This is a genomic window from Microbulbifer sp. ABM4_008 (assembly GCF_056311705.1).
In genome coordinates this window covers 4,136,246-4,251,588 of record NZ_CM149970.1, presented here as the reverse complement: position 1 = coordinate 4,251,588, position 115,343 = coordinate 4,136,246, and the positions used below count along the sequence as shown (strand labels likewise).

Below are 115,343 nucleotides of genomic sequence, written 5' to 3'. Positions count from 1 at the left end.
GGGCAAGGCTGTCGCGGCGCTGCAAGAAGCGGCGTGGATTGCGATTTCCCCGCTGCCGGTAAATCTCAGCTTTGACTGGTTGGGTATCTACCCGACTTGGCAAGGTGTTGGTATTCAGGGGGCAATACTGGTTGTCGCTCTGTGGTTGCTACTGAAAGGCGGCCGCTCAGATTCCAGTTCCGCTAAAGCGGCCTAAATGGCTTTTGGGTACCCGCAACTCTGTGGGTACCCTATTCTGCCTCTCTTTATTCGGCACCCTTCAGGTTATCGGATAGCAGTTCTGGAGAAATTTCTGCAAGCGGTATTGGGCTGCCAACCCGTACTATTGTCTTTAGGTTTCGTTTATAGCTAAACGAACCTTGGATCGATAGAGGGATAAATGGCAATGATGCGCCTTGAAAACTCTCCTTGAGCAGCGTGACAAGCTCCGTAATTTCTTTCCTGCTGTTTTCCTCAATCAGGATGCACAGAAGATCCCTGTTTGCCTCTGCCTCATGAATCGCATTGTGCTTTCTCTTGAGCTCTGAAGCTTCGATTTCATAGTAGTTTTTGGGGAAATAGTCACTTTTGCGTAAAAGTGCGTGAAGCCTAGGGCTGTTAGTAATGGCGTCGCTGGGGATAAAGCGAACCTTGCGTTGCGTTGCCCCGCTAACAATAAATGGGGTTAGCAGGTTAGAGTAGCGGGCAACTAAAAGTGCTGAACCTTCGCTAGGGATTTGCTCAGTCCCCTCGTATTTCGTGCGCCTGGGCAGGATATAGGTAAGCCAAGAAAGGGTGTCAAATAACATTTCCGGCATTCGAAAAAGCAGGAGTACTAAAAGAGCGAAATTTAGTACGGCCAGCAGGGTAAATACCTGGGGAATTGTCATTCCCACAGGCCCGAGTAGCCCAATAATAGAAAAAGATATAATGACTACAAATACGGCATTAAGGACATTATTTACAGAGATAACCTGCGCGCGAATTTGCTCTGCTGTCCTTTCCTGAATAATGGTGTATAGCGGTACGATAAAAATACCGCCGGCAACGCCAATGAAAGTCGTGATAAATAAAATGGTCAGTCCACCATCACTCTGTAGGAATTGGCTAAGGGATGCGTTGGAGAGCATCTGATAGTTTCCCGATAGGATGCCCAACCAAAGTCCCGCCACCGTCATTCCCAGCCCGCCGGCTGCCACCAAGCCCAGTTCAATACGACCGCGAGATAAGCTTTCACACATTAGTGAGCCTGTAGCAACGCCAACAGTTAGGCAGCAGAGTAGTATCGTGATTATTGGTTCACTGGCGCCAAGCACATTTCTGACAAAACTGGGAACCTGGGTTAGGTATGCGGTGCTAAATAACCAGAACCAGGAGTTTGCAATAATTGCGTAAAAAACAGTGGGTGTTTTGATTACTTCCCGCATAATTTTCAGCGTTTGGCTGATAGGGTTCCAATCTATTTTTAAATTGGGGGCGGAGGATGGAGCGGGGGGGATTGCCCTACTTGCGAGATAGCCTAGTACGGCGACAGTGACCATCACCAAGCTTAGATATAAAAGCCCTGGTTTTCCCTGGCCCACATCACCGGCTAGGAGGGTGCCGACAATTGTTCCAACCAGTAATCCGAAAAAGGATGCAACCTGGGCTAAACCATTTCCTCCAAGTAATTCTGATTGCTTTAGGTGCTGAGGCAAGATGGCATATCGGACAGGGCTAAAGAAAGCTGTGTGGGTGGCAAAAAGTATTAATACGATAAAACTTAAAACTCGGTCATCAGTGAGTAGTGCAATGGCCCCGAGGATACTGATTAGTATTTCGGCGGCTTTAATAATTCTTATGACTCGACCCTTTTCATACTTGTCAGCCAATTGTCCAGCGGCGAGTGAAAATAGAAAATACGGTATGACATAGAGGCTACTGGCAAGGTTAATCAGTGTATTGGCTTCTGCTTTGGCCAAATGAAATGCCAGTATGACTAGCAGGGAGTTTTTAAACAGGCTGTCATTAAAAACACTGCCTAACAGTGAGAGAAACAGTGGCGTAAAGCGGCGACTGGCGAGGAGCTTGAACTGGTTGCTTTGAGACATGGTTAAGCCTTCGTCCCTGTGCCGCCCTTAGCAGCTATGTATTTATATTCCCGCTATCAGAATAGGTGATCGGAATGATTTAAGGAGGGGGCTGGTGTCGTGGGGCAGGAGAAGAATTTATGTGCCTACCAGTGAAGTAGGCACATATCCTTGTTGGTTAAGAAAAAGGGGAGGCTAACGCTTCTCTCCGCGCAAGCCCAGCACCTGGCGGTATAGAGCCTCTGCCTTGGCACCGGCTGCTTCGACAGGCCTGCCGGCAACGACGCTCACCCGCGACCAAAAACGCTTAGGCAATGTAGTGAAGGCATGACCGTCTTTGTGGCTGAAAAAGCTACCCCAGAGACCTTGGAGGGCCATAGGAATTACAGGGACGGGGGTTCTCTCCAGAATTTTTTCTATGCCGGCTTTAAATGGCTGTAGTTCTCCGTCTTTAGTTAACTGACCTTCGGGGAATATGCAGAGAAGATCTCCATCTTTTAGCCCGTCCTCAATGGCTTGAAAAGCCTGTTCATACCCTTCAGGGTCTTTCTGCTTGGAGCAAATTGGAATTGCCCTGCCTGTTTTGAAGACGAAGTGCAAAATTGGAATTTCATAAATGGGTTTGTACATAATAAAGCGGATAGGGCGGCGAACAGCGCCGGCGAGTAATAGTGCGTCGACATAACTCACATGATTACAAGCGATTAGGGCTGGTCCCTCTGTGGGTATCTGTTCAAGCCCTTGGTGCTTTACCCGGTACATGGTGTGGGATAGGGCCCAGATCAAAAAGCGCATAGCAAATTCTGGCACCTTGGCGAACACAAAAATGGCGACCGCCGCATTCATAAGGGCAATTACAAGAAAGAACTGCGGTATGGTCGCGTCCAGCATATTGAGGAACAGAATTCCAAGTAGAGCCGAAACCACCATGAAAAGGGCGTTCAAAATATTGTTTACGGAGATGATTTGTGCACGAATTGCCGGGTCGGATCGGTCCTGGATCATGGTGTACAGAGGAACGATGTAAAGCCCCCCAAACATCCCCAGCAGTACCAGACAACTGAGAAGAGAGTATGCACCATCGGTACTTAGAAATGCAGTAAAGCTGGCTTCATGGAGTTCTGCAAAGTTTCCCCCGACAATACCCAGGGCGATACCACTTATGGTCAGTCCAGTCGCGCCAACAGGCACCAGGCCAAGTTCAATAAATCCACTGGAGAGGCGCTCGCAGATCAAGGACCCAATGGCAATACCAATGGTAAAACTGCACAGTAGCAATGTAACCACTGATTCACTGCCACCTAGGACATTCTTGGTAAAACTGGGAATTTGTGTCAGATAGGCCGCCCCCATTAACCAAAACCAAGATATTCCAATAATGGAGTAGAAAATTGAGGGAGTATTCGCGCTGGCGCGGAGTATTTTATGGGTTTGAGTAATGGGGTTAGGGTTTATTTTGAGATTGGGTGTGGGGGCTGGCGCCGCGGGAATTGAGCGGCTGGCCAGATATCCCAGGGTAGCTGCACCCATAATTACCAGGCCTAAGTAGAGGACCCCTTGTTGCCCATGGCCTGTGAGGCCTGCGAGTAGGCTACCGACAATTGTTCCCGTTAAAATGGCCACAAATGTCCCCATTTCCACTAGAGCATTGCCCCCTATCAGTTCGGAACGCTTCAAGTGTTGAGGGATAATCGCGTACTTCACCGGGCCAAAAAAGGCGGACTGTATGCCTAGGAGAAAGAGCACAGTTAAACAGAGTGCGTTGCTTCCGCTAAAAAGGGCGAAAACTCCCAGTGCACCGATAGCGATCTCTCCTAGCTTAATCCAGCGTATTAACCTCCCCTTGTCGTATTTGTCTGCGATCTGACCGGCGGAGGCAGAAAATAAGAAAAAGGGAAGAATAAACAAACCAGCAGCCAGGTTAATTAGTGCGTTCGCTTCACTTTCCACCAAGCGAAAGGCGATCATGACAATTAGGGCATTTTTATAAACATTGTCATTGAAGGCGCCCAGGAACTGGGTGCAGAAGAACGGCAAAAAGCGGCGGCTAGTGAGAAGATGAAACTGAGACTGGTTAGCCATTGGCAACTCTCTTCTTATTTAAGTGGGCTAATGGTAAGTCATACTGCCGACGGGAGGTATCCCCTGTGATAGTGGGTACATTGGTACGATAGATTAGGGGTTGTTGGGAGAGAGGTAGAATTGGTCGGGGGGAAACCTGGCCGCGTGGGCGGCCAGGTGAGGGTACCGGTTTACCAGACAGTTACCCGTTCCTCTTCAGGCAGGTACATACCGTCGCCTTCCTTAATATCGAATGCTTCGTAGAAGGCATCGATATTTGGCAGTACGCCTTTCACACGATACTCAGCGGGAGAGTGGCTATCTACCTTCAAACGTCCACTGAGGGCTTTATCGCGCATCTTGCTGCGCCACACCTGAGCCCAGCCCATAAAGACCCTCTGATCGCCAGTAAAGCCGTCAATAACAGGTGCCTCTTCTCCATCTAGAGACATTTTATAAGCTTTATAGGCAATTCCCAGGCCTGACAAATCGCCGATATTCTCGCCCAGGGTCAGCTCGCCGTTGATGTGCTCACCCTCAAGCGGCTCGTAGGTGTTGTACTGGGACACGAGCTTGCTGGTCAGCTGCTCAAAATTGTCACGATCGGAGTCGGTCCACCAGTTGTTGAGATAGCCGCGCCCATCAAATTTACTGCCTTTATCATCGAACCCGTGTCCAATCTCGTGGCCGATTACACCGCCGATACCGCCGTAGTTGACTGCATCATCCGCATTCATATTAAAGAATGGTGGTTGCAGAATCGCTGCAGGGAATACGATTTCATTCATGGCTGGGTTGTAGTAAGCATTCACCGTCTGTGGGCTCATGCCCCACTCATCACGATCAATTGGCTTACCCAGCTTATTGCGATCGTAAGAGGACTCAAACAAGTTGGCTGCCAGAACGTTGCCAATCAGGTCATCGGATTTAACCGTCAAGTTACTATAGTCACGCCACTTGTCTGGGTAGCCGATTTTTGTGGAAAAATTGCTTAGCTTAAACAGAGCCTGCTTTTTGGTGTCTTCGCCCATCCACTCGAGGGATTCAATGGATTCCCGGTAAGCGGCTTTCAGGTTGTCGACAAGTACAATCATTCGCTCTTTGGCTTCCGGTGGGAAGTGCTTTTCTACGTAACGCTTACCGACCAGCTCGCCAACAGAACCATTAACGAATTCCACTCCGCGCTTCCAACGGGGCTCCATCTGCTCGATACCGTGAACGGTGGTGCCATAGAAGTCAAAGCGCAATTGTGCGATTTCGTCATGCATGTAGGGCGCCGCTGCATTGAGTACTTTGACCTTCAGATAGCGCTTCCAGGTTGCCAGTTCAGTATTGGCAATAATCTCATTGGCCGCTTCCAGGTACTCAGGCTGGCCGACAATAAAATTATCCGCTTTTTTCAATTGGGCTTTGGCCAGGTAGCTGTCCCAATCTACAACGGGCATTAGCTCTTTAAGTTCAGCAACAGTTTTCTTGTTGTAATACTTTTCCGGGTCCCGGTTATCAACGCGGCTGCGATGGTGTTTTCCCAAACTTTTCTCGAGTTTGAAGATTTTGTTGGCAAATTCGTCAGCCTCTTTAAGTCCCGCGAGGTCTTGCAGGTCAGTGAGGTAGGTTATATAGGCTTCGCGGAGCTTTTTACTCTTCTCAGTGTCTTCGAAGTAGTAGTCGCGATCAGGGAGTCCTAGGCCTGCCTGCCACAGGAAGGTCATGTAGTTTTCTACTTGTTTCAGGTCCTGCCAGATGCTGCCACCAAATGGTACATCGTAGCCGACGGTATCCGCATAGGCGAAGAAATCGGTAAGATCCTTGCGGCTCTTAATTGCATCAACTTTGGCGAGTTCGCCGGAAATAGCGGAGAGCCCTTTTTTCTCGATCAGCTTTTTATCCATAAAGCTGTTGTAGAGATCTCCGATTTGCTTGGCATCGGCGCTCTTAGCTCCTTGGCTGGCTTCCATAATCAGAGCTTTGACTTGCTCGGTACTTTGATCTCTCAGAATAGAGAAACCACCCCAGCGGGACTTGTCCGCAGGGATTTCAGTATTCTTCAGCCAAGTGCCGTTTACATAAGCAAAGAAGTCGTCTTGAGGCCGTACACTGGTATCCATGGCATTTAGGTCAATACCTGAGGAGAGCTTTACCTGATCAATGGTAGCTTTACTGTTAGTGTGGTCATGAGCGACTGCGAAGAGGGGAGCCTGGACTCCGATCAGGGTACCAGCGATAGCGAGTGGTAATAGTAATTTTTTCATCTTTGCTCTTTTGGCTGAATGTCCGTAGAGCATACTAAAAGCAGGGGGGAGCCTGGGCAAGGGGGCTGCGCCTAGCGGGGGATAGGGGGTGTTGAAGTGAGTTGAACTCTCCAAGCCCTGTTGAGCAGAGCTTGGAGTTTAGGTGTCTTATTAGTCTGGTAAGCGGAATGTGATAGGAATTGAAAAACTGTAGCTATCAGCACCTAACTGCATAGGTACACCAGGGTAAGGCTCCGCTCGGCGAACGGCAGCTTGGGCTTCTCGGTTGAGACTGGAGAAACGGGACTCCTGGATCGGCTGGATGTCTATCAACTGTCCCTGGGAGCCGATCGTCACATTTAAGCGAACACTACCTTCTTGGCCCCGCTCTTGGGCCCGTTTGGGATAGCGAATGTAGCGGAAGGTGTGACGCAGCAAGCTGGAGTGGTAGATCTGGCGTGCCAGAATCATATCAGCCGTCAGGGGAGCCTCTTCCTCCTCTTCCATCATATCTTCGGCATCTGCAGCCAGGAGCGGGCCATCCTCGGGGGGGACTGTAATAAGCTCAATCTCATCCTCAGCTTGTACTGGAACGGCCCCTTCCGGTTGGGGTCCCTGTTCACTGTCCCCTTGAATGCTATCGGCCTCAGTTACAACCGCTGCTGCGGGAGCGGGAGCGGGAGCGGTTGCGGCTAGTGCTAGAGTTGGAGGCGGAAGATCAGCAATTTCAATAGCCGGTTTAGGTTTAGTGGCTTCAGTTGGCGCCTCTTCGGCGGCAGTGGCCTCTTCCTGGCTTATTTGCTTGAGTTGTAATTCGGCAACTCTCTCGCTTGTTGGGGCCAGGGACTCGAATGTAGTTACCAGGCTACCTGACACTTGGCCGGCAGAAAGCAACCCATCTTTAAAGTCAGTAGAGGGAGGGACAGAACCAATCCAGGCTCGTAGCAAGGTATTGAAGAAGTCGGGGTCAGCAATCTCTCCAAGTCGAATACTGTTGAGGGAGATTGTTGTCGAGCCGGTATCGGCAGCGAACTCGATACTCAATTGATCACCGTGAGCAAAGCGCCCCTTAAACAGGTTGGCAAAGGTCACCATGTTTTCTGCCTGGCTGCTGAGCGTATCTCCGCGGTTGTTAATCGCAATGGCTTCCATCCATTGATTGCGGAGTCGCCGTGCCGGCAGGCTTTTGGTGATAACACGAACCTCCAAGCGCCGAGGAATATTGTTATCGAGTAGTGTGCTGGAATCCCGGGTTAGATTTTCCGAGTATATTGCAGCGATATAAATGTCTTTATTAAATTGTTTTTCTAGTGCAAGACCGTTTAAAAGTGGTGCAGCTTTCGCAGTGAGAGCAAATGTAAACACCCAAAAAGAGAGGACAATTTTTATCGATTTCATTGTTCTACGGTGTCTCAGTAGCAGGAGCAAAATGTTCCGCTAAGTAAGAATTCAGGGGCCCCAACCCCAATGCACACAAGTCAGATTAAAAAGTGCGCGCCCAAAGCTTGTGAGAGTACAATGTACTACTCACTACACCTAACTCTACTGTAACTGGAACGGAGTTCAAGCCTGATAAGGTCAGACTGTCCTCATTCGCCCAAGATAAAGGGTTGGTAAGGAAACGATTGTCACACTTAGAAACAGGTGTGCTAGGTCGATATCGTTTAGAATGGCACTTTGCAGAGTGGCTTAGGCCACTCTTTTCAGGAAAATGGAATAGTTTTCACTAAATTTGAATTGTGCATGGAAATTAAACCTCTAAGCGAGTATCCACGGGATGCTGTGGATCGTCTTCTCAATGTCATCCATCTATTTCGGGATATTCGTGCCTCGAGTGAGTGGCAATACGATGTATTGCTAAAGCGCTCCCGGTTGGTCAGCCTTCAGTCGGGTGAACAGCTGCTTCGTGCAGGGGATGTGGATCAATGGGTCTACTTCTTGTTACGCGGTGAGTTACATGTGAAGGTGAATAGTCCCGCAGCTGAGGAGGCTCCGGGAAATGAACGTCCTTTGGCGGTAATACGTCCAGGTGAGTTATTTGGTGATTTGTCGATGCTATTGGCGGAGCCTCGCAGTGCCGATGTATTTGCCGCGAATAATAGCCAGGATACTCAGGTTCTAGGCGTTGATTGTACGCTGTTTGGTGACCTGGAAGACTTATCACTTTTACAGTTGCCAGCAAAACTGGTTTTCTACCGCAATATGGTGCATTCATTGCGTTGGAAACTGGAGGTCTATAGGTCCAAGTATCCAGGGCATCAGTTGGCGAATAGCCATAGAAAGCTGAAACTTTATACGGGACCAAAAAATAGCCGGGAAGAGTTAATTGCCTTAGCGGAACAGGCGAAAGCTTTGGCTCAAATTCTGCTCGACTGGAATGCGGAGTTTGGTTCTGGTGAGCTGGTTGATGATGAATCCGACATGCTTGGATTTCTGGAATCTATGCTGTCGTAGAGATCTCCCGTTCAAACCAAGGGCGAGAGAATTATTTCCTCGCTCCTGACTGCTCTCCCTCCTCTTTGTACTTATTTTTATTGGCACATGTGTACACCTTTCTTAAGGGGGGACTATCTGCTGATTCCAGTCTAAATTTGTAGATCACTCGTATATTTCATTTGCCCGACATTAACCACGTATTTATTGACAGAATTCGAGTAGGACACAGCGGGGCTTTTTATATGTCGCTGTGATTGTGTAAAAATCGCTTCGCTTCAGTTGTTATCGCAGATCCCTTCGATTGGATTTAAGACCCCTTTTGCGATGGCGCATCATTGCCCAACAGGTTTAGTAAGTTATGAATGTATTGGCATCAATCTGGTCAAGGCGCAATTACCGGATGGCAATTATTGTTTCGGTGATCGCTATTTTATGGCTGCTGAGTGGGCAGTTATTCTCCGATGCAGAGGATGAGCAGTCAGAATCTAAAGAGGTAACTGCCAAGAAGCCAGAGCCTGAATTGCGAATTCAAGCCCAAATCATTGAGTCCAGCCCATACGCCACTCAGATACTAGTGAATGGGCGCACTGAGGCTAACCGGCATGTACGTTTGCGCGCTGAACTGGATGGCATTATTGCTGCACTTCCAGTTGCGGAAGGGCAGACAGTTAGACAAGGGGATGTCATTTGCGAAATCGAGGCTGAAGATCGTATTGAGCAACTGGCATTAGCTGAAGCGGCAAAACGCAAAGCAGAAATAGACTTTGCCGGTGCCGAGAAACTTAAGAAAAAAGGACTGCAGTCGGATACCGCAATGGCGCAGCAGCAAGTTGAGCTTGCCCGAACCAAGGCGGAGTACACACGTGCCAAAGTGACGGTAGAAAAACTGCAAATTCGTGCACCATTTGCTGGAGTAGTGAATAGCCGAGCGGTGGAGCTGGGAGATTTTATTCGCCGGGGAGAGGAATGCGCGACTATTCTTGACTTGGATCCCATCTTAATTGTTGGCGAAGTTTCAGAGGATCAAGTGGGGAGCCTTGTTGAGGGCGGGCCGGCCAGCGCCCAATTACAAAGAGAGCTGTTAGTAGACGGATACCTCCGTTATATCAGTCAACAGGCGCAGGAAATTACTCGGGCTTACCGAGTGGAGGTAGCAGTAGATAATCCAGGTAATCAACTTCCCGGAGGCTTGAGTGGTCAGCTGGTCCTCCCGACCGGTGAAATTACGGCCCACCATATTAATGCATCTCTGCTCACGCTGGATGATAGCGGTGAATTGGGGGTGCGGACTCTCAATGATAAAAACCGAGTGCAATTTATCAATGTTTCACTGGTTGGGGATGGTGATGGCGGGGTCTGGGTTTCTGGACTGCCCGACACAGTCACTCTGATTACTGTGGGACAAGAATATGTTACTACGGGAGATTTGGTTCGTGCGGAAATACTGAAAACTGGGGAAGAGTTTTCCCGGGAGAACCAAGCGAAGGAAGCTTCCCCAGTAGATTCCGCTGAGGTGACTCCGGTATCCGAAACTTCAGTGATTCCCGAGGGGGATTCGCGATGAAGCTGTTGGAAAGCGCTATTCAAAGAAATCGCAGTACAATATGCCTGATGCTGCTGATTGTTTTAATTGGCATAGTTGCTCGCGCAGCGATGACAATTGAATCAAGCCCTGAGGTGAACCCTCCATTTGTAATTGTACAGGTCACTCACGAGGGAATTTCCCCAGAGGATGGTGTACGCCTGTTGGTCCGCCCTCTGGAGAAGGAAATTCGTGCGGTAGAAGGGGTTGTCGAGGTGATTGCTGTCGCCCGGGAATCCCTTGCATATATCGTGATTGAATTTGACTCTGCCATTGGTGTAGATGATGCCGTCGATGATATTCGCAATGCTGTAGAGCGGGCCAGGGCTGAGCTGCCCCGGGATGCCGACGAGCCCACCGTGGAGGAAGTATCCGCTCAACCTTTCCCTACCATCGTCGTTACCCTATCCGGCGAGCAAGTGAATGAACGGGTTTTACTGCGCTCGGCTGAATTGCTTAAGCGGAAGATAGAGAGTATCCCTGAGGTGCTCGGTGCAGATCTCCACGGTAATAGGGAGGAGGTTGTAGAGGCAGTGATTGATCCGGTGCGACTGGAGCACTATCAAATCACCAGTGCGGAGTTAATCAATGCGGTATTGGGGAACAATCTCCTAATTCCTGCAGGGGAGCTGGAAACCAATCGGGGCCGTTTTTCAGTGAAAGTCCCTGGGTTGATTGAGACCGCCCAGGATGTTTATGAAATTCCGCTCAAGAAGTCACGCGATGGAGTTGTGACCTTGGGTGCTGTTACAGATATTCGCAGAACCTTCAAAGATGCAGTGAGCTACACCAGTATCAATGGTCGTCCGGGGCTCGCTATTAATGTTGAAAAGCGCAACGATGCCAGCTCTGTCGATGTCGCGGATCGAGTCCGGGAAGTGGTTCAGGCTGAATTTGGTGTTTTACCGCAGGGAATTACGGTTGAGTTTGTTTTTGACCAATCTGATTTTGCACGGGATATGGTCAGTGAGATGCAGGGAAACATCCTGACCGCGATGCTATTGGTAATGATTATTGTCGTTGCCGCGCTCGGCTTTCGCTCGGGAATTCTGGTGGGACTGGGAGTGCCCTTCTCTTTGCTGTTTGGTTCCATCATCACCTGGTATCTGGGTTATTCGTTTAACTTTATGGTGATGTTCGGAATGTTGCTGGCCCTCGGTATGTTAATTGATGGCTCCATTGTGATTACCGAGTTTGCCGATCGGAAAATGGCTGAAGGCTTGTCAGCAAGGGAGTCCTATATTGCATCTGTCAGTCGGATGTTCTGGCCGGTAGTTGCCTCAACGGCAACTACCCTTGCAGCATTTTTGCCGATTATGCTGTGGCCTGGAGTGGTGGGAGACTTCATGCGTTACCTGCCCGTTACAGTATTTGCAGTATTGGCGGGGTCACTCTTGTACGCCCTGTTTTTTGCTCCTGTGCTGGGTTCACTGTTTGGCAAAAGCGCAATGGATGCCTCTACTCGTAACTACCTGAGCCAGTTAGAGGATGGCTTACCTCGAGCCCTGCCTGGAATTACCGGTTGGTATGCGCGTATTCTTGAGAAGGTTCTGCAGCGCCCACTGGGTGGGTTCTTAACCACTATTGCCATTCTGGTTGCCATCTTTATTGGCTTTGTCAATTTTGGTGCGGGTGTTGAATTTTTCACGGATACAGAAGAGCAATACGGCAATGTAGAAATCAGGGCCCAGGGCAATTTGTCCATGGAAGAGAAAAAAAACCTGGTGGTGCAAGTGGAAAGAGCCGTGCTTAGTGTGCCTGAGGTCCGAATAGCTCACACTACTATTGGTTCTGGAGGGATTTCTGGAAGTTCTGATCGTTCCCCAGATCAAATCGCCAATATGTTAGTGGAGCTTTATCCCGCAGAGGAACGCGAGCGGCGGAGCCGCGACATTTTTGCCGATATCCGTTCCCGCACCTCAGATTTTGCCGGAATTAAAGTAACCGCAAATGTAATGGAGGGAGGACCGCCGGTAGGCAAGGATATTGTTCTGGAGTTGCGCAGTCAGAACTATGAGCAGCTACTGCTGGAAACCTGGCGACTACACCGCGCAATGGAGGAAATTGGCGGGTTGCGAGATATTGTAAACACCGCGCCACTACCTGGCATCGAGTGGGAAGTGAAAGTCGATCGAGCCAAGGCTGCTCTATATGGTGCCGATCTCACTGAAGTTGGCAGGGCGGTGCAGTTGGTTACCAATGGCGTCCGGGTTGCAGAATATCGACCCGATGATACGGATGAAGAAGTAGATATACGTATCAGGTACCCCAGAAGTGCCAGAGGCATAGCTGCGCTCGATCAGCTAAAAGTTAATACCGTGCAGGGTACTGTTCCGATTAGCAGTTTCGTACACACGGAAGCCATGCCCAAGGTTGATAAGATTGAGCGAATCGACGGAATTACTCGCATGCAAATTAAGGCTGATGCGCAAGAAGGGATTCTGCCGGATGACAAAGTGAAGGAAATAAGGAAGTGGTTGCAGAGCAATCCGGTGGATAACCGGGTTGAGCTGCTATTCCGTGGGGCGGATGAGGAACAGAATGAGTCTTTTCAATTCCTAGGCATAGCCTTCCTCCTGGCTCTGTTTTTAATGTTTATCCTGTTAGTAACACAGTTCAACAGCTTCTATCAGTCTTTATTGGTACTTTCATCTGTGATTATGTCCACTTTGGGAGTGATGTTTGGTCTGCTAATAACACAAAGCACCTTCAGTGTGATTATGACTGGAGTGGGTATTGTGGCGCTGGCTGGAATCGTGGTGAACAATAATATTGTACTGATAGATACTTATAACTTCGTGCGTAAGAATGAGCCGAGCCTCACACCAACGGAAGCAGCAGTAAAGGCATCGACACAGAGGCTGAGACCGGTCTTTTTGACAACGGCAACAACTATCCTCGGGTTATTGCCCCTGGCGCTAGGCGTCAGTGTGGATATGGTCGGACGCAATATTGTTGTCGACGGAGTGATAGCCTCTTTTTGGGTGAAGCTAGCCAGTGCAATTGTTTACGGGCTTACCTTTTCCACTTTGCTGACGTTATTGGTCACACCCATTATGTTAGTACTACCGGGCCGCTCCAAGAAGAGGGGTAATCCAGAGGGGGTTATTGAGTCGGTAGCAAGTTAGTGACGGCTATATAAGTACTGTAATCATAATTAGTGATCACAAAATTCGGGGGCTTAGGCCCCCGTTTTTATAGCGGGGAATTTATGAATAAGGCTAAATGGCCGAATGAAGTTTTAGAGCGTAGTGGACAGCTTAAGGAGAGTTTATCGGGGCCTTTTAAGGAGCTGTTGCGTGAGCATCAATTACCATGCGATTTTCTCCTGGTACTCGAACAACTTTTTCTTCCCCTCGGAGTTTGGGTACTGACTCGCCATAAGCGCAGTAATCCATTAATAATTGGGGTTAGCGGGGGGCAGGGTACCGGCAAGTCGACCCTGGCAGATGTGTGGCAATGTATTTACCAGGCGATGGGCTATCGCTGCTGTGTTTTGTCTCTGGATGATATCTATTTAACGCTGGAACAGCGCCGCAAGCTGGCTACACAGGTACACCCTTTACTCGAAACTCGTGGTGTGCCGGGAACCCATGATATCGGCTTGGGAATTAGCACGCTCAAGGCCCTGTGTGCAGCCAATACTGATTCCGCTATCGCATTACCTAGGTTTGATAAAGGACGTGATGATCGGATCCCTGAGTGCTTGTGGCCCATATTCAAGGGGCAAGTTGATATTGTTATCTTCGAAGGATGGTGCCTAGGGGCCAAGCCTTCAGAAGGGCATGAAGGACCGCTCAATGAACTGGAGTGCAGGGAAGATAGTACTGGCGAATGGCGAAATTATGTTAATCAACAGTTGGAAGGTTCTTATCGAGATCTTTTTTCGCTTATCGATGTATGGGTGATGCTCAAAGCGCCGAGTATGGAATGTATCGTTGAGTGGCGTAAGTTACAGGAACATAAACTCAGGGTTCGCTCCAGAATGGGGATGACAGATCAACAAATTGTTCAGTTTGTACAACACTACGAAAGAGTGACGCGGAGCTTACTAGAGGATATGCCGGGCTGGGCAGATTGTGTTATTGAGTTGGGGGAGGATCATCAGGTGAAGGGCTTGCGGATGCAGTAAGGTCGGTTTAAACCCTGGCGAGGCCAGGGTTTAAACTAACTGAATAAATCAGTTTTGCTTAAGCGCTGGCTTACTTAGCCTTGGGCGGACGACCGCGACCGCGCTTTACAGGAGCAGCTTCAGTTGCTGCTGCGGCTGTGGCTTCTGCTTTTTTGGGGCGCCCTGGCTTTTTCTTAGCGGCTTCCGCTTTTGCTGGGCGACCGGGCTTCTTTTGTGCGGATTCTGCCTTAGGTGGGCGGCCACGACCGCGTTTTACAGGAGCAGCATCAGTTGCTGGGGCGGCTGCGGTCTCTGCTTTTTTGGGGCGGCCGGGCTTTTTCTTAGCGGCTTCAGTTTTTGCTGGGCGACCGGGCTTCTTTTTGGCTTCAGTAGCGTCTTTTTTGGGCCGGCCAGGCTTTTTCTTAGCTTCTTCGGTCTTAGCGGGACGACCAGGCTTCTTCTTGGCTTCTTCAGTTTTAGCTGGGCGGCCCGGCTTTTTCTTAGCTGCGGTGGCTTTCTTCTTGTCAGCAGCAGCGGCTTTTTTAGCGGCAGCAGCAGTTTTCTTCGCTTCGGCAGCGGCTTTTTTCTTTTCAGCAGCAGCCAGTTTCTTAGCTACAGCAGCTTCTTCTTTAGCGACGATCTTAGCTACCTGAGAAGCCAGCTTGTTGGCGGCTTTGATTTCAGCCAGTGCATCTTTGGCTTCAGTTGCGGCAGTTTTGGCTTCAGTTGCAGCAGTTTTAGCTGCAGCGGCGGCTTCACGTGCTTTTTTCAGCTGTTGCTGTTGAGCAGCAGTCTTTTTCTTAGCTCTAACAGTCGCTACTTTATCTTGAGTAGTTTTTGCTTTAGCGGCAGCCTTCTTGGCACTGTTTGCCAATTTCTCGGCTTTGACAGTCAGGTCTTTTTCCTGCTTAAGGCGGGCAGTTTCCAGTTTAGCGGTAAGGGAGCGTAGCTCCGCTTCCATTTTTGCGACGTCGCTGGTAGCGACTTGAGCAGCTTTTTTAGTAGCCATTTAAATATCCCTGCAAAATGAATTGTTTTAGTAAGTGGGGGCATTCCTATCAATTATTCTCAGCCATCTTTAACGGAATTAGGCACCGTCCAAGATGCATGTTTTCGGCAGAAAACAATTGATAGTGAGTCCCCCCAAGCTAGCGGCGCTAATTGCAGCTTATTTGTATACCTAATTGCAAGTCCTTTAGATGGTTTTTTTCTATTTAATGTAAAAAAAATGGCTTTTTTTTACATATTTTTCAATTGGGGGCCGTTTGAACTGTGTTTTTGATCTTTTTGGGAACTTGAAAGCACTCATTACTGGTGATTCTTTAACTTCAATATTCCTTGTATCAAGTCAGTATCAGTGGCGTTAAATAGTTGAGTAATTTTGTAAGCTTTATGAACTTGTTGGTTTAGTTGTTTTGGCTTTTATAGTTGGATTTTGATAGTGGCAGGTAGTTTCTGTTCATCAATTAACAGAGAGCCGGATTAACAAAACTTAACTGCGAGCTTTTGCCTGCGTCAATTAGCGGGCAACTTCCATAGCTGGTTGTGTAACCTTGCGTATTGAAGTGTGATATTCAAATTGCGGAAAGTTGGCAAGTGTCAAGATGTCAGAGACAGCTTGAGTCCTATTGCCGTACCCTGGTATTTAGTAAGGAATTAAAAACTGGGAGCGAACTTACACTCATGTACGGAATCTAGTGCCCTGTATATAAGTACCAACCGGTTGTGGTATTTGGGTTCTTGGCTGTCGGGGTTTGACATTACTGCTACGAGGTTTACTTTTACATGGTGGAAAGCAAACCAGTGACAAATCTAGTTATAACCATGTAAATAATGGGGCGGGGCTGTATCAGTTTGTGCTCTTCAATCGAGGTCTTTTAAATTAGCGAGAAAGCGAGCGCTTGGTCTCTAGCCATTTGTTTTGCTATCACGTGACATCCCTGCTCGTCATAAAAGGAGCAGAGGGCACTTGTTCAGAGGCAAGTAATACCAGAAGCAATTTGGATGCAGTCCTGATCATCTGTGCGTTAATCAACAATCTTAATGATATTTTTATGGGCAATGCTTCGGTTTCGGAGTGGCTGCTATTACCGAAGGCAACCTTATGAGTTTTGCAATGGTAGAGGTCTGACCCAGTAACAGAATATCTCTGTCACTGGGGTGATATGGAGTCAATCGCGAAGCTTTATAGTGGCCCGTAGGGCAAATAACGATTGTTGGAATTCTGGCGAATCCATAACAGTTGTTCTTTTGTTAATGGCGTCGAGCGTTGCTTGAGTACTTTGGCGAGGGGTATTACTGCAGACTCAGCGCCGGCGTCCCAGCCTGGCAGATTCATTTCTGCCAAGGTAAAGAAGCGAATCAGTTGCCATAGCTGGGCACTATTCCAATGTTCGCTCTCTTCGATCCAGTGTTGGAAGGGAAGGCGAATAAGTGTGGAGGGTACTTTTTCAAACGCTCCTACTGATTCTGTAAAAGGTTTATCTGACTCTGCAATTTCGATAAGTCTGAGCAACTGCTCCCGGTTGAATTCTTCACTGGTTTCATTTTGTGGGCCACTTACCTGTGGCTCCCAGGCTCCTACGCTCATACTTACTCCTTATAAAGGTCCGGTTTCTTGCTGTTGCATTATAGCGAGGGGGGCTGCGTTCAGGGGGATCTTACTCCAGATAACAATGAATAAAGAGGTCTTTGAATTAATCCACAATACTTCTTCGAATCTAATGAATCGTCTTGTAGTAATTTTGGAAGTCTTTATAAAGGAGTTGGGTTGCGATAACAGGGACTAAACCTACGGGAAAATCAAATCTGTAGGTACTTATTTGAGATACTATAGAAGAGACTCTTGATATTGAGGTTCAAATGGAATTTATTGCTAAAGCACTGCCGGCGACAAAGCGAGTGGCTCTGGTAGCCCATGACAACCGTAAAGATGCCATGATTCAGTGGTGTCTCAGACATCATAATCTGCTCAAACAACACCAGTTATTGGCTACGGGGACTACTGGTGGAAAAATTGAAGATGCGACGGGTTTAAGTGTCGAAAAGCTCTTAAGTGGCCCTCTGGGAGGTGATCAGCAGCTCGGAGCGAGGATTAGCGAGGGGCAGGTGGACTTACTGATATTCTTCTGGGACCCCTTTGAGCCCATGCCCCATGACCCGGACGTCAAGGCACTACTGCGTATCGCTGCAGCGTGGAATATCCCTGTGGCTTGCAACCAGAGCAGTGCAGATATGGTGGTACAGTCACCATTGATGGACCAATCCTTCGAGCATGAGGTGCCTGACTATCACAGCTATCTAGCAGGACGTTAGTCGGAATTTTTGCTTAAAATTTGATCTTTTCTGTCGGCTCGATTCTGTAACTTATTGATTTTTAAAGTTTATTTATCTCTGTTATCGCTCGCACTTGCAATGCTTGCGAAATCGCGGCAATCTTGCCCACCAGATTAGACCGGTCAATCCGGCACCCCTGATATTTGAAAATTGCACGGTGTTTTATGAGTAGACGACGCGGAAAGGCCGTAGAAGAAGAAAAGGCAGATATCGACCTGACGCCCATGTTGGACGTTGTGTTTATCATGTTGATCTTCTTTATCGTGACTGCTTCATTTGTTAAAGAGAAGGCGCTGGATGTGAATGTGCCTGATCCGAATGAGACCAGCAATGCTGAGCCAGATCCTACCAAGCAGAATATTCTGTTGATGGTTAGCGCAAATGATGAAATCACTATGGCGGATGGCAGCCGTATTGACAGCCGTGCTGTACGGGCCCGTATCGCCCAGATGTATGCGGAGAACCCGCAGGCAATGGTGATTGTGCGTGCACACAACAAGTCTAGTGCGGATACTTACGTACAGATTGCGGATGCCGCGAAGGAAGTGAGCCTGGGTATTCAGGTCTCCCTGGTACCTTACGAGGACTAAGTTCCCGGTGAGTTACCCGCGCTTAAAAAGCCAGCATATTGCTGGCTTTTTTCATTTGTGAATTATGGTTTTGAATTGGTCACAAATTGGGGGGTACTTAAGTACCCCTCAAATGAAATCCGATATCAGAATTCTGAACGAATTGCCCAGAGGTCGGGGAAAACCGGTCTAAATAGGGTTCCCTGTAAATAACCTACCCCGCTCGATCCACCAGTCCCCATTTTCCTGCCAATTGTTCGCTCGACCATTTTTACATGTCGGTAACGCCACTGTTGTAACGAAGTATCGATATCCACCAAAGCCTCACAGATTTCACTTACCAGTGGATCATTGCGATAGATATCGATCAGTATTTTCTGGACGGCTGAAGAAGGCTCTGCAACTTGGCTAAAATCCCTTTCAAGCTCATTAGCGGGTACCTTATGCCCCTCGTGAACCAAAAAGTTTAGGAAAGCATCCCAAAGGGTCGGCGCCTCAAGGCGCTTCATCAAGCGCTGGTAGTGCTCTGAGCCAGGGGGATAGTTTTCCAGTTTTTTAGGGTCCTTGGCTCCGTAAAGAAATTCCAACTCGCGAAACTGGTACGACTGAAAACCACTAGCCGTGGATAGTCGATCGCGGAAAGACATAAACTCCAGTGGGGTTAGGGTTTCCAGGATATCGACCTGTTGAATCAAAGTACGATAAATCGTGTCGACACGTTTAAGTGTATGCAATGCGCGATTGCGTTCACCTGCGTTGAATAGTCGCACCAGGAAATCCAGTTCATGCAACATTTGCTTGAACCAGAGCTCGTAGCTTTGATGAATAGTAATGAAAAGTAGTTCGTCGTGCTCGGGACCATCGGAAAGGGGTTTCTGGCACTGCAAAAGCTCGTCTACTTTTAGGTAAGAGCTATAAGTTATTGTCATAGTCAGCTGCTTCCTGAGTGTGTTTTGACCAGTTACAAAATAATGCTCTCTTTAGCCGGTGTGGATCAAAACAAAAATTACGGCAAAGTGATTTATATTGGACCCATTATAAAGCCCGGAGCTCTTTGAATGGAAAACCCAGCGCAAAACCTACGTGTCAATGGCTCTCGCCTTTGGGATAGCCTGATGGAAATTGCTGAGATAGGCGCGACCCCAGCGGGTGGATGTAATCGACAAGCCCTGACAGATGAAGACCGTGAAGGGCGCGACCTTTTCGTGCGCTGGTGCCGAGATATAGGCTGTGAGGTCAGAGTGGACCAGATGGGCAATATTTTTGCCCGCCGACCGGGAGCAGACAACAGCTTGCCTGCGGTAGTGACTGGTTCTCATTTGGATACCCAGCCCACGGGTGGCAAATTTGACGGTGTATATGGCGTACTTGCCGGCCTGGAAGTTCTGCGCACTCTAGAGGATCAAGGTATCAGGACCAAGGCCCCATTAGAGGTGGTTGTATGGACTAATGAAGAGGGTGCGCGCTTCTCTCCTGCAATGGTGGGCTCCGGGGTTTGGGCTGGCGAATTTAGCTTGGAGTATGGGCACAGCCGCGCGGATAAATCGGGCATCACCATCGGTGAAGAGTTGGAGCGGATCGGTTATCTCGGTACTGAGTCCGCTCAGCCGAGGGCTATTAAGGCTTCATTTGAAGCGCATATCGAGCAGGGTCCGATCCTCGAAAAACAGGATCAGGTAATTGGTGTTGTCACCGGTGTACAGGGTATTCGCTGGTATGACGTAACTTTTTACGGAACGCCTTGCCATGCGGGTCCAACTCCGATGGAGGACCGCCGTGATCCGGTCCAGGCAATGTCCATTCTGTGCGAGCGCATGTATCGCGAAGTCCGGGAGTATTCAGAAGATGCGCGTATGACCTGTGGGGATTTAAGGGCGGCGCCGGGCAGCCGAAATACAGTTCCTGAAGAGGTTGTACTGGCACTAGACCTCCGTCACCCGTTACCTGAAGGGTTAAACCATCTGCATAAAGCCTTGTATAAGGCGGCTGAAAAAGTACAGGAAGAGACAGGTACCAGAGTCGATATTAGGGAAGAGTGGTACTCACCTCCAGTCGCCTTTGATAAGCATTGCATTGATTCGGTTAGCAGTGCTGTGCAGACCTTGGGATATAGCAATCGCAAGATGGTTTCAGGTGCTGGGCACGATTCCGTATATGTTTCCCGAGTCGCCCCTGTCTCTATGATCTTTGTGCCCTGTGAAGGAGGGCTGTCGCACAATGAAGCGGAATCGGCGGAGCCGGATCATCTTGAGGCGGGTTGTAATGTGTTGCTTCACGCAATGCTAAACAGTGCGGAGCAGGCTTAAGTAGCAGTAAAACAAGTGCTTCTGTCAACTGTCGGCGTTGCACTGTCTTTGTTTTGGCATAGTTGATAACAAGTTGGAATTTAGGCGAATGAGTAATTTTACTTTGAAGCACCGTCAGGATAACGGCGGTACGGCACTCCTGAGTGAATGGGGAATGGATTCAGAATACGGTGTACTGAGGGATGTTCTAATTGGGCCTGTGGATAACTTCAGTTGGCGCACTGGTAATGCGAGTGCGCGACGTGCTGAGCGCCTCGGAATGAAGTTTGATCACAAGGTGGCGATGGCACAGCATGGAGAGATGCTCGATGCTTACCGCCACGCAGGAGTGAATACGCACCTAATCCCAGCGGACAGCACATTGCCCTACCAAATTTACGGTCGCGACTCCTCAGTAATGACTCCCTGGGGGCCTATCGTGACACAGATGTTCAGCCCTTGGCGCCGTGGTGAGTGGGCGCCCATAGTGAAGAAGTATGCAGAGCTGGATATCCCTATTTACGACATTATTACCGCAGGCTCTCTGGAGGGCGGTGATTTTATGGTGTTAGAGCCCGGCGTTATTCTGTGTGGCTACTCTGGCGAACGCACCAGCCCGCAGGGGTTTGAGCAGATGAAAAGTTGGGTGGAAAAAGAGGGCTGGGAAGTTAAAGGCTACCAGTTCGATCCGTTCTTCCTGCATATTGATGTGATGGTAGCCATGCTTGCGGAAAAGCTGGCAGCAATTTGTGTTGATGCTGTTGAGCCGGAGCTGGTGCAGTGGTTTAAAAGCCGAAATATAGAGATTATCGATATTCCCTTCCCGCAGGTATTGGAACTTGGAGTGAATGTCGTTGCCCTGGGGAACGATCGAGTGATGCTACCTAAGGCCAATACCGGACTGGCGGAGAAGTGTCGTGCACATGGCCTGGAAGTTATCGACCCGGATATTTCAATGATTACTCCGGGGGGCGGTGGCGTTCATTGCATGTGCCAACCTCTGCGCCGGGATTCAGCCAATAAAGTTTGATTACTGTTGCTGGTTATCTAGAGGGCCCGGTCACTGGTGACCGGGTTAATCCCGTCAACGAAAGTGGTTGATTAGGAACTCGAACCTCTGGGAGTAGCGGTTAATATGAATCTCCTAAATAGATGGCCTACAGCGGATTAAAAGTGGCTTCCGTTGGGGTTCCATAATTAGGCTACTGAGAGTAGCCCAATCTACTTCTTACCCCGGAGAACAATATGCAAAGCGAATGCGCTGAAATTCAGGCTCAGCTTAAGGACCGCATCCTCGAGATTACGATTAATCGACCCGGGCGCAAAAATGCCCTGACTATGGCCATGTATACCGCGATGGCAGGGTTATTGAATAGCGCAGCTACAAACCCGGATGTTCGCGTCGCGATTATTACCGGTGCTGAGGGCATATTTACCAGTGGTAACGACCTGACAGATTTCCTGGGCGGCTCTGCCGAAGGGGAGGAATCTCCGGTTTTCCAGTTTATGAGTGCTCTTTACCACTTTCCCAAGCCGGTAGTTGCAGCCGTTAATGGCCCTGCAGTAGGTATTGGTACAACCATGCTGTTGCATTGCGACCTGTCTTTTGCTGGAGACGACGCCATGTTCCAGATGCCATTTGTGGACCTGGGGCTGTGTCCAGAGTATGGCTCCAGCTACTTGTTGCCCAGGATCGCCGGCCATGCCAAAGCTTCTGAACTGTTATTGTTGAGCAAGCGTTTTAGTGCTCAGGAAGCCGTTGAGATTGGTATCTGTAATGCCGCAGTGGCGCCAGAACAGGCCATAGTTCGCGCACGTGAAGCCGCAGCTGAGTTAGCGAGGAAAGCTCCGGCTGCCCTCCGTTTAACTAAACAGCTTTTGCGCAGAGCAACTCTAGAGAAAGGGTTAGAGTTTATTCAAGACGAAGGCCGTTACTTTAAGGAGCGCCTCGCCTCTGATGAGTTTAAAGAGGCTGCTATGGCCTTTATGGAGAAGAGACCAGCGGACTTCTCCAAGTTTGATTAAGTAAAAAAAGGCCGCACTATGCGGCCTTTTTTCTGATTTCATTTTTTAACGATCCCTATGTCCCCGGGAAAGATAGTTAACGGCTCTGTCGGGGTGGTCGGTAAAGAGACCGTCAATGCGCAGCTGATATACAGCGAAATGCAGGAAGTCCTCGAAGCTTTCAAATTCTTCGGGAACCTTGCCTGTATCCGCGCGGAAGGTATAGGGGTGAACTTCTAGCTGTCTGCGGTGTGCCCGGCGGACAACACTGTTAGCTCTTGGTTGGCCATCCGTTACTTCCATTAACATAGGATACCAGGGGCCAATCCCATCTGCGTAGGTGGCGATTTTGCGCAAGCCCCCCTGTTGCAGCATCCAGTCATAATTGTACTTTTCAATTTCTCCATTCACTTCGACCAATTTTTCCCCCCAGTCGGTAGCGGCGATCAATTGAACTAATGATAGATCCATCCCCATGGAGGGCATCAGCTCAAATTTAACTCGCTGGAGCTCTTCTGCGTCAAAGCATTGGAAAAAAACTTTGTGATCGCGATCGGTGTAGCCGTATTTTTTGAGTGATTGCAAGGCTATAGAGGCAATATCTTTTCCTTCCCAGTGATGGAAGTAGGGTTTTTTAATCTCCGGGTAGATGCCAATATCGTAGCCCAGGGATCGGTTAAGCCCCTGGATCAATTCCAGTTCTTCCTCAAAGGTGGACAGCTTAAAGCTAGATTTCCATATTGGAAATCTCTCAGGGTATTTTGCTTGAAGTCCATCCTCACTATCTATGAAGGGCTCTGATACCTGAAGCTGCTTAAGTTCGCTCAGGGTAAAATCGATAGTGTAAAAGTGACCATCATCGCGAGCGCGCTGGGGAAAAACGTCGGCGACATTAGTTACACTATCTAGATAAATATCATGCATTACGATCAAGTGATCATCTTTGCTGAGTACCAAGTCTTGCTCAATATAGTCTGGACGCATAGCGTAAGCCAGCGCTTTGGATTCGAGGGTGTGTTCAGGTAGGTAGGCAGAGGCACCTCTATGAGCTACCACAATAGTTTGTTTATTTCTCTGATCAAAGTTGTCCGCGCAGGTTAGTGTTGCGGCTACAGAAAAGCCAATCAACACTACTGATAGAAGGTTTTTTAACATGTGATAAAGGCCCGTGATGAATTGTGGGGCACTTTCTAGCAGAGAAATATGACAGGGATATAACTGAATACGAGAGCCCCGTCGGGGCGAGGCTTTCGCAGAGCGAGCGTAGAGCTATTCAGCGCGGCTTCGTCTATCCGATAGGCATTATGAACCCTGGACACTCTAATTTCTTCTCTCTTAAAGCTTGGCTTTGAAGGCTGCTCGATTTTCTTCTTGAAGTTTTTTGAACCCTGCTAATTGTTGATCCGTCAGTACGGTGGACATTTCACTGAGCGTAGATTTTCTGATAGCAGCCATTTCTTTGCCTAACTGGCGCTTCTCACGAAAGCTCATCTTTTGGATAGCGCCAGAGGGACTTTCTATGTTAACGCCGTATTTTGCAAGCACTTGGCGGCGTTGTTCATTGGCTGATTCCAGGATTGGCTTTACTTTTTCTACCTGCTCATCAGAGAGGTTAAGCTTGGCTTTAGTTGCCTCTAAGCGCTCCACAAGTTGTGCGGCATGGTCATTATCTGCCCAAGCTAGGGTATTTGCAGAAATGGTAATTATTGCAGCGATTACCAAACTGAATAATTTCTTCATTGTGACTTCCTCGTTAATGAGTAAATGCCGTTGCTGTGAGGAGTATGATAATGGCTAGATTGTAAGCCAGTGCCATCCAACGCAAGGAAGTGTAAATTCCCTATTCCCTCTCACATGGACTGAGATATTCCAGGATATCCACAGTCAGATACTTCTACTCAAGATAATTCTGGTTGGCTAGTGCGCCTAGGTAAGTCAATAGAAGATAAACCGATATCCAGTCAGCCCGGAAACCATGAATCGATAAGGGTTAATAGTCAGCAAGCAAAGATTGTCGCCTACAGAGGAACCGCTGGTTTAGGTATTAACAGGAAGTTAAGCACTCTAAAACGGCGCTATTTCAGCGCCGTCAAAATTTAATCAAGACTTGAGGCAGGTAAAATTGCGTTATTACAGTGCAACGCTTTGCTATGCCGCGATGATGCCTGCCAAAAGCGTCTTAATCCCCTTCACACAGTGGCTTCGTGAGACCATAGATAGTCGGCATAGATTTCTCGAAGGTCTTTTTTGCTGACTTTGCCTGTAGCCGTATGGGGGATTTCCTTGGCAATGACACAGTCATCGGGAATCCACCAGTTGGCAAAATGCCCTTTAAAGGATGCCAGAATCTCCTCAGTTTTTAGTGTTTTGCCTTCAGCAGGAACAATGATCAGGAGAGGCCGCTCAGCCCACTTTTCATGGGCAACCCCAATAACAGCGGCTTCGGCTACTCCCGCCTGTGTCATGGCAAAATTCTCCAGCTCAATAGAGGAAATCCACTCGCCGCCGGACTTGATAACATCCTTAGTGCGATCAGTGATTGTCAGGTAGCCGTCAGCATCGATCGTGGCAACGTCACCAGTATCAAACCAGCCGTCTTCGGTAAGTGCTGACTCTTTGGATTGGTAGTAGCGCTCACAGACCCAGGGACCACGCACTTGAAGGGCTCCAAAAGCCAGCCCGTCTTGTGCCAAGGTATTTCCCTCGGGGTCTACAATACGCATCTCGACCCCAAAGCCCGCTCGGCCCTGCTTGAGCCTGAGGGCCTGTGCTTCGTCTTTAGAGAGGTTCTCAGGTATGCGGGCATTGTAGGTTCCCAGCGGGCTCATTTCAGTCATGCCCCAGGCGTGATGGGTATATACCTCATGCTTTTGCTCGAATTCCTCCATAATACTCCAGGGGCAAGCCGATCCACCCACGACTACTCGATTCAAGCAGGGTAGGGTCTCTTCACTTTCCCGCAGGTACTTGAGCAGGGCGAGCCAAACGGTTGGAACGCCGGCAGCGATAGTAACGGCTTCCTTTTGAATTAATTGACTGAGCGTTTCTCCACACCCCATTTTGGGGCCAGGTAACACGAGTTTTGCTCCAACAGCCGGTGCCGCATAGGGTATTGACCAGGCGTTGACGTGAAACATGGGAACAACAGGCAATATGGCTTCGTCCCTTCTAATCGCAAAGACATCTGGCATCAATACGCCGTAGGTATGCAGCATCAGAGAGCGATGGGAATAAAGCACCCCTTTGGGATTGCCTGTTGTGCCTGATGTATAACAGAGTGCTGCTGCACTCTCTTCCTCTAATTCAGGCCATTGAAACTCAGTGGGCTCTGCTGCAATCAATGTTTCATAGCAGTAAACATTGCTCAGGCTTGTGGCGGGCATATGTGCTTTATCAGTTAGCACAATGATGCCTTCAATCGAATCTAGATATTCTGCCAGAGATTCGATTAGGGGCATAAATAGTGGATCAATAAACAGCCATCGATCTGCGGCATGCTCAATAATGTAAGATATTTGCTCAGGGAAAAGCCGGGGGTTAATGGTATGGCAAACGAGCCCGCTGCAAGAAGTTGCGTAGTAGAGTTCAAAATGCCGGTGATCGTTCCAGGCAAGAGTACCAATTCGATCTCCATCATTGGCTCCAAGCTTTTGTAGTGCATTTGCCAATTGCGAGACTCGCTCAAAAGCTTGTTGATAGCTATAACGAAAATCGGGGTTATCCAAGGTAACTGAAACAATCTCACTATCCGGTGAGTTGCTTAGAGCATGCTTCATAATACCGGTGAGGATGAGCTGGGATTGCATCATCATGCCATTCATCACTTACTCCTTATTATTATCTTTTATTTTCAGATAGACACTAACCCTCCAAAATTTTGGGGGGTGATAGAAAAAGGATTAGGGGCTGATTCTTATAAAATTATTGAACGATCTTTATCCATTCTCCGGGCTTGGGTTCTCCTCGGGGATAATAACCATTTAAGAGGCGTAATTGCTCCTCTGCATATTCGCCGATTTCCATATGTTTTGCCAGGGAGGCAAAAGTAGTTTTTTCATTGGCCTGGACGTAGCGCAAGCGTTTGATGTCCTTCTCTTCTACAATGTCAGTTTGTCGTAGCGGCCTGAAGCTTCTAATGCTGGTCAGGAATAAATTGTCATATTTATCAATAGCTTCTGGATCTGAGTCTTCATCATTTGTGACTTTTCCCTGCAGTACAAATTGTCTGCTACCATAAAAAATTACCGCAATTCTGTCTGGATCTGCATCCTCTTTTTCAAGCGGTGGAATTTTTCCGGTATGGCCTTCAAGTCGATATTGATTGAGTTTCTCCCCTTTCTCCAGTTGTCGTAGATCGAACTCTGAGCGCAGAGCCATGTCAGCGGGCTGGTTGCCATCGCGTTGGGTAACTGTAATGGTAATTTGTGCACTTTTATCAGGTGCAGAGCCGACAATGGCTGAACGTTGATTTTCTACCAACCAGCCATCGGGAAATAGAAGGGAGAAACCCAGCCGCTTGTGATTGTAGCGATTTTTAGTGGACTGCTGTGTGTTCTGTCCGTACACAAGGCCATCTGTTTTTTCCCGATAGTATTCTACTTTGGTTTCTTTGTTATCTTCGGGAAGCTGGCCTGCAGCGTTTACAACTTCCTGTAGGCGAAGGTCATTTCTAGGGTGAGATGCAAAAACCCCGTGGTAAGTTTGCGGTTTCTTGCCCTCAATACGGGCACGGCGTCGGGCAAATGTCTCCTGATCCTTTAATAGCCCAATAACATTGATCATGGCCTGGGGGTCATAACCAGCGTTGAACATATATTGGGCTCCGAAGCGATCCGCTTCCAGTTCCATCTCGCGGCCGTAACCCTTCACTGCAGCGGTGCTATATAAATTTGCAACATCTCCGACTACACCACTACCGGTAACCAAAACTGACAATACTGATACAACGCTGGCTCCGGTCGCAGCTGTTTTTTGCCTTACCGCATGGCGGGCGGTGATATGGCCAATCTCATGAGCTAGTACAGCGGCCATTTCAGCTTCTGAGTGCAGGTAAGTTAGAAGGCCTCGGTTGATGTAGATATACCCACCAGGAAGGGCAAATGCGTTGATATCCTGGCTGTCGATGATCGTAAATTGGTACTTGATATCCGGTCTGTCGCTGGCGGCGGCCACTTTTTGGCCGACATGATTGACATAAGCGGTTAGGACTGGGTCTTTATAGATTGGAGTACTCTCTATCAGTTTTTCATGCATCTCTTTACCGATAGAGATTTCCTTGTCCTCTGACATTAGAACCAGGTCAGGCTTATTGGTGGCAGGGTTAAATGCACAGCCTGCACTGAGTATCAGGATAGCGCTGGCAAAAGCACGCTCGATAAATTTCATTACCCCTGGCCTCCCGTAGCGTCTTAATTTTTATGAACTGGGTGTTACTGCTGGCATCAAGAATTGTTGGAGCTGCAGCGCCATTCCTTTACAGGCATTATTCTGGACCCTGGCGATTAGTGGTATTGGAACCACGATCGCGGGCATATAGGAGGTTCCTTTGGCATCTGCACTAAGTTTCCCAGACAGTTCGCGGTCCCTGAAATCCCATACTGCCGCTTCGTAGTCAGATTCTTTATCCCAGGTCCCAAAGCCAAAGCACCCTGCACCGCCGGTACTGATGGTACAGCTGATAGAGCCGGCACTGGCTGTGGTCTCTGTCGAACCATCAATCCAGACGATGTACTTCACTCCATAGGTTTCCATTCGCTCACGCACACTTTCATTTTCCATCAGGCGATCTAGGGAGCGAACATGCATAGGTGCTGTCCTGGGTTCAAACCAGGGGTACATAAGATCGACAAAGTCTTGCTCTGGAATAATGTTTACACCTAACTCAGGGTTGTGTAGTTCTCTACCAACACAGGCAATTAAATCAGGCTCTGTTTCATATTCACTGGAGTGACGGCGGCCCAGGATGACGACGGAATCTCCTTCGGCAAGCTCACCATCGGAGCGCCGATACTCATCAATTACGACAGTGGTACAACCGCTAATAAAGATTATCGCTGCAACTAGAAGTGGCTTGAACACGATTTACTCCTCTTATTCAGCCTTTTTGGCTTTCACCTTGATTTCTCTCAGTGATAGCGATCGGCGTTTCCCTGAGAGAAAGGCCTGTAGTTCAGGAACTTTCCCAAACCCGGTATAGAGATTTGCTCCGGCATCGCGCAGGGCGATATTTATCGCCTGAGTTAATGCCTGTTCCTGGGACTGTAAAAATGCGGTAGGGGTTTTTCCGTAAGCGGTTATTACCCAGTTAGCAACCTGTCCACCACTGGGGTCAAATGCGGTCATGTTGTATTTAATCCATACCTCAAAAATATTGACCCTTGTCTCTCTGGGCATTGTGAACTGCAGCTCTCGCACTTCTGGAACTATCACCAGTTCGACATTGGCGGGGACTTCTTGTGGATAACTGGATAGAGATACGGTATCGGTAAACATGGAACCCAATACTGTTTCAAACAGATTTTTTTGTGCTCTGCCTGTGCTTATATTCCATTCTTCACGATCTTCACTGTCTTCTTTATAAGTGAAACTTTTAAAGTCCTCACTGAGGTAGAAGCCTACTGTTATTGGCAATTGATCGCCTATTGGGGCAGGGTAATTGCCATCCACCTGTACTGTATGACTGCAAGCACCCAGGAAGAAACTTACAAGAATAAGTACCTTTAGGTGTCCAAAGGAAGTCGACCTATACCTCATATGTTCCTCCTTGAATCATTTAACTAGCGAAAGTCATTCAACCCCACGAAAGTGCCGCCGTTTCGATAGGTGAGTTCGCGCATAAGGGCCGCAAAGCGCAGTCCTGTGGTTTGTAGGTGTGGAGGGCGAGAGAACTGTACAGGGAATCCTACTGCATGGATTCTGATATTTCGTTTTCCCTCACCGTGCTTAGCATTTACCCGTTCGACAGCTAACATAACCCTGCGGATTGATTTTCCGGTGAATTCATCGCCAAGCACATAAATACTGATTTTCTTACTGGGATCATAAAAGCTGCGGACGGCTTTCTGGATACCTTCAACAGGGCTGGAGTTACTAAAAGGATTCCAGGACTTCAACCGCTTTAGTATCGCTTGGCGGCGCCCTGGGGTATCAGGTATCCACTTGTTTCGATAATTGAAGAACATATAGTCCCCCATATCATTCATGACCTGGATACCTTTAACATTGGGATAAAGGTCTAGAGTATTGACCATCTCCGCCATCATTCGGTCCCAGCCGTAATTAAACATACTGCCGGAGGTGTCGATAATGAAGAGAATGTATTCGCTGTCGACAGGGATTCCGCCAATAACATTGTTTTTACGCTGGTAGTTCTCGCCCAGTAGGCGACGCATTTCATCAGTGATGGATTGTAGTGCAATGGTCAGCTCACCTTTGAGTTTGCCATCCTCACTTTGCCCTTCGGTTTTACTGGCAAATTCTGCTTGAAGTGCTTCCAACTCACCGCGCAGGTTGGCAATTCTCTTGCGCTCGATATCGATTTGTTCTCGCTTGGAATTTAGGTCCCGGTTGATAACTGTGGTCTCACCACGGATTTCTGCCAGCTGTTGCTGTAGTTCCAATACCTGCCCTTCGAGGTCAACTTCAGCTTCCTCTAATACAATCGGTTCTGCAGTCTTGGCGATCATCAGCAGCAAAACAATTGCGCCAAATCCACAGCAGATAACATCCAGGAAGGAAATGCTGAACTCCTCCTGGCGACGCTTTTTTTGTGCTCCTATCATGGCCAGTCCCTCGAAGGTGCAAGGAAAGAGCCTTTGCTTTGCATCGCCAGCTTCCAAAATTCACTAGCCGCAAATGGGTCCCCCTCCATAGGGGCAAGAATGACATTGATGGGAATATTCTTGGGGAGCACTTTGACCGCGCGCTTGAATAGACTGCGCCTGTCTCTACCCGAAATAGTGGGTTTTCTGGGCGCACTCATCCCTTGGGTCGGTAACCCATCGGTAATGAGAATAATGTTGTCGGGCAGTGGCGTCATAGCGTTAATAGCGTTAAATACTCTCTCTAGACTGGTACCATTTTCCGGCACTACTTCATCTAGCCCCTTGATAGCCTGGTCCAACTGGTCGCGGTCATCCACATTGAGCCAGCGATCTTCTGTACCGGCGATTGCGGCACGAAAAGAGGTATTAAAAGTATAGATCTGGTATTGGCTATCTCTGGGAAACTGAGCAGTAAGCCAGGAGACTGTGCTGACGGCCCTGCGCCATTTTTCAGTTTTGCGTTTTACCGGTGAAGACATGTTACGGGCGCGTATTATTTTAATAAGCTCGTCGCCGAGCATAGACGCCGATGAATCCAATAGTATCAGGATGCGATTACCGCCTAGGCGCAGGCCGGTGAGGTATTGACGATCTCCATCACCGACAAATTTGCGAACGTTATTTCCCAGCTTTTTATTTTCTTCCTCAAGGTTCTTTTTCGCCTGCTCCAGTTTTTTGAGTTTATCTTGTAGCCTCTTGATATCCTCTTCTTCATCGATACTGTCGATTTCAGCGATATTGCCTTTGGTTTCCTCTATTTGCTCCAAAATGCGTCTGGCAAGCCCTTGAGCCTCAACCAGTTCATCACTAACGACATCCAGAGTATTTCTGGCTTGAACTAAGTGTTCCTGTCCAAATTCCACCTCCTCTTCCAGAAGGTTCACCTCGGCAGTGAGATCTTCAGTCTCTACTTCAACCTGGTGATCGGAGCCGTGTTTGATAATAAGAAAAATTAACGCTACTGCCCCAAAACCACAGGACATGATATCGAGGAAGGACAGGCTAAATGTGGAAAAACGACGCTTTTTACGCCCCATATCGCTCCACGCTAATCGCAGTTATCACATCTTGATAATCTGCAACTCCAATTGTATCGCCGGCATTGAGATTAACGGGTGACTCAATCTCTTTTCCATTGAGTGTGAGCTGAATTCCAGCATCCACCCGCAAAGCAAGTCTGCCGGCATGATTTGTGACTGTTGCGGCTGGGTGCTCCGGTGGTGTTGGGGTGACTTGAAATTTCTCGTCATGCCAGAAAACGAATAGAGGTTCCTGGGCGGCCAGTGCCTTGTGGCCAAAAAGTAAATGTGTCGCTACGGTTTCTGAGGATTTCTCTACATGCACCTTGACCTCGTTGGGGGGGAGGGCAGTGACAGAGTTGATCAGTTTCAATGTACTGCTATCACTGCGTAATTCTTTCCAGCGGTGATTTATTGCATGTGCAATGGAGTCTCTTGAGAGAAGATGTACACGTTGGGCCAATTGAATTCCCCCTGGGATATCAGCCCAGCGATGGGAGATAAAACTCACACTTTGACTTTCCTCCAGGTTTTCAATCATTGCTCGTATACGAGAAAGGAGAGGGGTTGTTGCATCTTGAAGCTGCCGCAGGCTGATCTTTGCTGTTCGATCATCAAGTTCAGCTAGAACTTCTCCGTGACGCATCGCTCGATCAGTCCACTGGGGCATCAAATCATAGAGTTGCTGTTCTGATTCAGCTGAATGGAGAGGGTCAAATCGGCACTGCATAATAAATGCATCGGTAAATACGCGAGCCCAGGATTCCTGGAAGTTGTGTAGTCCTGCGTCGGCAACAGTTTCTACCGTTTTCACCGTGGCTTGCTTATCCACAGCAATCTTTGTTACCAGTGTCTGGTGGAGTTGTAGGTCGATATGCAGTTGGATTCCTGCAGGAGCCAAATTACCCAGGCACGCGGTTGCTGCATCAACAATGCCTACGATATTGATATCGCTGACTTTAATAACTCCCAGAAGTAAGGCCAGTTGTTCGTGGGTAAAATTGCCGGGAACAGCGAGAACAATTTCATCGGGAAGGTCACAGTGCTCCGCTATTTCCTGAAGGTGGCAGTAGACCAAGTCGGCATGGTGGCGGCAGCGTTGATTTTCTGACTTTAGCGACTCGAGGCTCAGTCTTCTCCAAAACTGGTTGTTAACCTGAGTCGGATGGCTCCTGGCACGCATTTGAGCTGAGGTACCAATATGAATTTTATTGTGTTCAATAACTGCAATTCCAGGACTTTCCAGTACTTCGTTAGTATTTGAAAATACACGTAATCCGCAGTCATTTATTTCCAGGACGCCTTGTCCCATGGGTTTATTCCTCGCTACGACTTATTCAGGTAAAACCGCTAGCTGATTTTCAGAAAACGCAGTAAGCGGTTGTCACAGTAACTTTGTGTATCCAACACCAGGCGCTCCTGCATGAGTTGTAGCTGGTGAGTGAAAAACATAATGACGATACTAATTACCAGGGCGATAAAGGTAGAGTTAAACGCGACCCCCAGACTTACCGTCACGCCAGCTATATCCCCCTCTACGGCTCTATGCGCCTGTGATAATGCTTCGCCGATACCTCGTACCGTGCCAATAAAGCCGATAGATGGAATAGCCCAGGTAATATAGCGAACCATTGCCAGCTCAGAATCGAGTCTGTCTCCCTCAGTTTCGCAAACCTCTTTTACAGAGTTGGAAACGGCGGCGACATTCTTGGTAGAACCGAATCGCTGCAGGGCGGTGAGTAGTGCCCTGGGAACTAAATATCGTCGTTCCTCTTCAGGAAGGGCTTGTATCGGGCGGGATAAATCACGGGTATCCTCGGGAAGAATAGGAGTTCCCTCGCTGATATTAAGTAGAGCTTTGTCCAGTAATTTTCGCTCGCGAATGCTTCTCTGTGCCTTTAGTCCCATAATGGCCATTGCCCACAACATCAGAACAAAGCAGGCCTCTTGCTCATAGTCGCGCATCACAATGTAGATAGAGCGTTGTTGAACGTAGGTTTCCCCAGCGGCCTCCCTCGCCAGTTGCTCCTCAATTAGCGCATCTGCATTAGGGCGAATAATGGCGACATAAATCGCATGGACCAAAATAATAGACCCCAGAAGAGCAAAGACCTGGAAGACAAAATCTGATGATTTAAATTTCATGGCGATACTCGCTAGAAGCTATTTCTATATATCTACGGGAAAGGAAACCGATAAGTCTTCGGAGATTTCTTCCGAGGCTTTATAGTCATCTGAATTACTTTTATTCCTAGTTATTGGTGCTTCTTTCTTGGGGATTACTGCCGCTGTTTGTTGGTTCTCTTCCGGCTTGTTTTCATCTTCTGCGTACGCGAAGTTGATAAATAGAAGCAGTAAAGTAAGTAATAAAAATTTCACACTAGTCTCCTAATTCACCCAGCGGGCAAGGCGGAAGCCAATATCATTACGAGCGGACTCTCCGTAATCACGGTAGGAGAGGCGTAACTCAGTCAACCCCGAATGACGCCAACTGGAACCACGTATTACATGGAAGTCCCCATCCTCTGGACCGACAGGGTTTTCTTCGATACGTCGGGATAACCCGGTCCCTATCGTGTATAGATCGTGAATCCATTCAGAGACATTTCCACCCAAGTCATAAATACCAAAAGCATTAGGACTGTAGCTACCTACCGGTGAGGTAGCTGCGTAACGATCACTGTAGGTGCGAAGGACTGCAGGAACTAGTTTTGTGGCAGTAGTATCTGCGTAGTTTCCGGAATTGCTCTTTATTGGTAGCTCATTTCCCCAAGGGAATTTTTTCATGGTGCCTTGATCGTATCGTGCAACCCAGGCCCATTCGGCTTCAGTCGGTAAGCGATAACCGTTGGCTGCGCCATCAAAGCCGACAACACGCCCGGCTTCCGTCAAATAGACCGGTGTGAGACCGTCTCTTTCACTGAGCCAATTGCAAAATAGCACTGCCTCTACCCAACTGACATTTACAACTGGCAGATTGTCATTGTCGAGACTGACACCATTTATATGGCTTGAGGTATGCAGGCGCTTGAAACGCCGATATTCCCGGTTAGTAACTTCAGTGGTCCCAATATAGAAAGGCCGATTTAGAGATACCTGACGCATAACCTCGTTTGCCCGCCGCCCCTGTTCTCGCCGGGATGATCCCATGGTAAATACGGCGTTGGGGCGCATGAGTTTCATGGTGCCGCCAGCTGCGTGACGCAAAGTTGATGGGGTTTCTCTCCAGCGCGCTTGTTCGGATGTAAGCAGTACCGCTCTGACAGTTTGCTCCAGTTTGGTGCTGGGAATGACACGAGTGTCAAATTCCTGATAGCCCTGTTTACGTACGACAATGTTATGGCTGCGGGCTGGCAGGTTGAAAGTTTGTCCACTGTTCCCGGCGTATTGACCATCAATGTAAACTTCCGCATCTGGAGGGACGCTACTGACGTGAACCCTGCCGTACACAGCATTTAGGTTTATATTCAGGTCCCGCTGTGTTCCAGCACCGAGGTCAACTGTGTGCTCAATAGAGGCGTAGCCATCCTTGAAGAAGCGAAGTCTATGCCTGTGGCCGGAGGCCAATTCCAGTTCCAGCGGGGTATGACCGCGAAACTCTCCGTTGACCGTCACTCCCGCTCCCTCTGGGGTGGTAACAACACGTAAAAGTCCATCAGCGGGTCCCAGGCTGACGGTTGCTAGCGTTTGATCGACACCGGCTGTAACAGCGACAGGAATATCGACAGTTTTATGTTCCGGCAGTGAAATGGATACGGTTCTGTCGCCCTGAACTAATTCAGTGGTCAGTGGTGTTCTGCCGAGAACTTTTCCTTCAACCGTGACCGTGGCCCCGGGAGGGTTGCTGCTGACGGTGATATTGGCCCAGGCCGGTCGAAGTGCGGCCTCCAGTGTGTGGGTATTGTCTAGCCCCTCAACATTGATTTCACGGGTGAACGGCAAGTATCGGTCTGATAGGACAGTCACACGCATAGGACCTGCGTTGATTGCTTCCACAAGACCATTTTTATTGGGTACTTCCCGTCCATTAATAAGGATTTTTACTGGTACAGGGGGCGTTGTTTTAACCTGTAGGTGGCCTGGAAGTTTTTCCAGGGAAACGGAGTGGCGACTGTGCCCGTCACGTTTTACTTCGACTTCGCCGCTCTGGGGCAAATAGCCGTCAGCACTGATCGTGAATTGATAATTACCAGGTAAAACCAAATGTCCATCGCCCAGAGGGATGGCGAACCCACTGACTTTGATGCGGGCATCAACCGGGTTGGTATCAAAGATTAATGACCGCGCCATAATCAGATAGCTGAGTGCAAAAATAGCGAGTAAAAGGCAACCTGCGACAATCAATGCTCGCTTAGAAAGAAAGAGTCGCGCGCGGGTAGATTTTATTTGTACCGGGGTGAATCCAACTGGCTCAATCAGGCTTTGTTCCTGAACTGGCGGCTTTTCATCCTGGACAGGTACTGCTTCCTTCACTGTCATTTATGTTTCCCTATTGCTGGTACTTATAGATTTTTCGCAATGGCATTGGTTTGGCACGCATCGCTTTATGCTCAGTCAGCCTGACCAAAGGTGGGTACACAATTTTCTATCTGCAGAAAGCTTAGCTTGCTGGCGTAATCTGCATGGGGATTTATAGGGTGTTTGTCACAGAACACCTCGTTTCGCTCAGCTCAACGAGGTGTCTGTTATCATCGCAGCTCATTACGGAAAATCTTATTTTTAGAGTTTATGCTGCTGTCTGGGTTCTCTCATTTAACTATTATTGGCACCGTTTATCCTTTCGGCACACTGGATAACAACTTCCGTTGTGGGCTTACCTGGTCTTACAACAAACTCTTGGCGAACGTCTCGGTAACCTTCTCTGGTACCAATGGCGATATAGCGCCCAGGTTTCAGCGCGATTTCCCGTTGGTCAAAATTACCTAATTTCCCTACATGGTAAATGGTGACACTGGTGGTTCGATCCGACTTGAATTTAACCGGTAAGGGGATCAGGGCTTGTGTCAGCGCATTTTCAAGGTCTTCAATTTGTCTTTGCAGCCTTGGGGTTTTAGTATTGAGTTTGCGAGCGTCTGTTAGTACTTGTCGGGCAAAATAGTTCCTTTTACCTTCGCCAAGGGTTAGTGGATCTTGAATTAAATCTTTTAACTGGTCATCCAGCTTTGCTCTGGCAGCAGCTCTAGCCTTGCCTGTTATTGCGTCCACCAGGCTAGAGTCCTTCTTGACCAGGTCTGTATAACTTTTTAGGGCTCTGTGCCATTCTTCCTTGGTTTCTTCCATGCGAGCTTGTTGGAGGAGTTTTTCTATCTGCACTCTGTCAGCTTCATTTCGTGCTTGTGCTAAGCCGATATCGGGGGCTTTTGCTGTTGGCTTTAAGTTCTTTGCTCGATGAAAATAGGATTTTGCCGATTCAAATTTTTCTTCGGCAATTGCACCGTAGCCAGATGACATCGCGCTTTGATAATCCCTTTCTGTAATTGCACCCTCAACCTTTGCTAATAGATCCTGAGCATCGGCTGTTTCTGAGTCGATCGCGAGAGATTTCTTGAGCTGTTCCTGAGCCAAATCCAATTTGGCCTGTTTAAATGCCTTTGTTCCTTGAGTTAAGTGCCACCAAGCGAGGGGGAGTTTGTCGGCCCGCTCAATACCCTTAAGGCCTCTGGGATGGTTATTGGATATGGTTAATACCATCTTGAAAGCATCGCTGGCGGAATCCTTATCCCCCTGACTCAGAGCTCGATTACCTTCATTAATATGCGTCTCAATGCGCTCGGGAATACTATCTTTTAGGTACTCTAATGCCTGGAGTGATTCCCGGTATTTTTCTAGCGCTGCCATAAAATTGCGTTTGCGATAAATTTCATCGGCTTGTAGAGCCAAGTCTTCAGCAGAGTAGAATTCTTCAAAAGCCCATACTTCTACCTTTCGATCTTTGAGCTCCTCTTTGATTTCAAGAATTTCCTGGAGAACCTTTTGAACCTCCCTGCGCTGCTGCATTATTTCTGCATCGCTATAAGGAGATTTTTGGTTGCTCTCCACAGCTGCGCTGTTTCCAGGCTGTACGGAGACAATTGTATCGGCTGAACGCTTTGGTGGTTTTACAACCTGAGGAAGCCCCCAAAATACACCGACCAGTGCGCTTACCATTATCACCCCAAGAGCGGCGGGCCAGTAGGACCTTTGCTCCCGTTGATGAATAGCGTTGGCAGTCGTTGACTTAGGGGATTTAGAGCTTTCCTCTCCGCCGAATGTGAATTCTGCGGGCTCTATATGAACTGTATCTTCCTTGGAGTTATCGCGGTGCTGCATAGTGATTCCGCCGTGTTATTCAATGACCCAGTGAAGATGTTGGGTATTCAGTAATAACTAATCACATTGATTAGCGTGCTTTTTGGGTACCTCTAACGTAATTTAAATGCTGTTACTGACTGCGCCAGTTTCGGCTTCATAGATTTCCTTGAGAATTTCCCGCCATTGCCGATACTGATTTTCAACAGTACCTGTGAGGGTAATAGTGCGATCTTCCAGCTCAACAATTTGCGGTTCTACCTCTGCCTCGATGGAGTCTCCTAATTCTTGCAGAGCTTCCAAATGCATCTTGGCATCGGATTTTCGGTCAAATGCACTTTTAACAAGATAGCCCCCGGCACCGATTCCAACCTGCCCAGCTGCCTGGGCGCTTCCAGTGCCAGCGCCAGCAGCAGCGATACCTCCAATAATGGCTGCTGCCCCCATAATTGTGTGATTGCGGGCTTTGCGCTTTAACTCTCGCATCTCCCTTACTTCTTCATAGCTGCGGGCTCGCCATTCCTGATAGGGAACTTCCATACTTTTGGCGAAGGTGCCGTAGTACTCCTGCAGAGTGTCGACAAACAGATAATCTCTTTCCCGTATTTTTCTTACCCTTTGTAACATGGGGTCATTCTCTGCGGGTAAAGCACTTAAAAAATAGACACCCTCAGCACTTTGAGTTAAATAGCGATTGAATGCCTGGGGAGAAAAATCCCGTGCAAATCGCATCTCAGAAATTGTGCGCAGCTCTACGATTTGCTGATTTGAAAGCTTTTGTCGGTAATTCAGCATATCGTTAGCAATACGGTTATAGATTCCCTGAAAAGCATCTCCTTCAGTAGGGTGCTTTCGGTCGTAGGCATAGTGGGATGCGTTCTCTGAATACTGCTTGGTAAACCACAACTGCCCCCGGGAATCGGATACGGTGATTTCCACCGTCAGCTTTTCTCCATCAGATTGCAAAATACGCCCGGATACAGTCACATCAATATTGGTGCGGCTCGATGGAATAACCCTTACAGCTCCCCACCCCAGGCTGGACTGCAATGAATCGGCAAGGGTGACAGCCATATAGCGGGATTCAGCTTGACGAAGCTCGGGAAAAACAAGCTCATCTTCATCTGCTTGTGCTGTATCGAGACCTGGATTGAATTGAATAACGCCGACATCCAGCAGTCTCTCTTCGGGAACATTGTTATCTTCGATTGTTAGCGGAGTAAATGCGGTAGTTCTGACTTCGGTAGTGGTACAACCATTGATAACAACAAGAGTTAGAAAAAATGCTGCGACTCTTGTTATGAACTGATACTTAACCGGTCGGGTTTTTTGGTTGGTCGACATATCGGCGTTCTCCAAGACTACTGCGTTGCACTTTTATACTTGCGATACTCTTCCCAAAGCTTTTCGCGCAATTCGGGGTCAGTCTCGCGTGTGGCAGCTTCACGAATCTGTCGAGCTACGACGTCATCATCTGTACCACTGGGTATATCGGCGGGCACAACTGCCTGTGAACCACCGTGATTAAAATCACCTTTACGTCCAGAAGCGGGCAGTCCGGGACCGGTTATTTGTCCACTGGAGTTATTATTTTTGGGGCCGTTACCTGATGTTGGGCCTGCATTGGGGGGAGGTGGAATTTCGGCTTCTGCAGATTGAATTAAGTCTTCTAGGGATTCCCCTGCTGGTGGTGCCTCATCCATCGCCTCTTCTTTATTTTCTTCGGAGGCTGACCCCGGTCTGTTTCTTACAAAGTCACGCTCCCGCAAAATCATGCCGTCATAGCTGACCATAGTGGATTCAAACTGGCCCTCAAGTTCTGCAACGCGATCTGCCGATGAAGTGGGAGCTTCATTGGGGGCACTGCCGGAACGTGGCGAACCACCGCCGGGTTGCCCAGAAGCTGAACTGCTGGCAGGCGCGCCGCTGGCCGCTGAGTTACTACTGGATGAGCTGCTGCTAGAAGCTGAGCTACTAGATGATGCGCTGGAAGACGAAGATGATTGCTCCTCCTCAGAAAAATCAATTTCTTCAGGAGGCGTTCCATCTTCACCAGACGAAGGATCAGTGGGTTTCTCTCCATTTTGGCTGGTTTGTTCGGGATCCGTATAAATTGGTGACGATGGATCATTTGAACCGTTTGGGTCCGGCATTTGATCCCCAGGTGAACTTTGATCCCTCGACTCTGATCCGCTACTTCCACTACTGGAGGACTGGCTCTGTTCTGATCTCGCTGTAGGCATATTCGCACTGGGCTGGCTGGAAGAGCTGCTACTAGGCTGCCCACTGCTCGAAGCCGTTGATTGGCCAGATCTTTGCGAACTACTGCTGCTACTAGATTGCGATTGCGATGCAGAACTGGAAGATGAACTGGAGGATGGTAGAGATGGCATTGCTGGTGGCTGTGACTGAGTTTGTTGGCTCTTGCACCCACCGGTTAAGATCGCCGCCAAAGCAATTGGTACCAGTACATTTGACAAACAGCTGTGGCGGTGAATTTTTTCTACCGCTGCTCGAGGTGTCATCTCTTTCTCTCCTAGACTGTTTGCCGGTGTGACCGCGTGAGACACATGAAGTGTTTTTCCGGTACTAGCAAATGCTCAATGTGGAACTTTAAAAATAGTTGTTATTTGATTATTTGCGTAGATTCCACATCGAGCCGATGTCAGTGGTGATAGGTTTCTCAGTCGAATATAAAGCGTTGCACAATTCCGCGGGTTTCCACCGCCTCTCCATCTTCAAACCTTGGTCTGAATTTGGCGCGTTTTAGAATGTTTCTAACTTTTGAGCGGATCTTCACTTTATCTGAAGGGTAAGCCCTGAGTATTTTTATATTCCTCGCCTTGCCAAAAGCCGTGACATCATAGGAGACCGTAATCCGGGAATTGGCTAGGACTTTGCTGTCCGACTCCAAAACGGGGAGCGCGGGTAAAGCCACAGGCCGTCCAAATATGTCCTCAATTTCATCGTTAGAGGCACCGTTATCCCAAAGTGCCTTGTAGGCCTCGCCGTAGGTTTGGCGCGCGGAGTGCCACTTGTTAAACATCATGTACCAGTCGCCGAGTTCAACTTTGGCTTTGGCTGAGGCTGCCGGGGGGGACTTGGGGTTTCTTTGGTAGACATCAACGATACGGGTAATGGCTTTTTTCCCGGTGTTAAAACTCTTCATCCGGTAGTGATCTAACTTGGTTCGCTGATGTGAGTCGGGGCCACTACCACCAAAGCTGGCGTTAACAAAAACTGGAGAGTTGGGTTCACCCTTATAGGTGGCCAGATAATAGTTAGTTGCTTTTAATCCGCGCAGGGCATCAACAAGGCGAAGGTCGGTGGAGCCAAAGTTTTTTGTAATAATATCTACCGCCAAACTGTAAAGATTGGTTGCACTAATTAGATGCTCAAATAGCGTGTCCCCTTTTTCCTCCACATAAGCCTGTAAATGCCAACGACTCAAGTTGTTGATTACTGGCAGCATACGGGGGTCTTTTTCGCCGTAATTTTTCTGGTAGAGCCAGTAGAGGTACTGCTGGTTGTCGTTAGCTTCTTCCCACTGATTGAGCGCTATTTGACTCTCGATCAAGCGCTTGATCATAGGGATTTGGCTTAGGGAATAGAGCCCCTCATTGACTCTGCTAATCAGCATTGCACGACGAAATTCAGTGACAGCCTGCTCATGATCGCCAGCTTTCTGTAATGCGGTGGCCAGCCCCAAAAGCTGTTCATCAATACCGGCGCCATAAGCACCATATTGGGCTTCGAGCTCCTCTATACGTTCACGGTAATTTTCTACAGCCTCGGAGGGCCTTAGCTGTCGAGGTGTTTTCTTGAGTGGTTTCGAGGCGGCTTCAATAAAGGCTTTTGGAGGTGCATTAGTTTGGACTGCCACAGGTGCGCCATCGTCGGCCAGGGCGCCATTACACAGCAGTGCTGTGGCTGTAAACATCAAGCCGATAGCAAAGGAATTGCTGGTATCTATCTGTGTCACGATTGAACCACTTCCGTTTCATATTTGGCTTCACCGAATACCAAACAGCTGAGGTTGGAACCTACACCTGTCAGTTTTCGGGTCTTATTTCCGCTCGCCCACTGCAACAGCGAATACGGCGGAAGTTCTCTCCTGAATGTGGTTCTCTCGACCCTGAGCGCATTGAGGGGGTATCCTCAAGCTCACAGTGACGGCGCGACTGGATGCTTATAAATGCCTGCCTGGCCGCGTATTAGTCAGTATAGCTAGCACTATGTGCCAAGAAGGAAGCTGCGGCGGGTACTTCAGCCACTTAATGCCCATTGCGCCAGCATGCCTGTGACCACCCTTTTGGTTTAGCAGTTGGGAGTGCAAATTAGGGGTGAGGGACTGTAAGTAGATGCCAAAAATTTGTTGATTACGTCCGATATCGCGACTTGGCAGCGAAGTGTAGCGAGTGGCTTGGTTGGCGCTGGTGCCACATCAGGATGGCGGAAGCTAAATAGGTGGATCATCGTCCTAACAAGTATGCTGAATTTGGGGTTAGATTACTGCTGTTGCTGTATCAGAGGTTGATCTATTTGGATTGCAGCGTAACAAGCGCCATAATCAGCTGATTCGAATTCAGAGGAGAGCTCAGTGAGTATCTATATCGATCCAGAGATCGCGGTAAGCCTTCGGGGCTATGAAGCACCCGAGAAGCTGGGCTTTGGAACCGCCATGGCCCCAGTAATGTTTCGCGCCATTTGGCAGGATGGTTGCTGGAGTAGTGGAGAGTTGATCCCCTATGCGCCTCTGACCGTCGACCCTGCTGCTAAGGTACTTCACTACGCGCAGTCATGCTTTGAAGGAATGAAGGCCTATCGAACTTCCGAGGGGGGAGCTGCACTGTTCCGGCCCGAAATGAATGCTGCACGAATGGCATATTCAGCGAAGCGCTTATGTATGCCTCCGGTTCCTGAGTCCCTGTTCCTGGATGGCGTTCGTGTTGTGACTGCTTACTGCGCTGGCCTGCTCCCGAGCAACAGCGGTGAGTCCCTGTACCTGCGTCCTTTCCTAATGGGAACCCAGCCGGACCTAACGGTTTCAGCCAGTAATGCCTATGAATTTTATGTAATAGCTAGTCCCTCGGAAGCCTACCATTCCGGCAATATGCGTTTGTGGGTTGAGAGAGAAGATGCTCGAGCTGCAGTAGGGGGAACTGGGGATGCTAAAGTTGGCGGAAATTATGCCAGTTCTCTACTTAGTATCGGCCGCCTTAAAGAGCGAGGTTATGATCAGTCACTTTGGTTGAGCCCCTCTAATCGGCAGAGTATCGATGAGCTGTCAGGGATGAATTTTTTTGCGGTCATTGATGGCGCTATATATACCCCAGCGTTGAACGGCTCAATTCTCGAGGGCATCACCCGATATTCTCTGATCCAGCTTGCGGAGGGATTGGGGTACAAGGTTGTTGAGCGGGCGATCCCCATTGATGAACTGTTAGAGCAGGTAGTTTCTGGAGACTGTAGCGAAGCTTTTGCTTGTGGTACTGCTGCAATAATCAGTCCTATCAGCGTAATCGGTGATGGCGATAGGGAGTACGAACTAGCCGATGCCCCAGGTCCTGTTGCAGAGCGTTTGCGACAAGCACTGCTGGATATTCAGGAGGGGCGTTCTGAGGATGCTTACGGGTGGATGCACTCTGTTGAGCCTGTAGTTTAAGTACTAAATCTTCGTACCCAGGCAGTTTCCAAGGCTGCCTGGGTCTAGTAACCAGCTTTTCCCCACCGTAAATCCTGCTTTATCCTTCGCGGGTTTTTTTGTAGCAGTGTTTTCTATTTACTTGTTTCCAAGCGAAACGCTCGCGTAAATATTCCCGCCAATTTAATTGAGTTTGTTGACTTGTGCGACCTTAACACCTAAAAGTGAAGGGGTTAAATAAGAAATAAATTGGAGCTTGAGAGTGGCCTGATTGCGGTACACCTCATTTTGACCAGCAGTTCCAAGATCAATTTGAGCTAATAGGTCTCGCTTATAGTTCCTTGCACAGTTGAGGATAACGAGATGTTGACCCATATGCTTGGCCTTATGCTGCAACCACGTAGACAGTGGCAGCTTATTGGTAGTCTCTCTGAACGTAATCTGCGTAGACAGGTTCCTTATGTCATCGTTCTGGCATTACTTCCTGCAGCTGCGTGGTATTTTGGCACGACACAAGTTGGCTGGACGATTGGCACTGGTGCCCCGGTGAGAATTACGGGACAAAGTGCTTTGGAATTGGTCGCCGTATTTTATTGCACAATGGTTTTGGCTGTCACTGCTATTGGTTATTTCATCCATTGGATGGCCAAGACTTACGGAGCTGAAACTCACCCCCTTAAAGGCGTTGTTGTAGCGGGTTTCACTGCCACGCCTATTTTTATTGTGGGTATTGCAGGGATTTACCCTGTGTTGTGGTTGGACATACTGCTCGCAACTCTGGCGGTTGCTTACGCCGTCTATCTGCTTTATTTGGGAATTCCTATTGTGATGGGTGTTTCTGAAGAGCGTGGCTTCCTTTTTGCCAGTGCAATTATTACGGTGTCACTCGTCATGGCAGTCATTATTATGGTTGCTACAGTTCTATTCTGGAGTTATGTATCCGCACCGGTCTTTTACTCCTCTTGAGTAGTTTGGGCTCGTAGCTATCACTAGATGAAATGTCGTTTCAGGCATTTTCGCCAGGAGATTTAGGGCTGTTGTTGTGGTGGGGATACAAGCTATCGACGTCGTACCCGGTGAAGGGGCTCATATTCACGGGTACGGCAAAGTCTCTTCTATCCTGGCTGTAACGACAATGCGTAAAGTAAATGACCGCCTTTCGGGGTTTCTCGAAGAATTCAACAGCTCTATGAAAGAGCTCTACTCGAAGGGCTTTGAGTTCAACCCCATCAATGTTCGGGAATCGACCACAAAGTTTATAGATAAGTATGTGACCGATATTCCAGATGTTGCCTCGGTACAAGATGGCATTATCTATGCCTCTGGATATGACGTACCGGTAAGAGTCTTTGTCCCCTATCCCGATGAAGTTCTACCTGTTCTTGTCTATTTTCATGGCGGTGGTCATGTAGCTGGAAACGTTTATTCATTTGACCCGATTTGCAGAAAGATTGCCCGGGAGACTCGACATATTGTTGTTGCGCCTGAGTACCGGTTGGCCCCTGAGAATCGCTATCCGAGCGCAGTAACAGATTGCTATGCCGCAGTTGTTGGGGTTTGGGCGGCACTGGATAGATTGGGCTTATATTATCAACCGAGTTTGTCGGTCGCTGGGGACTCTGCAGGTGGCGCTCTGGCCGCCACAATGTCTCACCTGGCTCAATTTGACTACAGCGTTAAGATTAAAAAGCAGGTTTTAATTTATCCGGTTCTCGATTACACCATGCATTTACGGTCCCATGAAGAGAATGCGGTAGGCTATTTTTTAGAGGCACGAAAATCAATTTGGTACTTGGGGCAATATTTTGCTGAGGGGCAGTGTAGAAAAAAAGCATCCCCTCTTTTTATGGATTTTACGGCAGCTCTTCCTGAAACCTTAGTTTTTACCGTGGAGTTTTGCCCGCACCGGGATACTGGGGATATTTACTACCGGAAAGTGGAAGAGGTGGGTGTTAGGTCTGAAAATGTTCATTTTTCCGATATGATTCATCCATTTTTGATTCTTGAAGATTTAGTGAAAGGGGAGTGCGCAAAAGTTTATGCCGGCATGAATAGTTTCCTGAATGACTAAACTTACGGCGTTCCTTTTGTAATTGAGTACTGGTAAGATAATTTATACCCGTTATCAAACTCTAGTATTTCTTCTGAATTTATTGATCTTTCGATCACTATCTCCGCTATTGATTTAATAACTTGTTTAGGTTCTGCGTCCATGCAATGTATGCTCATGGAGTTAATGGCTATGTCAGCGCTAATTACTCGGTGTTCAACAACCTGAATGAGCAGCTGCTTATCACTTTGGTAGAGCTTGAAACCAGGCCCCTCCGTCATCCATTTTTTGTACTTTGTAGCGCCCCACGGGCCTTTGCACTTTATTGCTTGATATTGAGTTGATGATATTTTGATATAGATAGGCTCGCTTCCTTTGATATCTGTACTTTTATCGATAGGTTGTTCTGTGTAGAGGTTTGATCCATTAGGAGCAGAGATCTGTATCGCTATCATTTCGGCAGCAGCGTCAAGTGAGCAGAATACGTAAATAAGAAAACACAAAAACTGACATTTTTTAATTGAAGTGCTGGCCATCTTGATTTCAATAAGTGGTTTTTGTTTTTGAGAGTATGGCGCTTAAATGAATTTCTAGGGTTGTCTTCTGTACTAATAATAGCGCCTTGATAACGAGGTGTTGGTTGGATAGTATCAAAGTGTGTATTTAGTCCTGTTTTCACCTTTAAATTGGTACAGTAGTGCCAATTTGAGGTTTGAGTAGCTCAATTGACAATAATTTATATAAAAGGTGTGGCTATGAAGACTTTAGCGAATATGGGAGTAATTCTGGCTTTAATAGTACCCGTTGGATGTTCTGAACGGCCTGAATCCAGAGTTGAGGACAGTTCCAGTAAGGTTGATTTTCAAAAGCAACTACTAAAAAAACTGATATCCGCAAAGACTGGTGATGTTATTACTATTCCTGAGGGTAAATTCCATATCAATCGTAGTTTATCCCTGAATATTGATGGGGTAACGCTACGTGGAGCTGGCATGGATAAATCTGTCCTCTCCTTTGAGGGGCAAATTCAGGGTGCTGAGGGGATATTAGTTAATGCCAGTAACTTTACTATTGAGGGGTTGGCTATTGAGGATACCATAGGCGATGCCCTGAAAATTAATGAGGGCAAAAACATTATCATCAGGGATGTTCGTGTTGAATGGACCAATGGTCCGTCTACCCAAAATGGTGCCTATGGTATTTATCCTGTACAGACTGAAAATACTTTAATCGATGGTGTGGTAGCTATTGGCGCTTCAGATGCAGGGATTTATGTCGGTCAGTCGCGGAATGTTATTGTTCGCAATAGCCGCGCAGAATTTAATGTGGCGGGTATTGAGGTCGAGAATACGATCGGTGCAGATGTTTACAACAATATTGTTGTGAATAACACTGGGGGAATTCTTGTTTTTAATATGCCTAATCTTCCGCAGCCAGGGCACAGTACACGTATCTACAATAACCAGATAAAGAATAATAATACTGGAAATTTTGGTCATGAGGGCACGCCGGTTGCTGCCGTGCCAGCAGGATCTGGGGTGGTTATTAACTCGAATGATCGGGTGGAGATTTTTGAAAATGATATTTCTGATAATGATACTGCTAACATATTGATCAGCAGCTATTTTACGGCTGGATACTATAGTGATAAGTCTACGCAGTCTGATTTTGACCCATACCCAGAGGGGATCTATATCTATGCCAATAACTTTTCTGGCGGTGGTACATCGCCAGATCATCTTAAGTTAAAAGCTCTGAAGTTAGCTATGTTTGGAATATCAGGTGCATTGCCGGATATTCTTTGGGATGGAGTGGTTGATCAAAGTAAACTGGTGGATGGTCAAATACCTGAAGCATTAAAGTTATGTATTGATAACGAGCCTGCAGGAATTCTCAATATAGATTTTGGAAATGAGTATAAGAATATATCCACGGATATAGAACCTCATCAGTGTCATTTGGAAAAGCTTGCCAAAGTAGTTTTAGACTTTGATTCAAAGCAGGAAAATGAAGACCATTTGGCAGTGATAGAGGTAGCTAATGAAGAATAATAATCAAATAAGTAGGAAGCTTATCTACTCTATTTGGAGTCTTATATTATTGGTTGGCCTTGCAGGGTGTGAATCATACAAAAAGGATGTTCATTTATTTCCAGTAGAAGAGGTACCTGAAAAACTCAGTGCATGGAATTTATTGAGGCTGGAGAAAGGTGTGCTCTTCCCTGCGGAAAGAGCATTACCTTACGATTTAAATACGGGGTTATTTACCGATTATGCTCATAAGTTCAGAACTGTCTGGCTGCCTGAGGGGGCTTTTGCAACCTACGGAGAAGAACAGTTTAATTACCCTGTCGGAACTATCCTAAGCAAGACATTTTACTATCCACAGGAGAGTAGTGGTGTAGTTCGTCGTACCGATGACTTCTCTGCGGATTATGTTGAGGGGAGCTTTGGGCAGGCACTTGATTTAAATCGTGTCCGTCTCGTTGAGACACGGCTTTTAATACGCAGGCAGGAAAATTGGCAGGCGCTGCCCTATGTCTGGAATAAAGAGCAGACTGAGGCAACTCTTGAGATTGCTGGAGATGTGAAAAGTTTTCAGTTGGTTAGCCTGAACGGACAGCAGGAAAACCTTAGTTATGTAGTACCTGACGCCAATCAATGTGCTGGTTGTCATGCAGAAAAGTTTACTGAAAAAGCCATTTCTCCTCTCGGCCCTAAGGCTCGACATCTGAATAAAGACTTTCCCTACCGTAGTGGAGTAGAAAATCAATTGCTGTTTTGGCAAAAGGCCGGCTATTTACGTGGACTGCCTGATCTGAAAAGTTTGCCGAGAAATGCCAATATTTACGATGCGACTGTGTCGCTGGAAGATCGCGCCAGGGCATATTTGGATATCAATTGTGGCCACTGCCACAATCCCACTGGGCCGGCAGATACCTCAGGGCTTATGTTGCATCATAGCGAAACTGATTGGCGCAAACTTGGGCTATGTAAACCGCCTATTGCTGCGGGTACAGGCAGTGGAGGGCATTTATTCGCAATAGTACCGGGAGAGCCTGAAAATTCTATTTTGAATTTTCGTGTAGAGTCTACCGCGCCTGGGGCCATGATGCCTGAATTAGGTAGAAGCGTGGTGCATACAGAGGGCGTTGAATTACTAAAGCAGTGGGTAAGCTCCCTACCGGGAAGCTGCACTTAATCTTTATTGGAAGCTATCTGGAAAGAGCTATGTGAAGAGGAGTTGGGTATGGAGGGGACAACTCCATACCCGTTTCCTGGAGACGAGTAATTCAGAAAGATTCAGCCGTATGCTGCAGTTTCAGCAACAACTGTTGCCGCTGGAATTAATCCGTTGATCATCAAGGTGACGGTGCGTTCCAACAGCGGTGAGTCGATAGCAATAGCACCACTCAAAATTTCATACTCAAGGTTCAGGATCGTACCGTGAGCAATTTGTGCAGCCGCTTCAGAATCCGCTAGACCCAGTAATTGGAAGAATTCCTTAATCATTGACTCTCTGGCGTGATTGGCCATCCGCACCGCGCGGGTCAGCTGCTCATTGCGAAGCGCTTCATTGCGGAATGCCAGTTCAACCAATCTGCGATCCCGGTCTTCAGCCTGGGTGCGAACATGAGTAAGAATAAAACGGGTCAATTGTTGAATCAGCAGTTTACGACTGCTATGTGATGCCCGTTCCTGTGCGGATAAATTACGTGCCGCACTAAAACTCTCTTCATGCAGTTGGCGTGTAGCCTCGAGTCCCTGCTCAACAAAATAAGTAAATGAATCGCTGATCAGGTCATTCAGGTCTTTGAAATAATAAGTAGTAGCCGCGAGAGGAACGTTAGCTTCGCGGGCGACTGCACGGTGCCTGATGCCGCGGATACCTTCTTTAACGATCAGTCTCAGGGTGGCCTCTAGAATCGCCTTGCGCCGCAGACGGCTATCTGCGCGTTGGGCCCGGCGGCCGTGGTAGACCAATTCAGACTTTCCAGTGTCTACAGTCATAGCATTATCCCTGTCTTATTGCGTTGGCGCCGATAGCAAGGTGAAGCTGGTCGGCCGTGCCATTCTAGCCAAACAAAATTAAAAAAAGGGAATAATGCTATTACATTCGATTACACGAATATTGCACTGGTACAGCGCAATAAATGTAAAAAAGTGGGGATTTGATGATGTATCTCATCATACTGAAAAAGTGAAAGATGAAAAATCCGCAAGATACAGATTAGTGAGGGGGTTCACATTTTGGCTTTTGGTGAAAAAATTAAGTTCTGCAATCGATTGGCAGGATAAATAGCCATTCAATTGCAGAATTAAATTGGTTAGCTGCTGCTTATCTTAAGAGATTTTTCCGGTAACACGTACGCGCTTTGAGCCTGGAATGATCTTAACTTTCTGGCTTTTATGTCTTTCAATACCGATATCAATGGCGTTTTTTGCTGCGATCAATAAGCCGGCGACAAGGAATGCACCGGGAGGAAGCACGGCAACAAGAACGCCTGGATAGTCACTGCCAAAAATGGAAATACCCCAATCTTTTGCCATTGAACCAAATAACAAGTCCATATCTGAAAATAGCGTGCCTTGGCCAAGAATTTCTCTGACTGCGCCAATGGCGATGAGTACTGCAGTGAAACCTATACCCATCATAAATCCATCTGCCAAGGACGGAAGCACGGGGTTTTTACTGGCAAAAGCATCTGCTCGTCCCAGGATCGCACAGTTGGTTACGATTAGCGGGATAAAAATACCTAGCACCAAGTAAAGCTCGTAGGTATAAGCCTTCATCAATAGCTCAACGCAGGTAACGAAGGTGGCGATGATCATAACGGAGGCCGGTAAACGGACAGTATCCGGAATTTGTCGTCGGATCAGGGAGACCGCAAGGTTGGAGCAGGTGAGAACTCCGGTAGTGGCCAAGCCGAGGCCGATGCCGTTCACCACGGAACCGGTGACCGCTAGCAGGGGACAGAGGCCAAGCAATTGCACCAGCGCGGGGTTATTTTTCCACAGCCCATTTTGGGCGATCTCTGTGTAGCCGGGAGTTGCCATCAGTTCTGCTCCTCAACCGCCGCAGGTACTTGTTCCGAGTCGATTTCAGAGTTCTCAATCTCTACCGCTCGCTTGGACATTGGCGCATTAAATATTTGTTCGTGGTGCTGGGCTACAAACTCAAGCACCTGGTGCACTTCATTGACGACAGCGCGAGGAGTAATTGTTGCGCCAGTAAATTCATCAAAAACACCGCCATCCTTTTGTACTTTCCAATCGGCTGAAGGCGGATTTTTTAGTGACAGGCCGTCAAACTGGAGCACCCAGTTACTTTTTTTTAGCTCGACTTTATCGCCCAGCCCCGGAGTTTCTGTGTGGCTTGTTACCCTGACGCCAGCAATAGTGCCATCGCGATTCACACCAACGAGTATTTTTATCGGGCCGGAATATCCATCCGGTGTGACTGCGGGCACAATGACTGCGGAGACTTTTCCGTCCTCTTCCCGCGCGAGATTGATATCTCCACCTTGTTGCAGGCCTAGCTGATTCCAGTAAGGTTTTGGAATTGGATAGGTGTCTACCAACATGTCATTACTGTGGCGTTCCAATGGAATAATTTCCAGTAGCGCTTTCGCCGAAGCTTCCCGGATAGCTCTCTCAATCGGTTCTTTAGTCGTAATTTGGGTCACTGCGAGTGTACCTGCAGTGACCAGGGCGATAAGAGTGAGAACAGCGGCATTGGAGGCCATTGACTGTTTAAGCATCAGCTCTCCTCCAGGTCGGTAGCGCGGCGGGAGCCCTTGTGGCCATAGGTCCGTGGAAGCGTGTAGTTATCAATGGTTGGTGTTGCAAAGTTCATCAGCAATACAGCAAAAGCCACCGCATCGGGGTAAGTGCCCCAGGCCCGGATTACATAAGTGAGCAGCCCCACACCGGCCCCAAAAATCAGGCGGCCCCGGTTACTGGTGGCACCGCTGACAGGGTCGGTAATAATAAAGAAGGCCCCAAACATGGTGGCCCCAGAAAATAAATGCAGTACGGGGGATCCCTCTGACAAGGAACTGCCGCTGTCGTAGAAAAACAGGGAAATCAGAGTGAGGGTGGCGAGCATGGCAACCGGTGCATGCCAGGTAATAATGCCGCGAAATAGTAAGAACAGCCCACCTAACAGGAATCCGAAGCTGACGGTTTCCCAACCGACTCCAGCAAATGTGCCTTTATTGAGGACCGGCTCCATTTCATAGAGCTGGGAAAGAAGCACTGACTCGTTTAACCGCACGATTTCCAGCGGTGTAGCCCGGGTAAAACCATCGACATTGTAGCTACCGATTACCAGAGAGAAGGCTTCTTCCAGGCTGGGTGTCCCACCGATAACCTCTGCAGCTCCCACCCAGCGGGTCATATCTACCGGGAAACTAATCAGCAGGACAACATAGCCCACCATTGCGGGGTTAAATGGGTTGTACCCCATGCCGCCATAAAGATGCTTGGCCAGGACAATTGCCACCGCAGTGCCCACTATCGGCAGCCACCAGGCACAGTAGGCTGGAAGCGCGATACCGAGCAGCAGTGCAGTTACAAAAGCACTGCAATCCCGCAGATAGAATGCTGCCGGCCTGCCGCGCAATCTCATTATCGCTGCTTCACACAGAAGCGCTGTGATTGTGCACAGGGCAATATTGATCAGTACTCCGATACCGAAATAAATCACCATCGCCAGCACACCGGGTATGGTGGCCGCGGCGACTTGTAGCATGACTTTGGTGGTGTCATTGCCGGAACGGGCGTGAGGGGAGGTGGCGCGCATCAGAGACATTATTGCTTTCCGTCCTGTGCTGCTTGTTGTTCGCGCATTTTGTCTTCCAGTTTCTTTTGTAGCTTCTCCAGGGCACTTTCGAATGCACCCAGATTGGCATCATCTTCATCCCGAGCCTTTTGCAGGCGAGTCTCAGCTTTAGTGACGCGCTTGCGCAGTGCTTCGATATCTGCAGCAAGTCTGTCGGCGTCACTCATCTGGGCCCGCGCCTCAGCGGAGGCACGGGCTCTGGTAATTGCCCGCACAGCTGCATTGGTTTCTTCCTGGTTGGGCTCCCGGGTGGTATCCCTATCGGCGCGTCGTTCGGCAAGGGTCAACTTGTGTTGTGCTTCCTGCAATTTCACTTCAGCAGCCTTGAGTTGCGCTGCCAATTGGTCGCGCTGGCTCTCATCGGCAGCTTCCAGTTTATTGCGCATGCGTTCCACCCGGCTCTCGGCACTGGAGAAAGTACGCTGGGCGCGGGCTAAAAGCTGCTTGGGGTCCTCCTGGCGGGACTTAACGCGCGCCAGGGCGGCGGCGACAACATCTGCTTCCTGCTTCTCAGCTTTGGCTGTCGGAGATTCAGGGTTTTGTTCCCTTTGCTGGCGAGCTTGTTCAGCGGCTTTGCGCCGGGCTTCGCGTTTTGCTTCTTTCTCTTTTTCAGCTTTTTCAAGGCGCAACTTGCGGAATTCGAAACGATCGCGTGCGCGATCGGACTTCTCTTTTTCCGCTTCAGCAGTGCGAATTGCACCTTTGGCAGCGCGATAGTACTGAACCAGGGGAATCGTACTGGGGCAGACGTAAGAGCAGGCACCGCACTCGATACAGTCAAACAGGTTATAGGCCTGTAGCTTCTCCCGTTCGTCGGCGCGGGCATACCAATAGAGTTGTTGCGGCAGCAGGGAAGCCGGGCATGCCTCTGCGCAAAAACCGCAGCGAATACAAGCTTGGGCCACCGGTGCTGGCGGTAGCTCCTCACGGGTCGGTACGAGCAGGCAGTTGGTGGTTTTCACAATCGGAGCGCGTTGATCGTCAATCGTATAACCCATCATCGGACCGCCGATGATCACCTTTTGCATCAGGCCGCGATGGATACCGTGATATTTGAGGATATGTTCTATGGGAGTGCCGATAGGTACATCGATATTGCGCTGCTGCTCCAGCGCTTTGCCGACAACAGTCGTCACTCGGCTGATCAGGGGTTCGCCAAACCGAATCGCGCGATATACCGCGCGAGCAGTGCCGACATTCTGGCATACAATCCCCACATTGGCCGGTAGCCCTTTGTTGGGCACTTCTCGGCCGGTAAGGATTTGAATCAGCTGTTTTTCGCCGCCGGACGGATACTTTGTGGGGAATACCACGATATCGAATCGAGTGCCTTCGACAGCTTTGCGCATCGCGCGGATAGCTTTGGGCTTATTGTCTTCGATACCAATCAATACCCGTTCGGGCTGGTCGAGGATATGGGCAAGAATTTCCACGCCGGCAATAATTTCGTCGGCACGCTCCCGCATAAGCATATCGTCGGCAGTGATATAGGGCTCACACTCTGTGCCATTGATAATCAAAGTATCAATTTCGGCGCCGCCGTGAGGGTCTAGCTTCACAGCGGTTGGAAACCCTGCACCGCCCATGCCGGCAATACCGCAGTCGCGGATCTTGTCCAGAAGCTCTATCGGTGAAATCTGGAGGTAATCTTCGCAGGGGGTGAGTTCGCACCAGGCATCGTCGCCGTCTGTGCGAATGACAATGCAGTCCTCCAGCAGACCCGAAGGGTGGGGAACTGGATAGGGTTCAATGGCCATAACCCTGCCGGAGCTGGGAGCATGCACTGGACAGCTAATGAAACCGTCGGCTTCGGCAATCTTTTGCCCCTTTAATACCTTATCACCGAGGTTCACCAGCGGTATGGCGGTGGTACCGGAGTGCTGTAGCAGTGGTACGATCAAGTCCTCGGCGAGGGGGATCACTCCTATAGGCTCACCGGTACTCTGGTGTTTGTTCTCGGGAGGGTGCACTCCGCCGGGGAAGTCGTTGGGGCGCAGCTCGCGCGCTTTTTCACTGGCAATCAGTTGTGCCTCGCGGGCTGCGCGTCTCTCCTGAACGGCCTCTCTTTGTTTGGTCTTGCTATCTACGGGGTTCAAACCGCGCCTCCCCCGGTATGTTCTTGAATAGTGCGGCGATCGCTGGCAATTAGCACCGAGCTATCGCTGGGCTTGTGTGGATGCCAATCCTGTAAAGCGGTTTCCAGGGGAACCATATCGATACAGTCAACGGGGCAGGGTTCGACACAAAGGTCACACCCTGTGCACTCATCGGTGATCACCGTGTGCATATATTTGGCGGCGCCGGCAATGGCATCTACCGGGCAGGCTTGAATACATTTGGTACAGCCGATGCACTCCGCCTCGCGGATAAATGCCACTTTTTTTACATCTTCAACGCCGTGCTCGGCGTCCAATGGCATGGGCTCTATATCCAGCAGACTGGCCAACTCATTGATAGTGGCCTGCCCGCCGGGGGGGCACTTGTTGATGGTATCGCCGTGCACTATCGCTTCTGCGTAGGGGCGACAGCCGGGGTAGCCACACTGGCCACATTGAGTCTGTGGCAACAGGGCATCGACCTGCTCAACGAGCGGGTCACCCTCCACCCGGAAGCGAACGGCGGCGAAACCCAGCAGGGCACCGAATACCAATGCCATGCCACCGAGCACCAGCAGGGGAGAAGAAATTTGTGAAATCCAGTCCAGCATTTCGAAATCCTATACCAGACCGCTAAAGCCCATAAATGCCAGTGACATCAGTCCGGCAGTGACCATTCCGATTGCGGCGCCGCGAAATGGCAGCGGGACATCGGCGGCAAAAAGGCGCTCGCGCATCGAGGAAAACAAGATTAACACCAGGGAGAAACCCACTGCTGCGCCAAATCCGTAAAGAGTGGACTGTATAAAAGTGTGCGCTTTCATAGTGTTCTGCAGAGCGACACCCAACACGGCACAGTTGGTAGTGATCAGCGGTAGAAAAACGCCTAGCACTTTGTACATCAACGGGCTGGTCTTCTGGATAAACATCTGCGTGAACTGTACGACAACAGCAATCACCAGAATAAATGAGATGGTGCGAAGATCTTCAATACCAAAAGGGGCCAACAGATAGGTGTTGACCAGGTATGAACAAATAGAGGCCAAAGTAAGTACAAAGGTGGTAGCGCCGGCCATACCCACAGCGGTCTCCAGTTTATTGGAAACTCCCATAAACGGGCACAGGCCGAGAAACTGCACTAACACATAATTATTGACCAAGATGGTGCTGAGCAGAATGACGGCAAATTCGGTCATAACAGGTCCGGTTAAAGCCCGAGGGCGGAGTGGCGCGAACAGCGGCAATGGCGTCGGCAGGGTTAAGGTGAGACTAGCACCTTCCTTGTGATCACCGTCGAATGCCGCGCAGGGCGGCTATTATGGTTGAGTCGCTTGGGGGCTTCAACTCGTGAGGAGGGTGGCAGGGGAAAAGGGCCGACAAAGGGACACCTTTGGATCAAAAGGCCTCCACTTGGAGTAAAGGTGGAGGCCTTTGTGGATACTATTTGCAGTACCTTTGCCAATTTGAAACGATAGGTACAAGATGGGTAACCCAGTTTGGTACTTGGTGTTAAGCGTGGGGTAGAGGCAATACAGTATATTGACTCGGCATGCGTGTTTTTGCTTGAGAGCAACCTTAAATTCAGTTGGAGCAGTTTAATGTCGAACGAAACCTACACTCCCCCCAAGGTTTGGCAGTGGGATAAGGAAAGCGGGGGCGCTTTTGCCAGTATCAATCGGCCGGTAGCGGGTGCGACCCATGATAAAGCGCTGCCGCAGGGGCAGCACCCGATGCAGCTCTATTCTTTGGCCACGCCGAACGGGGTTAAGGCGACGGTGATGTTAGAGGAGTTATTGGAACTCGGGTTTGAGGGAGCAGAATACGATGCCCATTTAGTCCGTATCACTGAAGGAGAGCAGTTTGGCAGTGGTTTTGTTGAGGCAAACCCAAATTCCAAGATTCCGGTCTTAGTGGATCACAGCACTACGCCACCAATCCGGGTATTTGAAAGTGGCTCCATACTGCTTTACCTGGCGGAAAAGTTTAATGTCCTCTTGCCCCATACGCCCGAGCAGCGCACCGAGGCTTTGAATTGGCTCTTCTGGCAGATGGGCTCGGCTCCTTACCTGGGGGGAGGCTTTGGACACTTTTATGCCTATGCACCGGAAAAATATGAATACCCGATCAACCGATTTGCTATGGAAGTAAAGCGCCAGTTGGACGTATTGGACCAACAGCTGGCGAAGCATCCGTATGTGGCGGGAAGGACTTATACCATCGCCGATATCGCGATCTGGCCCTGGTATGGGGCTCTGGTGCGCAATGAAGCTTATAGTGCGGCGGAATTTCTCGATACCCAGAGTTATAAAAATCTCAATCGTTGGGTGGGGGAAATTGCAGAGCGGCCAGCAGTAAAGCGCGGACGAATGGTCAATCGAACCTGGGGTGAGCCCAGTGAACAACTACATGAGCGCCACAGCGCCGGTGATTTTGACAATAACACCCAAGATAAAGTGACTGATAAGGATGTTGATTAATACAGGGTATTAATAGGTAAGGCTGGCACAAGGATGTGCCAGTATCTATTTTCTAAGGTTATTTTCCGGTGCCCCTCTTTTTAGAAGTGGCCGTTGAATTAATATTTATATAAAGAGTAGCGTCGGCTAAAAAGCCCTCATAGACAGCATAAACTGAACCACCTGTGAGGTGCGGGGCAATTGCCATAATTTTTCCGCCGCGAAGCCGGCGATTAAAGCGAGGCCTAAAACCAGTGGCAGGGGAATTCCCTGTAAACGCTGCTGAACATCTTGCTGTTGCTGATTTACGATTGCCAATACACTGAGCCGCTGTCGCTCCGTATCCCGGCTGCATTGTTCGATCTGTTTATTTAAAGACTTCAGTGACATCGTTTAAAGCCTCTTTAACTTGTCGCTTGGTCTCTTCAAAACCCAGTAGGGGCACCAGCTTCTTTTGATAAACGATAGCTCCCGCCAAAATAGCGACCTGGATAAGAATAAATACCAGAAATGCCAAATAAATAGACTGGGAAAAATAGTAGGTAATCAGCCCAACGCCTCCACAGAGACTGACGATGAGGGCCGCACTTAGAGGTAGTAACATCAGTTGCAGGGCAACAATACGCTTGCCGGCTGCAATCGTTCTATCCAACTCCAACTGGAATAGCTTTTGAATATTAGCCAACCAGGCAGTCAGTAGGGTCAGTGTTGCCTCGGCGCGAGCAAGGGTAGCTTCAAGGCTATTTTCACCTTCTCCATCAGAGTCTTTCCCTGAGGGAGAAGGTGAAGACTGACCCGGGCTGCGCTCCTGCGCAGCGGAATCGGCATTCTCGCCAGACGCTTGGGACTTTTTTTCATTGCCCATCAGGGGGTGTCCTTACCAGTCGAAAAAAAGAGAGAAGCGTTACTTAAAGAGCTTCGCAATTGCCCAGCCAACAACGAATGCACAGCCAACAGCGAGAATGGGGCGCTCCCGAAGTGAGGACTCCGCTTTTTCCATTACATCGGTGGCACGTTGTCTCTGGGACTCTACAGAGGTCCGGGCCCTCTCTTTCAAGCTGCCAGCAGCTTGTGAAGCGGCCTCTCCAGCAAGATTATAGGCCTGTTGCAGCTTCTCCCTACTGGAGTTCGTATGTGGAGATCTTGCGGTTGCCATCAGGTTTCTCCTCTCGGGGTTTAATTGCCGAGGAAGTCTATAGTCCCGCGTGGTAATTCCCACTTGAAAAAGGGGTTTTTTTCACGCGATTTTTGCAGGAAAAAGTCCCTGTCTCTGCTACTGATCTTGGACTATGGCTGGCAGCTGTTCGGGCCCGGTCGTAGTTTCAAACGGCAAAAGCCGGCCTGAGTTCACAGAGGGGATTAGTCCTCGGACCGGCAGATGCCTGAGATGGCTTGGGTTAGATAAAAGCGAGTTGTTTATGGATGGCTGGTACTCTCACTTTTCCAGGTTTCAATATTCTCTACGACGCCGTTGAGTAGGCGCTGGCGTGATTCACGGCTGATCCAGGCGTTGTGGGGGGTGATAATCAAATTGGGGATATCTCTGTCCAATAGTGGGTGACTGGCGGGTGGGGGCTCCTGGCTGAGGACATCCAGCGCCGCCCCCCCAAGGTGTCCACTGCGCAAAGCATCCGCCAGTGCCTGTTCATTTACCAGCCCGCCCCGAGCCGTATTGACCAGGAGTGCGCCGGGTTTCATCGCGGCGATGAATTGCTCGTCTACCAGCTGATCGGTTTCTTCTGTGAGCGGGCAGTGCAGACTGATGACATCGGACTCTGCACACAATTGTTGCAGTGGCGTCCTGCCTTCAGCGGGTGTGCCGCTAAATGATTCAGCCACCAGTACCCGCATGTCCAGGGCTTCCCCCAGTTTTGCCACCTTCTGCCCGAGGGCACCAAAGCCAATGATACCGAGTGTTTTTCCTGCGAGTTCAACCACTGGGTGATCGAGCAGGCAAAAAATTGTAGATTGGCTCCAGCGTCCGGCAAAAACATCGTTGTGATAGCGGTGCCACTTGGAAGCAAGAGCCAGGATCAGGGCAAGAGTGTGCTGTGGTACAGAAGCCCCCGCATAACCTTTAACGTTGTACACCGGAATATTTAATTCCTGTGCGGCGGCGAGATCGATGTTATTTGTACCGGTTGCACAAACACAAATCATTTTTAATTTGCTGGCTTGCTCCAATAATGTGCGGCTTATTATGACTTTATTGGTTATTACCACCTCGGCCTCGGCGATTCGCTCCGCGACTTTTTCGGCGGGAGTCGTTTCATAGAAGTCCCACTGGTCTAGACTATTTGTTAGGGCCGAGGTATCCAGCTCCTCAAGCTTCATTGTCAAAGTGTCCAGAAATACGCCGCGCATGACATCTCCTCGATAGATTTGCAGTGTGGTGGACATGCTACGGCAGTGAAGAGGGAATGCAAAACTTTGCTGGCCAGCGGCCTTAACTGCGCATATTCGTGGCTACGGTTGGTTTGTCGGGGCCTTTCTGTCGCAATTGAAGAGGGCCTCTATGGGAATATCGTTTACCGCTGCCAGTCTTGTTTTAATTTCTGCATTTCTACACGCGGGTTGGAATTTACTGGGGAAGTCCCGCACACCAACTCCCGCCTTTTTTTGTATCGCGACTCTCAGTGTTGGAATTTTTCTTTTACCGCTAAATTTTTGGTTGCTATATCAGGTTGATTCGCTCCCGCGAAGTTTTTGGATCCTACTTATCGGTAGTGGTTTTTTTCAAATGATTTATATGGGGGGCTTATCCCTCGCCTACCAGCGAGCCAATATGGGATTGGTCTATCCCGTTGCTCGAGCATTGCCGGTATTGCTGGTTGCACTGGCAACGGTATTGTTGGGGCAATCGTTGCCTCCACTCGCCTGGGTGGGAATGCTGTTGGTGACAATTGGCTGCCTGCTGGTACCGCTGGTGTATTTCCGCGAGTGGCACTGGAGAGCTTATTGGCGCGCGGACTGCGCCTGGGCGCTGGTAGCAGCCATTGGCACTGTGGGCTATTCACTGGCGGATAAAGGGGCGCTGATTTACCTGGGGGATGCTGCGGGAGGCACTATCCCTGCGCTTGTTCTGGCCTACAGCTATTTGGGGATGCAGTTTCTCGCCTGTGGTGTATGGCTGCTTCTGGGGTGCTTGGGTCAGAGTGGCACTGCGCCATTGATCCAAAGTTTTCGGGATTTGAAGGTTGGGGCTCTGACCGGTGCCATGATGGGAGCGACTTACGGCCTGGTACTGCTGGCGATGACAATGACTGAAAATGTGAGTTATGTAGTCGCCCTAAGGCAGTTGAGTATTCCCCTGGGCGTGGGCTTGGCGGTCTGGTTACTCAAGGAGCCGGCACACAGGCCCCAGCTGCTGGGAGTGGGGCTGGTGTGTGCCGGCTTGATTGCAGTTTCCCTGCGTTAGCGCAGGGAAATTACATTACGCGCATACCGGGTTTGGCTCCCTCGTGGGGCTCCAGTATCCACAGGTCCTTACCTCCGGGACCCGCTGCCAGAACCATGCCTTCACTGACACCAAAGCGCATTTTACGCGGCGCTAGGTTAGCGACCATAACGGTGTGCTTACCTTCCAGGTCTTCAGGGGCGTAGGCGCTTTTAATACCGGCAAATACCTGGCGGGTTTCGCCGCCCAGGTCCAGGGTTAAGCGCAGCAGTTTACCGGCGCCTTCAACGTGTTCAGCTTTGGCGATCAGGGCGATCCTCAGGTCTACTTTGGCGAAGTCATCAAACTGGATTTCCTCGGCAATGGGGTCCTCCGCCAGAGGGCCGGTAGCAGCTTTGGTTTCCGCTTGTAGCTGGGCCAGGGATTCCGCAGCCGCATCCATAACCGCATCTACCTGGGTTTTCTCCACCCGTTGCAGCAGCGGCTTGAACTTCTTGATTTCGTGATCTGTCAGCGGTTTGGTTGCGCTGTTCCAATCCAGCTCACTGTTGAGGAACTCCGCCGCTTTTTGTGCAGTGTTGGGCAATACCGGGGCGAGCCAGGTGATCAGGGCGCGGAACATATTCACACCCTGGGAGCAAATAGCCAGAACCTCAGCTTCGGTGCCCTCCTGCTTGGCCAGGGACCAGGGAGCCTTGTCGGCGATCCAGGCGTTGGCGGCGTCGGCCAGAGCCATAATGTCGCGCATGGCGCGGGCGTATTCTCGCTGCTCGTAATACTCAGCAATTCGTGGAGCCGCTTCTACAAATTGGTTCCACAATTGTTCGTCGGCCAGTTCGCCGGCCAGCTTGCCACCGGACTTGCTGACAAACTTGGCGGTGCGGGAGGCGATATTGACTACTTTACCCACCAGGTCAGAGTTCACCTTGGCGATAAAATCGTCCAGGTTCAGATCCAGGTCATCGACGCCACCGGTCAGTTTGGCGGCGAAGTAGTAGCGCAAATACTCAGGGCTCAAGTGATCCAGGTAGTTGCGGGCATTGATAAAGGTGCCGCGGGACTTGGACATCTTCTTGCCGTTTACGGTAAGGAAGCCGTGTACGCAAACTTTGTTGGGGGTGCGGAAGTCCGCTGAGTCCAGCATGGCTGGCCAAAAGAGTGCGTGGAAGTTGACGATATCCTTGCCGATAAAGTGGTAGACCTCGGCGTCGCTGTCTTTTTTCCAGTACTCCTGCCAGTCCAGCCCCTTGTTGTCGCAGTAGTTTTTGAGACTGGCCATATAGCCAATGGGAGCGTCGAGCCACACGTAGAAATATTTGCCCGGCGCATCGGGAATTTCGAAACCGAAGTAAGGGGCGTCGCGGGAAATATCCCACTCTTGCAGGCCCTCTTCCAGCCATTCGGCCAGCTTATTGGCCACTTCATCCTGGAGGGTACCGGAGCGGGTCCACTCGCGCAGGTATTCGGTGAATGGGGGCAGGGTAAAGAAGAAGTGCTCTGACTCCTTCTCTATCGGAGTGGCGCCGGAGATCGCTGATACCGGATCGATCAGTTCGGTAGGGCTGTAGGTGGCGCCACAGGCTTCACAGTTATCACCATACTGGTCGGGTGTGCTGCAGCGGGGGCAGGTTCCCTTGATATAGCGATCCGCCAGGAAAAGCTGTTTCTCTGGATCGAAAGCCTGGGTAATAGTGCGCGATGCGATGTGGCCGTTTTCGCTGAGGCGGCGGTAGATCATTGCCGACAGCTCGCGGTTTTCCTCTGAATGGGTGGAGTGATAGTTGTCCACACCAATCAGGAAGTCGGCGAAGTCGCGCTCGTGTTCTGCCTGCATATTGGCGATATGCTGTTCCGGGGTCAGGCCCAGTTGTTCAGCCTTCAGCATAATTGCAGTGCCGTGAGCATCGTCGGCACAGATATACAGGCAGTTATTACCGCGCGCACGCTGGAAGCGGGCCCAAATATCGGTTTGGATATATTCGAGCACATGGCCCAGATGTAGGGAGCCATTGGCATAGGGCAGTGCGCTGGTGACGAGAATGTTGCGCGTATCGGACATCGGTTTTTCCATCGCTGTGGGGTTGCGGCCAGGGACTCACGGAGAGTGGGCCGAAGATCGTCAAAAGACCGCGGAATATAGCAGATTTGCACTATGTCGTGGAGGGATCAAGCTGGCTTATGTGAATCCTTGTTTGGCTGCTGTGGCTGGTGTTAGGCCGCGTCATCCGACACAATGCGAGCCAATCTAGAAGCGCTGAGAGGGAGATACCGTGAGCTATCATCATCACGATCATGACGAGCTGTCACAGGAAGTTCAGGCTGAACTGGAGCGACTGGCGGAGTGCCTCGGCCAGTTGCATGATCCTGCCAGTGGCTTGCCGCTGGATGATTTGGACGCAGAAATTGAAGTTGGGTATGAGGACGAAACTGTTTTCGCCGGGATTACCCTGGGATATCCGTGTGCCAGCCAGGAGGCAGATTGGCTCCAGCGGGTGGAGGAGAGCTGTCAGCCGCTGTTGAAAGCCGGGCCCCTCAAAGGCTCCAAGTTGCAGTTTGAGCTGTTCAGCGATATTCCCGCTACGCCGACTTCCGGGGCGCCGGAAACTCTGGCGAAGGTAAAAAACATTGTTGCTGTGGCGTCGGGCAAAGGCGGGGTTGGCAAGTCCACGACTGCGGTCAATCTGGCCCTGGCCCTGGCGGCGGAAGGTGCCCGGGTTGGTTTGTTGGATGCTGATATCTACGGCCCGAGCCTGCCCACCATGCTGGGAACTGAAGACCAGCGCCCGCATGTGAAAGAACAGAAATTCTTTGTGCCGGTAGAGGCTCACGGAATAGAGACAATGTCTCTGGGGTACCTGATGACCGAGGAGACCCCAGCGGTATGGCGCGGGCCTATGGCCAGCGGCGCGCTCAACCAGATTCTCAGTCAAACCCTGTGGGGGGAAAGTCGGGATGGGCTTGATTACCTGGTTGTGGATATGCCCCCGGGTACCGGGGATATTCAATTGACGCTGGCACAGAAAACTACATTGGCCGGTGCGGTAATTGTAACTACCCCTCAAGACCTGGCACTAAAAGATGCCATTAAGGGCGTGGAGATGTTCCGCAAGGTATCGGTACCTGTGCTGGGTATTGTGGAAAATATGGCGCTGCATACTTGTTCCAAGTGTGGTCACAGCGAGCCAATTTTCGGTACCGGTGGCGGTGAGCGAATCGCTGCAGAGTACGATACCCATTTACTGGGAGAGCTTCCGCTGGCACAGAAAATCCGCGCCGATGTGGATAGCGGACAGCCCAGTGTTATTTCCGATCCAGATAGTGAAATTGCTGGTTTTTATTGCGAAATTGCCCGCAAGGCTGCTGCCCAGATCTGGTTAAACAGCAGTGATGACAGCGATATGCCGGAAATCGAAATAAGTTGAACCCATTCGCGATATTGATCACAAAGAAATAATTTTCTTTGTTTTTCTGTTTTTACCGGGCTCCAATATTTCTATATTGATGCAGCCCGGTGTCCCTCATTGAAGTAAGCCGTACTAGTTTGTTCCTTGTTTTATGGTACAGATTTCCTTTTAGCGATAGCCCACTTCTGTCGCGCTCTGGGTAAATTAGAATTTTCAAAATATTTCACAGAATTACCTGGTAAAAAACAGGGGTATTTTGATCGTACTAGTTACTTATTGTTTTAAAAATCATAAAGCCGATATTTTTTTGCGATATAGACCGCTTATGATTTTTAGGTGGCAGTATTTGCAGGTTTTTTGTCGCTTATTAAATGTAGTTGGGGCTGAGGGTATTAAAACGGGTTTACAGGTGCAGTATTTTCGCCGACAAACGTCAAACCCTTTATACGGATGTTGGATTGCCGTTGAGGTAGAAGTAAATATCAGGAGTGTACGAGAAAAAAGTCTGCCTTATTTCGCGTTTTCAATACAGGTAAGACAATAAAAAGAGGCATTGCGGAAGCTGTAGTCGATAAAAATAAAAAAGACAAGCGCACGGGTGCTGTTATCAATGAATTTTCATATTAGCTATCGGCCGGCGGGTGGAATAGCGCGTGTGCTTTTTTTTGGTCCGGTGGGGTATAAGGACAAAATAGAAGCCATTGCACTACTGGTGGAAAAGTATCGTCACCGAAAACCCCTACGTGTACTACTCGACCTGCGTTATGCGCGCAGCAAAACCACACTGGAGGAGCACCAGAAGTTTATTCACTTTATTGCTGAGAACCCTGTACTGCGACGGGCATTTATCGCGGTGTTACATCCGCGAGGGCGCTGGACCTGTCCGCTGCCCAGCCATGGCTCCTGCCTGTGCAGGCTCAGTTCTAGGGAGTTCGTTGTGGAGGCCGAGGCAGAGGCCTGGCTAGCCCAGATAAAGGGCGCACCTCAGCCTCTTGCTCTCTAGGGGAGGAGTTAGGCCTGCTGGTTGCGCGCCTGTTGGGCTTCAGCCTGGCGGCGACGCTCCTCTCTCTTTTGCTCGCGGCGGGAGACGGTTTGCGCGCGGGCGTCCTGGCCAATGTGTACTTCACCGCGCTGTTTGGCTAGCTGAATTTGCTTTTCGCGCTCGCGGAAACGGGCTCGGTCGGCTTCAGGCACCTTGTCGTGGCAGTGCGGGCAGCTTACGCCCTGCTCGAACAGGGGAGACTGCTGGTCTTCCTCTGTGATGGGCATGCGGCATGCGTTGCATTGATCGTATTTGCCGCGTTCCAGGTTGTGGTTGACTGTCACCCGCTCATCGAAAACAAAGCACTCGCCTTCCCACAGGGATTCTTCTGCGGGGACTTCTTCCAGGTACTTCAAAATACCGCCGTGGAGGTGATACACCTCTTCGAAGCCCTGCTCTTTCATATAGGCTGTGGACTTCTCGCAGCGGATACCGCCGGTGCAGAACATGGCGACCTTCTTATGCTTGGCCGGGTCCATATTCTCTTTTACGTACTGTGGGAACTCGCGGAAAGTCTCAGTTTCCGGGTTGATGGAATTCTTGAAAGTACCGACCTGGAATTCATAGTCATTGCGGGTGTCGACGACAACAACTTCTGGATCGCTGATCAGGGCATTCCAGTCTTTGGGTTTGACATAGGTGCCGACGGTGCGCAGTGGGTCAATACCCTCTACACCCATGGTGACAATTTCCTTCTTTAGCTTCACTTTGCTGCGCAGGAAGGGCATTGCCTGGGTGATGGACTCTTTGTAGTCCAGGTCGGCGAGGCGCTTGTCTGACTTCAAATGGGCTAATACCGCGTCGATACCTTCGCGGGAGCCGGCTACGGTGCCATTGATACCCTCTTGGGCCAACAGCAGGGTGCCGCGAACACTGTTTTCTTGCATCACCTCCAGCAGAGGGGCGCGAAGCGTTTCAAAGTTCTCAAGGGTAACGAACTTATACAGTGCACAGACAACAAATTGGTTCATGGTACTTCCTCAGTTGCGGGCCGGATCGCAAATCCGGAGCAGAAAAAATCGCCGCGCATTTTATCGCAAAAAAAGGAGCTTGTCGTACAGTAAGCAGGCGGTCCGCATCTGCAAGAAAAGGGATTTGTAGTTGACCGCCGGGCCGCAAGTTGTCAAAGTTCTGGCCGAAATTTCAAGGTCACAGCGAGGCGAATCCCATGGGCGAAGAGTTTGCACCGAAAGAGTCGGAGTTGAGCCAGATCTATCGGGAGGGCGAGGTTTCCGTCCAGATCGATATTTATGAAGATGGTGAGGGCGGCTGGCTGCTTGAAATCGTCGATGAACACAACAACTCAACCGTTTGGGAAGATGCGTTTGAGACTGAGCGGGAAGCGCTGGACGAAGCGCTCGATGCTCTTAAAGAGGAGGGGATCGCTACCTTTGTTGGGCCAGTTCAGGAAGTCGACGGCAGCTGGTAAGTCCTCTTCAGAGTGAATCGGCTGACTGGCAATTCTCACAGGGAGTTGTGGTAAAAGTCGGCTGACATTTGTTCAAACTGCTATGGTTAATGTGAGAAGGGAATCGCGACTGTGTAACAGCACACCCAATCACAGTGCCGCCGCAAGACAATGGTGGAATCCAGGTCTCCGGCGGTACTACCTAACCTGCGGTTACCCTCCCAATGAACCTGCGCTACCTTATTCTGCTGGTGACTGTATTAAGTCCACTGGTATCCGCAGAGAGCATCCGCCTTTCCAATCGACAGCTGCTCACCACTGACTTGAAAGAAGCCCGACTTATCTCCGAATTGAGTGGCTATGCCATTGTTGCCGGGCGCCATTGTCTCGATTGCGACGAGAACCTGGCAATTTATATACAGAGAGTTGGCCGCGCCGATATGGGGATAAACCCAGAGAAAATTGGTATTGAGGCTGATCGCTATACCTATCCCGGCCGCTATCTAGATTACATGACCAAGAAACTGGTGGAAAAAACCCGCATGTTTTATGGGCTCTGTCACGAGGGGCAGCCATCGCTTTTATGGCTAACGGAATACAGGGAGGGTGAGCGCTGGGTAAAATCAGAATACTTAATATTAATTGGCGAGGATGGATTAAAACATCGCTATACCGAGAACCAGCAGCCGAGCCTGTTTTATATCGGAAATTCAAATTGTATAGAGCTAGAAGGGTTTTTAATGGAGATGGAACCCTGATTGCTTTTTGGTGGATTAGATAAATTCTTTTAATAATAAAAAAACCCCGCTGGAGGGCGGGGTCACAAGCTCTGTTGAAATTAGGTCTAATTACTTTACGGGTTCAAAAACAATCTTCAGTTTTTTCTTGCCCCAGGCGCGGGCTTTCTTAATGTCTTTCTCCATCCAAACATCGATTCGGTTAGTAAAACGCTTGTTCATACGGTCGCGCACGGTATAGGTGCCAGGCAGACCTTCAATTTTAACTTTGGCGCCGTTAGTCAGACCGTGTTTTTCCAGGTCACGGGATACGGCGATAATTTTGTCACCGGGGCGCAGGCGGTTGTTCCAAGCTGCTACCCAGGGATCACTGTCAGTTTGTCCGGGTACAGAGTTGTAAGCAGTTGCGTCAACAATCATGGTTTTCTTAAGTGCTGCTGAGGCATTAACGCTTACACCGATAGCGAGCAAGGCAGCAATAAAAAAGGCAGTATTTCGCAGAGTCTGTTTCATCATGTCCCATTACCTCCAGGTCATAAATGGTCACAAGCCAAGGGCTGCTTGTGAAATTTCCAAGTTTGTTTGGAAATCGTTGATCAATATTTAATCAACGCTGGCTATATTACCGGCGATTCCTGAGGTATCAACTTTTTCCTGCAAAGCGAGAAAAAGCCGTATGAATTGGCGGGTTACTTACAGAAAATAAAAAAATGGCTTAATTTTCAGATGTAAAGAACAATAAAATTGCACTGTATATATTTTGTACAGAAGGAAATGGCCGGATAGAACCCAGCTCCTTGGTAAATGGTTTCAAAAGAGAAAAATTGCGTGACAGCGATGTCATTCTAAAGAGTCGTGCTAGGAGTGGTGGAGGGCATTGCTTAGCATGACTGGAACAGTAAAAAATTCCTCATAAATTATTTGTGACTTATTCTCCATATATTGCTGATATGACAAAAAACAGCAGGTTTTAGCGGAAAAACCGGTGCGCCACATTAAAAAGTACAGGGAATCCCCAGTACTTACAGCGCGGTTTCGGGGTTTTCCAGTATCGGTTCCACCTGGCTGCGCAATGCGGATAAGTAGTCACTGTCTTCCTGGAGGTCCGGCAGCTTGTGCTGTATGTCCAGCTTCACCGTTTTTTCCAACCAGATGATGGCTTCCTCCAGGTTTCCCTGCCATTCACAGACTTGCCCCAGGTTGAAATAGGTGATGGCAAGGTTCTGCCATTCCGCCTGTTCGCGCAGGCCTTGAATTGCACTCTTATATAGAAGGTAAGCCGAGCGTAGAAGATGAGCTCGCTGAGTGTGCTCCTTCTCCGTTGCTGCTTGCTGATGGTAAGTGTGTGCCATGGCTGACCGCACTCTCGCGGTGGACTGCGGTAGCACCGCGCCCTCATCCAGGTAATTGAGGACCGATTCGAACTGTGCGCGGGCAAGGGGGTAGAGGTCAGGTCGCGCTTGGGCGCTAAATGCATTGAGCACAATGCCGTAGCGGTAGCGCAGGGCCTGTTGTTGATCCGGATAGTCAGATAGTGAGGAGATGGCCTTTTCGTAAAGTGGCAGTGCGTCGGCGTAGTTGCCCGTGCGGGCGTAGGTTTCAGCCTCAGTAACCAATGCCAGGGAGTGTTGGGCCTGGGATAGATGGTGCCCTAATTGTTTTTTCCCGGAGTTTGAGCTTATGGATATTGCTGCTAGCAATACGGCGATGCCAAGCAGTGCATAAAACAGCATGAGCAGGTTTGAGAGATGTTTGTGCATAGGCACTTCCCGCAGGCTACTTTGGGTGGACGGTAAGAGACCCGGAGATATGGGCCTCTTACGTCAGTAAATGCCTATTTATCCAGTTGTGCCAGTAGCCCCTGTAGCGGATGGCGCAAGGATACGCCTGCAAAGCGACTGGCCTGGCAACGACAGGAATAGCCGGTGGCCAACTGGTTTTCGCCACTGTTCAATCGGGGCGCCCAGGATTGCTGGAAAATGACTCGTGAGGTCTCTTTGTGATCTGCTTCGTGGCCATAGGTACCAGCCATACCGCAGCAGCCGAGGCTCTCGGTAGCGAGTTCCAGGCCCAGGGCAGTGAAAACATTTTGCCAGTCTTTCACCGAGGCGGTGGCATTGGTTTGTTCACTGCAATGGGGCAGAAGCTGGAAGTTGGCGGGCGCTATGCGGTGGCGCTGTTGTTCCAGGTGCTCCCGCTGGGAAGCCAGCCATTCCTGTAACAAGTGGACCTTGGGTGCCTCATCGCCCATCAGCTTTTTATACTCGGAGCGATAAGTCAGGGTCATTGAGGGGTCGATGCCCACAAGGGGAATACCGCTGGCGGCGAGGTCGTTAAGCATCTGGCTGTTTAATTCAGCGACCCTCTGGAACTGGCGCAGGAAACCGTGGACATGCAGGGGTTTACCGTTGGCGCGGTAGGGCGCCAGCATGGGGACAAAATCGAGCTGCTTTAGCAAGCGCACAATGTCGGCAACCACTTGGGCATCAAAATAACTGGTAAAAGCATCCTGCACTATCACCACTGCGCGACTGCGCTGTGCCGGGCCCAAGGACTCCAGGCAGGCGGCACTGGCGACAGGCACACCCAGCTCCGCCATAGTCGCTTTCAAGGTTTTTTCCGATAACAGTGGGCTGTCCACCATGCCGAACAGGCGCTCCATCAGGAAGGAAACTGGCTTGAGTTTTAGTGGCCAGTTGTATAACTGAGGTAGCTTGGCCAGGTGTGGCATCAGGAATTCCAGCCCACCGACGGCGTAATCTTTTAGCGGACGCAAATAGCGGCTGTAGTAGAGTTCGAGGAATTTGCTGCGAAACTCCGGCACATCCACTTTTATCGGGCACTGCCCTACACAGGATTTACACGCCAGACAGCCTTGCATCGCCTCGTTAACTTCGTGATTGAAATCGTACTCGCCACGGGTTTTTGCCAGGGAATTGATAATGCGCTTGGGGAGTCCGACAAAAAAGGAGCGTTCCCGCAGGCGCTGGGCACTGGAGACCGCATCAACATTTTTTTCGCTGAGCAATCGCAGCCATTCGCGCATTAAAGAGGCGCGCCCTTTGGGAGAGTGAATACGGTTGCGAGTGGCCTTGTAGGAAGGGCACATGGCATCGTCGGGGTTCCAGTTAAAGCAAGCGCCATTGCCGTTGCAGTGCACACCTTCCTCATAGCCCTCCCAGACCTGGGCGGGAATTTGCCGGTCCCGCTCGCCTCGGGTGGATACTTCGTCAATTTTCAGCAGCTGGCTGTCATCATTGGGGGTAGCTATTTTCCCCGGATTGAGTTGGTTGCGAGGATCGAAGGCGGCTTTGATTTTTTGCAGCTCTGGGTAGAGCTCGCCAAAAAATTCTGGTGCGTATTCAGACCTGACACCTTTCCCATGCTCCCCCCACAAAAGGCCCTTATATTTCTGTGTGAGGGAGACTACCTGATCGGTGATCGGACGAATTTGTGCGGCTTGCTGGGGGTCTTTCATATCAATTGCCGGACGCACGTGCAGCACGCCCGCATCGACATGGCCAAACATACCGTAGTCGAGATTGGCCTCATCCAATACCGTGCGGAACTCAGCGATAAAATCCGCCAGGTTTTCCGGTGGTACTGCCGTGTCCTCGACAAATGGAATTGGGCGTTTTTCTCCCTGGGCATTTCCCAGTAAGCCCACGGCCCGTTTGCGCATGGCCCAGATTCGATTGACCTCGGCGTGGCCTCGGGCAATGGAATAACCGAAACTTTTACTTGCTTGGCCAATAGCTTCATCAATATGAGCAGTAAATTGGGCTAGTGCCTGCTCCAATTCCTCTTCGCTATCGGCGGCGTACTCGACTAAATTAATGCCCTTGACCGGGCGATCATCCGCTGGGAAAAATTCACTGACGCTGTGCCAGACGATATCTTCCATCGCCAGCTGCAGCACTTTGCTGTCCACTGTCTCGATAGACATGGGACCGGCCAGCATCAGGTCTTTGGCGTCGCGTAGCGCCTCTTGAAAATGGTCGTACTTTAAATTGACCAGAGCGACACATTTGGGAATTGGCAACAGGTTGAGTTTTGCCTCGGCGATAAAACCCAGGGTTCCCTCTGAGCCACAGAGAACACTATTGAGGTTAAAGCCTTTGTCGTCGCGAATATGAGCCAGGTCGTAGCCGGTGAGGCAGCGGTTCAGCTTGGGAAACTTTGCTGTGATTAATTCTGCTTTTGTACGCGCGATAGAATCACAGACTTGGTGAACCTGCGCAGAGCGTTTATCCCCGACACTAACTTGTGCCAGCTCCTCATCGTCGATCGGGGCCGAGTGCCAAACCTCACCGCCCAATAATACCGTGTGTAACTCCAGCACGTGATCGCGGGTTTTGCCGTAGACACATGAACCCTGGCCCGAGGCATCGGTATTGATCATGCCGCCAATGGTGGCTCGGTTACTGGTGGAAAGCTCCGGAGCAAAAAAGAGGCCGTGGGGTTTGAGTGCTGCATTCAGTTGATCTTTGACCACACCGGCCTGTACCCGGACCCAGCGCTTCTCAACATTGATTTCGAGGATCTGGTTCATATGGCGGGAGATATCCACAACCAGTCCATCGGTCAGGGACTGGCCGTTTGTGCCGGTACCACCGCCACGGGGGGATAGCACTACCGAGTGAAACTCCTCCCTGTCAGCCAGCTCGGCGAGCAGCTGCAAGTCGCGATTGTCGCGGGGATAGACAACAGCCTGAGGGAGGACCTGGTATATCGAATTATCGGTAGCCAGAACCGTGCGGCTGGCATAACTGGGGGTGGTATCGCCACGGAAACCTGCGTCCTTCAGTTCCTGCAAGAACTGCAAATAGAGCGCCTGAACCTCGTCGACTTCGCGCAATGCTGGAATCATGAGCTAATCCGTACTTTCCGGGAGGTATGGGCCGCATCGCAGACCGGGGACTGGCGATAAGAGTGCGCGCAGCGCTAAAACTCGGAATGAACGCGGCTTTGCATTGTAGCTTTGGTTTGCATTTGCGCAAGCCACGGCGACCTTGCAGGAGATTTTCAAAAACTTATACAAAGGCAGAGCTTGTATAAGTTTTAGTGGCAGGCTATAAAAAAGGTAGGCCATTACCTGCTCACCTTGTGACTATGAATATTCAATTCCTGCCGCATAAGATTCCCGTTGGTATCAGCCGCTGTGCCGTGGGTGATCCAGTTCGATATAACGGTAGCCATAAGCACAGCAAAGTCTGCACTCAGCTGCTGGGTAATTGCTTTGATCTGCAAGCTTACTGCCCGGAAGTGGCAATAGGCTTGGGAGTGCCCCGCCCGCCAATTCACCTGATTGTCAGTGATCGCCTGCGCGCAGTTGGGCGCGATGACACCAATATCGATGTGACAGAGGATCTTGAGGCTTACGCAGATGAGATAAGCCCGGAGGTTGAGCAGTTGCGCGGTTTTATCCTGATGCAAAAGTCTCCCAGCTGCGGTGTGCGTACTACCCCCCATTACAAAGAAGATGGTCGCGGTGTACTGGCGCATTCGGCAGGTCTATTTGCTGCGCGTGTGAGAGAGAATTTCCCCCACCTCCCTATGGAGGAAGTAGGGCGACTGAATGCCAGCGACATTCGCGAAAACTTTTTAACCCGAGTATTTGCTTACGATGCCTGGCATCGCTATGTATCGCCGGATCCTCGACCCGCTAAAGTTATTGAGTTTTACACCGCTTATAAGTACCTCTTGTTAGCCCATAGCCAGCCTCTGACCCGTACCTTGGGTCAGTTTGTTTCCAACTCTCGTGCGGTGACCCCTGAAGAGTTCGCTTATGAAATTCGTGGGCGGATTATGGATATTCTCTCCCAACATGCATCGCGCAAGGATCGAACCAATGCACTGATGCACAGCCAGGGGCATTTAAAGGGCTATTTAAGCCGGGAAGAGCGGGCTGAGCTGGCCCAGCTTATCGAGGAGTACCGGCAAGGGCATAAACCGATTTCGGCGGTGCTTACTATGCTCCGTCATTACTTGCCGAGAAGCCCACACCACTTTATCCACAGCCAGGTCTTGCTCGCTGCCGAGCCGGCTGAATTAGGTTTATGTGAATTTCGATAATGAGCGTCATGTCCGACCCAGAAGTTGTTGAAAAAAACTATTTTCCGATTCGAGAGATAGCCCGAAGGACCGGGGTGCACCCTGTGACCTTGCGGGCCTGGGAGCGCCGCTATGGTTTACTAAAACCCATGCGCACCAGCAAAGGGCATCGCCTTTATAGTGAAGAGGAAGTCGAGCAGATCGAAAAGGTCCTGCAATGCCTCGCCAGGGGCGTTTCCATTGGTCAAGTGCGAAACTTGTTAGCGCGAGAGCAGGACAAATTGGGGTTGCCAGCGACTACAGGCGATGGAAAAAACAATTGGCAGGCGATGCTGGATGAAACCTCCAGTCTTCTCAGAGACTTTGCAGAACCCCAGCTGCGCCGCCGTCTCGATCAGTGGTTTTCCTCATTCCCTGCCGCTTTGCTGTTGGAGCACTGGCTGAAACCTTTGCATGTGCGGCTTGAGCGATTTCGCCTACCTGAAGCCCATGGAGCGCAGATATTTTTCTGGCCTCTGTTAAAGGAACAGCTACTTCTGGCTAATGGTATGGCCAGGAAAAACCTGGACAAAGACAAGTCCCAGGCGAAGCCCCGTGTTCTTTTACTGGAAATTGGCGTTCAGGGCCAACAGGCATTTATACAGATGTTTATTGCGGTACTCCTTGCTGCGGGAATAGAGGTCATTACCCTGACTTATCCTGCGGGATTATTGGAGCTTGGAAGTACAGTCAAAAAACTGGGTGCTCAGGGAGTGCTTTGCTATAGCCACAAGGCTCTGCCGAAAAATATTCTTGAACGTGAGTTACCAAGTGCTGTTCAGGGGATGACTGATCCTCTGTGGCTTGCGGGTGATTTTATTGAGGTGCAGCGCTTGGCTTTGGCTGATTTAAACCAACTCCCTTTAACAAGAGTACTTGCCGGAAATACAGAGAGCGCAGTTACACAATTGCGGGAGTCTTTTAAGCTATGAGTCGCCCAGTGACTTTGCCGCGTGGCCTGGTATGGCTACGCAGTGACTTACGCCTCAATGATAATTCAGCACTTTACCAGGCCAGTGTGCAATGTAAGGAGGTGGCTGCTGTATTTATTGCCTGTCCGGATACCTGGCAGAGCCAGGATGAAGGCAATCCGCTGGTGACTTTTCGTATCGCCTGTTTGCGTGAATTACAAGATGGATTAGAGGAGCGCAATATACCGCTGTACTTCGTTGAAGTTCCTACTTTTGCTCAGGTTCCAGGGGTTCTTCAGCAAATAGTTGAGCGCCTGAATATCAATGCTCTCTATGCGAATGCTGAATATCCACTCAATGAGTTGCGCCGTGATAATGCAGTAAAAGATTTACTGACAAATGAGGGGGGTCAGGTTCAATTCTATAGTGACCGCACCCTGCTTCCACCGGGAGCAGTAAGAACCGGCGGAGGGGAACCCTACAAGGTGTTTACCCCCTTCAAGCGTGCACTGATTCAATTGTGTGCCGATAGTGAAGTAAAAACCTTGCCTAAGCCTCGGAAAATTTCTACCCGGGAAAATGAAGCACATTGGCCAAAGTGGCTTTCTTTATCTGAAGGGCAGAAATTGAGCCAAAAGATTCCAACGCAACTGTCGACATACTCGATAGATAAGATCGACGATGCAGGCCTGATTAAAGGTTGGCAAGCAGGAGAAAAGGCGGCACTGAAACGGCTCAAGAAGTTCGGTGGAAAAATATCTGCTTATCAGGCAGAGAGAGACTTTCCAGCACTTGATAGTACCTCCTGCTTATCCCCCTACCTAAATAGTGGTGCTGTTTCGATTCGCCAATGTATAGCAATGGCGTTGGATATGAACGAGGGACGTTGGCTGGGTGGAGATGATGGGGCGGCCTGTTGGATTAGCGAATTAATCTGGCGGGAGTTTTATACCCATTTGTTGGTGGACTTTCCCCGTCTGAGTAAAGGGAGGCCATTCAAGCAGGAAACTGACCAAATCCCCTGGTCCTACAATAAGGATCAGTTTGAGCGTTGGACTTTGGGGGAGACTGGGGTTCCGATAGTTGATGCAGCGATGCGACAGTTAAATGAGACTGCCTGGATGCATAATCGATTGCGTATGATAGTAGCTTCATTTCTCAGTAAAAATATGCTGATAGATTGGCGCTGGGGTGAGCGCTACTTTATGCAGCGCTTAATTGATGCAGACTTTGCTTCCAACAATGGGGGCTGGCAGTGGACTGCCTCCACGGGTACTGATGCTGCACCCTATTTCCGTGTATTTAATCCTTATAGTCAGTCGCAACGTTTTGATCCCAATGGAGATTTTATCCGCAAGTTTATACCTGAGCTAAAGGAGCTGAGCGACAAAGCCATACACGATCCACCGCCGACTCAAGGCTATCCTCAAGTGATTTGCGATGTGGGGGCTGGACGGAAGCGAGCGATTGAAGTTTTTGCCAATTTGAAGTGAATTTGAGTGCGACAATGCGACTTAGAACGCTTCATCCTCAGTATGAGCCAAGATAGATAGCTCGCCATTTAAATCGAGTTCCACAAAGAAAACGATAGGTCTACAGCAAACTTGGCAGTCCTCAGTGTACTGTTGAGGCAAAACTGATGAATCAACCAGTATTTTTATGATTTCACCACAATAAGGGCAGTAAATACTTCTCTCCACTATTACCTCTGGCACAGAATAACTCCGTCTGGTGATTGTCAGATTCCCTTCTTTAGTCCATGCGAATTAATAGCATAACTATACTTCAACCTTTAGTCACTCCCCTCTAATTGCAGAGTTACTCAGAAACTCCTTAAAATAGGAAGTGGTAGCCATGAAAATTGCTATGGCGCTGTTGCTTGTCGTATTTATTGTCTTTTCATCTGAGATTTATGCAAGCTCGCGCAGTGAAGTCTCTGATCTTATTAAAAATTTTTACAGCACATTTAATAGTTCATCTCCGCCGAGTAGTTTGAAGAAGTACTTTGCTCAATCCCCTTTATTTTTTATCGGTGAGCAGCCGGGGTTGTCTAGTCATCCCGATTTAATCCCCGTAATTATCGGCCAGCTGCGTAAAACTATGGACCTTGAGAAATATCCATTTTCCGGATTATATATAGAGAAAATTTATGTTTCAGAAGATGGTTCAGCAACATCGCTTGTTGTTTTTCAGCGATCCAAATCAAAAGAAAGGAGTAGGAAAGCTGCCTGCAATATCTTGTCGATAGCAAAACTAGAAGGTGGCTGGAGGATTATGGGGTGGACACTGATTTCGACTTCGGATGAGCGGGTCTGTACTTGGGCCTAAGTAAGTCTGTGTAAGGTTATGAATTCTAAAATGTGTTAACAAGGGTGAATATAAAAAGTAGAGGCTTGTGGCTAGTATCGCTAACACTGATGAGGGGGGGGTTGGGATGTCCCCCTTTTTTCGATTATAGTGGCACAATTATAAGTATAGATAGAAGGAATGCCGAGTTTAGCTAGGTATGAGTCGTCATTATGGGGTACTTTCTTGAGTTTGGATTTTTGGGGCTTTTCGTATCAGCATTCCTGGCAGCGACCATTCTGCCGCTAAGCTCAGAAATTGTAATGACTGGTCTATTACTCCAGGGGCTCTCCCCTTGGGCCCTGATAATAGTCGCCACTACTGGGAATGTAGCGGGCTCTCTTCTCAATTATGCATTAGGCTACTGGGCCAGCTTGGGCATGATCAAGAAATGGTTGAGAATGTCTGAAGAGGAATTTGTAAAGGCTGAACAGAGATTTAAAAAATATGGGGTATTCTCCCTGTTTTTTTCCTGGGTGCCTATTATTGGTGATCCCCTTACTGTAATGGCTGGTATTCTAAGAATTCGCTTGGTTTGGTTTTTGTTGTTGGTTGCCATGGGTAAATGTCTACGCTATCTGGTGATTTGCTATATGGTATTGCAAGCATCTTGATATGGATATTAAGTTAATAAAAGATCTTGGTTTGGTATTTTGAGAGGATTTGAAGTTTGATTTAGGCGGTCATCTTTTTAAGCTTGAAAAAATTCTTTGGGATCTGGTTTGGGTAAGCTTCATGTTTTCATGTGGTGTTTCTATCGTTATGTAATGTAATTACCACAACATCCCTTAAAGCCTCCCCGGGAAAAAGAGGAGTGATGGGGCTTACGTAGTGTTTGAGCGACCTGTCGTTCAAAACCAAAGCTTTTCCAGGGGTTAGTGTGCCATGAAATATAATTTCATTTTCATCCAAGTTGCTGATGAATGATTCGCCTCCATTGACATTATTTCTATTAATACAATTAATCGCTACATAGTCAAACCCATCTTGATGAAAACCCTCAGGGGTGGGGTAAGCGTTGAATTCATCTGTAGCACGAACTCTTATCTGGTGGCACCCGACCTGATATTTTTTTGCCGGTATATATTGTTGGAAAATTAAGTGTCTTACAATATTTTGTGAGAATGTTCGAGCGATTGCTCCTAATGAGGGGTAGTGACGCTCTATATCCCCAAGGTACGTGTTGATTGTTTTACTCTGTATGAAGATGGTATTGTTGCTCCACTCAATTGAATTGCCACTATAGAGTCCTGAACTATATGTTCGGTAGCGATATGGATTTTGGGATTTTAGGTATTCATCTGGAGGGAGGTGGGCAAAGCTGTCCGCAAGTTCTTCAGGAATGTACTTTAGGATTTGAGTAAATTGAAACATCCAATTCGCCCTGCTACACGAATAAGATAAGGGAATGATTTTAGGTTAATGTGAGTGAAAGATTTTTACAATTATTAAGGGCTGTTTTTTTATTTATGGGGTGTTGAATTGATCTGGGAGGGGTGGCTAATAACTAGGACCCCTTCCTGAAGTAGTAGTCTGAAAAGTTATTGAAAGGGGTTAAGGTATTTTAAAGGCTGTCGAAATCCTGCAGTTTTTGTTGAATCTCTTTTAAATGTTCCGGGTGTGCAGTAGAAATTTTGGCCGCTTGTAAGGCGAGCCTATAGGCTGTTGGAAATGCTTTCTCCCGAGATGTCTCGATATCTGGTTTTACACCAGTCCCCTCCCAGTTAGTTTTGGTAATCGGATTAACTGCCTTGGCGATAGGGATTGCTATTTTAAAGCCATTCCCAAGGGGGGAGTACTGCCAGGGATTTGCCCCACCTTTGGTAGCCTCTCCAATAATGGTTGCACGGTCCAGGTGCTTTAAATAGTACGCAAAGGCCTCTGCTGCTGAGAAGGTATCGCTACTGGTTAATATATATACCGGGGTGTCTGCTACCTTTTTACCCTGAACCTTTTCCTGACTCCATATCTCTGTAACATTGCCCGCGGGCTTCCAGTGGATGCTATTGAGGTGGGTGGGTTTATCAAAAAGATAACCGCTGATAAGGCCGCCCATAAAGCCATTACCACCACCATTCTTTCTCAGGTCAAAAATAATAGCGCTGGTATCTTGGATTAATGCCATAGCTGCAGCCACTCGACCTTGGGACTCCTCGTTAACATGGTCAAACCCCCAGAAATCAATATAGCCGATGTTACCCTCTAAAACTTCGACTCGGGTAAATCCAGAATTTTTTCTACTGAGCTTACTAAACCAATCCTCGTGTTTCGGCTGCTGTTGGGGAGATTCTGGATCATCCCAGCTTACGCCAAAGTGTTTATCATGCTTTGTTAAGGCGGATTTAATAATTCCAGCCACTGACTCTGTGTCAGAGGCTTGTCTGAATGCCTCTGACTCTGCAACTTTATTTAATGAAGAGTGAATAGCTTCCAGGTTTTCTTGCAGGACATAGTTGGAGGCAATCTTTTTCTCGATAGAATTAATAAGCTCCAACTTCCTTTCCTGAGAAATTTCAGTGCCGATTGCCGTAAGTGAACAGGAGAGCAAAAGTAAGGTTAGTAATTGTTTCATCTTATCCATGATTTAAATTTACTTATTGATTTTCAGGTGTTAACGATAACACGCAATCAAGCCGTAATAGATAGTCTTGGAAGACCAAGGCTGGTTAACACTAAGTATATCCAGAGGCGCTAAGGGGCCAGTTTCGCACCTATACCGGGATTGGAGTTTTGAAGATTAAAGTTAATCTAAATACAGTGAAAACTTGAGGGAGATTGCTGCGAGTCAGGTGAAAGGGGCATGGGGAGCGGACGGGATGTCAAAAAAGAACATCGTAATGAAGCTTTGCCCATAGCCCTGGGTTTTTCCTGGCTCAGGTTAATAGTGTTCAATTGCAGTGGGATGGAGTGATACCTTGCTTAAGTTTTACTCATTACTCGCTCTCTTTGGGGCGCCAGGATCGACCTGAGTAACTGAGACTAAAAATCTATTTCTAGTCGCGATCCACGCGAACACACTGGCCCCCGCATTATCTGCGGGAATACCTGAGAAAAGCTCCCTCTAATGCGAAATTGACGGTCATATAGCGGCACCGATTACCCAGATGGTTGTTACCTTAGCCCCTATAAATGGCTGCTAAATAGTGAAAAACGTGACAAATTTTACCCCCAGGTTCAGCTTGCAAAGTGAGGCTTTGAATGGTGAGGACGCCAATGTTTGGGCTGTGAGTGACCGGGCTCACGATCTCGCCAATAAAGGGGAGGATGTCATCTTTCTCTGTGTAGGTGATCCCAACTTTGACACCCCCGAGCCGATCCTCGACTTTGCCCGCGCTCGCCTGGGAGTGGGGCGCACCCACTATTCCCCTGCCGCCGGGGAGCCAATGTTGCGCAGGGCTATCGCGGACATCGAGAGCAAGGTCTCTCCCCACCCTTGTAACCCGGATGATGTTGTTGTTTTCCCCGGTGGAACCAACGCGATCTACGCAGTACTTGCCTGCCTGCTAAACCCCGGTGAGGAGATAGTAATTCCCGAGCCGATGTATATCGGCTATGTCCCCATTTGTGATGCCTTGCGCCTCTCCGTAAAACGGGTGACCTGCCCGGCGGAGACTAATTTCGCTTTTGATGTCGATGCTATCAAGGCCTCCATCAGCGAGCAGACCAAGGTCGTTATGATCAATACGCCGGTAAACCCGACTGGCGCGATGGCTACCCCTGAACAATTGCGCGAGTTGGCGGCATACTGCCGCGAGCGCAATATTTGGCTGGTATGTGATGAAGTTTATTCAATGATCACCTTTGCCCGCCGCCACACCTCTCTGCGTACGGCTGCGGAGTCGCTGGATAATATTGTTGTGGTTGATGGCTTGTCCAAATCCCACGCCATGAGTGGCTGGCGCCTGGGGTGGGCAGTGGCTCGTGGTCCCCTGGTAGATCGTTTGATTGCTTTTGCAGGGGCGACAATTTTTGGCTGCCCTCAGTTCATCCAGGAGGCTGCAGCCTTTGCCCTGGAGTTTGATAGCTACTTCGTGAAGCAGATGCGGGATGCCTATCAGCAGCGTCGAGACCTGATTGTTGAGAGGATTGGTCAGATACCAGGCTTGAGTTGCTACAGTCCTGAGGCTGGGATGTTTGTTATGGTGGATGTCTCCAAGGTATCCAGCTCCGGGCAAACCTTCGCTGAAGCCCTTTTGGATGCTGAGCGGGTCTCGGTACTGCCTGGCGCGCCCTTTGGTAGCAGTTCAGTGAATCATGTTCGCCTCACCCTGGCGGCTGATGAGGCTGAGTTGTCGCGGGCCTTGGATCGCATTGAACAGTTCGTCACCAGTGGTAACCGCCAGGCCGGTTAGGCCTTTGCCGGGAGGCTGGTTGTCGCCAAAATCGCCTTTGAAGTGATGACAAGTTTCCCATGCCGGTGGCTGTAATGTTTATGCCACCGGCGAATACCGCTATCCTTGCCCCCTTTCAGATTCAAAAGAAAATAGCTCCGTGAAAATTGACCGGCATAATTTGCGTATTTTGCAGGCCCTGCAATCAAACGCACGTACAAGTAACCTGAATTTGAGTGAAAAAATTGGATTATCGGAAAGTGCCTGCCTGGCCCGGGTTAAACGCCTGACCAGTGAGCGCTATATCCGCGAGTTCTTTGCCGAGATAAACCTGGATAAAGTTCGGCATGCAGAGTTTTATGTAAACGTTGCGCTTAAGCGGCAGGATGCCCGTACCAGTGAGAACTTTCGCCGCATTATTAGCGATATTCCACAGATTGTTTCCTGTGTGAAGATGTCTGGTGAGTTCGACTATATGCTGCATTTCGTCTGCCCGGACGCAGCAGATTTTAATCGGGTCTCAGAGCAGTTGTTGGCCAATGAAGAGGCGGCGATTTCCCGTATGACTTCTCATTTGGTGATTGAGAAAACCAAGCCTTTTACCGGCTATCCACTGGAACTCTTGTTTCAGGACTGAGCCTTAAATCAGCAACCACCCGCATAGCGGGTGGTATGGTGAAAGCCCCCAGAGGGGGCTATTTACAACCCCGCCAGTTGCATCTGCACTTGCCGGCGTTCTTCAACCTCTTGATGCTTGATGTACTCTCGAATCATCTGCTCATCAAGACCTACTGTGCTCACTCAGTAACCCTGAGCCCAAAAGTGTCTTCCTGTGAAATTTCTCTGCACATGCCTGTACTTCCGAAATATCTGGATCGCAGATTTCCCTTTCAGAAAACCAACCGTATTGGAAACACTTAACCTTGGAGGAATCATTAACAACATATGAATGTGATTCCTCATTGCGTACCCCTCGACCAACTCAATACCTTTTTGACGACATAAGTCTCGGAATATTGCTCCAATCTCATGTCTCAATGCTCCAAATAACGCATTCTTTCTATACTTGGGCACAAATGCCACATGGTACCTGCAATAATGTTTCACGTGAGCATGGCACTGCCAATCTCGCATATGGCCTCCTTAAAGAACTTGCCGGTTCATGGAGGCCATATTTTACTCTGCACGCCGGAACGGCGGAGCCTTGTCTAGTCTCACCGCCTGAGGCGGTGGTTTACCTATTTGTTAATTAACCGGTGCCCGTGATTTGCAGGGCGCCGGTTAATGTTCTCTGTTATGGGAAAACAATAAGCAGGCTGCGCTCAATCACCCAGTAGCAGGCAATGCCCCCCAGCGTATACGCGACCACCGTAGCGACTGGTATTCCGATACCTCCACCTTCCCCGAAAGAGTATTGTTCGCGGTTCCGAATGGCATACCCTGGCCAGTGTTTAAGGAGCTTTTGATACAAGTTGATAACTGCAAGAGCTGCGGTGATAAATACTAATTGCCCCACTTCCACACCGAGATTAAAAGTCAGTAATGCCTGTGGAATAGCCCCCTGGGGAAGCCCAATTTCTCCCAGTACACCGGCAAAACCTAAACCGTGTAAAAGTCCAAAAGCAAAGGCAATTGCCCATGGGTAGCGACTGGTCAAACTGAAAACACCATGCCCCTGGCGTACAGTTTCTCTGGCTGCCAGTAAAATACTGAGGGCGATAATCGCCTCCACTGGCGCTGATGGCAGATGGATATAGCCCAGTACGGCAGCTGCCAAGGTAATACTGTGGGCGATAGTGAAAGCAGTGATAGTGCCGATCAGCTGGCGAAGGCTTTGTTTAAGTAAGATCAGGGCCAAAACGAACAGTAAGTGATCGACACCGAGAAGAATATGTTCAACGCCCAGCACAAAGTAAGTTTGAGCGACTTGGAACTCGCTGGCGGGTTGGTCAAGGGTCCATTCTGGCTGGTCTGGTGTCAGTCGGATAACTTGCTCACGCCCATCTAACCAGGAGATCCGCACTAGCGCATCGGTCATAGTGCTCTGTAGGCCATCGATATGAATAGATAGCTGTTGTAGCTCCCTGGGGTGATGGATGGTCCAGTACTCTGTGTAGTAGCCGTTACTTATTTGCGCTCTGGGTTGGCTTAGGGGGGAGGCAGCTTGGTCCAAATGGACATTCAGAGCGAGGCGAAGATCGCCTTGTGCGGGCAATCGCCAAAGTACTTTAAATAATTGTGCATTAACTTGAGTGATGCCGAGATATGCCGGGCGCAGTTCGTGGGCAGATAGTATTGGAGTAAAGCTGAGGAGCAGAATGAACAGGAGTGGCCGGATGTGCATCACTTGACGGCAACCTCGGCTGAGAAGTTATCTGGCTTGTGGACAGTGACCTCGTAGTTTTTACGGTACTGGAGATACTGTTCCTGCAGAATCTTCTTTTGCGCCTGGGATTGCCAATCATTTAGTACGCGGCTGCGTATTTCAGCCAATGCCGGTAGCTGGGTGGACTTGATTTCCTCAAGGAGGACCAGGTGATCGCCAAAGGTTGAGCGGACTGGACCACTCCACTTGCCAACAGGCAGCTTGGACAATTGAGCGGAAAATCCTAGCCCAAATTGCCTGTCTATTCGTGGCTCTGAAGTGTCGATAAAAGCAGCTGGCAGTAGGGTTGAGTCTCCAATCATTGGCGAAGCCTGACCGCTGTTTAGCTGCATAAGTAAGTCGTTAAAATCACGTGAATCTGATGAGGCCAGATCCACTGAGAAAAATCGTTGTTGGAAAGATAGGGTGGGGGGAAGCTGGTATTTATCGGCCTGGCCTTGAAGGAATTTCTCCAATACTTGATCGCCTGGGTCTTGAGTGTCAGCGAAATTACGCGCCGTAAGTTCCATTTTCATTCGCAGGCGGCGGCGGATTACCGTGTCGTTCTCGGCTAATCCCAGGGCAAGCGCTTCCCTATAAAGTATTTCCTCTCTTAGGTAATTCTGAATAAGTTGCTCCAACTCGCTATCAGTGGGGTACCTGTGCCACTTGCGCTCAAACACCGAACGTAGATGTTCGACGCGCCCCTCGCTGATAACAATTTCTTGTGCAGGCGATTCCAGGATTTCTCCCAATCCCAATAGGATTAGGGCGATCGCAATAAAATACAGCAGGGGCTCTTTCGCCAATGACTTGAGGAAGGTAGTGGCATTCAAAAGCGCGGCCCTTATTTTGGAGTGGGTCGGAGTTGCGCTGTGGATTCTAATTATGGAAAGACATTCTCAGTTTGCCAGTAAGAAAATATTGATAAATCCATCTCTTTGTACCAAATTGGTGAATTGTTCCGGCGTATGGCGGGGTGTGGCTCATATATACTGTGACAGTACTCCAAAGCGGTGTTCCCCTTGTATAGGGGTGAGTAACAGAAATTAGAGGGGAGAATCGATTGAAATATTTGGGAAGAGTCTATTTGACACTCAATCTATTGGTTTTTGCTTCTATTGGCCTCTGGGCCCTGTTTAAACCGCAGAGCCTTGCGAATGAAGTGGATTTTTCATTTGATACCCCCGAAGCCATGCCCGAGTTTATGGCCACTTATGGCGGGTTTATGTTGGCTATCGCGGTGATTCTGCTGGTGGCTTTGGCTATGCGCCCGCACCGCAGGGTTGCTTACGCTGCGATGTCTATCGCCTATATCGGCTTCGCTCTTGGGCGCCTCTACGGAATGTTATTTATCAGTGGTTTTGACCAGCGCAATTTAGTGCTTTTTGCTATCGAAGTCGTCTTTGTGATCTGGGGACTTTACTGTTACCGAGAATCCCGCTGGTTGCCTTTGCAACATGGCCATTAACACGGTTGTTACGGCTAGTAGAAAGGAGCCGGGGGAACCCCGGCACCTATTTAAGTAATTTGAGTGGGTTAAGCGTGAGCTTTTGCGCCTTCTGCTGCGCTGTTGTCTATTTCCATCTCTTTTTCTCCCCCGTGTAATTGCCCATCCACCGCTTGCCGGAAGACTTGCTTGTAGTCCTTAAATTCTGTGCTCATCCAGCGATCCCACCAAGTGAAGTAAAAGCCGTAGTTGCCCTGGAAGCGCTGGTGGTGCAAGTCGTGGTGAGTCGTGGTGGTGAGCCTGTCCATAGGGCCGTCGACCCAGCTGCGGGGGTGGAACTCGCGGCCAGTGTGCAGCATGGCGTTGCGGAAGATGCTGATAAATAAAAAGGTGAACCAAATAGTTGGATTAAGCGGCAGTATCAGGGCAATAAGGGGAGAGAAAGCGCCCATCAGGACCGCTTCACCTACGGAAAAACTGTATGCCGTCCAGGGCGTGGGTGTTCTGGACTGATGGTGTAGGCGGTGGAAGTGTTTAAACACCTTGGGATGGTGCATACCTCGGTGGGTCCAGTAAAAATAAGCGTCGTGGATCAAAATCACTACTGGCAGGCTGGCAATACTCCACCAGAGTGGATAATCGCTCCACTGCCAGTAAAATTTGGTTAGTCCCAGATCGTGCATCATGGTGGTAATAACCCCTACCAGGGTAAAGATACACACCGTTAATAGTGAATAACTCACCTCCCGCCGAATATCTTTCCACTCGGCACGACGCTTTTGGATACGGCGCCGGTTCATCCAGGTGCGAAATAGCCAGCCGGCCAAAATACTCATTACTGAAGCGGCCAGCACATAGCGAAATAAACTCAACTGGAAATGTTTGGCTCCGTCCTGGGATATGTCGACTAAAAAATCCATATTCTCACCATCATTATTCTTCTATTGAAGGGAGACTCACCGGTGTTAAATCGGGTCTCGGTGAGCCGGGCACGCAGCGGGAAAATCGCTTTCACCGCGCTCCCAGTCTGGGAGCCTTTTACTTTGCGGGCTTACGGAATATGAAAAAATGCTGACGGATTCTTTCAGGAGAGGAGATTCAGGCGGGCAGCTTTTCCCGGCGGTACTCAGTGGGAGTTTGGCTGTGACGGCGCTTGAAAGCAGCGTTAAATGGGCTCAAGGAGCGATAGCCGATGTCCAGAGCAATGGTGAGTACTGGCAAATGGGCCTGCTCCGGGTCTGCCAACCGGTTGCTGGCCTCATCAATACGAAACTGATTTAGGTATTCGTTAAAATTGCGATAACCCAGATGGCGATTAATCAGCACACGCAGCACATGTTCGCGAATATCCAACTGCTCCGCGAGCTCCCTGATGGTGAGTCCGGTGTGGCGATAACCACCGTTGTGCATATGTTCCTGTAATTTTTGCAGCTGGGTTTGCTGTTGTTCATCCAGTTCGGGTGGCGGAGCTAAAGGCTGTTCTTCCTCCTCCGGCTCGCTCCTCTTCGGGCGCGGCAGGGATTCTCCCAGAGCGCTGGGGGAAAGGGCCAGCAACCATAGGCAGGCAACCAGTGACAACAGGCTGGCAAATAGCGCGTGCAGTGTCGGTACACCGTTGGGAAGCGGGCGGTAGGCAAAGATGGATTCTGCGCCAATTACCACCAGCATATAGGCGCCGACGGCGATAAGTAGGGTTGTGCGCAGGCGTCGGCGCTCTGCGACCAGGTCTAGGTGAAACTGCCGTTGTAGTGTCAGTAGGCCGAGGCTGATTAAACCGAGTTTGAGTAGCTGCGAAAGGGTAAATAGTGGGGATTGTTGATCTGACGTCAATGGCAATGGTGCGTGGTAGGCGACTATGCCGATGACCAGGGTAATACCAATCGGGATCCAGCCCCACAGGGGAAAAGGCTCTTCCTCGCGGCATAACAGGTGAGTAAACAGCCAAAAAATTGCGGGAATCAGAGTAATTGGCAGGTTAAGCAAGAGCGCAGTAGGTCCACTCAATTGTGGCAGGATGGGCCAGAGTAAATAGCAGATCACGGCTATCAGCAGGGCCAGTAAGCAGCGCCCGGCAACAAGCCGGTAGTGATGTATTGCAACCTTGGTTGCCGCCAATAAAAGAAGAGCGCATGCGCCGCCGGAGAAAAATAAGTAGCCGGCGGTCATCGTTTATCTCCAGCGCTCGGCCCAGGCATCCAGGACCTTGCTGCTATAAGTATGGCGGCCGTAGCTACCATTGTAATAGGCGAGGGCGTTGGCTAGATTGCCTTTGGCTTTCTTGATGTAGTGTTTAAGAATGGTACAGCCGTACCTTAGATTGGTATCCATATCGATCAGGTTATCGTCGGGCCGACCGATTTCATTTTTCCAGAACGGCATTACCTGCATCATGCCCAGAGCGCCAACTCGGGATATCGCATAGGGGTCAAAAGCACTCTCAATCTGGATAACCGCCAATACGATTTCCGGGCGCAGCCCAGCCCGAGTTGCCTCCCGGTGGACGGCTTTCAGCACGTGCATCCGCCGCTTGGGATCTTTGATATAGCGGGACAGAGGCTGGGATTTAGACATTAGCCACACTTCCGCATCGAAGCGGTCCACAAAGCTGTCGGCCTGGGTAACTGCGTCCTGCAGGGCGAGGCGCAACTCCGGGTTCGATCTCGGCTCTACTGCTTTGAGCCTGGGCGGCACAGCAGGTAAGGCAGAGCAACAAGAGGGCGGTGGCTTTTTTTATCATGGGGTGATTCTACGAAAAGCCCGGCAAAATGGGCAGCGTGATTTTGTGACGCCGCCGATAAAAAGCACTTTTGCCGTAAGAGGTCCCGGCCTGCTTGGGGGCAGACCGGGCGGCTCGACAATTACTGATTAAATTTTTCCAATAACACTTCTTCGAGCTGGGATACGGCAAACTCCTGGCTTTCTGCATCTCCGCGACCTTTATATTCCACCACACCTTTTTCCAGGCCGCGATCGCCGATAACAATGCGGTGGGGAATGCCGATCAGCTCCACATCGGCGAGCATAGCGCCCAGTCGCGCTTTGGCTTCGTCCATCAGCAATACATCAATACCCTTGCTGCGCAGGGACTCATACAGGTGCTCGCACTTTTCCCTTACCACATCGCTCTTGTGCATATTGATTGGCACAATCGCCAGCTGGAAAGGTGCAATCGCAGTGGGCCAGATAATCCCTGAGTCGTCGTGGTTCTGCTCAATGGCCGCAGCAACGATACGGGAAACGCCGATGCCATAGCAGCCCATGGACATAACCTGCTCTTTACCGTTTTCATCCAGTACTGTGGCATTCATAGCGCGGCTGTATTTGTCGCCTAACTGGAAAATGTGGCCGACCTCGATGCCCCGTTTGATTTCCAGGGTGCCCTGGCCATCGGGGCTGGCGTCGCCTGCCACTACATTGCGCAGGTCTTCGATGCGGCCCAACTCAACATCGCGACCCCAGTTCACACCGGTTAAGTGGTAGTCATCGCGATTGGCGCCGCAGATAAAGTCCGCCAGGTGCGCTGCAGAGCGATCCACAACAGTCTCGATCTTTATGCCCACCGGGCCCAGGGAGCCAATGTTGCAACTGAGTTCTTCGGCGATGCGCTCTTCCGAGGCGAACTGAATGGGGCTGGCGATTCCAGCCAGTTTCTCTGCTTTTAATTCGTTCAGCTCGTGATCGCCGCGCAGTACCAGGGCAATTAATGGAGCGGTTTCACCCTCTTCACACTCGCCCAGAACAATCAGGGTTTTTACTGAGTGGGCGGGATTACTTTTCAAAAACTCGCGGACATCGGCGATGGTTTTTTGGTTCGGCGTATGAACTTCCTGCATTTCCTGTGACGGAGCAGGGCGCTCGCCAGCTGGGGCAACCGCTTCTGCCAATTCGACATTGGCGGCGTAGCGGGATTCTGTGGAGAAGGCGATATCGTCTTCGCCGCTCTGCGCCAGCACGTGGAATTCGTGAGAGCTGGAGCCACCGATTGAACCGGTGTCTGCCAGTACCGGGCGGTAGTCCAGGCCAATGCGCTCAAAAATCTGGCAGTAGGCGCCGTGCATAATATCGTAGGTTTCCTGCAGGGAGTCCTCGTTCACGTGGAAGGAGTAAGCATCCTTCATGGTGAATTCGCGCGCGCGCATTACGCCAAAGCGCGGACGGATTTCATCGCGGAATTTAGTCTGCACCTGGTAGAAATTGGCGGGCAACTGCTTATAGCTATTGATTTCACCGCGGATCAGGTCGGTGATGACTTCCTCGTGGGTCGGGCCCAGGCAGAAGTCATTGTTGTGGCGATCCTTGATGCGCAGGAGTTCGGGGCCGTACTGCTGCCAGCGGCCGGACTCTTCCCAAAGCTCTGCCGGCTGCACGACCGGCATCAGTACTTCCAGGGAGCCAGCGCGGTCCATCTCTTCGCGAACAATGCGCTCGACTTTGCGCAACACCCGCAACCCGGTGGGCAGCCAGGTGTAGAGACCTGAAGACAGACGGCGGATCATGCCGGCACGCAGCATCAGCTGATGGCTGATCACCACTGCGTCGTTGGGAGTTTCTTTTTGGGTTGCGATGAGATAACGAGATGCGCGCATAGGAATTATATGGATTCTATTACGGGTAAGCTGGCTATTTTACGCTATTCGCTGGGCAATAAATATTGCCTGGGGGCAGTATTGCCTCAATGCGGATTGCCTTTTGCTATACCGGGATATCTATTTAGCAGGTGCCTGGGCACTGGCTTGGAATGGGAGTGAATAAAAAACCCCGCATAAGCGGGGTTTTTAAGCTGAGGCTTTACAGAGTGTATTAGTTCTCTGCCATTTCCTTCAGCTTCTTCAGTGGGCGAACTTTAACCTGGATGCTGGCAGGCTTCGCCTTGAAGGTAGTCTCTTCACCGGTGAACGGGTTGATACCCTTGCGAGCTTTCTTAGCCGGCTTTTTCACGGTGGTGATTTTCATCAGGCCGGGCAGGGTGAATTCGCCAACTGCGCGCTTCTTGATGTGGCCTTCGATGATATCGTTCAGCTCGTCCAGAACAGATTGAACCTGCTTGCGGGACAGCTCAGTGCTTTCTGCAATCTGATTAAGTACTTGAGTCTTAGTGTACTTTTCCTTGATTGCTTTTACTTTCTTGGCCGGTGCAGCTTTGGCCGCAGCTTTCTTTGCCGGGGCCTTTTTAGTAGCAGCTTTCTTGGAGACAGCCATGGCTTACTTCCTTCTTTGTTGTTCGGTATATATCCGGTAAAAGTGTGTTTTTTCTCCCGCTGCGCTGCATCCGTTACGGGTGTCTCAGCGGGTGATGGGGGAAGTATATATAGTTTTTGTTCGGCCGCACGAAGAAATACTAGAAAAATAGTGCTTTTTTTACATTTTTTAGCCTCACGTCGCCTTTATGGGACGCTTTACCCAGGGAAAAGACCCGTGCAGCTTCTTACCTCTGTAGGCCTCATGTATACTCTCTCCCCCTTTTTTTAAGCACCAGGTACTGTGTAATGCCGATATATGAATACCAGTGCAATGCCTGCGGCCATGAAATGGAAGCTTTGCAGCGGATGAGCGATGACCCGCTCAAAGACTGCCCAGCTTGCGAGAAGGCCGAGCTGCGCAAGAAAATCTCAGCGGCTGGATTTCGCCTGAAGGGCGCCGGTTGGTATGAGACTGATTTTAAAACTGGTAGCAAGAAAAACCTCGCTGGCGGTGACTCTGCCAACAGTGGTAAGGCCAAAAGCGACAAGTCTGGCACAGCGGCGGCAAAGACGGCCTAGGCGAGCTGTGCGGGGCTGTCCGTGCGGTGTACCCTCTAACTAATCTTTTCACCTATCGATAACGGGAATTTTCATCCATGCGCAGCGATTACTGTGGCGTCCTTCGTTCTGCGGACATTGACCGCGTAGTAACCCTCTGTGGCTGGGTCGACCGCCGCCGCGATCACGGCGGAGTGATTTTTATCGACCTGCGCGACCGCGAGGGAATTGTACAGGTGGTGTTCGACCCCGATGCGGCCGAACACTTCGAGATGGCCGATCGCGTGCGCAGCGAATATGTGCTTAAAGTGACAGGTCGTGTGCGCGCCCGTGCCCCAGAGGCCGTGAATCCCAATATGGTGACCGGTGAAGTTGAGGTTTACGGTACAGAGCTGGAGATCCTCAATACTGCTGAGACAGTGCCTTTCCAGCTGGATGAGCACACCGAAGTGGGTGAAGATATCCGCTTGAAATACCGCTATCTGGATCTGCGCCGCAACGAAATGCAGAACAACCTGTATTTTCGTTCCAAGCTGACTACCGCAATCCGCAATTACCTGGATGAGCACGGCTTCCTCGATATCGAGACCCCAATCCTGACCCGCGCCACCCCAGAAGGTGCCCGGGATTACCTGGTGCCGAGCCGCACTCACGAGGGCAAGTTCTTCGCTCTGCCACAGTCACCACAGCTGTTTAAGCAGTTGCTGATGGTTTCTGGTTTCGATCGCTACTACCAAATCGCTAAGTGTTTCCGCGATGAGGATTTACGCGCTGATCGCCAGCCTGAATTTACCCAGATCGATATTGAGACCTCCTTCCTCGATGAAGAGGAAATCATGTCGATCACCGAGAACATGGTTCGCAAGCTGTTTAAAGAGCTTAAGGGTGTTGATCTGGGTGAATTCCCGCGCATGACCCACTACCAGGCGATGCTGCGCTACGGTTCCGACAAGCCGGACCTGCGTATTCCGTTGGAGATGGTGGAGATCAAGGACCTGATGACCGAGGTGGACTTCAAGGTATTCTCCGGGCCGGCCAATGATCCGAAGGGACGTGTTGCCGCGATTAAAGTACCTGGCGGTTGTAAGAAACTGACCCGCAAGCAGCTGGACGATTACGGCAAATTTGTCGGTATTTATGGCGCCAAGGGCCTGGCGTACATCAAGGTTAACGATCGCTCTGACCTGGAAAATGGTCTGCAGTCGCCAATCGTTAAATTCCTGACGCTTGAAACCCGTGCAGCCATTCTCGATCGCCTGCAAGCGGAAGACGGTGATGTTCTTTTCTTCGGCTCGGACAAGGCCAAGATTGTCTCTGAAGCTCTGGGTGCATTGCGCTGCAAGCTGGGTGAAGACCTGGATCTGTACACCAGCGAGTGGGCGCCTTTGTGGGTTGTCGCCTTCCCGATGTTTGAAGAAAATGACGACGGCAGCCTGACTGCGTTGCACCACCCCTTCACTGCGCCTTCCTGTACCCCGGAAGAGCTGGAAAAGAATCCGCTTGAAGCACTTTCCCGCGCTTACGATATGGTGCTTAACGGCACCGAGCTGGGCGGTGGTTCTGTTCGTATCCACGACCAGTTGATGCAGGAAGCGGTTTTCCGCATCCTGGGTATCGATGCTGAAGAGCAGCGCGAGAAGTTCGGCTTCCTGCTGGATGCACTCAAATACGGTGCGCCGCCCCACGGTGGCTTGGCCTTTGGCCTGGATCGTCTGGTGATGTTGATGACCGGCAGTGACTCTATTCGCGATGTTATCGCTTTCCCGAAAACCCAGAGCGCCGCCTGTGTGATGACAGATGCCCCGGGTGCTGTAGATGCGAAACAACTGCGTGAGCTGAGTATTCGCCTGCGACAAAAAGAAGAGAAAATCAGCTGATTTTTCCCCGATGGGCCGAGCGAAGCGGGCCCATCCAATCGTAGTGATGGGCGATTCGCTTCGCTCTTTGGCCCATCCTACGCACTGACTGAAGAGAGACGGAAAATGGCCGGACATAGTAAATGGGCCAATATTAAGCACCGCAAAGCAGCTCAGGATGCCAAGCGGGGCAAGGTCTTTACCAAGATCATTCGCGAGTTGACGGTAGCCGCCAAATCGGGGCCAAATCCGGACGATAACCCGGCGCTGCGCGCCACTATCGATAAGGCTTTGGGCGCCAATATGAAGCGCGACACCATCGACAAAGCTATCGCCCGTGGCGCCGGCAATGCGGATGGTGAAAACTACGAAGCCGTAGTTTACGAGGGCTACGGCGTTGGTGGTGTAGCGGTCCTGGTGGAGTGCCTGACTGACAACCGCAACCGCACCGTGGCTGAAGTGCGTCACGCCTTCACCAAGCGCGGTGGCAACCTCGGTACCGACGGTTCCGTTAGCTATCTGTTTACCCGCAAAGGTCAGATGTTCTACGAGACCGGAGTGGATGAAGATGCGTTGATGGACGCAGCTCTCGAAGCCGGGGCTGAGGATATCGAATCCAACGATGACGGCAGTGTTGAAGTTACCACTGAATTCCAGGACTACCTGACGGTTAAGGACGCCCTGGTTGCAGCTGGTTTTACCCCGGACAGTGCCGAAATTGCCATGATTCCGTCCACCACGATTCCGCTGGATAAAGACGGTGCTGAAAAAGTACTCGCTCTGATCGAGATGCTGGAAGACTTGGATGATGTGCAAAACGTTTACACCAATGCGGATATTCCGGCAGAGGTGATGGAGGAGCTGGGCTAAAGCCGGTTCCGTAACTGGAGGCGGCTACTGTCCCGCCTCTGGTTTTTTATCTTTTCAAGCCCTTCTTACTCCCCCTCCCTTGACGCTTCCTGTTCACCTTGGGACACTCCCACCACTATATAAACATACAGATATTTGGGGAGCTGCCTTTTGACCCGAATCCTGGGTATTGACCCCGGCTCGCGAAAAACGGGCTATGGAATTATCGATGTGGAGCGGGGCAAGGCTCGCTATGTGGCCAGCGGGGTGATTCGTATTCCCGAAGGTCCCCTGCCTGAGCGTCTCAAACTGATTTTTGATGCAGTGAGCCAGATTGCCCAGCAATACCAGCCTGCTCAGATGGCAATTGAAAATGTTTTTATGTCCAAGAGCGCCGGCTCCGCCCTGAAATTGGGACAGGCCCGGGGGGCAGCTATTGTAGCTGGGACAAATAGCGGTCTGGCAGTAGCCGAATATGAAGCTCGCAAAGTGAAGCAGGCAGTGGTCGGCAACGGAGGAGCGGATAAATTGCAGGTCCAGCACATGGTGAAAACCCTGCTGTCCCTACCTGCGTCGCCCCAGGAGGATGCCGCCGATGCGCTGGCCGTGGCTCTGTGTCATATGCATACCGAGCAAACCCTGGTATTTACCGCTGGCGGTGCGCGCAGTCGTTTTCGTCGCGGCCGCCTGAGCGTGTGATCGGCTGGTAGAATTGGCCCCGTAAAGGGCGCAGACAATATAAACCTGGAATAACACATGATTGGAAGATTGAGCGGTACCCTGGCCGCAGTGCAGCCACCTCTGTTGTTGGTGGATGTACAGGGGGTGGGCTATGAAGTGCTCGCACCCATGACCACAATTTTTGAACTGCCCGCACTGGGGCAGCCGGTACAGCTGCACACTCATTTAGCGGTATCCGAAACTGCCCAGCAGTTATATGGTTTTATTCGCGATGGGGACCGCAAATTGTTTCGCACCCTGATCAAGGTGAGTGGAGTGGGTCCCAAGATGGCCCTGGCTATTTTATCCGGGCTGGACGGCGCTGCCCTGGCCCGTTGTGTGTCGGAGGATAATGTAGCGGCGCTGGTCAAAGTCCCCGGCGTCGGTAAAAAGACTGCCGAGCGCCTGATTGTGGAGTTGAGGGATAAACTGACCCCGGATTTTGGCGACGCCAACGATATCCCCCTGATGGCCGCTGCTGCCGAGCCCAAGGTGGATCACACCGGTGAAGCGGAGAGCGCCCTGGCGGCTTTGGGTTACAAGCCCACTGAAGCCAGCAAAATGGTGGCCCGCGCCAGCAAGGAGCAGCCGGATGCCGATAGTGCAACTTTGATTCGCCTGGCCCTTAAGGGAATGGCCCCCGCTTAAGCTGAGGCCCTGGAGTTGTTGCAATGATCGAAGCCGACCGTTTGGTGGCACCGGAGCCTGTGGGCCCCTCGGGCCAGGAAGAGCAGTACAACCGCGCCGTGCGCCCCAAAACCCTGGATGATTATGTGGGTCAGCCAGTGGTGCGGGAGCAAATGGAGATCTTTATTCAGGCTGCCAAGCTGCGCAAAGAGGCCCTGGATCACACCCTGGTATTCGGACCGCCGGGGCTGGGTAAAACCACCCTGGCAAATATCATCGCCGCCGAAATGGGAGTGGCCATTAAGACCACCTCGGGCCCGGTATTGGAGAAGGCTGGCGATCTGGCTGCGTTGATGACCAACCTGGAGCCGGGGGATGTGCTGTTTATCGATGAGATCCACCGCCTCAGCCCCCATGTGGAAGAGGTACTGTATCCGGCGATGGAAGATTACCAGCTGGATATTATGATCGGCGAAGGGCCTGCGGCGCGTTCGATTAAGCTAGACCTGCCACCCTTCACATTGGTGGGAGCCACCACGAGGGCGGGCCTGCTTACCTCGCCACTGCGGGATCGCTTCGGCATCGTCCAGCGGCTTGAGTTCTACAACGTTGAGGATCTCACCAGTATTGTCCGTCGCTCCGCTGGCCTGATGGGAGTGGAGATGGATGAAGGTGGTGCTCTCGAAGTTGCTCGTCGCGCTCGGGGTACCCCCCGAATAGCCAACCGCCTGCTGCGCCGCGTGCGTGATTACGCCGAAGTTAAAGGTGATGGTGCCGTGGATTCCGGCATTGCCGATGCCGCTCTTAATATGCTCAATGTGGATTCCCGTGGTTTCGACCAGCTGGATCGCCGTATGCTATTGGCCATGATCGAGAAGTTCGATGGTGGACCGGTGGGTGTGGACAGTCTCGCTGCAGCAGTCAGTGAAGAGCGGGATACTCTGGAAGATGTGCTGGAGCCCTACCTGATTCAGCAGGGTTATATCGCCCGCACACCGCGAGGGCGAGTGGCAACCGGCCTGGCTTATGAGCACTTCGGCCTGCCGAAGCCCGATAATAAATAGAGAGAGGATGGGGTGAAGGAAGTTTTCAGTATTCCGCTGCGGGTTTATATCGAGGATACCGACGCAGGTGGTATCGTTTATTACGTCAATTATTTGAAGTATATGGAGCGCGCGCGCACAGAACTGCTGCGCTCCCTCGGGTATGATAAGCCGGCAATGCCGGAACAGGGGCTGTTACTGGTGGTGCACTCCGCCGAGATCCAGTATCGAAAGTCCGCACTTCTTGATGATGCATTGCGCGCTACGGCCTCGATTGGCAAACTGGGGCGGGCCGCAGTGACTTTTGAGCAAAAAATCTGGCGCGGCGATGAGCTAATTTGCGAAGGTGTGGTCAAAGTTGCTTGTGTCGCTGACGACAGCCGCAGGCCCTGTGCCCTGCCGGAACCTATTTATTCAGCATTAAAGGCAGTTATTTAAGAAGATGAACGCCGGTGAACAACTTTCTCTTTGGGGGCTAATCCAGAACGCCAGCCTGTTGGTACAGTTAGTTATGCTGCTGCTGTTACTGGCCTCTGTGGTGTCCTGGGTGATGATTATCCAGCGTGGGCTTTACCTGTCCCAGGCCAAGCGCTCCCTGAACAATTTCGAGCGCCGCTTTTGGTCCGGTGCCGACCTGAACAAACTCTTCCGCGAAGGTAACGAGCGAGCGGAAAAAGGCCGAACCGATGGTGTTGAGTCCCTTTTCCGCGCCGGTTTTACCGAGTTTACCCGCCTGCGCCAACAGGGCAGCAGCGGCCCTGAAGCGGTGATGGAAGGCACTGAGCGGGCCATGCGTGTGGCTATGTCCCGGGAGCAGGAAAAGGTGGAAATGAACCTGCCGTTCCTGGCAACCGTGGGCTCTGTCAGTCCTTATATCGGCCTGTTTGGCACTGTGTGGGGGATTATGAATTCCTTCCGTGGCCTCGCCACTATGCACCAGGCCACTATTGCTACGGTCGCACCTGGTATCAGTGAGGCGTTGGTGGCTACGGCTATGGGCCTGTTTGCGGCAATTCCTGCGGTAATGGCTTTTAACCGCTATTCCGCCAAGGCCGAATCGCTGTTGTCCAGCTACGAAACTTTCGCCGAGGAGTTTTCCTCTATCCTGCACCGCAAAGTGCATTCCGGCTGAGTAGTGAATAGGCGAACCCTATGAGTGTGTTTCGCAAGGGAACCAAGAAGAAGCTGGTCTCCGAGATCAATGTGGTGCCCTACATTGACGTAATGCTGGTGCTGCTAATTGTCTTTATGGTCACGGCACCATTGTTGATGCAGGGGGTCAAAGTCGACCTTCCAAACGCGCCGTCGGCGCCGATGGAGGAAACTGATGAGGAGCCGCTGATTATTTCTGTGCGCTCCGATGGCACCTATTACCTAAACCTGGGGACTGACGAGAAGAGCGCCAAGCCGCTCGCAGAAATTAAACAAACGGTCGCTAAGGTATTGCGCCAAAAGCCGGGAACCCCGGTTTTGGTGTGGGGTGACACCGAGGCCCGCTATGGCCTGATCGTCAATGCCATGACCGAACTGCAGCAGGCGGGAGCGCCCAGCGTCGGCCTGGTGACAGAGCCACCTCAGGGGTAGGGTGCCGGTGAATAAAGGCTTTTATGCATTGGCGATCATCATCAGCCTCGTGTTACACGGGGCGTTGATAGCTGCCATGACCTACGGCTGGGAAGCCAGCAGTATGCCCGAGCGCAAACCGATGCCAAAGTTTGTGCAGGCTAAGCTTGTGACGATTGAGGCGGCAACACCGAAGAAGAAACTGCCGAAAAAGGTCGATAAAATAAAACAGCGTGCTGAGCGCGAGGCGGAGCAAAAACGTAAGGCTGAGGTCGATCGTAAGCGCCGCGCAGCCCTGGAGCAGAAGAAAAAGCTCGAGGCGGAAAAGAAACGCAAAGCGAAAGTCGAAGCTGATCGCAAGGCACAGGCAGAGAAAGCCCGTCGCGAGAAAGAGCAGCAAGAAAAGGCGCGCAAAGAAAAAGAGCTGAAGGAGAAGCTGGCCCAAGAGCGCCAGAGTTCTTTTGATGAGGCCCTCCAGGATGAAGAGGAACTGCTGGATGCGAATGAGGCCGAGCAAGCGGTGATGTCCGTTGGCCAGGCGATCCAGCAGCAAATTGAGGCGGTATGGAGTCGCCCGCCCAGTGCCCGAAACGGTATGCTTACCAAGGTGAGAATAAACTTTGTCCCCACCGGCCGGGTGGTGGCAGCTAATATCGTCGAGGGCAGTGGTAATGCCGCCCTGGATCGCTCGGTACTGACCGCTATCAAAAAAGTGGAGGTATTTCCCGAAGTGGCCGACCTGGCCCGGGAAGAACCGGTGGTATTTGAGCGGGAAGTCCGCACAACTATTTTGAACTTTAAAGTCGAAGATCTGCGCCAATGATCAAGAGTTTACTGAAGACAGTCGTCATTATTGCAATCGCCTCGGTGAGCCTGGGGGCCCGAGCCCAGCTGGTGGTGGATATCACCAGCGGTATCGATGACCCCACACCGATCGCTGTGTCCCCATTCAGCTGGTCTGGTGGCGGGGTACTGGCGGAAGATGTTTCCGGGATTATTTCCTCAGACCTTCGCCGCAGTGGCCTTTTCTCCCCGGTGCCCAAGGAGGACATGCTGTCTTTCCCCAAGGCCCCGGAAGACGTGGTATTCCGCGACTGGCGTATCCTCGGCACCGAGTACATAGTGACCGGCCGCATTGAGCCGCAGGCCACCGGTTACCTGCTCACTTTTGATCTGGTCAATGTTTTCGGCCAGCACAAGATGTTCACCAAGCAAGTGCGCGGCGGCCAGACCCAGCTGCGGGATATCGCCCACCGCGCCGCCGATGAGATCTTTGAAGCTATCACCGGTATTCGCGGTGCCTTCTCCACGGAAATGGTGTACGTGCAGGAAGAGACCCGTGGCGGCAAGCCCAGCTATCTGCTGATGCGTGCGGATATCGATGGTGCTCGCGCCAAGCAGATCCGGCGTTTCAGCGCGCCGGTGATGTCTCCCATGTGGTCCCCCAATGGCCAGGAGCTCGCCTACGTCTCCTTTGAAACCGGGCGCCCGGCAATTTTTCGCGAGAACCTGCGCACGGGTGCGCGCAAGCAATTAACTAACTTCAAGGGCATCAACAGTTCGCCGACCTGGTCCCCGGATGGAACCAAACTGGCGATGGTGCTCTCCAAGGACGGCAACCCGGAGATCTACGTGTTGGATCTGGTCAGTAATAAGCTGACAAGAATGACAAGGCACTTCTCCATTGATACCGAGCCGAACTGGATGCCAGATGGTAAATCACTGGTTTTCACCTCCGATAGGGGAGGGAAGCCACAAATTTACCAATTGACTCTTGCCACTGGTCAAGTCGACCGCTTAACCTTCGATGGCGATTACAATGCGCGGCCCCGTGTTTCTCCCGATGGAAAGACACTGGTGATGGTGCATCGTAATAGGGGCGTATTTACCATCGCTACGATGGATATCAACTCGGGCAGAGTGCGTGTCCTTACGGAGACTACGCTGGACGAATCCCCTAGTATCGCGCCGAATGGGGCCATGTTGATGTACGCTACCAAACGTGGGGATAAAGGTATTCTGGCAGCGGTGTCGCTGGATGCCGGGGTGAAGTACAACCTGCCCTCTCAGAGGGGTGATGTTCGTGAACCGGCCTGGTCGCCGTACTTTGAATAAGGCGGGGGTGCCCGACGCGCTTAAGCGAAGGGTGTGAATTAGAGCAAGTAGAAATCTTTCAGGATTTTCGATAACACTATATATAAAGCGGAGTAGCTTATGTTGAAATCAGTAAAAACAGGCCTTGGGTTAGCCTGTGTATTGGCAGTTATGGCTGGTTGTAGCAGCAATGATACCAAGACTGGCGGGGAAACCATTGTTGATGAAACCGCAAATAATACCGCGGTTGAAACCACCGATTTTGATACCCCGAAAGAGCCTGTAGCACCTCTGGAAAACGTAGTTTACTTCGATTTCGACCAGTCCCTGCTGAAGCCCGAAACCCGTGAACTGCTGATCCGTCACGCTGACCGTATGCGCGCTGCCACCGGTTCTGTTCGCCTGGAAGGCCACGCTGACGAACTGGGTACTCGCGAGTACAACCTGGCTCTGGGTGAGCGTCGTGCCAATGCCGTTCGCGACTTTTTGGTACTGCAAGGCGTAGACGCAGCTAACCTGGAAGTAATCAGCTACGGTGAAGAGCGTCCGGCTCAAATGGGTTCTAACGAATCTGCCCGTGCGATGAACCGTCGCGTTGTTATTAACTAATCGTAAAAATGGATGCCAATGGCTTTAACGATTAGAAAACTAGCGATCGCCGCAGCAGTAATGACTGCGGCATCGCCGGTATTTTCCCAGGCCCCGATTGTAGACCTGTCTTCTAAGAGCCAGGACCAGTCGACCATTACTTATACCGATGAAGTGGAAAGCAGTGCTCCGACACAGCTCGCCCGCGCCGGTATGTCACCACCCCGAGCCCAGGGCAACCCCCAGGCCGAAGCCTACTATCAAATGCAGGTTTTGCAGCAGGAAGTGCGGGAGTTGCGTGGCACAGTTGAAGAGTTGCGCCATGAGATCAAGCGTCTCAAACAGCAGCGCACCGAAGATTATATGGATCTGGACCGGCGTATTGCGCGCCTGAGTGGTACAGAGCCAGCGGCTCAGCCGCCGTCTACCGCTGAAGGCGGTGCTTCGTCCATGCAAGGGCAGGGGGGCTCAGCAATGCCGCCTAAACCCCAGGGCCCGAAAGACGGCAAGAGCGAGCGCGACCGCTACCAGGCCAGCTTTGGCTTGGCCCGCAATGGCGATTACGGCGGCGCCAGTGAAGAGTTCAAAAGCCTGTTGCAGGACTTCCCCAATGGTCAGTACGCCCCGAATGCGAATTACTGGCTAGGTGAGATTGCACTGGTTCAAGGCAACCTGGAAGAGGCTCGGGAGTGGTTCGTAGCCCTCCTCGACGGTTACCCGAATTCCAGTAAAGTCTGGGATGGCCGCTACAAGCTGGGTACTGTTTATCACCAGCTGGGCGACCAGCAAAAAGCCCGCAACCTGCTGGAGCAGGTGGCAGCCAGTGATGCCAGAGCATCGAACCTGGCGAAGAAGTATCTGCAGGAGAACTTCCAGTAGCCTTCAGCCGCTACTGACTGCCATCGCTGGTTTTTTGAGCAGAAAAAGCCTATGATCCCGCGCCCGGGTGGCATGTGCCACTCGGGCGTTTTTGTGTTGGGTGTGTATGACCGATCTTTCCAAAGAATCACTCAGAATCAGTGAAATTTTCTACTCCCTCCAAGGAGAGGCGCGAGAAAGTGGCCTTCCTACGGTGTTTGTACGCCTGACGGGCTGCCCGTTACGCTGTACCTATTGCGACTCCGAGTACGCCTTTTACGGTGGCGAGCGCATGACGCTGGAGCAGATTTTGCAGCAGGTGCAAAGCCATCCCGCTCGCCATGTGTGCGTTACCGGTGGTGAGCCCCTCGCCCAGCCCAATTGTTTTCCCCTGATGAAGGCGCTTTGCGATGCGGGCTATGCGGTGTCCCTCGAGACCAGTGGCGCTATGCCTGTGGATAAAGTGGATGAGCGGGTATCGAGAGTGGTCGACCTGAAAACGCCGGCCTCTGGGGAGCAGCACCGCAATCGTATGGAGAATATGCAAGTACTCACTCGCCAGGACCAGATCAAGTTTGTGATCTGTGATCGCGGGGATTACGACTGGGCTCGATTTACCCTGGATCAGTACCGCATACCTGAGCGGGTTGGGGAGGTACTTTTCTCCCCCAGTTACGAGCAGCTGCAGCCGCGCCAGCTAGCTGAATGGATACTGGAAGATGGGTTACCGGTGCGTATGCAGATGCAAATGCACAAGCTGTTGTGGGGCGACATCCCAGGGGTTTAAAGCGCCGCTGTGCCACATCAAGAAAAGAGGAAAAAATGACAGCAAAGAAAGCAGTAATCTTGCTATCCGGTGGCCTGGACTCAGCCACCGTACTGGCCATGGCTCGGGCTGAGGGCTACGAGTGCTACGCCCTGGGCTTTGATTATGGCCAGCGTCACGAGGCAGAACTATTGGCTGCGCAGAAGGTGGCGAAGGACTTGGGGGCCGTTGAGCACAAGGTGGTTAAGCTCGACCTGCGCTCAATCGGCGGATCGGCGCTGACCGATGACTCTATCGAAGTACCCGAAGAGGAAACCTCCGGTATTCCGGTGACCTATGTGCCGGCGCGAAACACGGTGTTCCTGTCTATTGCCCTGGGCTGGGCAGAGGTGCTGGGCGCCCAGGATATTTTCGTGGGTGTGAACGCCGTGGACTACTCCGGCTATCCGGATTGCCGCCCGGAATATATTGAGGCCTACGAGAAGATGGCCAATCTGGCTACCAGGGCCGGTGTCGAGGGCAACAAGCTGTCTATACGTGCGCCGCTGATGGACATGAGCAAGGCGGATATTGTTACTGAAGGGACCCGCTTAGGGGTGGACTACAGTTTAACTGTGTCCTGCTACCAAGCCTTGCCAGATGGCGCTGCCTGCCGTCGCTGCGACAGTTGCCGCCTGAGGGCTGCTGGCTTCACAGAGGCCGGCCTGGAGGACCCCACGGTCTACGCACCTTAATTGGCCGTTGGCGCCAATTTTTTGAACAAATACCTAACTCCTTAAATTTGTTAGATTTTTTTTCGAGTTAGGTATTGTCTTTTCGAAATAGATCCGTAAGATACGCAGCTCCTCACAACGAGGCATCGAAAAGGGTCGTTAGCTCAGTCGGTAGAGCAGTTGGCTTTTAACCAATTGGTCGCTGGTTCGAATCCAGCACGACCCACCATTTTCGACAGGGATGCCCAAGGCAACCCACCCAGTTTTTACACTTCTGCGCGAAGGTGAAAACAACCCAAGTTGGACCATTACCAAGTTAGTCCAACCATCCTGGGGGTCGTTAGCTCAGTTGGTAGAGCAGTTGGCTTTTAACCAATTGGTCGCTGGTTCGAATCCAGCACGACCCACCACTTCTCCTTTTTTCCCACTATCAATTAACCAGTTTCTCTGTATTACCATCGTACACGTGGGCTAGTTTCAGACTTTCTATTACCGTGCTTATTTGCTGTGTTAATCAGCTCCTTTCGTTTTCGATTCTGAATGGTGGATATTACATGTATGGTGATCTATCAGAGTTTTCCGCATCGTAAAGGCTCGCCGACTGTGCAGATGTGCTCGCCAGGGTGTGCTTTAAGTTGTGTGTGCTTAACCCTGGACTCAATAGCCGCTATTTACTTTAGAGGGCCTTATGTTGGTCTTGGCGGCGGCTTTTGCCGAGTTAGAGAGTCTCGCCAGATCGGCAATGAACACGATTTAGTGCTCGTTGGTGTCAAGGTTGCATGTGGAAAATAAGCTGTTGTAGAAACTTTTAGCTAAGATAAAAGTCAGTTCGAGACAGTAAAAACATCTTTATCGATAATTGTGGTTAACACTTGAGCTTAAAAGGGGGCGTGTATAGCCTTTAGGTTATTCTGCCCTATAAGTCTCTCAGTCAAGGGTAGATCCTGGGCGCAGGGGCTGCTCTTGACCGAGAGTTTTGCCTGATAAAAAGGCTAGTTCTAATTCGAGGCTTTAATGTAGCCAGACGCTTCCTGAGGGGGTAGGCTGGAACCAACCCTCCTAGCTCTTGGCTTTCTGCGTGCTAAATAAATAGCCAATCCAAAGCAGGACATTGCAACTAAGGCGAGTAATGTAATTACAATCAATATGTCACGCTTTTCAGCTCCTATTAATGGACGTAAAAAATTCCACTTGTGAAGCAGTGAGAATGAAAGTGATTCCAACCGGTCAATCTTTCGATTTTGGTCAACTAAAATACCTGTTACTGGGTCAACAAAATACCTGCTATTGGCTGGGTCATTCAAGTCGACCTGCCAAACCGGTAACCGTTTATTGCGGAAGTCATAGTTTGGCCCAAAGTGTGTGACCAGCTTGATTTCATCAATTTTAATATTGTCGATTGTATTGCCATTAGACTGGATGAACTGTAGAGCTAGTTCTTTGGCCAAGTCCTGATCCTTAATCGACTCTTTCTCCCCCGTTTGAGCGTTGATTAAAGCTGATGATCTTTCCAGAGGCAGTCCGCCAAAGCGTGCTTTACGCTGTTGGTAATTGGACATTGACTCTTCAATCGGAACGCTAATTCCAAGTCGATAAAGTGGTTTTTTATCGATGGACTGATTGAGCGAAATAGCATTTAAATGCGCTTTCTTAGGAATGCTACTCCCTATGCTATGCCGCCACTGAGCCATCTCGCTTTCCGCAACTGCAAAGCTTTCCAGTTGCACAGGTTCAAGCAGTCGCAAGCCTGAAATGGGTTGTATGTATTCTGCCTGTAATAAATGATAAAACCCGCTTGCTGACCAGCCAAGTAATGGCAGCCAAAGTAGGTAGCCGAGGCGGCGATGCCAGCGTCGATTAGACTTGGGAATTTTGCGGCTGGGGAGTGCAAAAATCAGATAGAGTCCCGTTGAAGCTATCACTACAAGCGTCAACATAAATAGTGCAACAGTGAGCACACGCCCATGGCCGGTAGTATCTAGCCAGCTCCAGGTATGTAGCGCTCTGAAAAACAGTTGCGTTTTGGCTTTAAAACTATTGTTTAAAGCAGCTAAGGCACCTGTTTCGGTGTAGATAAAAGCTTTGAGTAAATTATCGTCGGCGGCAATGGTCACCTCATAAACTGGCAGCAGGCGATTAACTCGCGGGTAATCAGCGCTAAAGCTCTCCTTGAATTTAACATCAATAATATTTTCTTGTGGTAAGTCCAAGTAATGAGAGGTGAGCCACTTTGCATGTGCTATATCATGATCAAACAACTCACTTCCAGTTTCAAGGTTGAAATAACGCCTTGGACTGTTATCAGCTTCTGTAATCTGCAGTAGATTACCCTCACTTGAAGGAACAACTTTAGCGATAGCCACCCTTTCAATAGGCAGCTTGTCAACAATTTTTTCAAGTTTATATAAGGTCTCTGCATTGGCTTGAAACGTGGGTGGCATTGTATTTTTGGCTTGCGGACCAAACCAAGCCATTATTGGATGGAATATTCCAGACAAAGACCAAGTTACAACGCCAAAAAAAGCTATCCAGGTTAGGAATCTGTGCCATCTAATGAATTGCAGTTTCATCAAGCTACCTCGCTTATGTATTTCCTACTGTGAGGGGCTATTAAAAGTTAGTGCTGACACCAACATAGAAGGCGCGACCTTGACCTGGAGTAAAAACTGAATTACTGGAAGCCATACTAAGATCTGATACTGTTGACACATTTGAGATATATTTTTCGTCGGTTAGGTTTTCCGCAGATGCAAATAAGTCGATCGCTTCGTTTATCGAGATACCGGCAATAATGCCAATTAATTCATATCCCGCAGTTCTTTCAGTGTTGGCGTAGTCAACGTAGGCTCCGTTGGCAATATGTCGCAAGTTAATGCCTGCATACCACCTGCCATTGCTCGAGTATTTCAATTCGCTGGCGTAGATTGATTGAGGTATTCCAGGTAACTTGTTATCCCCTCTATCCGGATCATTATCAAAGCAAAAGTCGTTATAGTTATAGATGTTCCGCCAGAGAATATTCTTATTTATTTGTATATCGAGACCAAGCTCGACACCTTTGTGTAGTGTGTTACCTCTTGCGTTTTCTGTACTTGTTGTTTCGCCGCTAAACCCGGACTGCCCAACGTCTACAAATTCGTTGCTAATTTCACTGTGATAAATAGATGCGTCCCAGCTTACAATACCTTTCTGCCCGCGAGAGCCAACCTCAAAAGTCAATGACTCTTGTGCATCAAGAATTGTAAATGGATCCGCTCCGCCCGAAGTTAGATCAGTTATTCCTGGTGGCTCATAACCTTCACTCACATTAGCGTATAGCTGATTTTCATCTTGTAGGGTATAAATAACACCAAGACGCCCATTGAATTTTTCGAAGCTCAACTTTCCGGTGTCATCTTCCGGTCCACCCGTATCCTGAGCGGGGTCAGAGTTAAAGATATTTTTGTTTTCTCTGACGCTACTAATATATTGAGCTCCTGCGATTAGGTTAAGTGACTCGCTTAGGGAAAAGTCTAGCTGTCCATAGATGACAGTATTCGTCGCATTCCGATCATCTTTACTTGATAAATCCCCCTTCTCGGCAGTTGGTGTTGGGCTAAAAGGGCCCTCAGAGTACGCAAACAGTTCTGACTCATTGTTACTTTCAGCATGGGTTATACCTATAACCCAGGAAATATCAGTGATATCCAGTTGGAAATCACCAGTAATATCAGTAGATATACCAAACTCCATTCCGCTTTGCTCAATGATGCCGGCATATGGTGTTATAGCGTGATCCAAATATCTTGTTGCTAGCCAAGCCCCGGCTTCAATAGTGAGCGAATCCAGTGCAAAAACTGTTCGATTTGATAAGCGAAATACATCAAGGTTTCGATCCATGTCGCGTTCAATATTTGATTCTGGCGACATGTCAGGATTGCTTAGTGCTTGGTCGTGTGTCAAAGAGCCAGCCAGCTCAAAATTGTCTTGCAATGCGGTTAGGAAAAAGCGAGTTTCTAAGTTGTCACTAAATTTGTAGCCAACATTACCAAAGCTATAAATACTGTCGACTTCGGAATGTTCTCTAAATCCACTACTATTTAGTTTGGTTACCGCACCATAATAATCAAAAGCGTCATTTCTTCCTTTAGTGTTAATACTGGTTCGGTATGTATCGAATGATCCGCCTTCCAACCTTATATTACTACCAGTTTTTGACGTAGCTCCCGTCGGTGTTACCACATTGATTGCACCTCCCAGTGAAGCTGCACCATAGCGAAGGCCGTTTGATCCTTTATAGATCTCGATATAGTCAATAGATAGTGGGTCTATTTCTTGATACTCGGTGCTGCCACTGGCACGTGAAATCGGTACTCCATCACGCAATACAGTAATTCCTCGGCGCTCATAAGTAGCATTCGCAGCGGATCCCCGAATAGAAATTCGGTTATCACGCTGTGCTGAAGTGTCTGCGAAGACACCGGGTGTGAACTTCAGCGCGTCACCAATACTCTGCGTAAACTCAACTAAATAGTCTTCGGCACGAACCAAGTCAACTCCCCCTGGAACACGCTGAAGGTTATGAATTGCTTCACTTGCAGAGTGTGCAGATAGTGAATTGTCGATATCAGCTGTAACTACAATCTCCTCAATTGACTGGGAATGATGATCTTGGCCTTTAGCATGAGGCGCGCTACTGATAGCAATAAGTGTTAAGGAGATGAGCAGCTTTCGAGTAATTTTCATGTATAGGTATCCTGTCGGTACGCTATATAGCGTGCCGAAAAAATAATTTAGATGCTGTAACGCAGACGATATAGCGGCAGGCACAGGTGCTCTGATACTAGATTGGTAGTATCTACGAGCATGCTGGTTTGCTTATATCAAATGCCTTACTGGCTCCATCAGTGGGACAGGCGTAAACGAGCCCAAAAAATGAAGAGCAAAGACTTAAATTGTGAACAAAGAGGCTGAGAAGGGAGGAGCGCGCTGCTGCTGTTTACGATGTAGGCTGGCGATTACTTCCTCAGCCAAGTGTCGCTGCTGGGTATAGCGTGTTTTTGACAGGCTAGATAGATAAGGGATAGATAAAAATGTTACTTCGGAATTTGGTTTTGCAATACCAAACTTGCAGTCCGACTGCCAATTACCTTCGGTATGGTGATCATGATCTGTACTTTCAGCAACTTTATCGGCTGACATGCTCGCCATCTCATGGTGTATATGTTGATGATGGGAGTGGTGATTTTGCTCGCTCTTTGTACCGCTGTTTAATGGCGTTTGATTATGCCCCTGATGAATAATCGCCATTACTTCTGGTGAGACGCCACTAGGACAGAGTTTGATAACTGTACCATCAGTAGCGATCGAGGCTGGCATGTACCCAGTGGGAATCAATGCTTGTACCAAAAATAAAAACAACGCTATACGAGGCAGCAGGTTTCGTGCGCCTCGTGATTGTTTGGTTTTGGTAAAGTAGCAGATTGACAAAGCTGGTACTTGCGAAGTGACAATTTGAGGCGCATTCTGCTCTACTTATTGAGAGTTATCAAGGGCTGGGAGTTGCTTTATATGGTAAAAATACCATTGCCGCTGGCAACCTCGATCTTTAGTAAAAAAAATCTGCTGATAGGTTTGGCGTGATTCTGCTGGATGATTTTTGGTGACTGGTTATCCAATTCCACATTTGTATATTGCTTGTGGCAGATGAAATATTTTCTTACTGATTGATATTGGAGGAGTCGAGTTTTAGTGGCAGTAAATAGAGGCATGTCGAACCTGTTCTGGATAGAGTGGTGAATCGTTATGCAAAGTTATGGTTGGTTTAGTGAGATATCTCCAAAACAAGGCTAGTATAAGCTTTATATCTCGACTTTTAATCGGTTGCTCAAGGTATGAAGCCAAGTGCGACCAAAAATTCCTTTCTTATAGTTCTCAATGTTTGGTTTTCTTGGTTCTTCCCAGAATGCACTAAACCTGTTACTTCTATTCTTTGTAAAACTTTCTACCTAGTTATTGGGTACTTTATTCCCATAGATGGCTTAGATTATATTGGTAACAATGAATAAGCCATTGACTCGTGTTCTGGCGCATTGGTAGGAATTTGAAGCCAGTTAATGCTATGAATCTAGTTTCAGAGAAATAAGGATGCAGTCTTTGGCGTTGCTACCTCCTCAAGCATTTCGTGCCACCAATCATGGTGGATACTGCTTGCCTTGATGTTGCGGATTTGGTTTCTAAATAGTGCGGTTCGATCTGTGTAGGTAAAGGAGTTGGTTTTTGTAAGAGATTTTTCTACTAGGTAAGGGTTGCCGAAATGAAAACTGTAACCCCCATAGCTGCCGCCATCTGTTTGGTGGCAGTTAGTCACTCCTCTTTTGCGAATAATAATTCCTCCATTGTTGAACAAAATGGTATTGGAAATAGTGCTATGTCTGATCAATCCGATAGCACGGTTAATTTTAGCCAGGTAATACAGTCCCAGACTGGTGATGGTAATCAGGCCGTCGCTGACCAATACACGGATGCAACGGTAACGACGATAGCTCAAACCCAAATAGGAGATGGGAATATCGCTACGTCGGAGCAGTTCAACAATATTACCAATGTGCAACTTGAACTGCTCCAGTCAGGTAATGCCAATACGGCAATGACTCGCCAAGGGAGCAATGTGACAGATAGTAGTATGACTGTACAACAGGTTGGGAATATGAATCTGGTCGATAATAATTTCCAGGGGCTTGGGGGTACTACGGCAAGTACCATGACGATAAATCAGCAAGGAGACATGAACACGGTCGGGCCCAGTTTTGCATTGCAACAGCAGGCAGTGAACTCTACTTTGGTTGCTACTCAAATAGGGCAGATGAACCAAATGGACGTCAATCAAAACTTTGTTATTAGCGATAGTACAATGATTGGCATTCAAGATGGCGTTGGCAATGTTGCGGCCTTGGATCAGATAGGTTCAGTAAGTTTTCTTCTGATGGAGCTATTGCAAATGGGTAATGACAATATGGCACTCCTGGAGCAGGAGTTTACGGTTGAGAATTCAACTATGATTGTCGACCAATTTGGTGATATGAATATGTCTACGCTGGATCAAGGAAATGCCTTCTTCACCAGCGCTACAGTATTGCAGACCGGCGACTCCAATGATGTAAATATTGATCAGGACAATATCACTATGGGTGTGGCCTCAATATCCCAAACGGGTACATCGAATGTGCATGTTACCTCTCAAGCGGGTACCGCCGAGACAGCAATAGCAACACAGTCTGGGGTAAGTAATACCGGCACAATTTTACAGTAGCAGTCAGTTCTTTGATTTCTGTGCTGCTAGGTTCTGATCTGTGTGGCACAGAAATTTAATCCCAAACTTTGTTCCTAGTTTTTCCCCACTTCCTTCTTATAGCTGTATCGCCGCTTATCGTTAACTCTTACCCAGTAGTTGGTCGGCCCATGATCAGCGATTTGAGAATAGTTTCTAAATATTCAGTCGTTCATTATCGCAAGTGACCTTGTGCCAGTGCATGTCAATTCCTCTTGGGATTTGTTGTTCGCATAATTGCCTGTGTCAATTTTATTGCCTCAGCGCTCGGGTTTGGCGAGCTTTAACACTTCTTTGGTGGATACTGCTGTTTGGAGTAGGGATGGCGCTAAATTGGATTTTGCGCATGCCTTACGCCGGCATGCCTATTGGTATCGATGTTGTTGATGAGGCCCTCTAAGTTGAGTCCCAAGAAAAGCTTGAATAGTTAATGAAGGATTGAATTATGAGGAAGTTGAAGCCTGTAGCTCTAGTTATATTGGCCGCAGTGAGTGGAAGTGCGATGGCCAGTAATAATACGACGTTAATAGATCAGCAGGGAGTGGGTAATACAGCGAATGCCAATCAGGTTGACCCTACGGCTATAGGGAACCTGATAGATGTCACCCAAATTGGCGATGCAAACTCTTCGTTATCGACCCAGGCGAGCGATGCCGTAAGTAATACCATGACCCACTACCAAGAAGGTGATGGCAATATGGCTGAGTCTTTCCAGCAGTTTATGACTGAGTCCAGTTCGTTGGAAATTAACCAGATTGGGAATAATAACGATACGACAGCGGAGCAACTTGAGTCACTTGGTTCTACTCAGGAGCTAAATCAAGCTGGGGAAATGAACTTTATGACCATCACCCAGACTGATACTGAAGCATCCAGTATCGCGGTGACTCAAACTGGGGATATGAATGATGCGATCATAATGGGGCAGGTCTTTGATATTTTGGGAAGTGGCATCATCCTAAATCAAATTGGCGATGACAATATGGCCCAGATTTCCCAGCAGAGTGTTGTTGAATTTAGCTCTGTGTCAGCAGATCAGCTTGGCAACCAGAATAACTTTGATAGTGAGCAATTAATGGGGGTTTTTAACTCTACCGTTACTGCTATTCAGTCAGGCGATATGAATGACATCGAGTCCGATCAGGAAAATGGAGTTACTTCAAGTACGGTCCTTATTGCCCAAACCGGTACCAGCAACTTTGGTGGGGCACTACAGCAGAATGGTGTTGCCAATAGTACTGTAAGTGTGACTCAAGTAGGGGATGGAAACTTTGGTGGCGGCGTTCAGGATACTGGTATAGATGCCAGTGTTGGTATAGTGAGCCAATCTGGTACTGCGAATATGGGCGTTACCCAGCAAGCTGGGGGAACTTCTTTTGCCTCTGCAACTGTTACTCAGTTAGGGTCAATGAATGATGCGACGTTGGGGCAAATCACTGCCACCTCAGTTACGGGCTCCATATTTCAAAATGGCACCAGTAATATTGCCGGTGTTCTCCAACAGGGAAATATGCTCAGTGTGGCGACAACTACTCAAATCGGTGATTTGAATCAACATACAACATCGCAAATGCTAGATTCACAAACTGCAATCGCAACGCAAAATGGTACTTCCAATATTGGATTTATTTTTCAATAGATTTCATTGGGGCTTTGCGATATCAGTATGAATACCGGCAGTTGTCGTGTATCTGCAAAGTCCCAGTTTTTCTTTTGTGTTTTATTCAGTCCTATATTTGAGATATGAGCGATTTTTTAGGGAGTTGCATGTTCTCTTCCTATTGACTCTCTCCTGTCTGGTTTGGCTTTTAACTCTAATTTAAATTGGCTTAGATTATTTTCTGGGATGCTTTGCTACGCCTGGACTTTAAACAGAAGGGGTGGAATTTATGTACAAGGGATTAGTTAAATGAGAATTTGGACTTCAGTTACTGCAATAGCTGCGCTCACTTTCAGTGGCCATTCTATGGGCGGCAATAATACGACAGATATTGATCAGGACGGTGTTGGGCATCTGGCAACAGTGGACCAGTCTAATCCGACCAGTACCAATAATACCGTCTCGATAACTCAAACAGGGGATTCCCACCAGGCATCGGTTTTACAAGGTGCCCTTACAGATTTGAACACGGGCACGGTAGAGCAATCGGGTTTAATGAACGAAGCAATCCTGGAACAAATTGCAGAAGTCTCTGAGAGTACGGCTCTAATTATCCAGTCTGGCGATGGTAATTTGGGCTGGGTGGTCCAGGATGATTTTGTTGAAGCTGGTAGCGCCACTGTTATCCAGTCAGGTTCAAATAATGAGGGTATTGCAGCCCAGGTGGATGTGGGGGGAATACAGGGTACTGTAGCTGTTACCCAATCTGGGACCATGAACTTCGCACAGGCTATTCACGAAGATTTTGCGCTCAACAGTACTGGATTAATTAATCAACTAGGGAGCGAAAATAGTGCTGAGTTATTCCAGGGGGATCTCACTGAGTCAAGCTTTATCAGTGTTGATCAAGATGGGACTCTTAATGAGGCGTTAGTAGCGCAGGGATTTGCCCTATTTTCCTCTATTACCACCTTTCAGAGTGGTGATATGAATTATGCGGAGGTTTCTCAGTTGGGGTTAAGCACTGGGCTGGCCACTATTACTCAAGTGGGAAGCTCCAATGTTCATGTTACAAGTCAGACAAATGATGGACAGGTGGCTACGGCTGTTCAGATAGGGACGGGCAACCAGGGGAATATTGTTCAATAGTGGTGGACTTCTAGGGGGGGATTACTATCTCTACAAAATTGTGGCTGTACTGAAATATAAATTTTAGTCATTGTTAAGTAATAAGTTAGCCAATAATTTCTGAAACCACCTTTCCCAAATATAGTGAAGAAGTTAGACCTGGAGATTCAATACCAAAGAATGCTATTAGCTGCGCATTGTTGTTTAGCCTTTTATGAAAAACCTGAAAATCACCGGTGGAGGCGCCTTTGGGAACAATCTTTGGGCGAATACCGGCATAGCCAGGCTGTAACGTATTATTTTCTACTCCGGGCCAGTAGCGCTGGATACTGCGATAGAATTTATCCCGCTTGCCTGGATCTACTTGGTAGTTAATGACTTTAATCCACTCCACATCCGGGCCAAACCGCGCCCCTCCAGCCAAATCCAGGGTGAGGTGAATACCCAGACCGGCACTTTCAGGCAGAGGGTAAATTAAGTGTGAAAAAGGTACCTTACTTGACTGAGTAAAGTAACTGCCCTTAACAAAATACGTGGAGGGAATTTCTCGTTTTATAACTTCGCTATTTACTGTGCTCATCAGTGAGCTGGTGTGAAGGCCTGCGGCCAGGATGAGGTTGCGGGCTGTCAGTCTGTAGCCATCCTTCATCACCAGTTGGCAAGTGCCATTGGATATCTCAATGCGCGCAACTTTACTCGCAAGTATGACTTCGCCTCCCTTGGACTCTGTGGCGCCTTCAAGAGCCAGCATCAGGCTGTGGCTGTCGATAATGCCTGTCGTCGGTGAGTAGATGGCCCCTGTACACTGTAATGCTGGCTCCATAGATAGAGCGTCTTTAGTGTTCAGTAAGTGAAGTCCCCCGGCGTTGTTTGCATCCCCCTGGGCTTTGAGGGCTCGGAGTTGCGGCAACTGTGCTTTATCGGTGGCGACTACCAGTTTGCCGATCTGTTTATGGGGCACTGCGTATTCTTGGCAAAATTGGTACAGCATGGATTTACCCTTAACACAGGCTCGGGCTTTCAAGCTGTCTGTTGGATAGTAGAGGCCTGCATGAATAACCTCGCTACTGCGCGCGCTGGTTTCAGTTCCAATGGCACTGTGTTGTTCCAGTACCATCACTTTGTGGCTAGCGCGGCTCAACTGGTAGGCGCAGGCAAGCCCTAATACCCCAGCCCCGACTATCACGGTATCCAATATCTCCATAGCGGTCCTACTGCCGAAATGTGTACTATCTGAGGTGACGAGGTTTAATCCCTTTGGTCTATTTTGCCTGTAACGCCAGATTAAAATTGCTGTCGAAAGGGTGCGTGGTGGTGTCGTTTCATTGCGCTATAATGCGCGCTTTTCCGCGACTGGAAGTTAGTCATGACTCATAAGTCCATTGCCGCAGACAAGGTAGATTCTCGCTCTTTGGTGCAAGCGCACCTGGCGGAGCCGGTAATGTCTCAATATAGCGAAGAAGAGCTGCAAGAATGGCGCGAGCGCATCAAGCGCTTGTTGAAAGAACAGAATGCAGTATTGGTCGCACACTACTATACCGATCCTTTGATTCAGGCCCTCGCGGAGGAAACCGGCGGCTGCGTTTCTGACTCATTGGAAATGGCCCGTTTTGGCGCTCAGCACTCGGCGGACACTCTGGTAGTGGCCGGGGTAAAGTTTATGGGTGAGACCGCTAAGATCCTTACCCCTAACAAGAAAGTACTGATGCCGACCCTTGAGGCAACCTGCTCCCTGGATCTTGGCTGCCCCCCACAGGAGTTCTCTGACTTTTGCGATCAGCACCCGGACCGCACCGTGGTGGTTTACGCCAATACTTCTGCTGCGGTAAAAGCCAGGGCGGACTGGGTGGTGACCTCGAGTATTGCGCTGGATGTAGTGGATCACCTGGATGCCAATGGCGAAAAAATCCTTTGGGCACCTGACAAACACCTCGGCGGCTATGTCCAGCGGGAAACCGGCGCGGATGTACTGTTATGGGATGGTTCCTGTATTGTGCATGAAGAGTTTAAGGCCAAGGGGGTTGAGGACTTAAAGGCCCTCTATCCGGATGCTGTGGTTTTAGTGCATCCTGAATCTCCCGCCTCTGTGGTAGCCCTGGCCGATGTGGTGGGTTCTACCTCGCAGATTATTAATGCTGCCAAGACCCGCCCAGAGAAGCGCTTTATTGTGGCTACCGACCAGGGCATTTTTTACAAGATGCAGCAGGAGTGCCCAGACAAAGAGCTAATGGTAGCGCCTACCGCCGGCGCTGGAGCTACTTGCCGCAGCTGTGCTAATTGCCCCTGGATGGCGATGAACTCTCTGGAGAACCTCTGCGGTGTACTGGAGCGCGGGGATAATGAGATCTTTGTGGACCCGGAACTGGGGCGCAAGGCGATGATTCCGCTGCAGCGGATGTTGGATTTCCGCAAAGGTTAGCTCTCGAGGGAGTAGCGGTGAGTAAACAAAAAGAGCGGCCAGTGGCCGCTCTTTTTGTTGGGGGGAATTACAGCTCTTCGATTCTTTCCTGCATTTTCAGTACATCTTTGAGGCGCTGTTCCAGGATGGCATTGACCTGGTAATCGTCTTTTGACATGCGAATTCCATGGCGCAGGTGTTGAATAGCCTTGTCGAATATGCCGTTGAGGATGTAATACTCGGCCCTGGCCTCGTGCACGCCAACAATATCTCCGGCCAATCCGTGAGTCTCCGCCAGTAGATACCATACTGCCGGGTCTTTCTTCCGCGTACGGCTATATTTCGCCAGCAGGCGTTCTGCAGCCAGGTAGTTACCGGCTTTAAAGTGGGCATTGGCGAGGCCCATGATTAAGGCGTGGTCTCCCGGATTGCGATCGAGGGCCCACTGCAGGCGCTTGGTGGCACTGCTGTAGTCTTCTCGGATCAGATCGATATCCGCTCGGGCCAGCACATAGGCTGCTTTTGAGGGGGTCTTGTCTAACAGGGGCTGCAAGGTGTCCAGCGCTGAATCGGGCCTGCCTGCGGCTACTTGGGCCAGGGCGAGGCCGTAACGGGCGGCATCCTCATTGTCATTAATACCATTCAGCTCCGCGCTAAAGCGTTTTACTGCTTGCTGCGGCGTTGGTTCTGTGGCGAGCCGCACTCGGGCGCGCATCAGGTGATAATCCAGATCCTCGCTGGGAGCCACTTTTTCCATACGCTGAGCGCGCAACTTGGCATCGGCAATACGCTTTTCTGTAACGGGGTGGGTCAGGAGAAATTCTGGCGGGCGCTGGTAGTAACGGGTGGCCTTGAGCATTTGCTCGAACATTTCACCGGCGGCCTCTGGATCGCGACCGGATTTGGCCAGGGTATCGATACCGACCCTATCTGCCTCTTGCTCATTCTTGCGGCTGAATCGCAGCTGGTTGTCCAGGGCTGCAGCCTGGGTCACGCTCATGGCCGCGATCCCCGCTTCACCACCGGCGGTAGCCGCCAGAACCAGGGCACCGAGCATACCGGCCAGGGTGGGAATTGTACTGTTGCGCTGTGCTTCCAGGGAGCGGGCGTAGTGCCGCTGGCTGAGG

Annotated in this window: 103 protein-coding genes, 2 tRNA genes and 1 pseudogene (2 of these 106 running past the window's edge); 50 read left to right on the top strand and 56 right to left on the bottom strand. The window is 49.8% G+C overall.

The window, feature by feature from the left end; all coding sequences use genetic code 11:
* A protein-coding gene (locus tag ACYX4J_RS18465) for a cytochrome c/FTR1 family iron permease (protein WP_476177275.1) crosses the window boundary here: on the top strand, window positions 1-196 show its 3' end. 1,736 nt of this gene lie to the left of the window's left edge; the window shows 196 of its 1,932 coding nt (coding positions 1,737-1,932); its start codon lies beyond the left edge, outside the window; its stop codon occupies window positions 194-196.
* Between the two features lie 49 nt (window positions 197-245).
* Here ACYX4J_RS18465 and ACYX4J_RS18460 read toward each other — a convergent pair whose 3' ends face one another.
* The 4 genes from ACYX4J_RS18460 to ACYX4J_RS18445 all read right to left on the bottom strand — a co-directional run bounded on the left by ACYX4J_RS18460 (window position 246) and on the right by ACYX4J_RS18445 (window position 7,738).
* Complete coding sequence (locus ACYX4J_RS18460) at window positions 246-2,069, bottom strand: MFS transporter (RefSeq protein ID WP_444906433.1); 1,824 nt, start codon at window positions 2,067-2,069, stop codon at window positions 246-248.
* A gap of 174 nt (window positions 2,070-2,243) precedes the next feature.
* Entirely contained in the window at window positions 2,244-4,130 is a 1,887-nt protein-coding gene (locus ACYX4J_RS18455) for an MFS transporter (protein ID WP_476177274.1), read from the bottom strand.
* A 170-nt stretch (window positions 4,131-4,300) separates the two neighbouring features.
* Complete coding sequence (locus ACYX4J_RS18450) at window positions 4,301-6,361, bottom strand: M13 family metallopeptidase (RefSeq protein WP_476177273.1); 2,061 nt, start codon at window positions 6,359-6,361, stop codon at window positions 4,301-4,303.
* Between the two features lie 150 nt (window positions 6,362-6,511).
* Complete coding sequence (locus ACYX4J_RS18445) at window positions 6,512-7,738, bottom strand: TonB family protein (protein WP_476177272.1); 1,227 nt, start codon at window positions 7,736-7,738, stop codon at window positions 6,512-6,514.
* A gap of 345 nt (window positions 7,739-8,083) precedes the next feature.
* Here ACYX4J_RS18445 and ACYX4J_RS18440 point away from each other — a divergent pair, with 345 nt between their 5' ends.
* The 4 genes from ACYX4J_RS18440 (at window position 8,084) to ACYX4J_RS18425 (ending at window position 14,490) form a co-directional block, all read left to right on the top strand.
* A complete protein-coding gene (locus ACYX4J_RS18440) occupies window positions 8,084-8,794 on the top strand; it encodes a Crp/Fnr family transcriptional regulator (RefSeq protein WP_413664353.1) in 711 nt (236 codons plus the stop codon).
* Window positions 8,795-9,176: 382 nt separating this feature from the next.
* A complete protein-coding gene (locus tag ACYX4J_RS18435) occupies window positions 9,177-10,340 on the top strand; it encodes an efflux RND transporter periplasmic adaptor subunit (protein WP_476177271.1) in 1,164 nt (387 codons plus the stop codon).
* Window positions 10,337-13,486 (top strand): efflux RND transporter permease subunit, encoded by a 3,150-nt coding sequence (locus tag ACYX4J_RS18430; RefSeq protein ID WP_476177270.1) that lies wholly within the window; start codon window positions 10,337-10,339, stop codon window positions 13,484-13,486. Before ACYX4J_RS18435 ends, ACYX4J_RS18430 begins: the two co-directional genes overlap by 4 nt.
* An 83-nt stretch (window positions 13,487-13,569) precedes the next feature.
* Window positions 13,570-14,490 (top strand): phosphoribulokinase, encoded by a 921-nt coding sequence (locus ACYX4J_RS18425; RefSeq protein WP_476177269.1) that lies wholly within the window; start codon window positions 13,570-13,572, stop codon window positions 14,488-14,490.
* Window positions 14,491-14,560: 70 nt separating this feature from the next.
* Here ACYX4J_RS18425 and ACYX4J_RS18420 read toward each other — a convergent pair whose 3' ends face one another.
* Together ACYX4J_RS18420 and ACYX4J_RS18415 are read right to left on the bottom strand one after the other, a co-directional pair.
* Window positions 14,561-15,478, bottom strand: a complete 918-nt coding sequence (locus ACYX4J_RS18420) for a hypothetical protein (protein ID WP_476177268.1) — start codon at window positions 15,476-15,478, stop codon at window positions 14,561-14,563.
* Between the two features lie 1,176 nt (window positions 15,479-16,654).
* Window positions 16,655-17,059 carry a hypothetical protein gene (locus ACYX4J_RS18415; protein WP_282934304.1) on the bottom strand — a complete coding sequence of 135 codons (405 nt, stop codon included), beginning with the start codon at window positions 17,057-17,059 and terminating at the stop codon, window positions 16,655-16,657.
* 272 nt (window positions 17,060-17,331) lie between these two features.
* Between ACYX4J_RS18415 and ACYX4J_RS18410 the strand changes: the two genes are divergently transcribed.
* On the top strand, window positions 17,332-17,784 hold the full coding sequence (locus ACYX4J_RS18410; protein ID WP_444940042.1) for a methylglyoxal synthase: 453 nt from the start codon (window positions 17,332-17,334) through the stop codon (window positions 17,782-17,784).
* 185 nt (window positions 17,785-17,969) lie between these two features.
* Window positions 17,970-18,395, top strand: coding sequence for an ExbD/TolR family protein (locus tag ACYX4J_RS18405; protein WP_413664360.1), 426 nt, complete (start codon window positions 17,970-17,972; stop codon window positions 18,393-18,395).
* 125 nt (window positions 18,396-18,520) lie between these two features.
* Here ACYX4J_RS18405 and ACYX4J_RS18400 read toward each other — a convergent pair whose 3' ends face one another.
* Window positions 18,521-19,303 (bottom strand): tryptophan 2,3-dioxygenase, encoded by a 783-nt coding sequence (locus ACYX4J_RS18400; protein ID WP_476177267.1) that lies wholly within the window; start codon window positions 19,301-19,303, stop codon window positions 18,521-18,523.
* 129 nt (window positions 19,304-19,432) lie between these two features.
* Here ACYX4J_RS18400 and ACYX4J_RS18395 point away from each other — a divergent pair, with 129 nt between their 5' ends.
* The 3 genes from ACYX4J_RS18395 to ACYX4J_RS18385 all read left to right on the top strand — a co-directional run bounded on the left by ACYX4J_RS18395 (window position 19,433) and on the right by ACYX4J_RS18385 (window position 22,684).
* Window positions 19,433-20,680 (top strand): allantoate amidohydrolase, encoded by a 1,248-nt coding sequence (locus tag ACYX4J_RS18395; protein WP_476177266.1) that lies wholly within the window; start codon window positions 19,433-19,435, stop codon window positions 20,678-20,680.
* An 88-nt stretch (window positions 20,681-20,768) separates the two neighbouring features.
* On the top strand, window positions 20,769-21,689 hold the full coding sequence (locus ACYX4J_RS18390; RefSeq protein ID WP_445355079.1) for a dimethylarginine dimethylaminohydrolase family protein: 921 nt from the start codon (window positions 20,769-20,771) through the stop codon (window positions 21,687-21,689).
* Window positions 21,690-21,904: 215 nt separating this feature from the next.
* Entirely contained in the window at window positions 21,905-22,684 is a 780-nt protein-coding gene (locus tag ACYX4J_RS18385) for an enoyl-CoA hydratase (protein WP_444926660.1), read from the top strand.
* A gap of 45 nt (window positions 22,685-22,729) precedes the next feature.
* On the opposite strand, the gene glpQ is transcribed toward ACYX4J_RS18385, so the two are convergent.
* The 16 genes from glpQ to ACYX4J_RS18305 all read right to left on the bottom strand — a co-directional run bounded on the left by glpQ (window position 22,730) and on the right by ACYX4J_RS18305 (window position 41,775).
* Entirely contained in the window at window positions 22,730-23,818 is a 1,089-nt protein-coding gene (gene glpQ, locus ACYX4J_RS18380) for a glycerophosphodiester phosphodiesterase (protein ID WP_413664365.1), read from the bottom strand.
* Window positions 23,819-23,998: 180 nt separating this feature from the next.
* Window positions 23,999-24,403, bottom strand: coding sequence for a hypothetical protein (locus tag ACYX4J_RS18375; RefSeq protein WP_476177265.1), 405 nt, complete (start codon window positions 24,401-24,403; stop codon window positions 23,999-24,001).
* Between the two features lie 449 nt (window positions 24,404-24,852).
* Window positions 24,853-26,484 (bottom strand): long-chain fatty acid--CoA ligase, encoded by a 1,632-nt coding sequence (locus ACYX4J_RS18370; RefSeq protein WP_476177264.1) that lies wholly within the window; start codon window positions 26,482-26,484, stop codon window positions 24,853-24,855.
* A gap of 100 nt (window positions 26,485-26,584) precedes the next feature.
* Window positions 26,585-28,048: a M48 family metalloprotease gene (locus ACYX4J_RS18365; protein ID WP_282934294.1), complete on the bottom strand. Its 1,464-nt coding sequence runs from the start codon at window positions 28,046-28,048 to the stop codon at window positions 26,585-26,587.
* A gap of 30 nt (window positions 28,049-28,078) precedes the next feature.
* Window positions 28,079-28,741 (bottom strand): hypothetical protein, encoded by a 663-nt coding sequence (locus tag ACYX4J_RS18360; RefSeq protein ID WP_413664369.1) that lies wholly within the window; start codon window positions 28,739-28,741, stop codon window positions 28,079-28,081.
* Window positions 28,742-28,753: 12 nt separating this feature from the next.
* On the bottom strand, window positions 28,754-29,416 hold the full coding sequence (locus ACYX4J_RS18355; RefSeq protein ID WP_282934292.1) for a hypothetical protein: 663 nt from the start codon (window positions 29,414-29,416) through the stop codon (window positions 28,754-28,756).
* A 23-nt stretch (window positions 29,417-29,439) separates the two neighbouring features.
* On the bottom strand, window positions 29,440-30,444 hold the full coding sequence (locus ACYX4J_RS18350) for a VWA domain-containing protein (protein ID WP_413664370.1): 1,005 nt from the start codon (window positions 30,442-30,444) through the stop codon (window positions 29,440-29,442).
* Entirely contained in the window at window positions 30,441-31,523 is a 1,083-nt protein-coding gene (locus ACYX4J_RS18345; protein ID WP_282934290.1) for a vWA domain-containing protein, read from the bottom strand. The genes ACYX4J_RS18350 and ACYX4J_RS18345 overlap by 4 nt, the downstream gene beginning before the upstream one ends.
* Complete coding sequence (locus ACYX4J_RS18340) at window positions 31,513-32,817, bottom strand: hypothetical protein (protein WP_413664371.1); 1,305 nt, start codon at window positions 32,815-32,817, stop codon at window positions 31,513-31,515. Before ACYX4J_RS18340 ends, ACYX4J_RS18345 begins: the two co-directional genes overlap by 11 nt.
* Before the next feature lie 38 nt (window positions 32,818-32,855).
* Window positions 32,856-33,650: a MotA/TolQ/ExbB proton channel family protein gene (locus ACYX4J_RS18335; RefSeq protein ID WP_282934287.1), complete on the bottom strand. Its 795-nt coding sequence runs from the start codon at window positions 33,648-33,650 to the stop codon at window positions 32,856-32,858.
* A 24-nt stretch (window positions 33,651-33,674) separates the two neighbouring features.
* Window positions 33,675-33,884, bottom strand: a complete 210-nt coding sequence (locus tag ACYX4J_RS18330) for a hypothetical protein (protein WP_413664372.1) — start codon at window positions 33,882-33,884, stop codon at window positions 33,675-33,677.
* A 9-nt stretch (window positions 33,885-33,893) separates the two neighbouring features.
* Window positions 33,894-35,984 carry an SUMF1/EgtB/PvdO family nonheme iron enzyme gene (locus tag ACYX4J_RS18325; protein ID WP_476177263.1) on the bottom strand — a complete coding sequence of 697 codons (2,091 nt, stop codon included), beginning with the start codon at window positions 35,982-35,984 and terminating at the stop codon, window positions 33,894-33,896.
* A 273-nt stretch (window positions 35,985-36,257) separates the two neighbouring features.
* Window positions 36,258-37,814, bottom strand: coding sequence for an ABC transporter permease (locus tag ACYX4J_RS18320; protein ID WP_476177262.1), 1,557 nt, complete (start codon window positions 37,812-37,814; stop codon window positions 36,258-36,260).
* A 102-nt stretch (window positions 37,815-37,916) separates the two neighbouring features.
* Complete coding sequence (locus ACYX4J_RS18315) at window positions 37,917-39,137, bottom strand: hypothetical protein (protein ID WP_444892784.1); 1,221 nt, start codon at window positions 39,135-39,137, stop codon at window positions 37,917-37,919.
* Window positions 39,138-39,154: 17 nt separating this feature from the next.
* A complete protein-coding gene (locus ACYX4J_RS18310) occupies window positions 39,155-40,318 on the bottom strand; it encodes a hypothetical protein (protein WP_476177261.1) in 1,164 nt (387 codons plus the stop codon).
* Window positions 40,319-40,476: 158 nt separating this feature from the next.
* Window positions 40,477-41,775, bottom strand: a complete 1,299-nt coding sequence (locus tag ACYX4J_RS18305) for a hypothetical protein (protein ID WP_444926670.1) — start codon at window positions 41,773-41,775, stop codon at window positions 40,477-40,479.
* A gap of 618 nt (window positions 41,776-42,393) precedes the next feature.
* Between ACYX4J_RS18305 and ACYX4J_RS18300 the strand changes: the two genes are divergently transcribed.
* The 3 genes from ACYX4J_RS18300 (at window position 42,394) to ACYX4J_RS18290 (ending at window position 45,508) form a co-directional block, all read left to right on the top strand.
* A complete protein-coding gene (locus ACYX4J_RS18300; RefSeq protein ID WP_476177260.1) occupies window positions 42,394-43,458 on the top strand; it encodes a branched-chain amino acid aminotransferase in 1,065 nt (354 codons plus the stop codon).
* A 342-nt stretch (window positions 43,459-43,800) separates the two neighbouring features.
* Window positions 43,801-44,403, top strand: coding sequence for a Yip1 family protein (locus tag ACYX4J_RS18295; RefSeq protein WP_444895205.1), 603 nt, complete (start codon window positions 43,801-43,803; stop codon window positions 44,401-44,403).
* Window positions 44,404-44,479: 76 nt separating this feature from the next.
* Window positions 44,480-45,508 (top strand): alpha/beta hydrolase, encoded by a 1,029-nt coding sequence (locus ACYX4J_RS18290; protein ID WP_476177259.1) that lies wholly within the window; start codon window positions 44,480-44,482, stop codon window positions 45,506-45,508.
* A gap of 2 nt (window positions 45,509-45,510) precedes the next feature.
* Here ACYX4J_RS18290 and ACYX4J_RS18285 read toward each other — a convergent pair whose 3' ends face one another.
* Window positions 45,511-46,023 (bottom strand): hypothetical protein, encoded by a 513-nt coding sequence (locus ACYX4J_RS18285; protein ID WP_475708781.1) that lies wholly within the window; start codon window positions 46,021-46,023, stop codon window positions 45,511-45,513.
* A gap of 219 nt (window positions 46,024-46,242) precedes the next feature.
* On the opposite strand from ACYX4J_RS18285, the gene ACYX4J_RS18280 reads away from it, so the two are divergent.
* Window positions 46,243-47,538 carry a parallel beta-helix domain-containing protein gene (locus tag ACYX4J_RS18280; RefSeq protein ID WP_476177258.1) on the top strand — a complete coding sequence of 432 codons (1,296 nt, stop codon included), beginning with the start codon at window positions 46,243-46,245 and terminating at the stop codon, window positions 47,536-47,538.
* On the top strand, window positions 47,528-48,688 hold the full coding sequence (locus tag ACYX4J_RS18275) for an SO2930 family diheme c-type cytochrome (RefSeq protein WP_475708779.1): 1,161 nt from the start codon (window positions 47,528-47,530) through the stop codon (window positions 48,686-48,688). Before ACYX4J_RS18280 ends, ACYX4J_RS18275 begins: the two co-directional genes overlap by 11 nt.
* A gap of 101 nt (window positions 48,689-48,789) precedes the next feature.
* On the opposite strand, the gene ACYX4J_RS18270 is transcribed toward ACYX4J_RS18275, so the two are convergent.
* The 7 genes from ACYX4J_RS18270 to rsxA form a co-directional block, all read right to left on the bottom strand.
* On the bottom strand, window positions 48,790-49,497 hold the full coding sequence (locus tag ACYX4J_RS18270; protein ID WP_282934272.1) for a TetR/AcrR family transcriptional regulator: 708 nt from the start codon (window positions 49,495-49,497) through the stop codon (window positions 48,790-48,792).
* A 333-nt stretch (window positions 49,498-49,830) separates the two neighbouring features.
* The gene (locus ACYX4J_RS18265) at window positions 49,831-50,544 is read right to left on the bottom strand and encodes an electron transport complex subunit E (RefSeq protein WP_282934271.1); all 714 of its coding nucleotides are present in this window, start codon (window positions 50,542-50,544) and stop codon (window positions 49,831-49,833) included.
* Window positions 50,544-51,248 (bottom strand): electron transport complex subunit RsxG, encoded by a 705-nt coding sequence (rsxG, locus tag ACYX4J_RS18260; protein ID WP_413664384.1) that lies wholly within the window; start codon window positions 51,246-51,248, stop codon window positions 50,544-50,546. Before rsxG ends, ACYX4J_RS18265 begins: the two co-directional genes overlap by 1 nt.
* A complete protein-coding gene (locus ACYX4J_RS18255) occupies window positions 51,248-52,300 on the bottom strand; it encodes an RnfABCDGE type electron transport complex subunit D (RefSeq protein WP_476177257.1) in 1,053 nt (350 codons plus the stop codon). Before ACYX4J_RS18255 ends, rsxG begins: the two co-directional genes overlap by 1 nt.
* Window positions 52,300-54,351: an electron transport complex subunit RsxC gene (gene rsxC / locus ACYX4J_RS18250; RefSeq protein ID WP_476178670.1), complete on the bottom strand. Its 2,052-nt coding sequence runs from the start codon at window positions 54,349-54,351 to the stop codon at window positions 52,300-52,302. The genes ACYX4J_RS18255 and rsxC overlap by 1 nt, the downstream gene beginning before the upstream one ends.
* A 71-nt stretch (window positions 54,352-54,422) precedes the next feature.
* On the bottom strand, window positions 54,423-55,037 hold the full coding sequence (gene rsxB, locus ACYX4J_RS18245; protein WP_444912122.1) for an electron transport complex subunit RsxB: 615 nt from the start codon (window positions 55,035-55,037) through the stop codon (window positions 54,423-54,425).
* 9 nt (window positions 55,038-55,046) lie between these two features.
* Window positions 55,047-55,622, bottom strand: a complete 576-nt coding sequence (rsxA, locus tag ACYX4J_RS18240; RefSeq protein ID WP_108731788.1) for an electron transport complex subunit RsxA — start codon at window positions 55,620-55,622, stop codon at window positions 55,047-55,049.
* Between the two features lie 402 nt (window positions 55,623-56,024).
* Between rsxA and yghU the strand changes: the two genes are divergently transcribed.
* The gene (gene yghU, locus ACYX4J_RS18235; protein ID WP_444895198.1) at window positions 56,025-56,903 is read left to right on the top strand and encodes a glutathione-dependent disulfide-bond oxidoreductase; all 879 of its coding nucleotides are present in this window, start codon (window positions 56,025-56,027) and stop codon (window positions 56,901-56,903) included.
* Window positions 56,904-57,029: 126 nt separating this feature from the next.
* Here the strand turns inward: yghU and ACYX4J_RS18230 are convergent, their stop codons facing one another.
* The 4 genes from ACYX4J_RS18230 to ACYX4J_RS18215 form a co-directional block, all read right to left on the bottom strand.
* Window positions 57,030-57,272 carry a hypothetical protein gene (locus ACYX4J_RS18230; protein WP_413664387.1) on the bottom strand — a complete coding sequence of 81 codons (243 nt, stop codon included), beginning with the start codon at window positions 57,270-57,272 and terminating at the stop codon, window positions 57,030-57,032.
* The gene (locus ACYX4J_RS18225) at window positions 57,250-57,747 is read right to left on the bottom strand and encodes a hypothetical protein (protein WP_445360482.1); all 498 of its coding nucleotides are present in this window, start codon (window positions 57,745-57,747) and stop codon (window positions 57,250-57,252) included. Before ACYX4J_RS18225 ends, ACYX4J_RS18230 begins: the two co-directional genes overlap by 23 nt.
* Before the next feature lie 39 nt (window positions 57,748-57,786).
* Window positions 57,787-58,038 carry a hypothetical protein gene (locus tag ACYX4J_RS18220; protein ID WP_282934265.1) on the bottom strand — a complete coding sequence of 84 codons (252 nt, stop codon included), beginning with the start codon at window positions 58,036-58,038 and terminating at the stop codon, window positions 57,787-57,789.
* Between the two features lie 260 nt (window positions 58,039-58,298).
* Window positions 58,299-59,246 carry a D-2-hydroxyacid dehydrogenase gene (locus ACYX4J_RS18215; protein ID WP_282934264.1) on the bottom strand — a complete coding sequence of 316 codons (948 nt, stop codon included), beginning with the start codon at window positions 59,244-59,246 and terminating at the stop codon, window positions 58,299-58,301.
* Window positions 59,247-59,397: 151 nt separating this feature from the next.
* Here ACYX4J_RS18215 and ACYX4J_RS18210 point away from each other — a divergent pair, with 151 nt between their 5' ends.
* The gene (locus tag ACYX4J_RS18210) at window positions 59,398-60,300 is read left to right on the top strand and encodes an EamA family transporter (RefSeq protein WP_444906413.1); all 903 of its coding nucleotides are present in this window, start codon (window positions 59,398-59,400) and stop codon (window positions 60,298-60,300) included.
* A 10-nt stretch (window positions 60,301-60,310) separates the two neighbouring features.
* Here the strand turns inward: ACYX4J_RS18210 and metG are convergent, their stop codons facing one another.
* Window positions 60,311-62,338, bottom strand: coding sequence for a methionine--tRNA ligase (gene metG / locus ACYX4J_RS18205; RefSeq protein ID WP_476177256.1), 2,028 nt, complete (start codon window positions 62,336-62,338; stop codon window positions 60,311-60,313).
* Between the two features lie 211 nt (window positions 62,339-62,549).
* On the opposite strand from metG, the gene apbC reads away from it, so the two are divergent.
* Together apbC and ACYX4J_RS18195 are read left to right on the top strand one after the other, a co-directional pair.
* Window positions 62,550-63,701, top strand: a complete 1,152-nt coding sequence (apbC, locus tag ACYX4J_RS18200; protein ID WP_476177255.1) for an iron-sulfur cluster carrier protein ApbC — start codon at window positions 62,550-62,552, stop codon at window positions 63,699-63,701.
* A gap of 592 nt (window positions 63,702-64,293) precedes the next feature.
* Window positions 64,294-64,686 (top strand): hypothetical protein, encoded by a 393-nt coding sequence (locus ACYX4J_RS18195; protein ID WP_445360481.1) that lies wholly within the window; start codon window positions 64,294-64,296, stop codon window positions 64,684-64,686.
* 8 nt (window positions 64,687-64,694) lie between these two features.
* Here the strand turns inward: ACYX4J_RS18195 and trhO are convergent, their stop codons facing one another.
* Window positions 64,695-65,696, bottom strand: coding sequence for an oxygen-dependent tRNA uridine(34) hydroxylase TrhO (trhO, locus tag ACYX4J_RS18190; protein WP_445360480.1), 1,002 nt, complete (start codon window positions 65,694-65,696; stop codon window positions 64,695-64,697).
* Window positions 65,697-65,845: 149 nt separating this feature from the next.
* Here trhO and ACYX4J_RS18185 point away from each other — a divergent pair, with 149 nt between their 5' ends.
* Entirely contained in the window at window positions 65,846-66,154 is a 309-nt protein-coding gene (locus ACYX4J_RS18185) for a hypothetical protein (protein ID WP_476177254.1), read from the top strand.
* 203 nt (window positions 66,155-66,357) lie between these two features.
* Window positions 66,358-66,891: a hypothetical protein gene (locus tag ACYX4J_RS18180; protein ID WP_282934257.1), complete on the top strand. Its 534-nt coding sequence runs from the start codon at window positions 66,358-66,360 to the stop codon at window positions 66,889-66,891.
* A gap of 90 nt (window positions 66,892-66,981) precedes the next feature.
* On the opposite strand, the gene ACYX4J_RS18175 is transcribed toward ACYX4J_RS18180, so the two are convergent.
* From ACYX4J_RS18175 to ydiJ, 3 genes are all read right to left on the bottom strand, one after another.
* Entirely contained in the window at window positions 66,982-67,386 is a 405-nt protein-coding gene (locus tag ACYX4J_RS18175; RefSeq protein WP_238152122.1) for a 3D domain-containing protein, read from the bottom strand.
* A 506-nt stretch (window positions 67,387-67,892) separates the two neighbouring features.
* Window positions 67,893-68,630, bottom strand: a complete 738-nt coding sequence (locus tag ACYX4J_RS18170; RefSeq protein WP_444914752.1) for a tetratricopeptide repeat protein — start codon at window positions 68,628-68,630, stop codon at window positions 67,893-67,895.
* Window positions 68,631-68,704: 74 nt separating this feature from the next.
* Entirely contained in the window at window positions 68,705-71,740 is a 3,036-nt protein-coding gene (gene ydiJ, locus ACYX4J_RS18165; protein ID WP_476177253.1) for a D-2-hydroxyglutarate dehydrogenase YdiJ, read from the bottom strand.
* A gap of 242 nt (window positions 71,741-71,982) precedes the next feature.
* Here ydiJ and ACYX4J_RS18160 point away from each other — a divergent pair, with 242 nt between their 5' ends.
* From ACYX4J_RS18160 to ACYX4J_RS18150, 3 genes are read left to right on the top strand one after another with little or no spacing between them, the layout of a single operon-like run.
* Window positions 71,983-72,945, top strand: coding sequence for a YbgA family protein (locus tag ACYX4J_RS18160; protein ID WP_445363233.1), 963 nt, complete (start codon window positions 71,983-71,985; stop codon window positions 72,943-72,945).
* 8 nt (window positions 72,946-72,953) lie between these two features.
* Window positions 72,954-73,895, top strand: coding sequence for a MerR family transcriptional regulator (locus ACYX4J_RS18155; protein WP_445355065.1), 942 nt, complete (start codon window positions 72,954-72,956; stop codon window positions 73,893-73,895).
* Window positions 73,892-75,367, top strand: coding sequence for a cryptochrome/photolyase family protein (locus ACYX4J_RS18150; RefSeq protein ID WP_476177252.1), 1,476 nt, complete (start codon window positions 73,892-73,894; stop codon window positions 75,365-75,367). The genes ACYX4J_RS18155 and ACYX4J_RS18150 overlap by 4 nt, the downstream gene beginning before the upstream one ends.
* A gap of 21 nt (window positions 75,368-75,388) precedes the next feature.
* Here the strand turns inward: ACYX4J_RS18150 and ACYX4J_RS18145 are convergent, their stop codons facing one another.
* The gene (locus ACYX4J_RS18145; protein ID WP_476178669.1) at window positions 75,389-75,574 is read right to left on the bottom strand and encodes a CPXCG motif-containing cysteine-rich protein; all 186 of its coding nucleotides are present in this window, start codon (window positions 75,572-75,574) and stop codon (window positions 75,389-75,391) included.
* A 154-nt stretch (window positions 75,575-75,728) separates the two neighbouring features.
* On the opposite strand from ACYX4J_RS18145, the gene ACYX4J_RS18140 reads away from it, so the two are divergent.
* Entirely contained in the window at window positions 75,729-76,202 is a 474-nt protein-coding gene (locus ACYX4J_RS18140) for a hypothetical protein (protein WP_476177251.1), read from the top strand.
* 191 nt (window positions 76,203-76,393) lie between these two features.
* Window positions 76,394-76,834: a YqaA family protein gene (locus ACYX4J_RS18135; RefSeq protein ID WP_444912129.1), complete on the top strand. Its 441-nt coding sequence runs from the start codon at window positions 76,394-76,396 to the stop codon at window positions 76,832-76,834.
* Between the two features lie 127 nt (window positions 76,835-76,961).
* On the opposite strand, the gene ACYX4J_RS18130 is transcribed toward ACYX4J_RS18135, so the two are convergent.
* Both ACYX4J_RS18130 and ACYX4J_RS18125 read right to left on the bottom strand, forming a co-directional pair.
* Window positions 76,962-77,594 (bottom strand): 2OG-Fe dioxygenase family protein, encoded by a 633-nt coding sequence (locus ACYX4J_RS18130; protein ID WP_444906404.1) that lies wholly within the window; start codon window positions 77,592-77,594, stop codon window positions 76,962-76,964.
* A gap of 190 nt (window positions 77,595-77,784) precedes the next feature.
* Window positions 77,785-78,801, bottom strand: coding sequence for a S41 family peptidase (locus tag ACYX4J_RS18125; protein WP_476177250.1), 1,017 nt, complete (start codon window positions 78,799-78,801; stop codon window positions 77,785-77,787).
* A gap of 571 nt (window positions 78,802-79,372) precedes the next feature.
* On the opposite strand from ACYX4J_RS18125, the gene ACYX4J_RS18120 reads away from it, so the two are divergent.
* Together ACYX4J_RS18120 and ACYX4J_RS18115 are read left to right on the top strand one after the other, a co-directional pair.
* Window positions 79,373-80,572, top strand: coding sequence for a pyridoxal phosphate-dependent aminotransferase (locus ACYX4J_RS18120; protein WP_413664405.1), 1,200 nt, complete (start codon window positions 79,373-79,375; stop codon window positions 80,570-80,572).
* A gap of 139 nt (window positions 80,573-80,711) precedes the next feature.
* Complete coding sequence (locus ACYX4J_RS18115; protein ID WP_108731811.1) at window positions 80,712-81,188, top strand: Lrp/AsnC family transcriptional regulator; 477 nt, start codon at window positions 80,712-80,714, stop codon at window positions 81,186-81,188.
* A 62-nt stretch (window positions 81,189-81,250) separates the two neighbouring features.
* On the opposite strand, the pseudogene tnpA reads toward ACYX4J_RS18115, so the two are convergent.
* From tnpA to ACYX4J_RS18100, 3 genes and pseudogenes are all read right to left on the bottom strand, one after another.
* A pseudogene (tnpA, locus tag ACYX4J_RS18110) lies at window positions 81,251-81,685 on the bottom strand (IS200/IS605 family transposase).
* Between the two features lie 160 nt (window positions 81,686-81,845).
* On the bottom strand, window positions 81,846-82,895 hold the full coding sequence (locus tag ACYX4J_RS18105; protein ID WP_476178668.1) for a HupE/UreJ family protein: 1,050 nt from the start codon (window positions 82,893-82,895) through the stop codon (window positions 81,846-81,848).
* Complete coding sequence (locus tag ACYX4J_RS18100; protein ID WP_476177249.1) at window positions 82,895-83,752, bottom strand: peptidylprolyl isomerase; 858 nt, start codon at window positions 83,750-83,752, stop codon at window positions 82,895-82,897. Before ACYX4J_RS18100 ends, ACYX4J_RS18105 begins: the two co-directional genes overlap by 1 nt.
* A 230-nt stretch (window positions 83,753-83,982) precedes the next feature.
* Between ACYX4J_RS18100 and ACYX4J_RS18095 the strand changes: the two genes are divergently transcribed.
* The gene (locus tag ACYX4J_RS18095; RefSeq protein ID WP_282934243.1) at window positions 83,983-84,387 is read left to right on the top strand and encodes a DUF4345 family protein; all 405 of its coding nucleotides are present in this window, start codon (window positions 83,983-83,985) and stop codon (window positions 84,385-84,387) included.
* Between the two features lie 68 nt (window positions 84,388-84,455).
* Here ACYX4J_RS18095 and ACYX4J_RS18090 read toward each other — a convergent pair whose 3' ends face one another.
* The 5 genes from ACYX4J_RS18090 to ACYX4J_RS18070 form a co-directional block, all read right to left on the bottom strand.
* Window positions 84,456-85,286 (bottom strand): sterol desaturase family protein, encoded by an 831-nt coding sequence (locus ACYX4J_RS18090; protein ID WP_476177248.1) that lies wholly within the window; start codon window positions 85,284-85,286, stop codon window positions 84,456-84,458.
* 178 nt (window positions 85,287-85,464) lie between these two features.
* Window positions 85,465-86,532, bottom strand: a complete 1,068-nt coding sequence (locus ACYX4J_RS18085; RefSeq protein ID WP_413664408.1) for a helix-turn-helix transcriptional regulator — start codon at window positions 86,530-86,532, stop codon at window positions 85,465-85,467.
* Window positions 86,533-86,535: 3 nt separating this feature from the next.
* Entirely contained in the window at window positions 86,536-87,057 is a 522-nt protein-coding gene (locus ACYX4J_RS18080) for a lytic transglycosylase domain-containing protein (protein WP_476177247.1), read from the bottom strand.
* A 167-nt stretch (window positions 87,058-87,224) separates the two neighbouring features.
* Window positions 87,225-88,952, bottom strand: coding sequence for a proline--tRNA ligase (locus ACYX4J_RS18075; RefSeq protein ID WP_476177246.1), 1,728 nt, complete (start codon window positions 88,950-88,952; stop codon window positions 87,225-87,227).
* Between the two features lie 214 nt (window positions 88,953-89,166).
* Window positions 89,167-89,565 (bottom strand): HU family DNA-binding protein, encoded by a 399-nt coding sequence (locus ACYX4J_RS18070; protein ID WP_282934239.1) that lies wholly within the window; start codon window positions 89,563-89,565, stop codon window positions 89,167-89,169.
* A gap of 287 nt (window positions 89,566-89,852) precedes the next feature.
* Here ACYX4J_RS18070 and ACYX4J_RS18065 point away from each other — a divergent pair, with 287 nt between their 5' ends.
* From ACYX4J_RS18065 to ACYX4J_RS17985, 17 genes are all read left to right on the top strand, one after another.
* The gene (locus ACYX4J_RS18065) at window positions 89,853-90,125 is read left to right on the top strand and encodes an FmdB family zinc ribbon protein (RefSeq protein ID WP_282934238.1); all 273 of its coding nucleotides are present in this window, start codon (window positions 89,853-89,855) and stop codon (window positions 90,123-90,125) included.
* Between the two features lie 77 nt (window positions 90,126-90,202).
* Complete coding sequence (gene aspS, locus ACYX4J_RS18060; protein WP_476177245.1) at window positions 90,203-91,981, top strand: aspartate--tRNA ligase; 1,779 nt, start codon at window positions 90,203-90,205, stop codon at window positions 91,979-91,981.
* A 105-nt stretch (window positions 91,982-92,086) separates the two neighbouring features.
* Window positions 92,087-92,830, top strand: a complete 744-nt coding sequence (locus tag ACYX4J_RS18055) for a YebC/PmpR family DNA-binding transcriptional regulator (protein WP_282934236.1) — start codon at window positions 92,087-92,089, stop codon at window positions 92,828-92,830.
* Window positions 92,831-92,980: 150 nt separating this feature from the next.
* The gene (gene ruvC, locus ACYX4J_RS18050) at window positions 92,981-93,508 is read left to right on the top strand and encodes a crossover junction endodeoxyribonuclease RuvC (protein WP_444914738.1); all 528 of its coding nucleotides are present in this window, start codon (window positions 92,981-92,983) and stop codon (window positions 93,506-93,508) included.
* Between the two features lie 57 nt (window positions 93,509-93,565).
* Window positions 93,566-94,177 carry a Holliday junction branch migration protein RuvA gene (gene ruvA / locus ACYX4J_RS18045; protein WP_282934234.1) on the top strand — a complete coding sequence of 204 codons (612 nt, stop codon included), beginning with the start codon at window positions 93,566-93,568 and terminating at the stop codon, window positions 94,175-94,177.
* Window positions 94,178-94,200: 23 nt separating this feature from the next.
* Window positions 94,201-95,220, top strand: coding sequence for a Holliday junction branch migration DNA helicase RuvB (gene ruvB / locus ACYX4J_RS18040; RefSeq protein WP_476177244.1), 1,020 nt, complete (start codon window positions 94,201-94,203; stop codon window positions 95,218-95,220).
* Between the two features lie 12 nt (window positions 95,221-95,232).
* Window positions 95,233-95,637 carry a tol-pal system-associated acyl-CoA thioesterase gene (gene ybgC / locus ACYX4J_RS18035; protein WP_282934233.1) on the top strand — a complete coding sequence of 135 codons (405 nt, stop codon included), beginning with the start codon at window positions 95,233-95,235 and terminating at the stop codon, window positions 95,635-95,637.
* Window positions 95,638-95,641: 4 nt separating this feature from the next.
* Window positions 95,642-96,331, top strand: coding sequence for a protein TolQ (gene tolQ, locus ACYX4J_RS18030; RefSeq protein WP_108731827.1), 690 nt, complete (start codon window positions 95,642-95,644; stop codon window positions 96,329-96,331).
* A gap of 20 nt (window positions 96,332-96,351) precedes the next feature.
* Window positions 96,352-96,783 carry a protein TolR gene (gene tolR / locus ACYX4J_RS18025; RefSeq protein ID WP_282934232.1) on the top strand — a complete coding sequence of 144 codons (432 nt, stop codon included), beginning with the start codon at window positions 96,352-96,354 and terminating at the stop codon, window positions 96,781-96,783.
* Between the two features lie 7 nt (window positions 96,784-96,790).
* The gene (gene tolA / locus ACYX4J_RS18020; RefSeq protein ID WP_476177243.1) at window positions 96,791-97,585 is read left to right on the top strand and encodes a cell envelope integrity protein TolA; all 795 of its coding nucleotides are present in this window, start codon (window positions 96,791-96,793) and stop codon (window positions 97,583-97,585) included.
* Window positions 97,582-98,877, top strand: a complete 1,296-nt coding sequence (tolB, locus tag ACYX4J_RS18015; RefSeq protein ID WP_444912140.1) for a Tol-Pal system beta propeller repeat protein TolB — start codon at window positions 97,582-97,584, stop codon at window positions 98,875-98,877. The genes tolA and tolB overlap by 4 nt, the downstream gene beginning before the upstream one ends.
* Window positions 98,878-98,976: 99 nt before the next feature.
* Window positions 98,977-99,465 carry an OmpA family protein gene (locus tag ACYX4J_RS18010; protein ID WP_413664415.1) on the top strand — a complete coding sequence of 163 codons (489 nt, stop codon included), beginning with the start codon at window positions 98,977-98,979 and terminating at the stop codon, window positions 99,463-99,465.
* An 18-nt stretch (window positions 99,466-99,483) separates the two neighbouring features.
* Window positions 99,484-100,323: a tol-pal system protein YbgF gene (gene ybgF, locus ACYX4J_RS18005; protein ID WP_413664416.1), complete on the top strand. Its 840-nt coding sequence runs from the start codon at window positions 99,484-99,486 to the stop codon at window positions 100,321-100,323.
* Between the two features lie 106 nt (window positions 100,324-100,429).
* Window positions 100,430-101,089 carry a 7-carboxy-7-deazaguanine synthase QueE gene (gene queE, locus ACYX4J_RS18000; protein ID WP_108731832.1) on the top strand — a complete coding sequence of 220 codons (660 nt, stop codon included), beginning with the start codon at window positions 100,430-100,432 and terminating at the stop codon, window positions 101,087-101,089.
* A 35-nt stretch (window positions 101,090-101,124) separates the two neighbouring features.
* The gene (gene queC, locus ACYX4J_RS17995; RefSeq protein ID WP_282934224.1) at window positions 101,125-101,802 is read left to right on the top strand and encodes a 7-cyano-7-deazaguanine synthase QueC; all 678 of its coding nucleotides are present in this window, start codon (window positions 101,125-101,127) and stop codon (window positions 101,800-101,802) included.
* 132 nt (window positions 101,803-101,934) lie between these two features.
* A tRNA-Lys gene (locus ACYX4J_RS17990) sits at window positions 101,935-102,010 on the top strand.
* 105 nt (window positions 102,011-102,115) lie between these two features.
* Window positions 102,116-102,191, top strand: a tRNA-Lys gene (locus ACYX4J_RS17985).
* Window positions 102,192-102,779: 588 nt separating this feature from the next.
* Here the strand turns inward: ACYX4J_RS17985 and ACYX4J_RS17980 are convergent.
* The 3 genes from ACYX4J_RS17980 to ACYX4J_RS17970 all read right to left on the bottom strand — a co-directional run bounded on the left by ACYX4J_RS17980 (window position 102,780) and on the right by ACYX4J_RS17970 (window position 107,250).
* Window positions 102,780-104,351: a PepSY domain-containing protein gene (locus ACYX4J_RS17980; protein WP_476177242.1), complete on the bottom strand. Its 1,572-nt coding sequence runs from the start codon at window positions 104,349-104,351 to the stop codon at window positions 102,780-102,782.
* Between the two features lie 40 nt (window positions 104,352-104,391).
* Window positions 104,392-106,506 (bottom strand): TonB-dependent receptor family protein, encoded by a 2,115-nt coding sequence (locus ACYX4J_RS17975; protein ID WP_476177241.1) that lies wholly within the window; start codon window positions 106,504-106,506, stop codon window positions 104,392-104,394.
* A 204-nt stretch (window positions 106,507-106,710) separates the two neighbouring features.
* Window positions 106,711-107,250, bottom strand: coding sequence for a hypothetical protein (locus ACYX4J_RS17970; RefSeq protein ID WP_476177240.1), 540 nt, complete (start codon window positions 107,248-107,250; stop codon window positions 106,711-106,713).
* Window positions 107,251-108,076: 826 nt separating this feature from the next.
* Between ACYX4J_RS17970 and ACYX4J_RS17965 the strand changes: the two genes are divergently transcribed.
* From ACYX4J_RS17965 to ACYX4J_RS17955, 3 genes are all read left to right on the top strand, one after another.
* Window positions 108,077-109,072 carry a hypothetical protein gene (locus ACYX4J_RS17965; RefSeq protein WP_476177239.1) on the top strand — a complete coding sequence of 332 codons (996 nt, stop codon included), beginning with the start codon at window positions 108,077-108,079 and terminating at the stop codon, window positions 109,070-109,072.
* Window positions 109,073-109,535: 463 nt separating this feature from the next.
* Complete coding sequence (locus tag ACYX4J_RS17960) at window positions 109,536-110,729, top strand: hypothetical protein (RefSeq protein WP_476177238.1); 1,194 nt, start codon at window positions 109,536-109,538, stop codon at window positions 110,727-110,729.
* Between the two features lie 270 nt (window positions 110,730-110,999).
* Window positions 111,000-111,839: a hypothetical protein gene (locus ACYX4J_RS17955; protein ID WP_444934902.1), complete on the top strand. Its 840-nt coding sequence runs from the start codon at window positions 111,000-111,002 to the stop codon at window positions 111,837-111,839.
* Between the two features lie 85 nt (window positions 111,840-111,924).
* On the opposite strand, the gene ACYX4J_RS17950 is transcribed toward ACYX4J_RS17955, so the two are convergent.
* Entirely contained in the window at window positions 111,925-113,022 is a 1,098-nt protein-coding gene (locus ACYX4J_RS17950) for an NAD(P)/FAD-dependent oxidoreductase (protein ID WP_476177237.1), read from the bottom strand.
* A gap of 162 nt (window positions 113,023-113,184) precedes the next feature.
* Between ACYX4J_RS17950 and nadA the strand changes: the two genes are divergently transcribed.
* Window positions 113,185-114,237, top strand: coding sequence for a quinolinate synthase NadA (gene nadA / locus ACYX4J_RS17945; RefSeq protein WP_444895159.1), 1,053 nt, complete (start codon window positions 113,185-113,187; stop codon window positions 114,235-114,237).
* Window positions 114,238-114,304: 67 nt separating this feature from the next.
* Here the strand turns inward: nadA and ACYX4J_RS17940 are convergent, their stop codons facing one another.
* Window positions 114,305-115,343 carry the 3' portion of a M48 family metalloprotease gene (locus ACYX4J_RS17940; protein WP_445359434.1) on the bottom strand. Its footprint extends 470 nt past the window's final position, so only the last 1,039 of its 1,509 coding nucleotides appear in the window; its start codon lies beyond the right edge, outside the window; it ends in the stop codon at window positions 114,305-114,307.

What these genes read in the sequence shown, in the direction of transcription:
- ACYX4J_RS18460 (WP_444906433.1), bottom strand. Translation starts at nt 2,069, where the DNA reads ATGTCTCAAAGCAACCAGTTCAAGCTCCTCGCCAGTCGCCGCTTTACG.
- ACYX4J_RS18455 (WP_476177274.1), bottom strand. Translation starts at nt 4,130, where the DNA reads ATGGCTAACCAGTCTCAGTTTCATCTTCTCACTAGCCGCCGCTTTTTG.
- ACYX4J_RS18450 (WP_476177273.1), bottom strand. Translation starts at nt 6,361, where the DNA reads ATGAAAAAATTACTATTACCACTCGCTATCGCTGGTACCCTGATCGGA.
- ACYX4J_RS18445 (WP_476177272.1), bottom strand. Translation starts at nt 7,738, where the DNA reads ATGAAATCGATAAAAATTGTCCTCTCTTTTTGGGTGTTTACATTTGCT.
- ACYX4J_RS18440 (WP_413664353.1), top strand. Translation starts at nt 8,084, where the DNA reads ATGGAAATTAAACCTCTAAGCGAGTATCCACGGGATGCTGTGGATCGT.
- ACYX4J_RS18435 (WP_476177271.1), top strand. Translation starts at nt 9,177, where the DNA reads ATGGCAATTATTGTTTCGGTGATCGCTATTTTATGGCTGCTGAGTGGG.
- ACYX4J_RS18430 (WP_476177270.1), top strand. Translation starts at nt 10,337, where the DNA reads ATGAAGCTGTTGGAAAGCGCTATTCAAAGAAATCGCAGTACAATATGC.
- ACYX4J_RS18425 (WP_476177269.1), top strand. Translation starts at nt 13,570, where the DNA reads ATGAATAAGGCTAAATGGCCGAATGAAGTTTTAGAGCGTAGTGGACAG.
- ACYX4J_RS18420 (WP_476177268.1), bottom strand. Translation starts at nt 15,478, where the DNA reads ATGGCTACTAAAAAAGCTGCTCAAGTCGCTACCAGCGACGTCGCAAAA.
- ACYX4J_RS18415 (WP_282934304.1), bottom strand. Translation starts at nt 17,059, where the DNA reads ATGAGCGTAGGAGCCTGGGAGCCACAGGTAAGTGGCCCACAAAATGAA.
- ACYX4J_RS18410 (WP_444940042.1), top strand. Translation starts at nt 17,332, where the DNA reads ATGGAATTTATTGCTAAAGCACTGCCGGCGACAAAGCGAGTGGCTCTG.
- ACYX4J_RS18405 (WP_413664360.1), top strand. Translation starts at nt 17,970, where the DNA reads ATGAGTAGACGACGCGGAAAGGCCGTAGAAGAAGAAAAGGCAGATATC.
- ACYX4J_RS18400 (WP_476177267.1), bottom strand. Translation starts at nt 19,303, where the DNA reads ATGACAATAACTTATAGCTCTTACCTAAAAGTAGACGAGCTTTTGCAG.
- ACYX4J_RS18395 (WP_476177266.1), top strand. Translation starts at nt 19,433, where the DNA reads ATGGAAAACCCAGCGCAAAACCTACGTGTCAATGGCTCTCGCCTTTGG.
- ACYX4J_RS18390 (WP_445355079.1), top strand. Translation starts at nt 20,769, where the DNA reads ATGAGTAATTTTACTTTGAAGCACCGTCAGGATAACGGCGGTACGGCA.
- ACYX4J_RS18385 (WP_444926660.1), top strand. Translation starts at nt 21,905, where the DNA reads ATGCAAAGCGAATGCGCTGAAATTCAGGCTCAGCTTAAGGACCGCATC.
- glpQ (WP_413664365.1), bottom strand. Translation starts at nt 23,818, where the DNA reads ATGTTAAAAAACCTTCTATCAGTAGTGTTGATTGGCTTTTCTGTAGCC.
- ACYX4J_RS18375 (WP_476177265.1), bottom strand. Translation starts at nt 24,403, where the DNA reads ATGAAGAAATTATTCAGTTTGGTAATCGCTGCAATAATTACCATTTCT.
- ACYX4J_RS18370 (WP_476177264.1), bottom strand. Translation starts at nt 26,484, where the DNA reads ATGAATGGCATGATGATGCAATCCCAGCTCATCCTCACCGGTATTATG.
- ACYX4J_RS18365 (WP_282934294.1), bottom strand. Translation starts at nt 28,048, where the DNA reads ATGAAATTTATCGAGCGTGCTTTTGCCAGCGCTATCCTGATACTCAGT.
- ACYX4J_RS18355 (WP_282934292.1), bottom strand. Translation starts at nt 29,416, where the DNA reads ATGAGGTATAGGTCGACTTCCTTTGGACACCTAAAGGTACTTATTCTT.
- ACYX4J_RS18350 (WP_413664370.1), bottom strand. Translation starts at nt 30,444, where the DNA reads ATGATAGGAGCACAAAAAAAGCGTCGCCAGGAGGAGTTCAGCATTTCC.
- ACYX4J_RS18345 (WP_282934290.1), bottom strand. Translation starts at nt 31,523, where the DNA reads ATGGGGCGTAAAAAGCGTCGTTTTTCCACATTTAGCCTGTCCTTCCTC.
- ACYX4J_RS18340 (WP_413664371.1), bottom strand. Translation starts at nt 32,817, where the DNA reads ATGGGACAAGGCGTCCTGGAAATAAATGACTGCGGATTACGTGTATTT.
- ACYX4J_RS18335 (WP_282934287.1), bottom strand. Translation starts at nt 33,650, where the DNA reads ATGAAATTTAAATCATCAGATTTTGTCTTCCAGGTCTTTGCTCTTCTG.
- ACYX4J_RS18325 (WP_476177263.1), bottom strand. Translation starts at nt 35,984, where the DNA reads ATGACAGTGAAGGAAGCAGTACCTGTCCAGGATGAAAAGCCGCCAGTT.
- ACYX4J_RS18320 (WP_476177262.1), bottom strand. Translation starts at nt 37,814, where the DNA reads ATGCAGCACCGCGATAACTCCAAGGAAGATACAGTTCATATAGAGCCC.
- ACYX4J_RS18315 (WP_444892784.1), bottom strand. Translation starts at nt 39,137, where the DNA reads ATGTCGACCAACCAAAAAACCCGACCGGTTAAGTATCAGTTCATAACA.
- ACYX4J_RS18310 (WP_476177261.1), bottom strand. Translation starts at nt 40,318, where the DNA reads ATGACACCTCGAGCAGCGGTAGAAAAAATTCACCGCCACAGCTGTTTG.
- ACYX4J_RS18295 (WP_444895205.1), top strand. Translation starts at nt 43,801, where the DNA reads ATGTTGACCCATATGCTTGGCCTTATGCTGCAACCACGTAGACAGTGG.
- ACYX4J_RS18285 (WP_475708781.1), bottom strand. Translation starts at nt 46,023, where the DNA reads ATGGCCAGCACTTCAATTAAAAAATGTCAGTTTTTGTGTTTTCTTATT.
- ACYX4J_RS18280 (WP_476177258.1), top strand. Translation starts at nt 46,243, where the DNA reads ATGAAGACTTTAGCGAATATGGGAGTAATTCTGGCTTTAATAGTACCC.
- ACYX4J_RS18275 (WP_475708779.1), top strand. Translation starts at nt 47,528, where the DNA reads ATGAAGAATAATAATCAAATAAGTAGGAAGCTTATCTACTCTATTTGG.
- ACYX4J_RS18270 (WP_282934272.1), bottom strand. Translation starts at nt 49,497, where the DNA reads ATGACTGTAGACACTGGAAAGTCTGAATTGGTCTACCACGGCCGCCGG.
- ACYX4J_RS18265 (WP_282934271.1), bottom strand. Translation starts at nt 50,544, where the DNA reads ATGGCAACTCCCGGCTACACAGAGATCGCCCAAAATGGGCTGTGGAAA.
- rsxG (WP_413664384.1), bottom strand. Translation starts at nt 51,248, where the DNA reads ATGCTTAAACAGTCAATGGCCTCCAATGCCGCTGTTCTCACTCTTATC.
- ACYX4J_RS18255 (WP_476177257.1), bottom strand. Translation starts at nt 52,300, where the DNA reads ATGTCTCTGATGCGCGCCACCTCCCCTCACGCCCGTTCCGGCAATGAC.
- rsxB (WP_444912122.1), bottom strand. Translation starts at nt 55,037, where the DNA reads ATGCTGGACTGGATTTCACAAATTTCTTCTCCCCTGCTGGTGCTCGGT.
- rsxA (WP_108731788.1), bottom strand. Translation starts at nt 55,622, where the DNA reads ATGACCGAATTTGCCGTCATTCTGCTCAGCACCATCTTGGTCAATAAT.
- yghU (WP_444895198.1), top strand. Translation starts at nt 56,025, where the DNA reads ATGTCGAACGAAACCTACACTCCCCCCAAGGTTTGGCAGTGGGATAAG.
- ACYX4J_RS18230 (WP_413664387.1), bottom strand. Translation starts at nt 57,272, where the DNA reads ATGTCACTGAAGTCTTTAAATAAACAGATCGAACAATGCAGCCGGGAT.
- ACYX4J_RS18225 (WP_445360482.1), bottom strand. Translation starts at nt 57,747, where the DNA reads ATGGGCAATGAAAAAAAGTCCCAAGCGTCTGGCGAGAATGCCGATTCC.
- ACYX4J_RS18220 (WP_282934265.1), bottom strand. Translation starts at nt 58,038, where the DNA reads ATGGCAACCGCAAGATCTCCACATACGAACTCCAGTAGGGAGAAGCTG.
- ACYX4J_RS18215 (WP_282934264.1), bottom strand. Translation starts at nt 59,246, where the DNA reads ATGCGCGGCGTATTTCTGGACACTTTGACAATGAAGCTTGAGGAGCTG.
- ACYX4J_RS18210 (WP_444906413.1), top strand. Translation starts at nt 59,398, where the DNA reads ATGGGAATATCGTTTACCGCTGCCAGTCTTGTTTTAATTTCTGCATTT.
- metG (WP_476177256.1), bottom strand. Translation starts at nt 62,338, where the DNA reads ATGTCCGATACGCGCAACATTCTCGTCACCAGCGCACTGCCCTATGCC.
- ACYX4J_RS18195 (WP_445360481.1), top strand. Translation starts at nt 64,294, where the DNA reads ATGAATTTTCATATTAGCTATCGGCCGGCGGGTGGAATAGCGCGTGTG.
- trhO (WP_445360480.1), bottom strand. Translation starts at nt 65,696, where the DNA reads ATGAACCAATTTGTTGTCTGTGCACTGTATAAGTTCGTTACCCTTGAG.
- ACYX4J_RS18180 (WP_282934257.1), top strand. Translation starts at nt 66,358, where the DNA reads ATGAACCTGCGCTACCTTATTCTGCTGGTGACTGTATTAAGTCCACTG.
- ACYX4J_RS18175 (WP_238152122.1), bottom strand. Translation starts at nt 67,386, where the DNA reads ATGATGAAACAGACTCTGCGAAATACTGCCTTTTTTATTGCTGCCTTG.
- ACYX4J_RS18170 (WP_444914752.1), bottom strand. Translation starts at nt 68,630, where the DNA reads ATGCACAAACATCTCTCAAACCTGCTCATGCTGTTTTATGCACTGCTT.
- ydiJ (WP_476177253.1), bottom strand. Translation starts at nt 71,740, where the DNA reads ATGATTCCAGCATTGCGCGAAGTCGACGAGGTTCAGGCGCTCTATTTG.
- ACYX4J_RS18160 (WP_445363233.1), top strand. Translation starts at nt 71,983, where the DNA reads ATGAATATTCAATTCCTGCCGCATAAGATTCCCGTTGGTATCAGCCGC.
- ACYX4J_RS18155 (WP_445355065.1), top strand. Translation starts at nt 72,954, where the DNA reads ATGTCCGACCCAGAAGTTGTTGAAAAAAACTATTTTCCGATTCGAGAG.
- ACYX4J_RS18150 (WP_476177252.1), top strand. Translation starts at nt 73,892, where the DNA reads ATGAGTCGCCCAGTGACTTTGCCGCGTGGCCTGGTATGGCTACGCAGT.
- ACYX4J_RS18140 (WP_476177251.1), top strand. Translation starts at nt 75,729, where the DNA reads ATGAAAATTGCTATGGCGCTGTTGCTTGTCGTATTTATTGTCTTTTCA.
- ACYX4J_RS18135 (WP_444912129.1), top strand. Translation starts at nt 76,394, where the DNA reads ATGGGGTACTTTCTTGAGTTTGGATTTTTGGGGCTTTTCGTATCAGCA.
- ACYX4J_RS18130 (WP_444906404.1), bottom strand. Translation starts at nt 77,594, where the DNA reads ATGTTTCAATTTACTCAAATCCTAAAGTACATTCCTGAAGAACTTGCG.
- ACYX4J_RS18125 (WP_476177250.1), bottom strand. Translation starts at nt 78,801, where the DNA reads ATGGATAAGATGAAACAATTACTAACCTTACTTTTGCTCTCCTGTTCA.
- ACYX4J_RS18105 (WP_476178668.1), bottom strand. Translation starts at nt 82,895, where the DNA reads ATGCACATCCGGCCACTCCTGTTCATTCTGCTCCTCAGCTTTACTCCA.
- ACYX4J_RS18090 (WP_476177248.1), bottom strand. Translation starts at nt 85,286, where the DNA reads ATGGATTTTTTAGTCGACATATCCCAGGACGGAGCCAAACATTTCCAG.
- ACYX4J_RS18085 (WP_413664408.1), bottom strand. Translation starts at nt 86,532, where the DNA reads ATGACCGCCGGCTACTTATTTTTCTCCGGCGGCGCATGCGCTCTTCTT.
- ACYX4J_RS18075 (WP_476177246.1), bottom strand. Translation starts at nt 88,952, where the DNA reads ATGCGCGCATCTCGTTATCTCATCGCAACCCAAAAAGAAACTCCCAAC.
- ACYX4J_RS18070 (WP_282934239.1), bottom strand. Translation starts at nt 89,565, where the DNA reads ATGGCTGTCTCCAAGAAAGCTGCTACTAAAAAGGCCCCGGCAAAGAAA.
- ACYX4J_RS18065 (WP_282934238.1), top strand. Translation starts at nt 89,853, where the DNA reads ATGCCGATATATGAATACCAGTGCAATGCCTGCGGCCATGAAATGGAA.
- aspS (WP_476177245.1), top strand. Translation starts at nt 90,203, where the DNA reads ATGCGCAGCGATTACTGTGGCGTCCTTCGTTCTGCGGACATTGACCGC.
- ACYX4J_RS18055 (WP_282934236.1), top strand. Translation starts at nt 92,087, where the DNA reads ATGGCCGGACATAGTAAATGGGCCAATATTAAGCACCGCAAAGCAGCT.
- ruvA (WP_282934234.1), top strand. Translation starts at nt 93,566, where the DNA reads ATGATTGGAAGATTGAGCGGTACCCTGGCCGCAGTGCAGCCACCTCTG.
- ruvB (WP_476177244.1), top strand. Translation starts at nt 94,201, where the DNA reads ATGATCGAAGCCGACCGTTTGGTGGCACCGGAGCCTGTGGGCCCCTCG.
- tolQ (WP_108731827.1), top strand. Translation starts at nt 95,642, where the DNA reads ATGAACGCCGGTGAACAACTTTCTCTTTGGGGGCTAATCCAGAACGCC.
- tolR (WP_282934232.1), top strand. Translation starts at nt 96,352, where the DNA reads ATGAGTGTGTTTCGCAAGGGAACCAAGAAGAAGCTGGTCTCCGAGATC.
- tolB (WP_444912140.1), top strand. Translation starts at nt 97,582, where the DNA reads ATGATCAAGAGTTTACTGAAGACAGTCGTCATTATTGCAATCGCCTCG.
- ACYX4J_RS18010 (WP_413664415.1), top strand. Translation starts at nt 98,977, where the DNA reads ATGTTGAAATCAGTAAAAACAGGCCTTGGGTTAGCCTGTGTATTGGCA.
- ybgF (WP_413664416.1), top strand. Translation starts at nt 99,484, where the DNA reads ATGGCTTTAACGATTAGAAAACTAGCGATCGCCGCAGCAGTAATGACT.
- queE (WP_108731832.1), top strand. Translation starts at nt 100,430, where the DNA reads ATGACCGATCTTTCCAAAGAATCACTCAGAATCAGTGAAATTTTCTAC.
- queC (WP_282934224.1), top strand. Translation starts at nt 101,125, where the DNA reads ATGACAGCAAAGAAAGCAGTAATCTTGCTATCCGGTGGCCTGGACTCA.
- ACYX4J_RS17980 (WP_476177242.1), bottom strand. Translation starts at nt 104,351, where the DNA reads ATGAAACTGCAATTCATTAGATGGCACAGATTCCTAACCTGGATAGCT.
- ACYX4J_RS17975 (WP_476177241.1), bottom strand. Translation starts at nt 106,506, where the DNA reads ATGAAAATTACTCGAAAGCTGCTCATCTCCTTAACACTTATTGCTATC.
- ACYX4J_RS17965 (WP_476177239.1), top strand. Translation starts at nt 108,077, where the DNA reads ATGAAAACTGTAACCCCCATAGCTGCCGCCATCTGTTTGGTGGCAGTT.
- ACYX4J_RS17960 (WP_476177238.1), top strand. Translation starts at nt 109,536, where the DNA reads ATGAGGAAGTTGAAGCCTGTAGCTCTAGTTATATTGGCCGCAGTGAGT.
- ACYX4J_RS17955 (WP_444934902.1), top strand. Translation starts at nt 111,000, where the DNA reads ATGAGAATTTGGACTTCAGTTACTGCAATAGCTGCGCTCACTTTCAGT.
- ACYX4J_RS17950 (WP_476177237.1), bottom strand. Translation starts at nt 113,022, where the DNA reads ATGGAGATATTGGATACCGTGATAGTCGGGGCTGGGGTATTAGGGCTT.
- nadA (WP_444895159.1), top strand. Translation starts at nt 113,185, where the DNA reads ATGACTCATAAGTCCATTGCCGCAGACAAGGTAGATTCTCGCTCTTTG.